Source organism: Paracoccus sp. NFXS7 (assembly GCF_040148865.1).
Taxonomy (GTDB): Bacteria; Pseudomonadota; Alphaproteobacteria; order Rhodobacterales; family Rhodobacteraceae; genus Paracoccus; species Paracoccus marcusii.
Genome location: NZ_JAKEKV010000001.1, coordinates 446,575 through 559,502 on the forward strand (window position 1 = coordinate 446,575; position 112,928 = coordinate 559,502).

A 112,928-nucleotide genomic window follows, 5' to 3' on the forward strand; every position below is an offset into this window, starting at 1 on the left:
TCATCTTGTCCATCGTCTCCTCCTGTCCTGCCGGGGGGCCAGCTTGGGCGCTGGCCGTCCGGGCCACAAGGTGACCGGACGCAATTTTTCCACCGACCACAGGACCGCAGCATGATCATCGACGATCTGACCCGCATCGACACCAGCCTGATCTTCGTAGATGGCCACTGGACCCGACCCCGGGGCGGCACCCTGCCGGTCGAGGATCCGTCGACCGGCGATGCCATCGGGGTGATCGGTCGCGGCACCCCGGCCGATGTCGATGCCGCCATCGCCGCCGCCCGCGCCGCCCTGGACGGCCCCTGGGGGGCGCTGACCGCCACCGACCGCGGGCGCATCCTGACGCGGATGTCCGCCCTGGTCCTGGACCGGGCCGAGGACCTTGCGATGATCGAGACGCTGGACGTGGGCAAGCCGCTGGACCAGTCACGCCGCGATTCGATGGCCCTGGCCCGCTATCTGGAGTTCTACGGCGGTGCGGCGGACAAGCTGATGGGCAGCACGATTCCCTATCAGCAGGGCTATACCGCCTATACCCTGCGCGAGCCGCATGGCGTTTGCGGGATCATCATCCCATGGAACTATCCCATGCAGATCCTGGGCCGGGCCGTCGCGGCGGCGCTTGCCGCGGGCAATGCCGTGGTGCTGAAGCCGGCTGAGGATGCGTCGCTCTCGGCCCTGGTCTTTGCGCAGATCGCCCATCAGGCGGGTCTGCCCCCCGGCGCGTTGAACGTCGTGACCGGCCTGGGGGCCGAGGTGGGCGCGGCACTGTCCGCACATCCGGGCGTGCATCATCTGTCCTTCACCGGCTCGGTCGGGACCGGGGCCGGCATTCAGCGCGCGGCGGCGGCCAACGCCGTGCCCGTGACGCTGGAACTGGGGGGCAAGTCGCCCCAGATCGTCTTTGACGACGCCGACCTGGACCGGGCGATCCCGGTTCTGGTCGGGGCCTGCATGCAGAATGCCGGGCAGACCTGTTCGGCCGCGTCGCGCGTCCTGGTGCAGGGCGGTGTCTATGACGAGGTGCGTCGCCGCATGTCCGACATCTTCAACGGGCTGGTGGCCGGACCGGCGCCCGACAGCCACGACCTGGGTCCGCTGGTGTCAGCGCGCCAGAGGCGACTGGTGCAGGATTTCATCGATCTTGGCACCCGCGAACTGACCTTGGCGGCGCAGGGGCGCCTGCATCGTGACGCGGCGCCCGGCGGCCATTTCGTGCGACCCACGCTGTTTGCGGACGTACCCCCCGATCACGCCTTGGCGCAGCAGGAGATCTTTGGCCCGGTGCAGGTCATGATGCCCTTTGTCGATGAGGCAGAGGCCCTTCGCATTGCCAATGGCACCGATTACGGGCTGGTCGCTGGCATCTGGACCCGCGACGGGGCGCGACAGCTGCGCCTGGCGGGCCGGCTGAACTGCGGCCAGGTCTTCATCAACAACTATGGCGCGGGGGGCGGGGTCGAGCTGCCCTTCGGCGGCATCGGCAAGTCGGGGCATGGACGCGAAAAGGGGTTCGAGGCGCTGTACGGCTTCACCCGCACAAAGACCATCGCGATCCACCACGGTTGAAAGGCGGTGCGCCATGCGCCCCGCCCTGGTGATCAGAACACCGTCACCTGTGTGCCGATCTCTGCGACCGCATACAGCTTTTCGACATGCTCGTTATAGAGGCCATAGCAGCCCGACGACGACCGCCGCCCGATCTTGCGCGTATCATGGGTGCCGTGGACCAGATAGGCCGGCCAGCCCAGGTACAGGCCGAACTTGCCCAACGGGTTTTCGGGCGCGCCCCCTTCGACCCGCTGCGGCAGGGTCGGATCCTTGACGCGCATGCTGGGCGTGGGCGTCCAGGGCGGGTTGGCGACCTTGCGCACGATCTCGGTCTGGCCGCGGCGGGTCAGTTCGTCTGTCATCGGGATCGCGCAGGGAAAGACGAAATGCACGCTTTCGTCACCCGACCAGAAATGCACCGCGCGCGAGGTCACGTCGGCCAGCAGAACCCCCTTGCCCAAGGACGGATAGAAATCCTGCCAATGCCGCGCGCGGAACGACGACTGGTTGCGCTGCGGTCCCGGGTTTTCCTGGCCATAGGCCATGGCGGGGATCAGGACGCCCGTCGCCGCAAGACCCTGAAGGAAGGTTCTTCGGTCGCCGAAGGGACGATTCGTGGACATGCTGCTGCCTCGTGCTTGTATTGGCCTTTTCAGCGACAATAGCCCCGCGCGTGCCTTCCCCCAAGCCCCCGCCGCAAGGTTGCCGGCCCACCCCGGAGATTCTGCAACAGATGCAGGGGAACGCGGCCGATCACGCCTGCGGCAACGGACCCGCGGGACGCACCGCCTGCAACAGCGCATTGAGCGCCGCCCGGCTGAGCGGCTTGACCAGCGACCGGTCCATCCCGGCCTGACGAAAGCTTGCAAGGTCCTCTGGCATGGCATGGGCCGTCAGGGCCACGATGGGGCAGTCGCGGTTGGGGCCGTCACCGGCACGAATGCACCGGGCCGCATCGATGCCGTTCATGCGGGGCATGCTGATATCCATCAGGATCAGGTCGAACCGGCGCTGTTGGGCGGCGGCGACGCCGGCAAGGCCATCCTCGGCCTCGGTCACGTCGCATCCTTGGCGGCGCAGCATCTCGCGGGCGACCAGACGGTTGATGGCATTGTCCTCGACCATCAGAATGCTGAGGCCGGGACAGTCCGGACTGGCCACCGCCTGCTGGGGCACCGTGTCGGGCGCAACGGGCGCAGGCTCCAGGGGCAGCGTGATCCGGAACGCGGCCCCCCTGCCCGGCTGGCTTGAGACCGTGATCTTTCCGCCCATGGCATCGACCAGGCCCTTGACGATGCTGAGGCCAAGTCCCGTCCCCTCGACCTTGCGGTCGAAGGTCGAACCCAAGGTGACGAACGCATCGAAGATCCTGTCCAGATCGCCTGCGGGGATGCCAATACCCGTATCGGTCACGCGCAACGTGACGTGTCCCGGTGGCCCCGACGTATCGACCAGCACGGTGATATGTCCGTTCTCGGTGAACTTGATGGCGTTGCCGACCAGGTTCACGACGATCTGTTCCAGCCGCGCCGCATCGCCCAGGACCGGCGCCATATCGTCGCCGGAATATACCGCCATCAATTGGTTGCCCGCCGCCTGTGCCTGCGTCTGCAGACCCAGGATCGCCGAATCGACCAAGCTGCGCAGGTCGACCGGGTTCCGGGCCAGAACCAACTGACCGCTGCGCGCCCGCGAGGTGTCCAGCACATCGTTGACATGGCCCAGCAGCATGCGGCCGGAATGCTCCATCGCGGCGACGTACTGGCGCTGGCGGTCGTCCAGTTCGGTCAGGCTCAGCAGGTCCAGCAAGCCCAGAATGCCGTTCAGGGGGGTCCGCATCTCATGGCTCATCACGGCGATCATGCGCGTCTTGGCCTGTTCGCCCGCGACGGCGCGGTCACGGGCCTCGATCAGTTCGGCCTCCTCGGCCGCGCGTCGGGACACGTCGCGCACAAAGGCGACCACCAGCGGTCCGTCCTCTCCTCGGGCGACCGACATGGACAGTTCGACCGGGATGATCCGGCCCGACTTGTGCCGGGCGGCGGTCTGCATGATATCGGGCCCGCCGGCGCGCGGGCGGGTGGTTCCGTCACGGACCCGGGCCAGAACCTCGCGCACCTTGGCACGCCGGTCGTGCGGGGTCAGCAGGTCGACGACATCGGCGCCCACGGCCTCGGCCCGGTCATATCCGTAGATGCGCTGTGCTGCGGCGTTGAAACCCAGGATCCGCCCATCGGGGCGCGCCACCAGGATTGCGTCGATCGACGCCTCGAACAGCGAATTCAGGCGATTGCTGACCGCGGCGATGCGTCGGTTTCGTTCGCCTGCGCTGCGCACCATCGCGGCCAGTACCACGACGCTGCCCGCCAGCACCATGAACAATGGAACGACCAGCAGCGACAGGGTGGTCAATGCGCGGGCCACACCCTCGCGGCGCAGCGCGGATTTTTCGGCGAAAAGCCGCACCCCCTCCAGCGACACCTGCCTGACCAGGGGCACGGCGGCGTCGACGATGGGCATGATCCGGGGCAGACCCGCGATCAGTCCCGCGTCATCGCCGTCGATCACCGGCACGGCGGCGTCCAGCCCGGACTGGATCGCCATCAGCGCGGTCGAGATGCCGGGTTCCGCGCGCAGGTGGTCATAGGTCCGCCCCTGCTGCAGCGTCTGGATGCGCGAATAGAAGATGTCGAACCGCTGCCGCAGATCTTGCGCCTGATCCGCGCCGGCACCGGGCGCGGCCAGCAGCAGCGCGGCACGCTGCAGGGCCAGAACCTCGACCTCGGACTGGGCCAGGAACCATTGGGTGTTGTCCGTGGCGGCGGTCCCCATCTCGTCGATCTGACGGCGCGCATCGACCTGCAGCAGCCAGACGACCAGCCCCAGGGCCAGGATCACGCAACCGAAGAAGGCGGGCATCATCCTGACCGCCCGCGCGATGCGCGGGGGATGCAGGTCGGTGCCCACCGCGTTGATCACCGCACGGCCTCGATCCGGACCAGCTGCCAGATGCTGCGGGCATAGGTCACCTCGGACTGCAGCGCAGGATCGGAGTCATAGGGATAGATGACCCAGAGCGGCCCCTTGTCGCGCACGGACATCGCCTGCCCGTCCTGCTGGAACGCGACAATGGGATAATCCGCCGTCACCTCGTCCACGGGAATCTGCACCGCGTAATCGTTGATCGCCACGGCCGAGACCGTGCCCTGATCGATGCCCGCATCGGTCAGGATCGCCTGCAGCGGAACCCCGGTGAAGGTCGGCTGCCCCTCCGTCCAGATGGTCGAGGTGGCAAAGCTGACCGGCCCAAACGCCTGAAGCGCCGCCTGGTCATAGGTCTGCGTACGGTCCGGGCCGACCACGGTCAGCAACGGATCGTCGGCCAACGCCGGACCTGCCAGCGCAAGCAAAAGGGAGAGGGCTGCGATCTTCATGGGACTGCCTTCGACAAGGTTGGTCGGGGTTGCGGTGTCGCTTGATCTTGACGCCCGCTGCGCCATTCTGGCAGCGAATCCTTTCTAAAATGCTATCGACCAACCAATGCCCTTTACTGGTATGGAAGTATGGTATAAATTTACAGGAAAGGGCCTGACATGATTCCGATCCGCGCTGCCACGACCGCCCAGCAGGTCCATGACTGGTTGTACCGCTGCGTCCTGCGCGGCGACCTGTTGCCGGGCACGCGCCTGTCGGAGACCGAGATCGCGGCCCAGGTCAACCTGTCGCGCCAACCCGTGCGCGAGGCCTTCATCCGGCTTGCCGCCGATGGCCTGGCCGAGGTGCTGCCCCAACGGGGCACCTATATCGGGCGCATCTCGATGCGGGCGGTGCTGTCGGCGCGCTTCATCCGCGAGGCGGTGGAAAGCGACCTGGCCCGCCATGTGGCCGCCACCCGCCCCGACCTGACCGCGATGGCCGCCGAACTGACCGTGCAGGAACGATGCGATGTCGAAGGCGACGTGCCGGGGTTCATCGAATCGGACGACCGGTTCCACCGGGCCATGGCCCTGGCGGCGGATCAGGGCGCCGTCTGGCAGGATCTGGAACGGCTCAAGGCCCAGATGAACCGCCTGCGGCACCTGTCGATGCGCGTCTTCGACCGCAGCCAGACCATCGCCCAGCACCGTGCCGTCCTGACCGCGCTGCAGGCCGGCGACGCCGATGGCGCCGAAGATGCCATCCGCACGCATCTGCGCCAGATGCTGACCGAACTGCCGCAGATGGCCGCGGCGCATCCCGACTATTTCACCGACTGAAAGGTCCCGAAGCATGCCGCAAGCCGACCCTATCCGCATCCTGTCCATCGGCGAGGCCATGGTCGAGATGTCACGCGCCCCCGATCCGGACCTGTGGCGGATGGGCTTTGCCGGCGACACGCTGAACACGGCCTGGTATCTGCGCCGCCTGTTGGACGACGCCTGGCAGGTCGACTATCTGACGCGGGTCGGCACGGGCGACTTTTCGACCCGGATGGTCGAGTTCCTGCGGGCCGAAGGGCTGGGCACCGCCCATGTCAGCCGTCAGCCCGATGCCGAGATCGGCCTCTATGCGATCAGCCTGACGAACGGGGAACGCAGCTTCTCCTACTGGCGCGACACGTCCGCGGCGCGGCGGCTGGCCGACGACCCGACCCTGCTGCACGCCGCCCTTCAGGGCTGCGCAATGGCCTATCTGTCGGGGATCACGCTGGCGATCCTGCCGCCGCAGGGGCGCATCGGCCTGCTGCAGGCGCTGGACCGGGCGCGGCAGGCCGGCACGACGGTCGTCTTTGACACCAACCTGCGGCCGCGCCTGTGGGCCGACGTGGACACCATGCGTGCGGTCACGCAGGACGCTGCCGGCCGCGCGGACCTGGTCCTGCCCAGCTTCGACGACGAGGCCGCACTGTTCGGCGATGCCGATCCGCAGGCGACGCTGGACCGCTATCTGGCCCTGGGCGCGGGCCAGGTAGTGGTCAAGAATGGCGGTGGGCCGATCCGGTTCGGCGGGCGCGATGGTGCGGGCCACATCGACGATCTCAGCGTCGAGACCCTGGTCGACAGCACCGCCGCGGGCGACAGCTTCAATGCGGGCTATCTGGCGGCACGGCTGACGGGGGCCGATTGCGCCGGTGCCATCCGGGCCGGGCACGCGCTTGGGCGACAGGTGATCCGCCATCCGGGCGCGTTGATCCGGCAGGCGGTCGAGGCCGCGCGGCGCTGACTATAGCACCGCGCCGATCTGCCAGGGCAGAAACTCGTGGTCGCCCAGGCCTAGGGCCTCGCTTCGTGTGACCTGGCCCGAGGCGGTGCGCAGGATCAGATCGACGATCTGGCGGCCCTTGTCGTCAAGGCTGACACCGGACAGCACGTCGCCGCAGTTCAGATCCATGTCGTCGCGCATTGCGGCGAACAGCGCATCGTTCGTCGCCAGCTTGAGGGTGGGCGCGGGTTTCGACCCGAAGGCTGATCCGCGCCCGGTGGTGAACACGATCAGCTGCGCCCCCCCGGCAATCTGACCCGTGGCCGAGACCGGGTCGTAACCCGGCGTGTCCATGAAGTTCAGGCCCGGCGCGGTGATGGGTTCGGCATAATCCAGCACGGCGTTCAGCGGCGTGGCGCCCGCCTTGGCCACCGCGCCCAGGGATTTCTCAAGGATCGTCGTCAGCCCGCCCGCCTTGTTGCCGGGGCTGGGATTGTTGTCCAGCGAGGCACCGTTCATCGCGGCATACCCCTCCCACCAGCGCAGGCGGGCCAGCAGCCGGTCGGCCAATGCGGGGTCGGCGGCGCGGTCCAGAAGCAGGCGTTCCGCGCCGTGGATCTCGGGCGTCTCGGACAGCACGACCGATGCACCCTGCGCGGCCAGGATATCGCAGGCCACCCCAAGTGCGGGGTTGGCCGTGATGCCCGAAAATCCGTCCGACCCGCCGCATTGCAGCCCGATCCGCAGGGCCGATGCCGGGGCGGGTGCGCGCGTCACCGCATTGACCTGCGGCAGCATCTGGCGGACGCGGGACTTGATGGCGTCGATGGTCGCGCGGGTGCCACCGTTGTCCTGGATCGTCAGCCCGTGAAACCGCGCGGCCTGTCCCAACTCCTGTTTCATGCGGGCGATCTGCATCACCTCGCAGCCCAGCCCTACGAACAGTGCGGCCCCGACGTTCGGGTGCCCGGCATGCCCGGTCAGCACCCGCTGCAGCGCGATCCAGCCCGGACCGCTGTCGGCCATCCCGCAGCCCGATCCGTGGGCAAAGGCCACCACCCCGTCGACATTCGGATAATCGGCCAGCGCGCCCTCGGCCTGCAATTCGTCGGCGGCGCGGCGGATGACCGTCGCCGAACAGTTGACCGTCGCCACCAGCGCCACGAAGTTGCGCGTGCCGACCTGTCCGCCGTCGCGGTGATAGCCCTGAAACTGCAATTCCCGCCCGCGATGCCGGTCAAGAGCCGCCCGCGCGGCCGCAAGCCCGGCGCCGGGGGTCTGGTCGCGGTCGTGATCGCCAAAGGCCAGGTTGTGGCTGTGAACGTGATCGCCCGCCGCGATGTCGCAGGTGGCATAGCCGATGACCTGCCCGTACTTCACCACCGCCGCCCCCCGCGCGATGTCCGCGCGGGCGATCTTGTGTCCAGCAGGCGCCACGCCGCGCGCGGTCAGGATGGCGACGGTGTCCGACGGGTTCAGGACCAGCGGTTCAGCCACTTGCGGCGACCCGCGCGCCATCACGCATCAGCCGGGTCAGCGCATCGGTCAGCTCCGCGCGAAACCCCGCATCGTCGCGCAGCACGGCGGGAAAGACCTGCGACAGGGCCAGGAACCCGTCGACCGTCGCCGCCGGATCGTCGCGCCACAGCGCGGCCATCTGCGGGGCCAGCGGGTCCTTGACCTCGATCGTTCCACCCGCCTCGTCGCGCCCCGAGGCATAGCGCATCCAGGCCGCCACGGCCAAGGTCAGCCCCGGTACGGGCCGCCCGGCGGCGCGGCCTTCGGCGATGGTGCCAAGGATGCGCTGCGGCAGTTTCTGGCTGCCGTCCATGGCGATCTGCCAGGTCCGGTGACGGATCGCCGGATTGGCATAGCGCGCCGCGAGCGCGTCGGCATAGGCCGCAAGGTCGGTGCCCGGCGGCGGCGTCAGCGCCGGGATGATCTCGGACCGCCACAGACGGTCGACGAATTGCGCCATCACCGGGTCGGCCATCGTGTCGGCGATGGTCTGGTGCCCGGCCAGATAGCCCAGATAGGCCAGGCTGGAATGGGTGCCATTCAGCATCCGCAGCTTCATGTGCTCGAACGGCGTCACGTCGTCGACCAACTGCACGCCGACCGCGCCCAGGTCCGGGCGGCCGTTGCAGAACCGGTCCTCGACCACCCATTGGCGGAAGGGTTCGTGCATCACCGGGGCCTCGTCGCGCCGGTCCGTCAGGGTCTCGACCCGGTCCAGATCGGCGGGCGTGGTGGCCGGAACGATGCGGTCGACCATGGTCGAGGGGAAGGCCCCTTGCGCCTCGATCCAGGCGGCCAGATCGGGGTCGATCAGCCGCGCCAGGTCCAGCACGACGCCACGCACGACATGGCCGTTTTCCGGCAGGTTGTCGCAGCACAGCACGGTAAAGGGCGGGATGCCCGCCGCGCGGCGCGCCTGCAGGGCCCGGACCAGAAAACCCGGCGCCGATCTGGGCAGCGGATTGTCCAGATCGTGGCGGATGTCGGGGTGATCGGCGTTCAGCCGTCCCGTGGAAGGCTCATGGCAATAGCCCTTTTCGGTGACCGTCAGGCTGACGATCCGCACCGCGGATGCGGTCATTGCGTCCAGCACGGCTTCGGGGTTTTCGGGCGCGACCAGAACGTCGCGCAGCACGGTGACGACCTGTGCGGTCTCTCCCTCCGGTCCCAGCTGCAGCGCGGTATAGGCCCAGCCCTGCGGGGCCAGCCGGTCGCGCGTGCCGGGCGATTGCAACGACACGCCGATGATGCCCCAGTCGCCGCCAGAGGCCGCCATGGCCTGTTCGACATAGATGGCGCCATGCGCGCGAAAGAACGCGCCCAGGCCCAGATGAACGATGCCCGCGGGTTCGGCGGACGGGGTATGGTGCAACCTAGCGGGCAAGCCAGCCTCCATCGACGTTGAGGATCGCGCCGTTGACGTAATCGGACGCGGGCGCGGCCAGGAACACGGCGGTCTGGGCGATGTCCTCGGGGCGACCCCACCGGCCGGCGGGGATGCGCTCCAGGATGGCACGGCTGCGGTCGGGATCGGCGCGCAGTGCCTCGGTGTTGTTCGTCTCGATATAGCCCGGGGCGATGGCGTTGACGTTCAGCCCGCGCCCGGCCCATTCGTTGGCCATCAGCTTGGTCAGCCCCGCCACGCCATGTTTCGAGGCGGTATAGGACGGCACCCGGATGCCGCCCTGAAAGGACAGCAGCGACGCGATGTTGATGATCTTGCCCCTTCCCCGTGGCAGGGCGGCGCGCGCGAAGGCCTGGCAGGTGAAGAACAGCGCCTTGGCATTCACGTCCATCACCGCGTCCCAATCGGCTTCGGTGAAATCGACCGCATCGTCGCGGCGGATGATGCCCGCATTGTTCACCAGGATGTCGATGGGCTGGGCCGCGAAGACGTCGCGCGCCGCCATCGGATCGGCGAAATCCAGGGTCAGCGACCGCCCCGCCTTGTCTGACACCTGGCCCATCATCGCCACAGTCTCGGCGCAGTCGCGCCGGCCGCTGGCGATCACGTCCGCCCCGGCCTGCGCCAAGGCCACGGCGATGGCCTGACCGATGCCGGTGTTCGCGCCGGTGACCAGGGCTGTGCGTCCCTCAAGGGAAAAGGGGGTCACCGCAGGTCCTCCGGCTGGATGAAGTCCATGTCGGTGTAATCGACATTGTCCCCCGCCATCGCCCAGATGAAGGTGTATTCGCCAATGCCCGCGCCGGAATGGATCGACCAGGTCGGCGACAGCACCGCCTGTTCGTTGGCCACGAACAGGTGGCGCGTCTCTTGCGGTTCGCCCATCAGGTGCAGGACGCGCGATTCCGGCGCCATGCCGTGATAAAGGTATGCCTCCATCCGGCGGTCATGGACATGGGCGGGAATGGTGTTCCAGACCGACCCCTCCTGCAACGAGGTATAGCCCAGCACCAGTTGGCAGCTTTCCATGACCAGCGGGTGGATGAACTGTTTGATGACGCGCTTGTTCGAGGTCGCGGTCGCGCCCATCTCGACCTTCTTGGCCTGATCGACGGTGATCAGCCGATGCGGCAGCGCGCGATGCGCAGGCGCCGAGGTGATGTAGAACCGCCCCCCGCCCGAAAACGTCACCGCCCCCGCACCCATGCCCAGATACAGCACGTCGCCATTGGCCATGTCCCAGCCCTGCCCCGCGGCCTCCACCCGGCCTGGCCCGCCGATATTGACGATGCCCATCTCGCGGCGGTCTAGAAAGCTGGGCGTGCGGGTCTCGTCGATGGCGTCCAGGGTCAGGGGCGCCCCGTCCGGGACCGCGCCGCCAACCACGAAGCGGTCGTAATGCGTATAGGTCAGGCGGATCTGACCGGCGACGAACAGACCCTCGACCAGGAAATGCTGCCGCAACTGGGCGGTGTCCATGCCGCGGGCGTGGTCCGGGTGGATCGCGTGGCGGGTTTCGACATGCGTCATCAGGGGTCCTTTCACAGAAAATCGTCGCGGCGGGGGGTGAAGCTGTCGATCAGCACACCCTCCTCCAGGCACAGGCAGCCGTGTTCGGCGCCCGAGGGAATGATGAAGGCGTCGCCGGGCCCGACCTCGGACGGCTGGCCGTCGATGGTGAAGCGGTAGCGGCCCGACTGGACATAGGTCGACTGCACATGCGGATGGCTGTGCAGCGCGCCCCGGTCGCCCGCCGCAAAGGCGAAGCGGACGACCATCAGGTCCGGCGCATGGGCCAGGACGGTGCGGACGGGATCGGTCATTGCGACACCTTCATCAGCGGAACACGGAGGGCAGCCACAGCGACAGCGCCGGAACATAGGTGACCAGCATCAGCGTGGCAAAGGCCGCGCCGTAGAACGGCCAGATCGTGCGCATCGCCTGCCAGATGCTGATGCGGCCCACCGCGCAGCCCACGAACAGCACCGCGCCGACGGGCGGCGTGCACAGGCCGATCCCCAGGTTCAGGATCATGATGACCCCGAAATGCACCGGATCGACGCCGAAGGCGGTGGCGACCGGCAGAAAGATCGGCGTGGTGATGACGATCAGCGGCGACATGTCCATGAACGTCCCCAGGATCAGAAGGACGATGTTGATCATCAGCAGGATCACGATGGGGTTGCTGGACACGCTTTGCAGGATCTCGACCAGCTGTGTCGGCACGCGCAGATAGGCCAGAAGCCAGCCGAAACAGGCCGCGCAACCGATCACCAGCAGCACCATGGCGGTGGTGCGCACAGCACCCTTGGTCGCCTCGACAAATTCGGACCAGGGCAGGCTGCGATAGACCAGGGCCGTCACCAGCAGCGCATAGACCACCGCCACGTTCGAGGATTCGGACGCCGTGAACCAGCCCGACCGCACGCCCCCGAAGATGATCGCGATCAGGATCAGGCCGGGCATGGCGGACACGAACAGCGCGCCCAGCATCCGCAGGCCCGGGAACGGCTCGGTCGGATAGCCCTTCCGGCGCGCGACCCACCAAGCGGTGACCATCAGCGATACCGCCAGCAGCAGACCTGGAATGATGCCGGCGGTGAAGAGGTCTGCGATGGACAGACGGCCCCCGGCGGCGATGGAGTAGATGATCATGTTGTGGCTGGGCGGGATCATCAGCGCGATGATCGAACTGACGACCGTGATGTTCACGGCGTAATCGACGTCGTAACCGCGCGCCTTCATCTGGGGGACCATCAGGCCGCCCACCGCGCTGGCGTCGGCCGCGGCCGACCCGGACACGCCGCCGAACATCAGCGAGGCCATGATGTTGACCTGGCCCAGCCCGCCGCGCATGTGCCCGACCATCGCACCGGCCAGCGCCACCAGGCGCCGGGCGATGTCGCCCCGCACCATCAGGTCGCCCGCGAAGATGAAGAACGGGATGGCGATCAGCGCAAAGACCGAAATGCCACTGTTCAGGCGCTGGAACACCACCACCGGCGGCAGTCCCATATAGAGGACGGTCAGAAAGCTGGCCACGCCCAGGCAGAAGGCCACCGGCGTGCCGATCATCAGCAGCGTCACGAAGCTGCCGAACAGGATCCACAATTCCATGATCTCAGGTCCTTTCGCGGGGGCGCGCAGCCTTGCCGTCCAGAAGGTCATCGGCGCGCACCGCACCCGGCGCGCCGTCGACGACGCCGTCCGCGGCGTCGTCCATGTCACCAAAGCGCATCGTCTTCAGCCCCGCCGCGCGGCGCAGGATGCGTTCGATTGAAAACAGCATCAGCAGGATGCCGCCCCCGATCAGCGGCGCGAAATCCCACAGGCGCGAAATGCCGATGCCCGGCACCACGCCGCTGGCCGCGCGCGCCGCCAGTTGCCAGCCGAACCACGCCATGCCGAAACCGAAGGCCGTCACGACCACATCGGACAGGCTGTGGAACCACGGCCGCCAGCTTTCCGGCACGACCATCAGGCCCACGTCGAACGACAGGTGATAGCCTTCCTTGACCCCCACGGCGGCGCCCAGGAAGATGAACCAGCCCATCAGCATGACGGCGGCTGGTTCGGCCCAGAACAGGCTGGACCCCATCACGTAACGGAAGAACACCTGCGCAAAGACAAAGGCGGTCATCAGGACCAGCCCGATTCCCGCCAGCCACAAGGCCGCCTGCGCGACCGCGCCGGTCAGCGTGGCAAATCTGATCATCCCCTCGCGCATCGCGCATCCCCCGGAAAAGAAAAGGCCGCCCGCGAGGTCCGCGGGCGGCGTGATGTCACTGGGTCGCGCGGATGCGTTCGACCAGGTCCTTGTTCTCGGGGGTGGTCACGTACTTGTCGTAGACGGGCACCATCGCCTCGATGAACGGGGTCTTGTCGATCTCGGTGATGACCTCGGCACCGGCGGCGGTCACCTTGTCCAGCGATTCCTGTTCCTGCGCCGCCCACAGCTCGCGCTGCAGGGTCGAGGAATTCTGCGCGGCCTCGCGCAGGATCGCCTGATCTTCGGGGGTCAGCTTGTCCCAGCTGGTCTTGGACATCGCGACCAGTTCGGGAACGATCAGGTGCTCGTCCAGGGTGAAGTACTTGGCGACCTCGGCGTGGCCCGAGCTGTCATAGCTGGGAAAGTTGTTCTCGGCCCCGTCGATCACGCCGGTCTGGATGCTGGAATAGACCTCTCCATAGGGCATCGGCGTGGCGTTGGCGCCAAGCGCGTCCATCATGTCGACGAACACGTCGTTCTGCATGACGCGGAACTTCATCCCCTCGAGGTCGGCGATCGACTGGATCGGCCGCTGCGAGTTGTAGAAGCTGCGCGCCCCGCCATCATACCAGGCCAGCGCCACCAGATCGCGCTCTTCGAACGCGGCGGCGATCTCCTCGCCGATGGGACCGTCCAGGACCGCGTGGCTGTGTTCGACGGACGTGAACAGATAGGGCAGCGACATGATCTGGGTGACCGGCACGATGTCGTTGAACGACCCGAAGCTGGCGCGGACCATGTCGATGACGCCGAACTGGGTCTGCTCGATCGTGTCCTTCTCCTCGCCCAGCTGGGACGACGGGAACACCTCGATGCAGATGCGGCCGTCGGTCTTCTCGCGGACCTCCTCGGCCATGGCCTTGACGCCCTCGACCGTCGGATAGCCGTCGGGATGGGTGTCGGACGACCGCAGCGTGATCTCGCAGGCGGTGGCGAAGCTGGCCGAGGCCAGCAGGCCCGCCAGGGTTGTCATCAGCAGTTTCATGTTATCCTCCCAGATACAGATGCTCAAAGCTTGTAGGCCCGCTTGGCCAGGCCATAGGTCAGGTCGCGCGCCACCTCGGGGGCCTCGTCCTCCTCCAGACGTCCCGATGCGACCAGGTCGGCCAGCCAGGCGCAATCGACCCTGCGCGCCACGTCGTGACGGGCCGGGATCGAACAGAAGGCGCGCGTGTCGTCGTTGAACCCCACGGTGTTGTAGAATCCCGCCGTTTCCGTGGTCATCTCGCGAAAGCGGCGCATCCCTTCGGGGCTGTCATGGAACCACCAGGCCGGACCCAGCCGCAGGCAGGGCCAGACCCCGGCCATCGGTGCCAGTTCGCGGGCATAGGCGGTCTCGTCCAGAGTGAACAGGATCACCGTCAGACGCGGGTCCATGCCCACCGCGTTCAGCAGCGGTCGCAGCGCGGTCACGTAATCGGTGCGGCCAGGGATGTCGAAGCCCTTGTCGCGGCCGAACATCGCCAGCACGTCGTCGGAATGGTTGCGGCGCGACCCGGGGTGGATCTGCAGGACCAGCCCGTCGTCAAGGCTCATGCGCGCCATCTCGGTCAGCATGTGGCCGCGGAACGCGTCGGCCTCCTCTGCGGTGCAGGTGCCGCGCAGGGTCTTGGCGAACAGCGCAGCGGCCTGGTCGCGGGGCAGATCCTCGGTCCGGGCCGAGGCATGGCCATGGTCACTGGACGTCGCGCCATGGTCGATGAAGAGCGCCCGACGCGCCCGATGCGCGTCCAGGTATCCGTCCCAAGTCGCGGTGTCGAACCCGGTCTGCTGGCCCATCAGCGCGACATTGTGGGCGAACCCGGCCATCTCGGGGTCGATCACGCCGTCCGGACGATAGGCGGTGATGACCCTGCCCCCCCAATCGCTGTCGCGGATCATCCGGTGCCAGCGCAGATCGTCGGTCGCGGCCTCGGTCGTGGCGATCGCCTCGATGTTGAAACGGTCGAAAAGCGCGCGGGGCCGAAATTCGGGCCGGGCCAGGCAATCAGCGATGTGATCGTAATACCAGTCGGCCGTGTCTTCGGACAGGCGGCGGTCGATGCCGAAGACGTGCTGGAAGCTGTGGTCCAGCCACAGGCGCGACGGCGTGCCGCGAAACAGCGGATAATGCCGCGCGAACAGCCTCCAGATGGTCCGGCCATCCGTTTCGGTCGGCCCGCCATCAGCGCGGGGCACCCCCAGGTCGGTCAGCGCCACCCCCTGCGAACAAAGCATGCGGAACACGTAATGGTCGGGCGTCACGAACAGCTGCGCGGGGTCGGGAAACGCCTCGTTTTCCGCAAACCAGCGCGGATCGGTATGGCCGTGCGGGCTGACGATCGGCAGGTCGCGCACCTGTTCGTACAGCGCGCGGGCCAGATCGCGGGCGCGGCCCTGGGTCGGGAACAGGCGGTCGTCGTCCAGCAGTGTCATGTGATCCCCCTCCGACTCACTTGCCATTCCGCTAGTCGTCTAATATGCTAGTTTACAGGTTCGGTCAACGCGGGGATGATCATGTCGGTTCAGGAACTGGACAGCTTGCCACCGCTGCAGGATCTGCGCCCCCGCACCGTCACCGACCAGATCTTCGAGCATCTCTATGCACGGGTCGTCGGGCTGGACCTGCCCCCCGGCGCCAAGCTGTCCGAGGCCGAGGTCGCGGCCCGGATGGGCGTGTCGCGCCAACCGGTGCGCGACGCCTTCTATCGGCTGTCGCAGCTGGGCTTCATCCAGATCCGCCCGCAGCGGGCGACCACCGTCACCCCGATCTCGACCGAGGCGGTGATGCAGGCCTATTTCATCCGCAGCGCGCTGGAACAGGCGACCATGCGGGTCGCGGCGCTGACGTTGCAACCGTCGGACTGGGATGGCCTGGAACGTCTGATCGACCTGCAGGAGGCCGCCAGCCGGGAGGACCGGCGCAGCGATTTCCATGCCCTGGACGACCAGTTCCACCGCGACATCTGCGCGGCGGCGGGCAAGGAATTCGTCTGGAACCTGGTGCGTGACAACAAGGGCCACATGGACCGCGCGCGCTTTCTGTCGCTGTCCTACGGCGCCTCGACCGCCTTCATCGAGCATCGCGATATCCTGGCCGCTCTGCGTGCCCGCGACCCCGAGGCCGCCGCAGGCGCCCTGCGCGACCATCTGAGCCATATCGAACACATTCTGGAACGGCTGCGCATCGACCAGCCGGGCATCCTGGCCTAGCCGGCCGGTACCACCAGCACCGCCCGGAAATCGTTGACGTTGGTCAGCGTCGGCCCGGTGCGGATCAGGCTGTCCGTCGCGTCGAACAGGCTGTAGCTGTCATGCCCCGCCAAGGCCGCACGCATGTCCAGGCCCAACTCCGCGACCCGCTGCGGCAGATCGGGGCCGATGATGGCGCCTGCCGCGTCCTCGGTCCCGTCGATGCCGTCGGTGTCCGCGGCAAGCGCGTGGATGCCCGGCTGCCCGCGCAGCGCCACGGCCAGGGACAGAAGAAACTCGGTATTGCGCCCGCCGCGGCCGGGATCGCCCTGGCCGATGGTCACGGTCGTCTCTCCGCCCGACAGCAGGACCGCGGGGGCCGGGGCGGGGGTGCCATGGGCGGCGGTGGCGCGGGCGATGCCGGCCATGGCGATGCCCAGTTGCGCGGCTTCTCCCTCCAGCGCGTCGCCCAAGAGGACCGGTGTCACCCCGGCCCGTTCCGCCACGCGGGCGGCCGCCAGCAACGACATCTGCGGCGTGGCGATCAGGCGGTAATCGGCGTCGAAGGCCGCGGCGGGCTGCGGCGGCGCCATCAGCAGATCACGCGCCGCCTGCGGCAGGGCCGGGCCAAGCCGGTCGACCAGCCAGGACAGGTCCTGTCCGGCGGTGGGGTCCGGCACCGTCGGACCGGACGCGATGGCCGCCGGATCGTCGCCCGGCACATCGGAGATCGCCAGCGTCACCAGCCGTGCGGGCGCGGCCGCCTGCGCCAGCCGCCCGCCCTTGATCGCCGACAGGCGCCGGCGGACGCGGTTCATGTCCTCGATCGTCAGCCCTGACCGCAGCAGCAGGCGGTTGACCACGATCTTGTCCTCCAGCGTCAGCGGCGCGCGGGGCGCCGCCATCAGCGCCGACCCCCCGCCCGAGATCAGCGCCAGCACCAGGTCGTCCGGTCCCGCCGCCTTGGCCGCAGCCAGAATCCGTTCGGCGGCATCCTGCGACGCCGCGTCAGGCACAGGGTGGGACGCCTGGCACACGGTGATGCGCCGCGTCGGAACCTGGTGCCCATGCCGCGTGACCACGATGCCAGACAGGTCGACATCGGGCCAGGCGGCCTCCAGCGCGGCGGCCATGGCGGCGGCGGACTTGCCCGCGCCCACCACGATGCAGCGGCCCTGCGGCTTGGGCGGCAGGTGATCGGCAAGCACCTGCGCGGGATCGGCGGCGCCCACCGCCGCATCGAACATGTCGCGCAACAGCGCCTGTGCCTGGTCCTGGTTCATTCCGCCTCCGTCGGTGATCGCGTCGCCCGGGGGGCGCGCCTGTGGCGCCATCATAGGGATGGTGCCGCGGTTTGCCAGCACCGCCGCCGCTGGCCCCTGCCCCGCCGATCTGCTAGGGCGCCCCGGATTGCGGCCCCGCGCCGCCCCAACCCGCCCGAGGCCCCGGTGACCCAGCATGTTCTGCGCAGCGTCCTTCGCGACGGCACCGGCGATCTGCACGCCACGCTGGACGCGCAGGTGGGCGCGCTGGACAGCCCGCCGGCCTATCTGGCCTATCTGCGCGGCAGCCACGCGTTTCGCAGCGCCATCGATCCGCAGCTGGAGGCCGGCTCGGCCCGGATCGGCTGGCGGCCGGTGATGCTGTCGGATGCGACGGCGCGCGATCTGGCGGACCTTGGCGCAGGGCGCCCGCCCCCCGTGACCCCGCCCGCCCTGCCCGACGCCGCGTCCGTCGCGGGTGCGCTGTATGTGGTCGAAGGATCGTCCATCGGTGCGGCGCTGATCGCGCGCAGGGCGGCGGCCTTGGGATACACCGCGGGCCACGGCGCGTCCCACCTGGCGCTGCAGACGGGCGATCCGCGCCGGTGGCGGCGGTTCCTGGACTGGCTTCATGCCGCGGACCCGGACCCCGCGCGGGCGGTCAAGGCCGCACGGGCGGTGTTCCAGACCGCCATGACCGCATTTACGCAACGGTAAACGAAAAGCAATTGGACGGCTGACATGGTCCGCCTTAGAAATCCGTAATGTCCACAGCCCTGCCCAACCCTGCCGATGCCCGTGATCTGACTGTCTGCGACCGCGAACCGATCCATGTCCCGGGATCGATCCAGGCGCATGGCCACCTTCTGATCGTCGACCCGGGCGATGGCCGGATCGTCGGCGCCGCGGGACGCGCCGACGGCCTGACGCGCGACCTGATCGGCCTGACCCTGTCGCAGGCGCTTGGCGGCGTGCTGCGCAATGCGATCGACGATCTGCCCGAGATCGGTCCCGTTCCCTTGGCACCCGTGATGGTCGACGGGGCATCCTGGGACCTGTTGGCCTATCGCAGCGGTGCGCATGTCGTGATCGAGATGCTGCCCGCGCTGGATCAACCGCCGCTGGATGCACGTTTCCTGGGCCGGATGCAGGCGCTGGACGCGGTGCTGGAGCGGGCGTCGTCCCTGCCCGACCTGATGCGGAACGCGGCGGGCGTGTTCCGCCAGCTGACCGGCCACGCGCGGGTGATGATCTATCGCTTCATCGACGACGAGGCCGGGGCCGTGGTGGGCGAAAGCCGTGCCGAGGGCATGGGCACGTTCATGAACCACCATTTCCCGGCATCCGACATTCCCCGCCAGGCGCGCGCCCTCTACGTGCGCAACCGCGTGCGGGTCATCGCCGACGTGCATGCCACGATTCAGCCGATCACCGGCAGCGTTCCGGGGATCGAGGCCATCGACCTCAGCGATTCGATGCTGCGCAGCGTCTCTCCGGTGCACCTGCATTATCTGCGCAACATGGGGGTGGGTGCATCGGCGTCGATGTCGATCATTAAGGATGGGGCGCTGTGGGGTCTTGTCGCCTGCCACCACCCCGAACCGCGCGACCTGTCGCTGGCCACGCGCCTGGCCTGCCAGTCCCTGGCCGACAGCCTGGCCCGCCAGATCCGCCTGCGCGAGGAGACGGTGCTGTACCGCGAACGCATCCGCCTGCGCGCGCACGAGGATACCGTGCTGGCCCGTCTTGGTCCTGACGACCAGCTGGACCAGTTCTTCTCGCAATCCGCGGGACCGTTGGCCGAGCTGGTGGGCGCCGACGGCTTTGCCGCCGTTCAGGGCAGGGAGCTGTTCTCGTCGGGCAGCTGCCCCGATCCGGCGGCGCTGCGCCATCTGGCCGACCATGTGCGCCAGTCGGCGGCGATCACCCCCTTTGTCAGTTCCAACCTGGAACGCGTGATCCCTGCGGCGGCGGCCTATCGCGACGTTGCCAGCGGCATGCTGTCGGTCACCATGTCGACCGAGGTGCCGACGATCCTGATGTGGTTCCGCGCCGAAAAGCTGCAGGTCGTGACTTGGGCCGGCAACCCGCACAAGGACGTCCCCACGGTCCCCGGCGCCACGCTGGAGCCGCGCGCATCCTTTGCGGCCTGGTCCGACGAGGTGCGCGGCAAGTCGCGCCCCTGGACCGCCGCCGAGGTCGAGGCCGCCAGCCGCCTGGTTCGCCTGATGCTGGAGGCGCGCAGCTCGCGGCGCATCCGCCGGCTTAACGCCGAACTGTCCATCACGCTGCGCGAGAACGAGAGCCTGATCCAGCAGAAGGAATTCCTGCTGCGCGAGGTCAACCACCGCGTCCAGAACAGCCTGGCCCTGGTGGCATCCTTCCTGCGCATGCAGGGCCGCGGCGCCGATCCCCTGGTCCGCACCCAGCTGGACGAGGCGCAAAGCCGACTGTCGGCGGTCAGCCTGGTCCATCGCCGCCTTTATCAGGACGACAGCGCCCAGATCGTGGACCTGGCGATCTATCTGGACGACCTGCTGCGCGACATGAAATCGTCGCTGGACCCGGCTTGGGCCGACGCGATCCAGACCGAATTCGCGCCCATCCTGGTATCGGCGGATCGTGCGGTCAGCATCGGCCTGCTGACCAACGAGATCGTCGCGAATGCGATCAAGTATGCCTATGATGGCCAGCCCGGCCCGGTGTCGGTCGTGCTGTCGCAGACGCGCAACGGGATGCTGTTGTCCGTGACCGACAACGGCGTGGGGTCGGACGGGTCCATCAAGGGCACCGGTTTTGGCATGCGGATGGTGGCGTCGCTGGTCGAGCAGCTGGGCGGCAAGTTGCAGTCGGACACGAATGCGCCCGGTCTGCGGGTGGTGATCACCGCTCCCCTGGACTGACGCCCCACTGCGCGGCGAAGGCGGGCGAGGCCACGAAGCTGCCGGGTTCGGGCGACACGGGGGGCGGATCGCACACGCCCTCCTCCAGGTATTTCAGCGCGGCGACGAACCCCGCCGATGAGAACGGCTTGGCGATGACGCCATGCGCGCCGTCGAAATCGTCGGGGATCTTCTTCGGGTTGGCCGTGACAAAGACCACGATGGTGTCGGGCCACTGCTTCTGGATGGCGCTGTTGACCTGCAGGCCGGTACTGCCGCGTGCCAGCTGCATGTCGACCAGCGCGACGTCCGGGGCCTTGTCCGTGGGCAGCGCCATCACGTCCTGCAGCGAAGATGCCACGGCCAGTACCTGATGGCCGGCATCCTCGATCATCATCTCGATGTCCATCGCGATGATGAACTCATCCTCGACCACGAGGATCGACAGCGGCGCCTTGGGGCGGTTCATGGAATTTCCTTGTCGATGACGACGCTGACCTGAATCGACCTCTGATCGGTCCTGGACCAGGCCACGCGCGTTCGTGTCTGTGCGGCAAGCCGAGAGATGATCTGTTCGTTCACCCCGGACGGCGAATAGACCGGATCGGCCTCGGCGTCCCCCTGGCCCGGAGGTCCGAAGCCGATGGACAGCTCGACCCGCGCGGGCGTCGTCCGCGACGAGATGTCGAAGACCTGGCCCTTCGCAACGTTCTCGGGGCGGATCATGTGCGCCAGGATCTCGTTCACGATCAGCCCGATCGCCGCCGCCTGCCCCGCAGGCACCTCGGCCCGGCCCAGATCGGCGCGGATGCGGATGTCGCAATCGGCCCGGCTTTGCGTCAGGTCGGAGGCAAGGTTGACGGCATAGGATCCGATGTCGAACCGCGTCACGTCGTCGGACTGGTACAGGTGGCGATGCACCGTGGCCAAGGCGTCGATCCGGGTCATCATCGCACGCAGCATGTCGGCCGTGTCGCTGTCCGCCGCCTCGCGCAGCTGCAGGCGCAGGATCGACCCGATCATGGTCATGTTGTTCTTCACGCGGTGATCGACCTCGTGCAGCAGCAGACGCTGTGCATCCAGCGAATCGCGCAGTTCGGCGACGCGGCGTGTCACCTCGGCCTCGACCCGCGATTTCTCGCGCGCCATGCGGGACTGCACGTCGATCCGGTCGGTGACGTCCAGCTGCGATGCAAAGAAGAACCGGATGCGGCCCGCATCGTCACGCACCGGGCTGAGATACAGCGCATTCCAGAACGACGTCCCGTCCTTGCGATAGTTCAGGATATCGACCGAGATGTCGGTCCCGTTCTCGACCGCCTCGCGCAGGCGGCGGATCGTGTCCTGGTCTGTCTGCGACCCCTGCAGGAACCGGCAGTTGCGACCCATCAGCTCGTCGCGGTCGTACCCGGTCAGGCGCTGGAACGCGTCATTGGCAAAGACGATGGGATTGTCGGGCAGGCTGGGGTTGGTGATGATCATCGGCATGCGCGTTGCCCGCACCGCGGCCGCGAAGGGATCGCCGCGTCCGTGTTCATGATGCAGCGCCTCGGTCAGGTGCCAGTCGTCCCGTTCGTCCACGTCGCGTCCCTTGTAAGCCTGCCCCAGACCCTGTCGTCTGCTTCAAGGCACTGCCGCCTTGAATGGTTCCGGAATATCGGAAAAGGATCGCGGTGACAGGCCCTCAAAGGTGACATGATGACCACGACGACAGATCTTCCCGACCTGAGAGAGCGCCTGCGGACCATGGCCCGCGGCCCCGGCCGGACCATGGTCACCCTGGCGGGCCCTCCGGGCGCGGGCAAGAGCCATGTCACCGATGCGCTTCTGGCCGATCTGCCGGGGGCGGCGCTGCTGCCGATGGACGGGTATCACCTGGACGACCGGCTGCTGTCGGCACGCGGCGATCTGCCGCGTAAGGGGGCGCCCTGGACGTTCGACCTGGACGGCTTTGCGGTCATGCTGGACCGGCTGGCCGCCGATGACGGCCGCGACGTGCTGGTCCCCGTCTTCGACCGCGACCTGGAGATCAGCCGCGCCGCCGCGCGTGAGATCCCGGCCTCGGCCCGGCTGATCCTGGTCGAGGGGAACTATCTGCTGCTGGACCGGCCCGGCTGGCGCGACCTGGGGCGTCATTTCGCGCTGACCGTGATGCTGGACGTGCCGCAGGCGGTGCTGCGGGCCCGCCTGACGGCCCGCTGGCGCGACCTGCCCCCCGATCAGGCCCGCGCCAAGCTGGAGGCGAACGACCTGCCCAACATGGAACTGGTGCTGACCGCCAGCCGTGCGCCCGACCTGATCCTGCCGAACGGCTAGGCCGCGCGCCGGCGCCGCGCGACCTCATAGGCGATGGCCCCGATGACCGTGGCCACGATGATGACCAGCGCCAACGCGTTCACCGCGGGCGTCAGGCCGGTGCGGACCTTGGTCGCGATGAAGACGGTCAGGGGCGTCTCGAACCCGCGCACGAACAGCGTGGTGTTGTAGTTCTCGATCGATTGCAGAACCGCGAGGCCGGCCGACGCGATCAGCGCGGGCCGCAGGAACGGCAGCGTCACGCGGCGGAACACCATCACGCGGCTGGCGCCGAGACCCAGGGCCGCCTCCTCCTGCGTGCGGTCGAACCGCTGCAGGCGGGCCATGACCATCAGCATGACATAGCAGATGATGAAGGTGGACTGCGCCAGCACGATCAGGAACACCCCGCCGCCCACGCCCATCTGCCGCCACAGGATCAGGGTCGAGATCCCGATCACCACCCCCGGCGTCAGCAGGGGCGACACCATCACCGCATAGGCAAAGCTGCGCGCCCGCGCATGCAGCGATGTCAGGACCAGCGCCGCCGCCGTGCCCACCGGCACCACGATCACCACCACGCAGACCGCGACCAGCACGGACGTCCACAGCGACTGCCACATGGCCGCGTCCGCCCACATGGCGGCGAACCATTCCGTCGTGGTCCCCTGCCACGGGATCACCGTGGGAAAGCGGCTTTCATTGAAGCTGGCCGCGCCCATGATAATCAGCGGTGCGAACAGATAGGCCGCGAAGACCATCAGATACAGCCAGAACATGGCGCCGAAGATGCGTTCCGCTCTCATTTCGCGACATCCGTCAGGTTGACGCGAAACAGCCGCAAGGTGATCAGGACGACCGCCAAGCACAGCACCAGCAGCACCAGCGCATAGGCCGCGCCGCGGTTCCAGTCGCCGCCCTCGAAGAACCAGTTGTAGATGATCTCGGTGAACCATCGGCTGCCGGGCGATCCCAGCAGCGCGGGCGCGACATAGCTGCCGGCGGCCAGCATGAAGGTGAACACGAAACCCGTCGCGATCCCGGCCTTGGCATGGGGGATCACCACGCGGGTATGGATGCGCCAGGGCGACGCGCCCAGGTCGCGGGCGGCCTCGATCTGGGCTTTGTCCAGCGATTCGATGGCGTTGTAGATCGGCAGCAGCATGAACAGGATATAGGCATAGACCATCGCCGCCAGCACGCCTCCGTCGCCCTGCCAGCGGATCGGTGCGTCGATCAGGCCGATATTCGTCAGCACCGCGTTCAGCGGCCCGCGATAGGCCAGGATGATGAACCAGGCCAGCGTCCGCAGCACCTCGTTGATGAAGAAGGGGATGATGATCAGCATCATCGCGATGGCCAGCTGTCCCGTCGTGGCCCGCTGCGCCATCCAGAAGGCGATGGGATAGCAGACGGCAAAGGTCACCGCCGCCACCAGGCCGCTGGCCCAGATCGTCTTGAAGAAGATCGCGCGGTGCGTGGGCTCTCCGGCAAGATAAAGGATGTTCGACAGCGTATAGGTGTCGTCCGGCCCCCCAAGCGCCGCGGGCGGCAGGTTCGGCCGCAGGGCATAGTCGATCATCATCAGGTTCGGGGCCAGGACCATCACGGCCAGCCAGAACAGGACAAGGATCAGGAAGATCGTCGAAAGCCCCGGTCCGAAACGGTTTTTCAGATCACCCATCGCCCAGCACCACCGCATGTCCCGCGTCGAACCCGAACCCCGCCCGGCTGCCCGGAACCGGCGCATCGGCCAGCCGCGTCGAGGGCACCGATGCCGTCAGCGCTGTCCCGCCGTCGAACCGGCCGTGGACCAGCGCAAAGGATCCTTCGAAATCGACACGCTCTATCTGCGCCTGCAGGGGGTTTTGGTCGATACCGGGCACCAGCGCCTCGGGGCGGACATAGATCGTGCCCTGCACGCCCGGCGCGGCACCCTGTCCCGCGCGACCGGTCAGCGGGCCCAGGTCGGTCTCGATCCGGGCGGTGCCGGCCTGCACGTCGGTGATGCGGCCGGGAATGGCGTTCGTCTCGCCCACGAAGCGGGCCACGAAGGGCGTGGCAGGGTTGTCGTACAGCTCTCGCGGCGTGGCGACCTGCTGCAAGAGACCCGCCGACATCACGGCGACGCGGTCGGACATGGCCAGCGCCTCGGATTGGTCGTGGGTGATATAGATGAAGGTGACGCCCGTGCGCTTCTGGAGCGCGCGCAGTTCGGCGCGCATGTGCTGGCGCAGCTTCAGGTCCAGGGCGGACAGCGGTTCGTCCAGCAGCAGGACGCCCGGTTCCACGGCCAGGGCGCGGGCGATGGCCACGCGCTGACGCTGGCCGCCGGACAGTTCGCCCGGCATGCGGTCGCCGTATCCCTCCAGCGCGATCAGGCGCAGCAGGTCGTCTGCCTTGGCCCGGCGTTCGGCGCGGCCGACCCCACGGGCCTCCAGGCCGAAGGCGATGTTGTCGCGCACCGACATCAGCGGGAACAGGGCCAGCGACTGAAAGATCATCGCGGTCGGGCGCTGGTTGGGGCCCAGCCCCTTCATGTCCCGGTCGCCGATCAGCACGCGCCCCTCGGTCGGCTCTATGAAGCCCGCGATCATGCGCAGGATCGTGGTCTTGCCGCAGCCCGACGGCCCCAGGATGGAGAAGAACTCTCCGGCCTCGACCTTGAAGCTGACATCGCTGACGGCGCGGGTGGTGCCAAAAGTCATGCCGATGCCGGCAAGTTCGACCGAATGGGACATTGTGTCTCCTGCAGGAATTGGGGGGCGGCGGAAACCGCCCCCGGTTGGGTTCAGGCCGACAGGAAGCGGTCCTGATACTCGTTGCGCTTGGTGATGTACCAGCTTTCCTGGATCGGCCACCACCACAGCTTCTCCAGCGCGTCGCCCGGATAGGCGGCGGCGAAGAAGGCCTTGGCCTCGTCCGAGGTCAGCTGATCGGAGCCCACCGCGGTCGAGTTGATCTTGGTCGCGTTGGTGTACATCGCGCCGGCCTCGGGCGTCAGGAACCAGTTGATGAAGGCATAGGCACCGTCCAGGTTCGCCGCCCCCGTCGGGATCGACAGACCCTCCATCCAGGCCAGCGCGCCTTCCTTGGGCGCGATGAAGCCCACGGGCAGACCTTCGGACGCCAGGGCGGCTGCGGTCGAATCCCAGGTCTGGCCCACGGTGGCGCCGTTGACGCGGAACGCGCCCTGGGCCTCGTTCTCGTTGGTCCAGAACTGGATGATGTTGCCCTTGCGCGCGATGGCCTCGGCCAGGATCACGTCGAAGATCTCGATCTGCGCATCGGGATCGGTGAACGCATCCAGCAGCGGCCGCGGCAGCTTGCCCTCGGCCTCCAGCCACAGGCCCAGGCCGATCAGCGAGGAATGCCCGCGCACGGTCGCCTGCGCGCCGTCCTTCCACAGATCGCCATAGGACGCGGTGCCGTATTCCAGCGGGTTCTGTTCGGTATCGAACGCGATCGCCTCGGTGCCCCAGTCGGTCGGCACCTGGTACCGCTTGCCGTCCACGACCGCGCCCAGGTTGACCGAGTTCTCCCAGGCACTGGGCAGGACCTTGGCGACCTCGATGCGCGATTCGTCCAGCGGCTGGATCAGGCCGAACTCGACATAGTTCGGGACGCGGTCGACGGTCGGCCAGATCAGGTCGAACCCGGCGCCGTTGTTGGCACGCAGCTGGTTCAGCAGCTCGTCGTTGGTGCCATAGGGGGTGAAATTCGGGGTGATGCCCGTGGCCTCCTGAAAGGCGCCCAGGATCTCGTCGTTCAGATAGCCGGCCCAGGCAAAGATGTTCACCTGCCCCGCACCCTGCGCCATGGCGCCGCGCGCCAGGTAGGGAGAGGCCAGTGCCACGCCAGCCGTGGCCGCAGCCCCGCGCAGAAGGCCGCGTCGGTCGATCCGTGTCATAGAAAGATCCTCCATGTCGTTGTCACTCAGCCGTTTCCCGTTATCGGGCATGCGTGTCGATAAAATGACACGACGCCAAGGGCTTTGGCTTGGCCCGCAGCCTAGACCGGGGCCGCGCCAAGGCAAAGTGTCTTCTTGGTCAGCCCGTCGCGGCATGGAAGAAGGGCCGCCCCGGACGGGACGGCCCTTGCGGCGCAGCCGGCGCCGCGATCAGCGGGCGGTTTCGCGCACCAGCTGGCCCTGCGGGTCCAGTTCCAGGGTGACGGTCTCCCCGTCAGGATTGGTCGCGTCCAGCAGGACGCGCGGTCCCTCCTGGCGCATCAGGCCGAACGCGCTGTAGCCCGCCTGCGTCAGGCGCTGGTTCGCCGCGACGGTGTCGAACTGCGGCGCGGGGGGCATGTCGCCGCGCGGACCGTCACCCCGGGGGCCTTCGGCACGCGGGCCATCACCCCGGGGGCCTTCGGCGCGCGGACCGTCGCCGCGGGGACCATCGCCGTGGGGGCCGTCACCCCGCGGGCCGTGTCCGCGCGGGCCGCGATCGTGGTCACGCCCGCCGCGGCGGTCGTCGTCGCGGCCGAACCGCAGGACGGCCCCCGCCTCGTCAAAGGCCGCGCGCATGTCCTGGCCGCCGGTATCCTCGCCCTTGACCTCGAAGCGGCCGTATTCGGCCTTGATCTCCTCGATCATGCCGAACTGGGCCATGACCTCGTTGCCGCGCACGGCCTGCGGCAGGATCGCGTCGATGATCGGCTGCGGCAGGGCGGTGTCGTCGGTCTCGATCTCGATCAGGGTATTGTCGGGGGCGAACTTGACCTCGACCTCGGCGCCGTTCTCCTGCCAGCCCTTGACCTCCAGGTGGCGCGGGGTCTGCTTGATCTCCTCGAAGCGGGCGAACAGCGCCATCGCGGGCGTGCCGCGCACGGCACCGGGCAATGCGGCATCGATCAGCGGCGCGGGCAGGCTGCCGTCGTCGGCCTCGACCTTGATCAGATTGCCGGCCATGTCGAACTCGGCCTCGATCTGGGTGCCGTCCGGCAGATAGCCCTCGTATTCGCGCTGGCCGTCGCGCTTGGTCTCGAAGCTGATGCGGTCCAGGTCCAGCCCCTGCAGCATGGAGGGCAGCTCGACGCCGGGGGTCTGGGCGATGGCGGGAACGGTCCCGGCCATGACGGCGATCAGCGCGGCGGTGGATGCAAGATGCTTGCGGGTCATGTGACACTCCTTTGGGTCGATGTCGGCCGGCGGGTCCGGCCTTCTGCGAATCGTTTCTAGCCCAACGCACCCGAACGGATCGCCAACGCGCCGTTTGGTTTCCATTTCCCCTGGACAGGGCATAGTGGCCCCATGACACGTGCCCCGAATCCTCTGATCCTGGTCCTGGCCCTGATGGCGCCGCTGGCGGCCCTGCCCCAGCCTGCGCCCCCGGCCGCCCCCCCGCCGGACCCCTGGGCCACCAGCTTTCAGCCGCAACCGTTCCACCGCATGGCCGAGGCGGTCACCGCGCGCTATGACGGCCGCTTGGTCGCGGCCGAGACGCGCCCGCCCCGCCCCGCCGAACGCGCCGCGGGGGTCGAGCTGATCTATGAGTTCCGCCTGCTGACCACGCAGCGCAACATCCTCAACATCCGCGTGGATGCCCGCACAGGGCGTTTTTTGGAAGTGGCCGGACGCGGCCAGCTGGAGGCGCGCCGCGCGCCCCGCACCCAAGACTGAAGGACCTGACATGCGCGCCCTGATCGTCGAGGACGACCCCCTGCTGGCCGACCAGCTGTCCCAGGCCATGATCCAGGCCGGCTTCGTGACCGACATCGCCCCAGACGGCACCCAGGGAGAGTTCCTAGGCGCCACCGAAAGCTATGACGTGGCCGTGCTGGACCTGGGCCTGCCCGGCCTGCCCGGGATCGAGGTCCTGACCCGCTGGCGCGACCAGGGCATCGCCATGCCGGTCCTGATCCTGACCGCGCGCGGCGACTGGACCGACAAGGTGGCGGGCTTTCGCGCGGGCGCCGACGATTACGCCGTCAAGCCCTTTCGCCTGGAGGAGGTCGTGCTGCGCGCCCAGACCCTGATCCGCCGTGCCGCGGGCCATGCGCGCCCGCAGATCGCAGCCGGGCGGCTGCAGTTGGACGGCCAGCTGGGCGTCATCACCCTGGACGGGATGGCGCTGCGGCTGACGGCGTTTGAACAACGCATCATGACCTATCTGATCACCCATCAGGACCGCGTCATCAGCCGGACCGAACTGTCCGAACATCTCTACGAAGCCGAGACGGACCGCGACTTCAAGTCGATCGAGGTCGTCATCGGCCGCCTGCGCAAGAAGGTCGGCGACGGGATCATCGAGACCCGCCGCGGCGAGGGCTATGTCCTGAGGTCGGCGTGACGCGGTCGATCCGCGGCCGGCTGCTGCTGCTGGCGGCGGTCTGGCTGACGGCGGCGCTGCTGGGGGCGTTCCTGGTGATCGCGCAGCTGCTGGAGGATTTCGTCACCGACCGGTTCGACGCCGAAACCTTGGCCATCGCCGACAGCCTGATCGGCCAGCTGGAGGTCGACGACGACCGGGTCGAGCTGGACGACACGCCGCTGGACGTGCGCTTCACCCTGCCGCTGTCGGGCTGGTACTGGCAGGTCATGGCGGGGGATGCGACGGTGGCGCGCTCTCCGTCGCTGCTGGACGGGCAGCTGACCGGGCCCGCGGGCGATCTGACCGGCGCGACGGGCCGCGACGCCGATGCGGCGGGCCTGCGCGTCCTGCGCCGAGAGCTGACCATTCCCGACAGCGACGCCCTGATTGCGGTCACCGTGACCGCCCCCCTGGCCGAGATCGAGGGAAGCCTGGCGCAGATCGTGCGCCCGCTGGCGGTCGCGCTGGTGGTGCTGGGGCTGGGCCTGGCCGCCGCCAGCGTGATCCAGGTGACGCTTGGCCTGCGCAGCCTGGACCGCCTGCGGGCCGACCTGGCCCGCGTGCGCGCGGGCGACAGCGACCGGCTGGCCCGCCCCGACGTGTCCGAACTGCGCCCCCTGGCGTCAGAGATCAACGCAGCGCTGGACCAGAACGCGGCCCTTCTGACCCGGTCGCGCCAGCATCTGGGGAACCTGGCCCATTCGCTGAAGACGCCGCTGGCGGCCCTGTCGAACGAACTGCCGCCCGATCATCAGGGCCAGGCCCTGATCACGCGGATGGATCGCCTGATCGGCTGGCACCTGCGCCGTGCGCGTCAGGCCGGGCCGCGCCTGCTGGGGCAGCGGACCCCGGTCGCGCCGGTCGTCGACGACATCCTGCTGGTGCTGCGCTGGCCCTTGGCCGACCGCGGCATGACCGCCGATGTCGATTGCCCCCCGGACGCGGCCTTTCCCGGCGAACGCCAGGACCTGGAGGAGATGATCGGCAACCTGTCCGAGAATGCCGCCAAATGGGGGCGCACGCGCCTGCGGATCACCGTGCGCGTCCCGCCGGACCGCCTGATCCTGCGGATCGAGGATGACGGTCCCGGCCTGTCCCCCGACCAGGCCCCCCTGGCCCTAATGCGCGGCGCGCGGCTGGACGAACTGGGCGCCCCCGGCGCGGGGCTGGGCCTGGCCATCGTGGCCGATCTGGCGGCGCTGCATGGCGGCGAATTGCGGCTGGAACGTTCCGATCTGGGCGGTCTGGCCGCCGTCCTGGACCTGCCTGCCTGAAATTTCCGCATAGCTTTGCGGCCCATATTTTACCATTTGATAAAAAAATGGACCTGTGTCAGCCTGATTTCACCAACAGGTGAGCCAGGAGACGAAAATGTCCCAAGCGAGATTAAGCCCCGGCGTGGTGCCGGGACGACTGACCCCCGACCAGCTGGCGGCGAACTTCGTCGATGTCGCCCCGCCGCTGGACCGCCACGAGGCACATGTGGCCGCTGACCGGTGTTATTTCTGCCATGACGCGCCCTGCATCACGGCCTGTCCGACCAGCATCGACATCCCGCTGTTCATCCGGCAGATCGCGACCGACACGCCGGACGCGGCGGCGATGACGATCTTTCACGCCAACATCCTGGGCGGCATGTGCGCCCGCGTCTGTCCCACGGAACAGCTGTGCGAGGGCGCCTGTGTGCGCATGGAGGCCGAGGGCAAGCCGGTCGAGATCGGAGCGCTGCAGCGTTACGCGACCGATGGGCTGATGGCCCAAGGGTCGCACCCCTTCAAGCGCGCCGCTCCCACGGGCAAGCGCGTGGCCGTGGTGGGCGCGGGCCCCGCGGGTCTGGCCTGCGCGCACCGCCTGGCCGCCAAGGGCCATGACGTGGTGATCTTCGAGGCGCGGCCCAAGCCCGGCGGGCTGAACGAATACGGCATCGCCAGCTACAAGGCCGTGGACGGTTTCGCGCAGGCCGAGGTCGATTGGCTGATGGGCATCGGCGGGATCGAGCTGCGCCACGACCAGGCGATCGGCCGCGACATCACCATGGCCTCGCTGCAGTCCGAATACGATGCGGTGTTCCTGGGCATGGGCCTGGGCGGCGTGAACGCGCTGCGCGCAGACGGCGAGGACCGCACGCATGTGCTGGACGCCGTCAACTTCATCCGCGACCTGCGCCAGGCCAGCGATCTGGGCACCCTGCCCGTCGGCCGCGACGTGGTGGTGATCGGCGGCGGCATGACCGCAGTGGATGCCGCCGTGCAGGCCCGCCTGCTGGGCGCCGAGAACGTCAGCATCGTCTATCGCCGCGGTCAGGACCGCATGGGCGCCAGCCGCCATGAACAGGACCACGCGACCGCCAGCGGCGTGCGGATCATCTGCAATGCGGCGCCCCTGGCGGTCCATGGCAACGGCGCGGTGACCGAGGTCGAGTTCGCCTATACCCAGGACGGCCCCGACGGGCTGCACGTGACCGAGGACCGGTTCCGCCTGCGGGCCGACCAGGTGTTCCGCGCCATCGGCCAGCGCCTGGAGGGCGCGCCCGAGGGGCTTGAGCTGGCCGGGGGCAAGATCCTGGTGACCGGGCCGGGCCGCACGACGCTGGACGGGGTCTGGGCCGGGGGCGATTGCGCATCCGGCGGCGACGACCTGACCGTGACCGCCGTGGCCGAAGGCCGCGACGCGGCAGAAGACATCGACGCCCGGCTGACCGGACGTCCCGTCGAAATCCCCGGCTGAGGACGCGAGATCATGGCAGACCTGCGCAGCAATTTCATCGGGATCAAGTCCCCGAACCCCTTCTGGCTGGCCTCGGCCCCGCCGACCGACAAGGAATACAACGTCCGCCGCGCCTTCCAGGCCGGTTGGGGCGGCGTGGTGTGGAAGACCCTGGGCTCGGAAGGCCCGCCTGTCGTCAACGTGAACGGCCCCCGCTATGGCGTGATCCATGGCGCCGACCGCCGCGTCCTGGGCATCAACAACATCGAGCTGATCACCGACCGACCGCTGGAGGTAAACCTTCGCGAGATCAAGTCGGTCAAGCGCGACTATCCCGACCGGGCGCTGATCATCAGCCTGATGGTGCCCTGCGACGAGGACAGCTGGAAGGACATCCTGGCCCGGATCGAGGATACCGGCGCCGACGGGGTGGAACTGAACTTTGGCTGCCCCCACGGCATGGCCGAACGCGGCATGGGATCGGCCGTGGGCCAGGTGCCGGAATACATCGAGATGGTGACCCGGTGGGTCAAGAAATACAGCCGCATGCCCTGCATCGTGAAGCTGACCCCCAACATCACCGACGTGACCAAGCCCGCCGAGGCCGCGAAACGCGGCGGCGCCGATGCGGTCAGCCTGATCAACACGATCAACTCGATCACCTCGGTCGATCTGGACCTCTTCGCGCCCCAGCCCACCATCGACGGCAAGGGCAGCCATGGCGGCTATTGCGGCCCGGCGGTCAAGCCCATCGCCCTGAACATGGTGGCCGAGATCGCCCGCAACCCCGCTACCGCCGGCCTGCCCATCAGCGGCATCGGCGGCGTCACCACCTGGCGCGACGCGGCCGAGTTCATGGCGCTTGGCGCGGGCAATGTGCAGGTCTGCACGGCGGCGATGACCTATGGCTTCAAGGTGGTCCAGGAGATGATCACCGGCCTGCACGATTATCTGGACAGCCATGAGATGGGCCTGTCCGACCTGATCGGTCGCGCGGTTCCCAACGTGCGCGACTGGCAGCAGCTGAACCTGAACTATGTCACCAAGGCGGTGATCGACCAGGATGCCTGCATCAGCTGCGGCCGCTGCTATGCCGCCTGCGAGGATACCAGCCACCAGGCCATTGCCATGAAGCCGGGCCGCGTTTTCGAGGTGATCGAGGAGGAATGCGTCGCCTGCAACCTGTGTGTCGATGTCTGTCCGGTCGAGGACTGCATCACCATGCGAGAGCTGGAGATCGGCGAGATCGACAAGCGCACCGGCATTCCGCGCGGCGAATACGCGAACTGGACCAGCCATCCGAACAACCCGATGGCCCGCGCCGCCGAGTGATCCGATGGTCCGGGGGGCCTTGCGCCCCCCCGGGCCATCCGCAGGGTATTTGGCCAACGAAAAAGCCCCGCGGCGCCGGCCGCGGGGCTTTGTCATGCGGGACGATCACAGACCGTAGATGCGACCGAACTTCTGTTCCAGATAGTCCAGAAGCGGGTCGGGGCCGATGGGCTGGCCCGCGGCGGTCTCGATCACCTCGGTCGGGGTCATCAGGCCGCCGTGGCGCTGAACGTTCTCGCGCAGCCATTCGGTGGCGGGGGTCGCGTCGCCCTGGGCCAGGGACGCGTCCAGATCGGGCACCGCGCCGCGCAGGACCTGGTTCAGGCAGCCCGCATAGACGTTGCCTAGGGCATAGGTCGGGAAATAGCCGAAAAGGCCCACCGACCAATGGACGTCCTGCAGCACGCCGTTCGCGGGACGATCGACCGCGACGCCGAAATCCTTGAGGAAGCGCGCGTTCCACGCCGCCTCCAGGTCCTGCGTATCCAGCCGCCCCGAGATCAGGTCACGCTCCAGATCAAAGCGCAGCATGACGTGCAGGTTGTACTGCACCTCGTCCGATTCGGTGCGGATATAGCCCGGCGTGACGCGGTTGACCGTCGCGTAGAAGGCGTCGGGATCGGTGATGTTCAACCCGTCGAAGGCCTCGGACATGCGTTCGAACAGCCAGCCTGTGAAGGCGCGACCGCGGCCCAGCTGGTTCTCGTAGATGCGGCTCTGGCTTTCGTGGACGCCCATGGACACGCCGCGCCCCAGGGGGGTGAAGGCGTAATCGGGGTCTATGCCCAGCTCATAGCTGGAATGGCCGACCTCGTGGATGGTGGAGTAGAGACAGTTGAACGGATCCGTCTCGACCACCCGCGTGGTGATGCGGCTGTCCTGCCAGCGCCCCGAGCTGAAGGGATGCACGGCCAGATCCATCCGCCCCCGCGTCCAGTCATAACCGAAGGCCGTGGCACAGGCGCGGGCCAGGCGCAGCTGGGTTTCCTGCGGGAAATGGCCCTTCAGCGCCTGCGGCTGATCGGCACCCAGGACGTCGTCGCGCAGCGCGACCAGGCGCGGGCGCATCGCGTCGAACAGCGTCGCCAGACGCGCCCCGCTCATGCCGGGTTCGTAATCCTCCAGCAGCGCGTCATAAAGATCGTCGCCATCGGCCAGGCACGCAGCCTCCTCGCGCTTCAGCATCAGGACCTGATCCAGGGTCGGCAGGAAATCCGCGGGCGCGTCCTTGGCGCGGGCCTCGGCCCAGATGCCCTGCGCCAGCGAGGTCAGCCGCGCCAGCTCGGAGGCCAGCCGCGCCGGGATACGGCTGCTGCGGGCGAAATCGCGCGCGATCAGTTGGACGGCGCGGCGGTCGGCGGGGCTTTGCGGATCGGCCGCGTCCAGCCATTCGCCGATGCGCGGATCGGTGCGGCGGTCGTGCAGCACCTCCTCCATCGCGCCCATCTCCTCGGCGCGCTGTTCGGCGGCGCCGCGGGGCATCACGGTCTCTTGGTCCCAGCCCAACCGTTCGGCGACGGAGGACAGGGCTTCGGTCTGGCGCTGGAAGGCCAGCAGGTCGGTCAGCGCGGTCATCGGATCGCCCCCCGGATCGAGGTTTCAAAGGGATAGCGCGCATGGTGGCGCGCCCGCAGAATCATCGCGAACAGCACGACGGCGCCGAACTGGTGCGTCAGGGCCAGGTGCAGGGGCGATGCGTGGATCACGTTCAGGATGCCCAGCCCGATCTGTGCGGCCATCGCCACGATCATGACGCTGAAGGCGCCGCGCGTCACCGGATGGGGCGAGCGGCGCGCCCGCAGCCACACGACGACGGCGAAGATCGCCAGCAGATAGCCGGTCATGCGGTGGATGAACTGGACCAGGGCCGGGTTCTCGAAGAAGTTCCGCCAGCCCAGGGTGCCGTCCCAGATCGCAGCCGGGATCCATTCGCCGCCCATGGTGGGCCAGCCGGTATAGGTGCGGCCGGCATCGATGCCCGCGACCAGCGCGCCCAGCAGGATCTGCACGAAAGTCAGGTGCATCAGCCCCGTGGACATGCGGAACAGCTTGGCCTCTCCGGCGCGGCGCGCGCGCATCAGCTCGGCCTCGGACCGCGACAATTGCAGGACGTACCAGGTGATCAGGCCCAGGATCAGGAAGGCGATGCCCAGATGCGTGGCCAGGCGATAGGACGCGACACGCAGCATCCCCTCGTTCAGGCCCGAGCTGACCATCCACCAGCCGATCGCGCCCTGCAGGCCGCCAAGCGCCCCCAGGGACAGCAGGCGGGGCGTCCAGCCCGTGGGAATGCGCGACGTGGCCCAGAAGAAGACGAAGCCAAGTGCCCAGACCAGACCGACTACGCGGCCCAGCAGGCGGTGCCCCCATTCCCACCAGTAGATGTACTGGAATTCCGACAGCGACATGCCGCGGTTTAGCTCCTGGTACTGCGGGATCTGGCGGTAGAGGTCGAATTCGCTCTGCCAGTCGGCGGCGTTCATGGGCGGGATGGCCCCGGTCACGGGTTTCCATTCGGTGATCGACAGGCCCGACCCGGTCAGGCGCGTGGCGCCGCCCACGACGATCATCGCCAGGACCAGCACGAACAGCACGGCAAGCCAGGCGCGGATCGCGCGCCGCGCGCCGCGGGGGCGGGCATCGATCATGCCGGTGGTCTGGACGGGTCGGGCTGCGGTCGGGTCCGAGACTTCCTGGAAGACAGGTCGCTTGGCCATCGCAAGGCTCCTTTCGGGCGGAGGTTAGGGGCGGGTCAGCGCCGGGTCAACTGACGCAGGACGCCGTGCAGGATCCGCACGTCGCCCTTGGTCAGGGTCAGGCGCGACCACATGTTGCGCATGTTCAGACGCATCGACGCGGCCTTGGTTTCCGGGAAGAAGAATCCGGCCTGGGTCAGCTGGTCGTCGTAATGGTCGCCCAACCGCTCGATCTCGATGCGGTCGGCGGGGGCTTCGGCCTCGGACCGACGCAGATGGGGCGCGGGTTCGGGCGGCAGGATGTCGCGGCCGAATTCGTATCCCATCAGCAGGACGGCCTGGGCCAGGTTCAGCGACGGGAAATCGGGGTTCACCGGCACGGTGACGATGGCATTGGCCCGCGCGATGTCGTCATTCTCCAGCCCGGTGCGTTCGGGGCCGAAGATGATCGCGGAGCGGCCATCATGGGCGCGGGCCTGGGCCATCGCGGTGGCGGGCGTGAAGACGGGCTTGGTCAGTTCGCGCCCGCGCGCGGTGGTGGCATAGGCATAGTCGATGCCCTCCATCGCCAGAGCCAGCGTGGGATAGACGCGGGCCGTGTCCAGCACGCGGCCCGCCGCCCCCGAGGCCATGGCGACGGCCTTGGGGTTGGGCCAGCCGTCGCGCGGATCGACGATGCGCATGTCGGTCAGGCCGAAATTCAGCATGGCGCGGGCGGCCGCGCCGATGTTCTCGCCCATCTGCGGGCGCACGAGGATGATGACGGGTTGGCGTTCGATCTGCATGGTCCGGCAGATAGTCCGTCTGGCGGCGGCGGGCAAGCTGCGCTATCTGCGACACAAAGGAGATCGCCATGACCGACGCCCCTCAACTGTACCTGATGACCCCTGCCGGCGCCCAGGCATCCAGCCTGGCGCCGATGCTGGCCGAGGTGATGGACCGCGTGGCCCCCGCCTGCCTGCGCATCCGCGGCGGCGCCGAGGAGGACGAGCTGGGCCGCTTGGCCGACATGGCACGCGAGATCGCCCATGCCCGCGACGTGGCCGTGGTGATCGACGATCACGTCAAGCTGGCGCTGCGCCACGGGCTGGACGGGGTGCACCTGAACGACGGGGCCAAGGCCGTGCGCTATGCCCGAAAGGAGCTGGGCGACGACGCGATCGTCGGCGCGTTCTGCGGCACGTCGCGCCACGAGGGCATGAACGCGGCCGAGGCGGGTGCGGATTACGTGGCCTTTGGTCCGGTCAGCGACAGCGCGCTCTATCGTGGTGATCCGGTCGAGCTGGAACTGTTCCAGTGGTGGTCCGAGATGATCGAGGTGCCGGTCGTGGCCGAAGGCGCCATCACGCGAGAGCTGATCACCCAGCTGACGCCGATCACCGACTTCATCGCCCTGGGCCCCGAGATCTGGACCCAGGAAGACCCGGCCGCGACGCTGGCCCTGCTGTGGGGCTAAAGGACCAGGGGCGTTCGGTCGCCTGACGCGAACCGCCGCAGCACCGCCGGGTACAGGCGGTGTTCCTGCACCAGCACACGCGTGGCCAGGGTCGCGGCGTCATCGCCGGGCATGATCGGCACGCGCGCCTGACCCAGGGCCGGCCCTGCGTCCAGTTCCGGCGTGACCAGGTGCACGGTGCAGCCGGCCTCGGCGTCACCGGCGGCGATGGCGCGTGCATGGGTGTCGAGACCGGGGTATTTGGGCAAAAGAGAAGGATGGATGTTCAGCATCCGCCCCTGAAACCGCTGCACGAATTCGGGCGTCAGGATGCGCATGAAGCCAGCCAGGCAGATGATGTCGGGCCGGGCCGCCAGCAGCGGCTGAAGCAGCGCCTGTTCGAACCCCGCCCGGTCGCGCGGAAAGTCGCGGTGATCGACGGACGCGGTCGGCACGCCCAGTTCGGCGGCGCGGGCCAGTCCGCCCGCCTGCGGATCGTTCGACGCGACCAGTACGGGACGCGCCGGGTGATCGCCGGTCATGTCCTGCAGCAGGCGGATCATGTTCGACCCGCCCCCCGAGATCAGGATCGCGACCCGTTTCACGCAAGCGCGCCGGAATAGCGTACGCCCGCGCCCGCCGTGACGGTGCCAAGGCGATGCACCGTCTCTCCCTGCTGGGACAGCAGGTCGGTCAGCGCATCGGCGCGGTCGGCGGCCACGACCAGGATCATGCCGATGCCGCTGTTGAAGGTCTTGAGCATCTCGGACGTCTCAATCCCTCCGGCCTGGGCCAGCCAGGCGAAGACGGGGGGCAGCGGCCAGCTGCCCAGGTCGATGTCCGCGCCCAAGTCCTTGGGCAGGACGCGGGGCAGGTTCTCGGTCAGGCCGCCGCCGGTGATATGGGCCAGCGCGTGCACTCCGCCCGCGCGGATTGCTGCCAGGGCGGGCTTGACGTAGAGCCGCGTGGGCGTCAGCAGCGCCTCTCCCAGGGTGGTGTCGGCAAAGGGCGCGGCGTCGGACCACGCCAGACCGGCGCGTTCCGCGACCTTGCGGACCAGCGAATAGCCGTTGGAATGCACGCCGTCCGAGGCCAGGCCCAGCAGCACGTCCCCCTGCCCCACGCCCGCGGGAAGCGCCGCGCCGCGGTTCATCGCGCCCACCGAAAAGCCAGCAAGGTCGAAATCGCCGTCGTGATACATGCCGGGCATCTCGGCGGTCTCTCCGCCGATCAGGGCGCAGCCGGCGGCTGTGCAGCCGCGGGCGATCCCCTCGACCACGCGGGCGCCCTCGTCGACGGACAGCTTGCCGGTGGCGAAATAGTCCAGGAAGAACAGCGGCTCGGCGCCCTGGCAAACGAGGTCGTTCACGCACATCGCGACCAGATCCTGACCCAGACCGTCCAGATGTCCGGTGTCGATGCCGATGCGCAGCTTGGTGCCCACGCCATCGGTGGCGGCGACCAGGATCGGGTCGTCATAGCCCGCAGCCTTGAGGTCGAACAGCGCGCCGAACCCGCCAAGCGCATCCATGACGCCCGGTCGCTGCGTGGCGGCGGCGGCGGGCTTGATCCGTTCGACCAGCGCGTTCCCCGCGTCGATGTCGACGCCTGCGTCGCGATAGCTGATCCCGTTCTGTGTCATGTCGGCCCCCGGCTGATGTCGGCCCCCCGATAGCGGAACCGCACCCATTGGGCAACGCCCAAGCTTGACCTGACCGCCATGCGGCACTAGGCAATGCGTGCTGCGGGGGCCTGTAGCTCAATTGGTTAGAGCAGGGCGCTCATAACGCCTTGGTTGCGGGTTCAAGTCCTGCCGGGCCTACCATCCCCACACCGCCGACCGATCCCACGCATGGACGTCTTCCGCGCTGCGAGGTTGCGGAACCAGCGTCGTGCAGGATCGGCGTGAATCGTCCCAAGCTGAAATTATCCTGCCAAATCCGAACCAATCCGCGTAGAGCGTGTTGATCGCGCGTTCGTGAGCGGTTGGGGGATGGATGAGTTTGGTGACACGGGTGATGGTTCTGGGCGGGTCAGGGACGGGAAAGTCCTGGCTGGCGATGCGGCTGGCCGCGTTGGCCGGCCTGCCCGCATACCACATGGATCAGCTGAGCTGGATGCCGGGCTTTGTCCATCGCAGCACCGGCCAGCTTGATGCCCTGACCCGCGAGATCCATGCGCAGGAGCACTGGATCATCGAGGGCGGTCATTACGAGACGATGCATGAGCGCGCCGCCCGTGCCCATCTTCTGATCTGGGTTGATCCGTCCAGGCCGGTGCAGGTCGCCCGCGTCGCGTGGCGGTCGCTGCGTTATCACAACCGCACGCGGCCGGGCATGGGAGAGGGGTGCCGCGAGACGTTCGGCTGGCACACGCTGGATGCCATCGCCTATGCCCGTACCTCGCGGCAGTTTCATCGCGACCGCGCGACCGAGGTCATCGCCGCCGCAGGACCCCGACTGGCGCTTGCGCATATCCGGTCAGGGTGGCAGGCGCGGCGGTTCCTGCGCCGCTGCGCGCCCGTGCCGCGCACGCGGGGTTTTCTGCTGCAACCGTAAAGGATGCAGGACGGCCTTCAGCGGGCCGGCCCCACGCTTTCCGGGCTGTCGATCAGCAGGCGGCGTGCCGCCCACCAGCAGGCCGCCGCCATCGCGCCGGCGGTGGCCAAGCACAGCGGCAGCCCGCCGACCTGATAGGACAGGCCCGACAGCAGCGTCCCGATCAGGCGGCCCGCCGCGTTCGCCATGTAATAGAACCCGACATCCCGCGTGATCCGCTGTGCCTGACCAAAGGCCAGGATCAGGTATGAATGAACGGAGGAGTTAACCGCAAAGACGAAGCCGAAGACCAGCAGGCCCAGAACCAGCAGCATCGTCAGCCAAGGCGCAGGATCGCCCGCGATCACGACCGCCGCCGCCATCACGAAGGGGATGGGCACCAGCCGACCTGCCCACCGGACCGCGTCCCGGGTGATCTGCGCCTCGGGTCGGCCGGCGCCGCCCAGGATGCGCGGGGCGGCGGCCTGAACCGCGCCATAAAGGATGATCCACAGCGCCATGAAACCGCCGACCAGAAAGAAGGCCTCGCGCCGCCCTTCGGCGGTGCCATCGGACAGGACGGCCTGAAAATAGATCGGGATGCCCACCACGAACCACACGTCGCGCGCACCGAACAGGAACATGCGCGCCAGGGACAGCCGGTTCACGCGGCTGTCCCGCGACCGCCAGCCTGACCATCCTTCGGCCGCCTTCACCCGACCGGGCAGGCCCGCGGGCAGGAACAGGACCACCGCCACAAAAATCGCGGCCAGCACCGCGGCCATGCCCCAGACCGCCGCCTGGAACCCCGCAATGGCCAGCAGCGCGGCGCCCAGGAAAAAGCCCAGGCCCTTGACGGCGTTCTTGGACCCGGTCAGCGCAGCCACCCATCGGAACAGCCCGCCATCGGCGGCGGGGGCAAGGACCTTGACCGCCGATTTCGACGACATCTTGGACAGATCCTTGGCGACACCCGATGCGCCCTGCACCGCCATCACGAACATCACCGATGCCGTGACGCTCCATGCCGGGTCCAGCTGCGCCAGCGTCGTCAAGGCCGCGATCTGGATGCCCAGGCCCGCGTACAGGGTCGCCGCCAGTCCGAACCGGGCCGCCAGCCAGCCCGCGGCCAGGTTCGTGACGATCCCCGCAGCCTCGTACAGCAGGAACAGCCATGCCAGCTGGACCGGGGAAAAGCCCAGTCCGTTGAAGTGCAGCAGCACCAGCATGCGCAACGCGCCGTCCGACAGCATGAACGCCCAATAGGCCGCCGTCACCGCGGCATAGGCGCGGACCGGGTTCATGCCATCCGCCCCGCGACCATGCGCGCGACATCGACCAGCCGGCAGGCATAGCCCCATTCGTTGTCGTACCAGGCATAGATTTTGACCTGTGTTCCGTTCACGACCATCGTCGATCCCGCGTCGATGATCGCGCTGCGCGGATCGTTGACATAGTCGGTCGACACCAGCGGCCGCGTCTCATAGCCTAGGATGCCGTCCAGCGGTCCCGCCGCGGCGGCGGCGAACAGGGCGTTGACCTCCTCCACGCCTGTCGGACGCTCGACCTCGAACACGCAGTCGGTCAACGAGGCGTTCAGCAGCGGCACCCGGACCGCGTGGCCGTTCAGCCGACCCTTCAGTTCGGGATAGATCAGCGTGATCGCCGTGGCGCTGCCGGTCGTCGTGGGAATGAGGTTCATCAGCGCCGAGCGCGCGCGGCGCATGTCCTTGGCCGGTCGGTCGACGATGGTCTGCGTGTTGGTGACGTCATGGATCGTGGTGATCGACCCGTGGCGGATGCCCAGGGCCTCGTGGACGACCTTGACCACCGGGGCCAGGCAGTTCGTCGTGCAGCTGGCCGCCGTCACGATCCGCTGGCTGCCGTCATAGAGGTGATGGTTCACGCCATAGACCAGGTTCAACGCCCCGCCATCCTTGACTGGTGCGCTGACCACGACACGCGCCACGCCCGCATCGAAATAGGGCGCGATCCGGTCCGCGGTCTTGAACACGCCCGTCGCGTCGATCACCAGGTCGACCCCCAGGTCACGCAGCGGCAGGGCGTCGATGGTCCGGTGATGCGTCAGCGGAATGCGGTGGCCATCCAGAACCAGCGCCTCGCCGTCTGCCGCGACGGGTTTGGACCAGCGGCCGTGAACGCTGTCGAATTCCATCAGCAGGGCGTGCTGATCGGCATCGCCCGCCGCGTCGTTCAGCAGGACGATCCGGTCCCCCAGGCCCAGGTCGATCATCCGGCGGAGGGCCAACTTTCCGATGCGGCCCAGGCCATTCAGTGCGATTCGGGTCATGGGTTCAGTCCTTGGCAAGTTCGCGGGCATCGATCTGATCGACCCGGTTCTGAAGCGAGATTCGGTCTAGGCTGGCCACCGGCAGGGCGGCAAAGGCTTCGATCCGGCGGCGCAGGGCGGCATAGGTCCGGGCAAAGACCAGCGCCCGTTCGGCGTCCGTCCCCTGCGCCTTGACCGGGTCGGGCAGTCCCCAATGCCCGGTGATCGGCTGGCCGGGCCAGGGGGGGCATTCCTCGGACGCGGAGGTGTCGCAGACGGTGAAGACGAAATCCATCCTGGGGGCGTCTGGCGACTGGAACTCGGACAGATGCTTGGACCGCAGGGTGGTCGTGTCGTGGCCGTTGCGGTCCAGCACCTGCAGCGCAAGGGGGTTCGGATGCGTTCCCGCCCGGGTGCCTGCCGAATGGGCGATGAACCGATCGCCGCCCAGATCGCGCAGCAGCGCCTCGGCATAGAGCGATCGGGCGGAATTGCCTGAACAGATGAACAGGACATGGAAACCGGTATGCGTCACGGTCGGCTCCTTGGATTGTGGGATGCTGGTCAGAACGTCCGGGCGCGCGCGGCCAAGGTCCATTGCCAGATAGCCCAGCAGGCGGCCCGTCGCATCGACATCGATCGAATAGAGCAGCGACCGCCCCTGTCGCCGCACGGCGACAAGGCCGCATCCCGTCAGGTCGGACAGGTAGTGCGACAGGGTGTTCGGCTTCAGCCCCAGCGCCTGCGCGATCTCGGTCGGGCGGACGGCGCGGGGGGCAAAACGCATCAGAAGCCGGGCGACGGCAAGGCGCCCGGGATGGCCAAGGGTAGCGAAGGCACTGGCGGCGCGGTCATGTTCCATGATTCCCGAATAATGGAATAATGACCCCGGCGCCAGTGAAGCTTTCATGACAGGACCGCGTCACCGGGCCGACAGCAGATACCCGAAGCCGCGCTGGTTGTGGATCATCCGCTCATCACCGTCCTGATCCAGCTTCTTGCGCAGATAGGCGATATAGACCTCGACGATGTTGGTCTGCGGGTCGAAATTGTATCCCCAGACACCCTTCAGGATGTCCACGCGCGACTGAACCTTGTCGGGACGCTCTGCCAGAAACCGCAGCAGCGAGAACTCGGTCGCGGTCAGGTCCAGGTCGCGGTCGCGTCGCGTCGCGGTCTTGGTGTCCAGGTCCAGACACAGATCGCCGATGACGATGCGCGACGGGCGGTCCTCGCGCGCAGGCGCACGGCGCAGCAGGACCGCGATGCGAGCCAGCAGTTCCTCGAAGGCGAAGGGCTTGGTCATGTAGTCGTCGGCCCCTGCCCCCAGCCCCTCCAACTTCTCGGCCAGCGCATCCTTGGCGGTCAGCATCAGGATCATCACGTCATGGCCCGCCCCGCGAATCTCCTGGCACAGGTCGGCGCCGTCGCCGTCGGGCAGCATCCGGTCCAGCACGACCAGGTCATAGCCCCCGTCCCGCAACCGCTGGTCCAGCCCCGCCGCGCAGTCGGCCAGATCGACGTGATAGCCCTCGGCCGTCAGGCCACCGGCCAGCAGGGCGGCGATCTCGGTGTCGTCCTCGACCACCAGGACGCGATCGGGGCTCATGCGACGGCCCTGCGTGCCAACGGCATGGTGATCTCGACCACGGCGCCGCGGCCAGGCGCGCTGTCGATGCGGATGGCGCCGTCATGCTGGTCGACGATCCATTTCGCGATGGACAGCCCAAGGCCCAACCCGCGACCCGACCGCGGCCGCGACGGGCGCGCGCTGTAGAAGCGGGTGAAGGCGCTGCCCAGTTCGTCGCCCGTAAAGCCCGGTCCCTGGTCGCGCACGCGGATATGGGCGTGATCCTGTGACTGCGCCAGCTCCAGGCTGACGGTGGTGTCGGCGGGCGCCAAGCGGATCGCGTTGTCCAGCGCGATCAGCACGGCCTGACGCAGGCGGTCGGGGTCGCCGCGCACCTCGACCGGTTCGCTGGGCTGGCTGGGACGGATGCGCACGCCGGGGCGCATCGCCATGTTCTGGCCGTCCAGCAACACGTCACCCACGATGTCCTGCAGCACGACACGCGTGCGGTTGACCATGATCGAGCCCGATTCCGACCGTGCCAGGAACAGCAGGTCATCGATCAGCCGCCCGATCTGGTCGGTCTTGCGGACGATCTCGGACAGCACCTGCTGCAGGGTGGCGGCATCGGCGTCGGGGGTGCGGATCGCCATCTCGGCCTGGCCACGCAGGATCGTCAGCGGTGTGCGCAGCTCGTGGCTGATATCGGCGAAGAAGTTCGCGCGGCTGGCATCGACCGACCGCAGCCGATCGTTGCTGGCCACCAGCGCCTCCGACCGTTCGCGCAGTTCGCGGGTGCGCTCTTCGACCTGCTGGGACAGCGTGGACTGCGCCTGCAGCAGGCTGTCGCGCTGGTCGCGGATCTGTCCGGTCATCTGGTTGAAGCGGCGCGACAGGTTGCCCAGCTCGTCGGGCGACGGATTGTCGATCACATGCGTCAGATCGCCCCGCCCGACTGCCTCGGCCCCCGCGTAGAGCGCCGAGACGGGGCGCAGGATCGCGCGGTTCATCATCACGATGTTGGCGACGCCCAAGACCGCCACGACCACGATCAGCCCGATGGCCAGATCGACGGCGCGCTCCGACAGGCGGGACGAACTGGCCAGCGCCTCGGCAACCTCGGCACGTTCGCGCACGGTCGCCTCCTCGACCAGCTCCAGCAGCACCTGCCCCAGCTGGTGATAGATGCGCGTGTTGAACACCTGCAGCGCCTCCGCGCGCCGGCCCGCCTGCAGGTGATCCTGGATCAGCAGGCGCGACTGGTCGATCTCCTGCACCTTGATCTCCATCTGGGCGACGCGGTCCAGGCCGCCCCAGGTCGCATCGGGCTCTCCGGCCAGCGCATGTTCCTCGCGGATCAGGTCGCGCTGGCGCTGCAGCCCGGACAGCAGCGAATCGCGCGCCTCGCGGATCTCGGCGTCCTGGTCCCCGGCGACGAACAGTTCTGCGATCTGGGCGGACAGCTTGTTGGCGTCGACCGCCACCAGGTTGATGTTGCGCAGCTGCGCATAGGATGTCTGAAGCTGCCGCCGGTCCTCGCGCGTCAGGCCCAGCCCGATGATGATCGCCAGACACACAAGCGTGACCGTGACCAGGCCGGTCAAGTGACTGAGCATGATTTTCGTGCGTATTCTCATGGCTTTGCGTTCCCGGCCGGTGGCGGCACGGTGCCGCCTGAGACGGCAGACTAGCGCAACTTCGCAGCCGTAAAAACGCCGATGCGCGGCTCTAATGATCTTCTAATTTGCAGCTTTGGATCGCACGCCAATATTTTGGAAGCACGAAGACGCCGCCGTCCAATCACCTTCGCACCCCCAGATCCCGAGGGCCCGATGACCAAGATGAACCCCGCCGATCCGCTGCAATACGCCGCCGCGCTGCGCCGTCAGCGGACCCGCGCGCCGCGGGTGGTCCTGTATTCGCACGACACTCTGGGCTTTGGTCACCTGCGGCGCAACATGCTGCTGGCGCAGGCGATCCGCGACTGCGGTCACGACCCCGAGGTGCTGCTGGTGGCCGGCATGCGCGAGGCCGGGGCATTCGCCCTGCCCGCGGGCGTCGACTGCCTAACGCTGCCGGCCTATGCCAAGGCCTCGGACGGCACATATCATGCCCGCGACCTGGGGATCGGGGTCGACGCGCTGTGCGACATCCGCGCGGCGACGATCCGGGCCGCCGTCAAGAACTTTCAGCCCGACCTGATGATCGTCGACAACGTCCCCCGCGGTGCCCAGTACGAACTGGGGCCGACCCTGCGCGCACTGAAGCGGTCGGGCCGCACGCGGATCGTGCTGGGGCTGCGCGACATCATCGACCGGCCGTCCGTCATGCGCCAGCAATGGCTGCGCCAGCGCAATTTCGAGGCGCTGCAGGAGCATTACGACGACATCTGGGTCTATGGCGACCCGGCGTTCTTTGCCACGGCCGACGAATACGGGCTGGGCCCCGAACTGTCCGCCCGCGTGACCTATACCGGCTATCTGGACCAGCGGGCGCGCCTGTCGCCCGATGCGCAGGGGGCCGACCCGCTGCAGGTGACGGGGGGCGATGCGCGCCCGTTCGTTTTGTGCCAGGTGGGCGGCGGGCGCGACGGGGTGGCCCTGTGCACGGCCTTCGCCGCGGCGCCCATGCCCGCGGGCCATCAGGGCATCCTGATCACCGGCACGCAGATGCCGCCCGAGGCACGGGCCCGCGTGGCGGCGCTGGCGCAGGGCCGGACCGACCTGACCGTGGTCGATTTCGTGGCCGAACCGGTAGGGCTGGCCGCGCGTGCGGCGGCGCTTGTGGCGATGTGCGGTTACAACACCGCCTGCGAGATGATGTCGTTCGGCCTGCCGTCGCTGGTGGTGCCGCGGGTCCGGCCGCGCACCGAACAACTGATCCGCGCGCAGCGCATGCAGGATCGCGGCATCGCCGACATGATCCATCCCGATGCGCTGTCGCCCGCCGCCATCGGCGACTGGCTGGGCCGCGCGGTCACCCGGCAGGCCGGACCCCGCGGCGTGGACCTGGACGGGCTGTCGCGCGTCACCGCGATGGCCACGCGGATGCTGGCCCCCCGCAAATCCCTGCGCCGCCTGGCCTGAAGACCCGACACAAGGAACCGTCCTCCCATGTCCGCACCCAAGATCGGCTATGTCCTCAAGCGCTATCCCCGCTACTCCGAGACGTTCATCGTCAACGAGATCCTGGCGCACGAGGCCGCGGGCCAGCCGATCGAGATCTTCTCGCTACGCCCGGTCGAGGAGACGCACTTTCAGGACAACCTGGGCAAGGTCCGCGCGCCCGTCACCCGACTGACCGAACGGCTGAAGAACCCCGACGCGTTCTGGCGGCTGATGATGCGCGCCCGGGCCGGGCTGCCCGCGGCGTCATGGACCCTGCTGGGCCAGATGAAGAACAGCAGCGGCCAGGATGTCGCGCAGGCGCTGGAGCTGGCGCTGGCCTGCCGCGAACGCGGGGTGGCGCATCTGCACGCGCATTTCGGCACCGTGTCCACGACGGTTGCGCGGCTGGCGGCACAGCTGGCGGGGATCGGCTATACCTTCACGGCGCATGCCAAGGACATCTATTTCGACTACGAGGAAAACATCCGCCTGGACGAGAAGCTGCGCGACGCGGCCCATGTCGTCACCGTGTCGGATTACAATGTCGGCTATCTGGAACAGCGGTTCGGCCAGGACGCGACCAATGTCAGCCGCATCTACAACGGCCTGGACCTGGACCGTTTCGCCCATCAGAACCCCGCACCCGATGCGACCGACATCCTGGCGGTCGGACGCCTGGTCGAGAAGAAGGGGTTCCACATCCTGATCGAGGCCGTACGCCTGCTGCGCGACCGGGGCCGCAGCGTGCGCTGCACCATCGTGGGCGGCGGGGACGAGGCGTCCTATCTGGCGGCCCAGATCGCCGCCGCCGACTTGGGCGATGCGGTCACCCTGGCAGGCCTGCGTCCGCAATCCGAGGTGATCGCGATGATGCGCCAGGCTGCCGTCTTCGCCTGCCCCTGCGTGGTGGGCCACGACGGCAACCGCGACGGCCTGCCCACCGTCCTGCTGGAGGCGATGGCCCTGGGAACGCCCTGCGTCTCGACCGCCGTCACCGGCATCCCGGAACTGGTCCGCGACGGGCAGACCGGGTTCTGCGTCCCGGAAGGCGACCCCCAGGCGCTGGCCACGGCGCTTGCGCGGATGCTGGACGATGCGGACCTGCGGCAGCGGTTCTCGACCGCGGGACGCGCGTTGATCGCGCAGGAATTCGACCAGCACGTCAACGCCGCGCGGCTTCGCGCCATCTGGCACGACGCCATCGCGGGCACCGACCTTCCCCAGCAGAGGTCCGCGTGATGCACGTTGCCTATGTCACCACCGATCCTGGCATTCCGCCCTTCGGCACCAAGGGTGCGTCGATCCATGTGCAATCCGTGCTGCGGGTGCTGCTGGCGATGGGCCACCGGGTGACGCTGTTCTCTCCGTGCCTGGCGGTGGCGCCGGCGGCGGAGTTCGCGACGGTGGCGCTGCACCCCCTGCCCGGCGCGCCGCGTGGCGACGACGCGGAAGCGCGTGCCGCTTGGGCGTTGGCGCTGAACGAGACGGTCGCTGCGGCGCTGACGCAGGCGGGGCCGTTCGACCTGGTCTATGAACGCCACGCGCTGTTCGCGCATGGGGCGATAGAATGGGCCAGTCGCGGCGGTGTGCCGTCTGCCCTGGAACTGAACGCCCCCCTGATCGCCGAGCAGACCCGTCACCGCCACATGGTCCGCCAGTCGGACGCCCAAGCCAGCGCCCGCCGGGCATTCGGGGCCGCCCGTCTGGTCGCGGCCGTGTCGGCGGCGGCGGCGGATTACGCCCGCGACCTGGGGGCCCTGCCCGACCGGGTGGCGGTCATCCCCAACGGCGTCGATGCGGCACGTTTCGACGGCAGCCCTGCGCCGGATGGGCCGTTCACCTTGGGCTTCGTCGGCACGCTGAAGCCTTGGCACGACACCGCGACCCTGGTCGAGGCCTTTGCCCTGCTGCGACGGGGGCCCGTTCCCGATGCGCGCCTGCTGATCGTGGGTGACGGGCCGCAACGGGCGGCGATCCTGGACCGGTTGGACCAGTTGTCCCTGTCGGACGCGGCCCACCTGACGGGGGCGGTCCAGCCCGACCAGATCCCCGGCTGGCTGGCGCGGATGCATGTCGCCACGGCCCCCTATCGGGCCGATCAGCCGTTCTATTTCTCTCCGCTAAAGCTCTACGAATACATGGCTGCGGGGCTGCCCGTGGTGGCCAGCGACGTGGGCGATCTGGCCCAGGTGCTGGACCGGGGCCGACTTGGCGTCACCGTGGTACCGGATGATCCGGACGCCCTGGCCGCGGCCCTTGCGGGTCTGGCCCGCGATCCCGCGGCGGCCACCGCGATGGGCGCACGCGCCCGCGCCGAGGTTCTGGCCCATCACGGGTGGGACCGCATCGTGTCCCGCATCATCGCCCGTGCCGGCGCCGCAGGACAGGAGGCCGCGTGATGTCACGATCGCGTCCCGAGACGCTGACGGAATCGCTGCCGGGCCTGCGCCGCGTGCTGCGTCGGTTTGCCCCCTATCTGCGCCCGCATCGGGCGGTGCTGGCGGGGGCGACCATCGCGCTGGTCAGCGCGACGCTGATGCGGCTGCTGGAACCCTGGCCGCTGAAATTTGTCATCGACCGCGTGGTGCCGTCCGGCACGGCGGGAACAGGCGGATCGGGGGTCGCGGCGGTGGATACGCTGGACCCCATGACGCTTCTGGCGCTGTGCGCGGTTGGCTTGGTGGGCATTATCGGGCTGCGCGCGCTGTTCCAGTACCTGGCGACCATCGGCTTCGCGATCGTCGGCAACCGGGTGCTGACCCAGGTCCGCGGCGACCTGTTCCGGCACCTGCAGGGACTGTCGCTTGGCTTTCACACCCGGTCCAAGGCGGGCGATTTGACCATGCGCCTGATCGGCGACGTGGCCATGCTCAAGGAGACTGCCGTCACTGCCGCCCTGCCGCTGGCCGCAAACGTGCTGGTCCTGCTGGGCATGGTCGCCGTCATGATGGTGCTGGACTGGCAGCTGGCGCTGATCGCGCTGATTCCGCTACCGGTTCTGTGGTTCGCGTCCATCCGCGCAGGAAAGAAGATTCAGGCCGCCAGCCGCAAGCAGCGCAAGGTCGAGGGCCAGATGGCCGCCACCGCGGCCGAGGCGATGTCCTCCATGCGCACGGTTCAGGCCCTGTCGATCGAGGATCGCGCGGCCGACACCTTCTCCGGCGCGAACGGCACCAGCATGGCGGGCGACGTGCGGGCCAAGCGCATCGCGGCGGGACTGGAACGGCTGGTCGACCTGCTGGTCGCCTGCGCCATCGCGCTGGTTCTTTATTTCGGCACGTTGCAGGTGCTGCGCGGGCGGCTGACGCCGGGCGACCTGCTGGTCTTCATCACCTATCTCAAGGCAACGTTCCGGCCCATCCGGGGCTATGCCAAATACGCGTCCCGTCTGGCCAAGGCCAGCGCCGCGGGCGAGCGGGTCGTCCAGTTGCTGGACGAGGTGCCCGAGATCCGCGACCGCACCGATGCCGTGGCCGCCCCCGCCTATGCCGGCCGGATCACCTTCGACGGCCTGACCTTTGGCTATGGCGGGGGTCGACCCACGCTGGACGGGCTGACGCTGGACATTCCGGCGGGCACGAATGTGGCGCTGACCGGGCCGTCCGGGGCGGGCAAGTCCACGCTGGCCGGACTGCTTCTGCGCCTTTACGATCCGTCGGGCGGGCGCATCCTGATCGACGGGCAGGACATCCGCGACGTGACGATGACCAGCCTGCGCCGCCAGATCGGCTTTGTCCCACAGGAGACGGTCCTGTTCAGCGGCACGTTGGCCGACAACATCGCCTTGGGCGCGGGCCGCGACGTCACCCGGGACGAGATCGAGGCTGCAGCCCGCCTGGCCAACGCGCATGACTTTATCGCGGCCCTGCCCGACGGCTATGACGCCCAGGTCGCGGAGCGCGGCGCCACCCTGTCCGCAGGTCAGCGCCAGCGCATCGCCATTGCCCGCGCCGCCCTGCGCCGCTGTCCGGTGCTAGTCCTGGACGAGCCCACGACCGGCTTGGACAGCAGCAACGAGGCCACCGTGTCCGAGGCGATCTGGCGCCTGGCCAAGGGCCGCACCAGCCTGCTGATCACCCATGATCTGTCTCAGGCCGCCCGCGCGGACCGCATCGTGTTCCTGGAGGCGGGCCGGGTGGCCGAACAGGGCAGCCATGCCGACCTGCTGGCGCGCGGCGGACGCTATGCCCGTCTGTGGGCGCTGCAGGGTCGTGGTCAGGATGGGGGGGCGCTGCGTGCTGTCGCCGGCTGATCGCGCGATCTGCGACCGAGATCCGGCGCTGGTCGGTCTGCCGCTGATGCTGGACGCGCAGGCGATGGCGGCGGCCTTGGGGCGTGACGCCTTGCAGCCGGCCTATCTGCGCTACAAACCCGGGGTCAGCTGCGTCGCGTCGTTCCTGTCCGCGGACGGAGAGGCGCTGGCCGCCTATGCCTATGCCCCCGATCGGTATGCCGAGGAAAGCCGCCGGTCCCGTTGGCGCGACAACCTCGATGTCGTGATGCTGCCCGACCGCGGCGTGATCGTCATCCCGGCGCGGCTGGACCGTCATCTGCGCAGCCTTGCGCGGTTCCTGGACCCTGCACGGCGACAGGACGCCCTGCGGCGCGTGACCGGTGTGCCGCCGCATCTGGCCGCGGGCGACCTGATCCTGCTGCGCTACAAGCCGGGGCGACGGCTGGTGGCCCGCCTCGACCTTGACGGCCAGCCGCGAGGGGTTCTGAAGATCATGGCCGGGGCGGGCTTTGACCAGGCGCTTGTCGGCGCGACTGCGGCCATGGCGCATGGGCAGGCCGCCCTGCTGGGGGCCGACAGCGGCTTGCGCGCGATGATGACCGCGTGGGTGCCGGGCCGCCCCGTCTGCCCGCAGATGACCGGTCACGCGCCCGACGCGGACACCTGCACGCGGATCGGCGCGGCGCTGGCCGCTCTGCATGCCGATCCGTTCCGACCCGCCGCCGCATGGAGCGCCCAGGCTGATGCAAGGTCGGTCCTGACCGCCGCCGCCGATCTTGCGCCGCTGGATCCCGAGCTGAGCGTCCTAGCCCATGACATCGCGACCGATCTGGCCGACCGGCTGGCCCAGGCCACGTTCGATCCGGTGATGGTGCACGGCGATTTCAGCGCGGATCAGGTGGTGATGGGGGCCGATGGTCTGGTCATCCTGGACTGGGACAACGCCGGCTGCGGCGATCCGGCCCGCGATCTGGGCAGCTTCCTGGCCCGGATCGATGCGCAGGTGGTGGACGGGATCCTGTCGCGCGTCCAGGCCGATGCCATAGCGGGCGCGGTCCTGCGCGGCTATGGCGGCGGGCCCGTCACGCTGCCCCTCCACCATGCCCGCGCCCTGATGTTGCTGGTGACCGAGGGGTTTCGTGCCCGCCATCCCGACTGGACTGCGCGCGCGCGGACCCTCTTGGACCGTGCGGCCCAGGTCATGCGCGGCGTATCCTCGGACCCCGCCATGCCACAGCTGGACGCCGCCCTGGACCCAGACCAAGCGCGGCCCGCGCTGCAGGCGGCGACGGGGCTTGATCTCACGGGCCGGCCCCAACTCCTCCGCCACAAGCCAGGCCGCAGGGCACTGGTCCGCTATCCGACTGGCGGGGCGACCACGGCCATCCTGGGCAAGCTGCGTGCCAAGGGGACGGATGTCCGCATGCCCGCCATCCACGATGCCCTGCGCGGTGCCGGTCTGGACGGTCGGGCACCGCACGGGGCGGGTGTCCCGCGCGCCCGCGGCATCGTCGACACGATGCGGATGTGGTTGCAGGACGAGGTGCCCGGCCGCCCCCTGACCCTGACGGATGTCGCGGCGATGGCGCGAACCGGGATGGCGCTGGCCCATCTGCACAACGTGCCGCCCGTCACCGACCGCCGCTGGACCCACGCGGACGAGCTGTCGGTCCTGGATCGCGCCCTGACCCAGGCGGCAGAGCTGTTGCCCGCGCGAAAGGCGGAACTGCGGCGCATCCTGCACGCCGCCAGGGATCGGATGGGCCGGCTTCGCGACGACCAGCATTGCGGCATCCATCGCGATTTCTATTTCGACCAGGTGCTGATCGCCGATGCGCAGGTCTGGCTGGTCGATCTGGACCTGTATGCGGTGGGCGACCCGGCGGTGGACCTTGGCAATTTCCTGGCGCATCTGGACGAATACGCCCTGCGGACCACGGGCGACGTCGCCGCGCTGAGCGCATCGGCCCGGGCCTTCCTGGACGGCTATGCCGGCATCCGCCCCCTGCCCTGCCCCCGGCGCATCGCAACCATGCGCACGCTGTCGCTGGCCCGCCACATCCGCATCAGCCTTCGTTTCGATGATCGCAGGCACACCACGGACTCGCTGATCGAGCAGTCCCTCAGAGCCTGCGCCACCTGCCACCAGCCAACCTGATTCCCAAGAGAGACCCTGCGCATGGACCGTATCGGCCCCCTGCTGATTGCCACGACCCTGTCCCTTCCCGTCCCGGCCCTGGCCGACCCGCCCGCGATCGAGTTCCGTCGGTCGCTGCAGCTGGACCTGGCCTATGAACGGCAGACGGATGATGGCGACCGGGACCGTGAGGGGGCCGTCAGCCCGCTGTTCCGCCTGATCGGCGAGGTCGCGTCAGAGGAAACCTGGTCCGGCTTCTTCGAATTCGACGTCTTCTCCGAACGGGTCTGGGAACGCGGAGAGCCGCGCAGCACGACCAACACCGCGCGCGTCAATCAGGCGTATCTGCAGTATGACGACGGCTTTCGCATTCGCGCCGGGCGCTGGCTGTACCGCGACGAACGCGAATGGCTGATCGACGAGAACATCGACGGTGTCATGGCCCGCTTCGACGCGGGCCCGGTACGCATCGACGCGCTGGCAGGCCGCGTGGGCTGGCTGCCCCGCACCCTGTTCGAGCCGGGGTCGCGCGGCGACCGCATCGCCTATTACGGCCTGCTTGCGCAGATGGAACCCGTTGATGACCGGTTTGTCGAGGCCTTCGCCATCCTTGGCGACGACCGCGAGAGGGGCGCCGGAGAGCAGCTGTCCCTGGGCCTGCGATCCTGGGGAGAGTTAGGCGACGGCCTGACCTATTGGGCGGATGCGGGGCTGTCGCGCGGATCGGACGACGACCGCCGCCTGAAGGGATACGGGTTCGACATCGGCGCGACCCGCCTGTGGGATGATCACGACCTGCAGCCGCGCGTGACGGTGGCCTTTGCCCAAGGCAGCGGCGACGGCGACCCCGACGACGGCACCGACCGCGCCTATCGCCAGACCGGGCTGCAGTCGAACGAGGCGCGTCTTGGCGGGTTCGCCAAGCTGAAATACTATGGCGAGGCGCTTGATCCCGATCTGAGCGACATCCGCATCGCGACCGCCGGCGTCGGCCTGACCGCAAACGACGCGGTATCGGTCGATCTGCTGTACCACCACTATCGCCGCGTATCGGTGACACAGGGACAGGACAGCCACCTGGGCGACGCGCTGGACCTGGTCCTGGGCCTTCGTCCGACCGATGCACTGGAAATCGACGCAGCGATCGGCTGGTTCGCCGGGGGGTCCGACGCGGCCGATCCAGACCGCGGCATGGCTGCCCGGATCGAGATGGAATACGCGTTCTGATGCGCCTGCCAGCGGGCATGCAGGGCCAGGAAAGTTTTCGCGGAACGGAGCGAGCGGGCGGGCCGTTGATGCGGGAGCTGTGAAAACAGGCAATCGTGCGGACGACCCGTGACCGTGCGCCTGCCCAAGCAAGGACAAAGCGTATGACCAAGATCGTGTACGAGATCGTCGAGCATGACGGTGGCTGGGCCTACAAGCTGGACGACGTATTCTCGGAAACCTATCCCACAAAGGAACAGGCGACCGCCGCCGCCAACGACGTCGCCGCGCGGCAACAGTTGAGCGGCGAGTCGGAGGTCGTCCAGTACCAGGACGAAAAGGGCACCTGGCGCGAGGAGGACGTCTCGGGCGACGACCGCCCCGAGGTCGACGTCCGCGACGGCGCGAAATAAGCAGGATAGGCCTTAAAGTTGACAGCGTCGGCGCAAACCCCTGTGCCGACGCTGATATTTCCGTCGCCGCAAGACCGCTACCCTGCGACGCCCTCGTTGAGGGGCGCTAAAGTTGACTATTTTCGTTGCCGACCTGATCCGGCGGTGCTATCGGCCCCGCAACGTCATACACGATCAGGCAGCAGACCATGCACCAGCCCCCCCGATTCATCCTTGCGGCCTTGGCCTGTCTTGCAGCGCCCGCGACGCTGTGGGCCGAACCGACGCAGTATCCGCTGACGCTGGAGAACTGCGGCGTTGAGATCACCATCGAACAGGCGCCGCAGAATGCCGTGGCCTTGGGCCAGAACAGCGCCGAGATCCTGCTGATGCTGGGGCTGCAGGACAGGTTGGCCGCGTCGGCCTTCTGGCCCACCAAGGTGCTGCCCGAGCTGGAAGAGGCGAATGCCGCCGTCGAGATCTTGACCGTCGAACAGCCCACGCTGGAGGGGATCCTGACCAAAGAGCCGGACTTCGTGGCGGCACAGTTGCCGCTGCTGCTGGGCGATGACAGCAAGGTCGCCAAGCGACAGGACTTTGCCGATCTGGGCATTCCAAGCTATCTGTCGCCCGGCATCTGCAACACCCGCGACGATGCCGGCGACATCTATGGCAGCCGTGATCAGCTGTGGAACATGGATCTTCTGTACCAGGAGATCGACGAGCTGTCGCGCATCTTTGACGTGGCCGATCGCGGGCAGGCGCTGATCGCCGACTTCCGCAAGCGCGAGGCTGACCTGCGGGCGCGGTTCGACCGCGACGATGACACGACCTTCCTGTTCTGGTTCTCCAGCCCCTCTGCCGGAGAGGACGCCTATCTGGGCGGCAAGAACGGTGCATCGGGCTTCATCGCCGGCCTGCTGGGCGGCCGCAACGCGATCACGACCGAGGCGGAATGGCCGACCGTCGGGTGGGAGGGCATCATCGCCGCCGATCCGACCTATATCGTCGCCGCATCGCTGGACCGCGACCGGTGGGACCTGGACCGCGCCGACAACAAGATTGCGTTTTTGGAAAGCGACCCCTCGGTCAGCCAGATGCCCGCGGTGCAGCAGGGCCACATTCTGACCATGAACGGCGCGGCGATGAACCCGACGATCCGCACCATCTATGGCGCCGAGGAGCTGGCCCGTCAGCTGGACGCGCTGCAGGGGAAATGAGCGTTTCGGCCCATCGCGGCAGGGGCGGTTTCGCCGCCCTGCTGATGATCGCGACCGCGGCCCTGACGGTCGCGGTGGCTTTGGCCGTCAGCATTGGAGAGATGCGGATCCCGCTGGCGACCGTCGGCCTGTCGGCCACCAACCACCTGGGCTGGACCGATGCGCAGATCAGCCGCATCCAGGACAGCGTGATCTGGGATCTGCGTCTCAGCCGGGCGCTGGTCGCGGCGCTGTGCGGGGCGGGATTGGCGATCTGCGGTGCGATCCTGCAATCGCTGCTGCGCAATACCTTGGCCGAGCCCTATGTGCTGGGCGTGTCCGCCGGTGCGTCCACGGGGGCCGTGGCGGTGATCATCCTGGGCGTCGGCGCGGGCACCGTGTCGCTGTCGGCCGGCGCCTTTGCCGGGGCGCTGGCGGCCTTTGCCTTTGTGGCGCTGCTGTCGGATGGCGGGCGCGGCGGGCCGGATCGCACGATCCTGGCCGGGGTCGCGGCCGCACAGCTGTTCAACGCGCTGACCGCCTATGTTGTCACCACCTCGGGCAACGCTCAGCAGGCGCGTGACGTGATGTTCTGGCTGCTGGGCAGCTTTGGCGGCGTGCGCTGGCCGGAATTCCAGCTGCTGGCCGTGGTGATGCTGATCGGGCTTGTCGTCTGCATCTGGTATGCACACGCGCTGGATGCCTTCACCTTCGGCGACGACGCGGCCGCATCCATGGGGATCGCGGTGGGCCGGGTGCGGATCGTCCTGTTCGCGACGACGGCGTTGATCACCGCGACCATCGTCAGCATGGTCGGATCCATCGGCTTTGTCGGGCTGGTCGTCCCCCACGCGGTGCGGTTCCTGATCGGGCCGGGACACATGCGTCTGCTGCCCGCCTGCGCGGTGGTCGGCGCGGTCTTCATGGTCCTGGCCGACATCGTCTCGCGCAGCGTGATGACCCAGCAGACCCTGCCCATCGGCATCGTCACCGCGCTGGTGGGCGTCCCGTGCTTTTCACTGATCCTGTACCGCGCGAGGGCCACGGCATGAGCATCGCAGCCACCAACCTGTCCTGGGGCGTCGGGCGCAAGGCGATCCTGCATGACGTGTCGCTGCGCGTTCAGCCGGGCACGATCCTGGGGCTGTTGGGGCCGAACGGGTCGGGCAAGTCCTCTCTGCTGCGGCTGTTGGCGGGGCTGCGGCGGCCGGACCGGGGCCAGGTCACGCTGGATGGACAGGACATCGCGGGAATGCGCCGGCGCGACCTGGCACGGCGCGTGGCTCTGGTCCAGCAGCACGCGCAGACCGAAATGAACGTGACCGTCCAGGAGGTCGTGATGCTGGGACGGACACCCCACCGCGCGCCTCTGGCGGGATGTTCGACGGCCGACATGATCGCGGTCGAACGGGCGCTGGAACAGGTCGACATGACCGCGTTCCGCCATGAAAGCTGGCAGGGCCTGTCGGGCGGCGAGCGTCAGCGCGTCCAGATCGCCCGTGCCCTGGCCCAGCAGCCCCGAGAGCTGTTCCTGGACGAGCCGACCAATCATCTGGACATCCAGCATCAGCTGGACCTGCTGCGGCTGGTTTCCAGACTTGGGCTGACCAGCATCGTGGCGCTGCACGATCTGAACCACGCGGCCATGTTCTGCGACCGCCTGCTGGTGCTTGACCAGGGCCGCGTCGTGGCGGATGGTCCCCCGGCCGAGGTGCTGACGCAGGACCTGTTGGCCGACGTGTTTCGGGTGACATGCGATTTCCATCACGCGCGCGACGGACGGCGTCACATCCTGTTCCAGTAAGACCGTCGGTCGGACCGACAACCTGGACGGAAAGACATGGCGCCTTCCGCAATTAAGCGTTGAAATTAAGCGATTTTTTGCCGTTCAGCTGGGATAACCGGAACTTGACGTGACACGCGGGCGGGGTCCGTTATGCATCCCACAACGCGTGCAACGCCCTGGTGGCTGATCAAGGTGCCGGGATGCACGCATCACAGCAAAGGCCCGTGACATGACCCAACGCCGCAGCCAGCTGACAGCCCGCCTTGGGGCGCTGACCATGACCGCCTGCCTGATCGCCGCGCAGGCGGGGGCGCAGGGCAACACGGGGGGCATTCCCACTGCGCAGGACATCTGGCGGCACCTGCCGCCCCTGCCCGGCCAGGCTGCCGCGCCCGAACCGCAGCCGGCGCCCGAAGCACCCCCGGCGCCCCGACCCGAGCGGGCGGCACCGGTGGAACCCGCTCCCCGCACGCCGGTCGCCGTCGCGCCACCCAGCCCGCCTGTCGCGGCGCCGGTACCCGTGCCCGTCGCGCCATCACCGGCGCCCGTGCCGGTTCCTGTGCCTGTGCCCGTTGCGCCATCGCCGGTGCCCGTCTCACCTCCCGGTGCACCCGTGTTCACGCAACCCCCTGCCACGACAGCCCCCGTGCCGTGGAATGGCATCCCCGCGGCGACACCGTCCTTCGGATCGCGGACATTGGCGCAGGCGCGGGTCGTGATCCACTATCCCGAACGTGGCGGGTTCGAGCGTTCGCAGGAGATCAGCCGCCTTCTGCGCGCCCTGGGCACCGCCGAGGTCGAGACCCGTCCCGTCCGCTACGCGGTGGACCGCCAGAGCATCCGCTATTTTCAGGACGCCGACCGCGAGGTTTCCGGGACCATCGCCGACCTGATCGGCGGGGGTGGCCGGGCGACGGTGGCAGACTTCACCTTCTTCCGCCCCACCCCGCGGGACGGCACGATCGAAATCTGGCTGCCGTGATTGGGGGCGTCTGTATTGGCGCCTCCGGAGAGCGGAATACTTTGGCGTAAAGCCAGGGCGATCGTGACTTGCCTTTCCGGGTTGGCTGGCCTTTCCACTATAAAACAGGCCATGAAATCGCCAGCGCCTAGTACTGGGCGTCTCGATTGCGCTGGCCTGCCGATCATTTGAAAGCTCAGTATACTTGCAGTTTTCCTGAACGCTCCAGTGGTGCCGAAAGCGACAAGCTCTACTCCAATATTCGCTACATGGTTGATAGATTATTTTTCGATCAACCTTTTGGAGAATATGACTTGACCATCCATGGAGGTAAAAGAAATCAAATATGCTGTTCTATACTTCAAAGTCCGGGCAGGACTTTCCATTATGCTTATGCGCCACGGCATCAACAGATGCAACGCCGTCTGCGCTAATTACACCTAGAAGGACATTTTGAGATACCAAAAGGATTAACGTGGAGACGTACACTATTTAGTGGATATCGTTCTCAAAATTCGAAGACCATTAAATTACATGAAGTTGATTTATAATGAAAATTCCAAAAATTGCCTTGCGAATATTCTATCCCTATCCTTAACGCATCTGTCAGTCATACCATAAACACAAGCCCATACTGGTGTAATTTAAAAAATTCTGAATTTTAAGCGATCATACTAAAGACCCCTAAATAATATATATGCCACATATTGTCTCGGAGCGTCTGTAAAGGGTTCAACAGAGGCGTTCATCACGGCATCGCCATACCGCCGGACAATACCAACAATTGACATGCACTTTTCAGGGACCTGAGCAGGTGGCCGATGGACCCTCGCGCCATTCTTGTTTACCTTGGTTAACAGAGCATTTCGATTGTGTGGCATCCGTTTCGGTATGCTTGGACCTCGTGCCTTGGTGGAGAGAGCAGTGGACAACGCCTTTGATACACTGTCCTGCCCCTGCTTCGCGTCGGCACCGGGCCGGCATCAACTGTATCTGACCGAAGCGCATCGCGATCATCTGGCGATGATCAAGGCCTGGACCAAGTTCGACCGTGGGCTGCTGGTCTTGTCGGGGCCGGCCCGGATCGGGAAGACGGTCCTGACGTCGGAGTTCATCGCGCAATCCTCCGGTGACATGAAAATCGGACGGGTCACGCTGGATCGTCCGGGCATGGATCTGTCGCAGGAAGTGCCTAAGGCGTTCGGCATCAGTTCCCCTGACCCGTTGACGGAACTGACACGGCTTCTGGAGAAAGGGCGCTCGACCTACCGGAAATGTGTCCTGATCGTCGACAATGCGCATCTGTTGTCCGAACCCTCCAAGGAATTTCTGGAGGAGATCACGGCCGCCTCGGGCTTGCCGCAGCCGCTGTATGTCCTGCTGGTCGGACGTGGAGAGGCCGCCGCCCTGCTCGACCCCCCAATTCATGAGGAGTTGCGGCGCAGGATCGGGGGGCATCTGCGGATGCAGCCCCTGACGCAGGCAGAGACCGCCGACTATATCGCGCATCGCTTCCGCATCCGGAAATGCCCCTGTCACGGGGGACGCCAGCCGTTCGATGCCGGCGGGCTTTGGCTGATCCATGAGGCATCCGGCGGCAATCCCGGCCAGATCGACCGCCTGGTGCGGCACTGCCTGTCCCGGGAGCGCATGGCTCCAGGCGGCCGGATGGACGAAGTGTTCGTCCATGCCTGTCTGTCCGACTTGGCGCAGGCCGGGACCCTGCCCCACCCGTTGCCCGATCTGCCTGCAGGCGGGTACCGCGATGAAGCGGCATCCATCGAAGAACCCGCTGCACCGCCGTCTTTTCCGGAACCCTATGTCGGGACGGCGCCCGCGGGGCATGTGCCCTTGCTGCTGGAGGAGCCGCCCGCGCGTCGGTGGCAGACGCCCGCCCTGGCCGGCGCGGCCGTGATCGGTCTTGTCGCAGTCGGCGGCTATCTGCTGACCCCGGACCGGGCGCCCGTCGATCAGGACGCGGAAACTCCGGCGGTGGTTGTCCAAGCACCCGAAGCGGCGCCCCCTACACCCGCGCCCATCGCACCGGAACCCGTAGCCGAGCCCACCCCGCGGCAGGCCGCGATCGTGACGGAGGTCGAGGAGAATGCCCCGGACGCGCAGATCCTCCTGACGCAGGCGCTCGAGGCGGATATCGTCGATCAGGCGGCGGCGCTGGCGCTGTACAAGCGTGCTGCGCTGTGGGGCAACGAACGGGCCGCGTACTATCTGGGTCAGCTGTACGAGACCGGCATCGGGGTCGAGGCCGATCCGAACAGCGCCCGCGCATGGTATCGCAAGGCACCCGATATCTCGGGCGCCGTTGCACGGCTGCGCGAGCTTGATGTCGCCGATGCGTCCCCCGCAGAGGTCTCCGGCATGCCCACCCCGAACCGCCAGACCATCCTGACGGCAGGTCAGTCCGAACTGTACTGGTCCGCACCCGATGGGCCGGACCCGGTGCAGTACCGCGTGGAATTCAACGTCGAAGGATCGGAGCAGATCGAACAGATCGACACCGACCTGACAGCTGCCCTGATCGAACAGCCCGTCGCACGGTGGCGGGTCGCGGCCCTGCGCGCCGACGGTACGCCCGGCCCGGCATCGGACTGGGCGGTGCCGACGGCGCCCTGATCAGCAGCCCAGAACGGCGCAGATGTTGCGGCGATAGGCGGCGTTGGCCTCGCTGTCGGTCGGCGTCTCGGCCTCTGGCGCGACGGGGGTGCAACTGGGCACATATTCCGGGTCGATCCCCCGGTTCACGCAGGTCGAGATGTCCCAGCCCGGCGGAATGTCGGTCAGGTCGACCGACTGCCATTTTGCATGACCGTCGGAGCGTAGGGTGTCGATGTTCGACAGGATCAGCGACGAAAGGTCCGACACGCCGCGGCAGCTGGCCTGATGATAGCGGTTGCCGCGCGGATCGTATTCATAGGTCATCAGCACCGCCTTGACGGCGACCAGGTCCACCGGGTCCGGCTGAAAGGCATAGGTCCCGCCTGCCAGCGTCGCCGGGGTATAGACCGCCTGCAGCGTGTCATCCTGGATCGGCAGCAGGTGGAACTGCTCTCCGTCGATCTCGTTTTCGGCATACAGCGCGGCCGGCGCCCCCGCGACATAGAAGAAGGCATCGATGTCGCCCGCTTCCAGCTGCGGCAGCGCATCGCCGGGTGCGATGGGCAGCACCTCGGCCGGTTCGATGCCGGCCAGAGAGATCATCAGCGATGCGGTCAGATAGGTGCCGCTGTCTTCGACCCCGATGGCGACCCGCTTGCCGTTCAGCCCGCCGAAGTCGGCGATGTCGCGGCGCGCCAGGATGTGGACTTCCTCCTCGTACAGGGGAAAGGCGATCCGAACGCCGGCGATGGCCCGCGCCACGGCAGGATCATCGCTTGCGAATGTCTGCATGTACTCCAGCACGTCGTTCTGGACGATGCCGAACTGAGTGTTGGGGCGCTGACGCACGGCCAGGAAATTCTCCAGCGAGCCGGCCGATTCGACGACCTCCAGGTTCTGGCCGCATTGCTGCATCAGGCCGCTCAGGTCGCGACCGATCTGGATATAGGTGCCGGTCGGCGATCCGGTCATGATCGTCATGTCGGCGTTCTGGGCATGGCCTGCGACGGACATGCCGGACGCCACGCAGATCCCGAAGGCAAGGCGTTGCAGAAGCTTGGAAATTGGCATCGTCGTCTCTTTCCGCTTGAGGAATGTCAGCATCCGTCCAGCCCGGCCAGAAGGACAAGCAACGCTTGGCGGTTGATGGGGTTCTGGACCTCGCGCAGCGCGTCGATGGTGCACTGGCCTTCGACCAGCAGGTCGCGCAGCCGGTCGCGCGACGCCTGTGATTGCGGAAGACCGGGCGTGGTGGCCAGGATGGCGCTGACCTGATCCGCGTCCCGCGGTTGCAGAGCCAAGCCGTCGTCACCGGTGACCGCCAGTTGCGCGTCTGCCGCAGGTTCCTGCGTTGCCACGGGGGCCGGTTCGGCGGGCGCATCCGTCGGCGGCTCGGGGGCGGCTGCCTGCCCCGGCTCAGCCTGCTGTGCGGCCAGGTCGCTGCTCAGCGTCTCGATCTGCGTCTGCAGCGCTGCGGCACGCTCCTCCTGCGCGGCGATCTGTGAGGCAAGGCTCTCGGACCGGTCCAGCTCGGCCTGCATCGCGTCGCGACGCGTGGTCAGCTCCGCCAGTTCCGATTGCACTGCATTCAACTCGGCCACGGCCGCGGCCGCTTGTTCCTCCTGCTCCGCGATTTGCGCGGAGAGGTTTTCGGACTGCTCCAACTCAGCCTGCATCGCATCGCGACGCGTGGTCAGCTCTGCCAGTTCCGTCTGGAGCGCATTCAGCTGCGCCTCCGCAGCGGCAGCCTGCTCCTCTCGCTCCGCAACCTGCGTGGAGAGGCCTTCCGCCTCCTCAAGCTCCGTCTGCATCGCATCGCGACGGGCAGTCAATTCCGAGAGTTCCGTCTGAACTTCGTCCAACTGGGCCTGAGCGGCGGCCATCTGATCCTCCCGCTCTGCAACCTGTGCAGAGAGGCCTTCGGATTGCTCCAGTTCCGCCCGCGCCGCGTCGCGACGTGTCGTCAGCTCAGCCAGTTCAGCCTGCGCGGCGGCCAGCTGTGCCTCGACGGCAGCAGCCTGTTCCTGTCTCTCCGCAACCTCTGCAGAAAGGCTTTCGGACCGCTCCAATTCCGCCTGCATCGCATCGCGACGCGTTGTCAGATCGGCCAGCTCCACACGCATCGCGTCAAGCTGCGGTTCAATCTCCTGCCGCGCAGAGGTCATCTCGACACGGCTGGCGGTGGCGGCTGCTATCTCCTCCTCAAGCACGGCAAGTCTCTGTGCCTGCTCCTGCTCGGTCACGCGAAGATCTTCCGTCCGTTGAGCCAGCTCCTCCGCCTCGGCGCGCCGCGCTTCGAGGGTGGTGTTCAGTTCTTCAAGTTCCGCCTCAGCCGCCGCGATCCGGGTTCTCAGATCAGCTTCCTGCATCTCTGCACTCTCGGTGCCGCTTTGAACCGTGCCCTGGTTCTCTTGCGCGCCGGCAAGGCTCTCCTGCTCCTGCGCAAGCTGGCCGGTCGCCGCCTCGATCCTGGCCGTCAGGTCGCTCAGCTCCGTGCGCGCTGCCTCGACCTGAGGCTCCAGCTCGGCAGCCTCAAGCTCCATTTGCGCGATGATCTGACGCAAGGCCTGCGCCTGCGCGGCCAGGTCATCCGGCGTCGCCTGCGCCGATGCCAAGGGAGCCGTCCCCATAAAGCCGACCGCTGCCAGAGCGGCTATCGGAACACGAGAAAACACGAACACAATTAAAATCCTCCGTAGTTTCATAATGAAGCCACATGACGGATTGTCAAGTTTGGCCAGCCCAGACGCGGGGATTCATCTGTAGAGAAATCCCCGCAAACGCTCCTGGTAGCGCACAGCGCATCTGAGTCACTAACCGTGCAAATCCGGCGCGCTATCGCCTAATCGGAACACCGTGTTTATGGACGTACATGGCGCCGCGACACGAGAAAACCTACGCTGTCAAGGACGGGCAGTGCACGAGCTTCTGCATGCATTGAAACTTCAGCTCTACGAGATGCGAGATGACTATTTCGGAGTAGAGAAATCTGTCCGCGAACTTGGCGGCAGAGCCGCAGGTTCTATTAAGCCTAGGTACCATGCTATAGACGCACGGACAGTCATGTCCCTCCTCGGTATCTGCACATTCTCTTGCGGAGCAATGAAGCAAGTAGGACAGGTTATGATGTTACGAAACTGTCCTGTTCCCTGCGCGACAAAATGACGGCAGCGAGCGTCAGTTCTGAGACTTATCCAGCCAATACCTGACATAATGGTCTACCGACAAGCCGGCGCGCCGTGGCCACGCCGACCAGCCCAGAACCGATTCCTATCACGGGAACCGCGTCCGATTCGGACGGGTCCTTTCCGTTACTCGACCAATACCAAGTCGATCCAATTATGCCCTTGCTCGGTTCCGCCGTTGGCATCATATCGATTGGATACGGCGCAGTACGACCGGTCTTGGCGGCAGCCGACACCCGAATGACTACAACAGCCCCTGTTCCCGGAATGACGCCTCCGCATCCTTGCCGATGATGACGTGGTCGTGGACCGAGACATCGATCGCCTCACAGGCCGCTGCGACGCGGGCGGTCATGGTGATGTCCTCATCACTGGGGGTCGGATCGCCGGAAGGGTGGTTGTGGACCAGGATCACGGCGCTTGCGTTCAGCTCCAAGGCGCGCTTGGCCACCTCGCGGGGATAGACCGGCACGTGCCCGACGGTGCCGCTGCCCAGGGCCTCATCGGCGATGATCGTGTTCTTGCGATCCAGGAACAGCACCCGAAACTGTTCGGTCTCGCGATAGGCCATGCAGGTGCGGCAATAGGAGATCAGCGCCTGCCAGGACGACAGCACCTCGCGCTGCAGAACCTTGGCCTGGGCCATCCGTTGCGCGAACGCGTCCACCAGCCGCAGTTGCAGATAGACCCAACGGTCCGCGCCCTCGACCTGCCGGATGCGATGTTCGGATGCGGCGACGACTCCGTTCAGATCCCCGAATGTGGCAAGCAGGCGCTTGGCTAAGGGCTTGACGTCGATCTTGGGCACAGCATTGAACAGCAAAAGCTCCAGCATCTCGTAATCGGGCATCGGCGCATGACCGCCCTCCAGAAAGCGGGTCCGCAGCCGTTCACGATGACCCCAGTAATGCGGCCGGGCGGTCCCGTCCGTCCCTGTCACCAGCCCGCCGCCCGCCGCGGCATCGGGCTTCAGCCGGTCCGTCATGCGGAAGGACCTGGTGAACGCGGGCTCGGTCACCGCCTCGGGGGGCGGCATGCGGGCCTCGAGGTCGGCCAGACCTTTAAGCGCCTCTTCGGAGAACCCGCCCGGCGACCGGACCAGAAGCTCGACCGTATCCCGTGCCTCCTCCGTCTGCGACACCTGCACCTTGCCGCTTCGATCCCAGATCATGATGCGCCCCCGTCGTATCGAAATGCGATGCCCGGTGATTGTGTCACGCAATCCAGGCCCTCAGCCGGACACATTGCGCAAATAAGGTAAATCAATCCTTAACGGGCAACGCGACAGCTTCCGAATCCGGGGGCTATCTGCGGGAAACTTGTTGCCGATTGCTCAAGCCATGACGTGCTTTTCGTTCCCGCAGTTGGTGCTGCCGCAAAGGATCAACACCTCTCGCACAGGACTGCATCGTCGCTCTCTGTGCCGCTCAGGAGATCAGGCCCACACGCCGCCGGATGGCCTCATCGCGCAGCGAGATCTCGGCACCCAAAAACGCATCCGCATCCGGCCCGCACATCCACAGCAGTGCACGTGCGGGCCATTCCGGCGGGATATGCACCGTCCAGTCCAGCTGGCTGATCGGATTGACGCCGCTGTCGCGGATCGCCGCCTGCATGTCTGTCGCCACGGTACCCGGCGACAGGCTGATCGCCCGAACGCCGTCCGCCCGCGCCTCCTGATCCACCGCGCGCGTCAGCATCAATGCGCCTGCCTTGCTGGCACAATATGCGCTCCACCCCTCCTGAGGAGCATGGGCGGCGCCCGACCCCACCGTCAGGATGGTCCCGCCGCCGGCTGACCGCATGACCGGCAGTGCGGCACGGATCCCGTGAAAGACGCCCTTCAGGTTGATGTCGATGGCCTGTCCCCAGGCATCCGGATCGGCATCGGACATGCCGGCGATCGGTCCGATGACACCGGCATTGTTGATCAGGACGTCCAACCGGCCCGCGCGATCACAGAAGGACGCGACCGCCCGTTCCATGTCGGCGGCACGTGCGACATCGCCTTCCAAAACCATGCCGCCAATTTCGTCGGCCAGCGCTGAGATCGCGCGTGCATCACGGGACATGAGGCCGACGAGCGCCCCGGCCTCGGCAAGCACCCGCGCCGTCGCCGCACCGATGCCCCGGCTTGCCCCGGTCACCAGAACCGCCTTGCCCCTCAGATCGACCATTCCTCACTCCTGCCTTGCCATCAGTCTCACGGACACGGCCAGCAAGCCGGTCCACCAGACTATGACATTACTGCACCGCTGCGTGCATCCCAAGCCGCCTGCGCCATGCAATCGTAGGAATTTCGCAGAGCAGGTGTCACAACCTGTGCGAAAAGGCAGGTTCTCAGGACGGCGGGTGTCGGCTAGTTAAATTTGTATAGTTTATTGAGTTGGATTTTTCCCATGCACCAGAACCAGACCGATCTGCGTCCCGTCGTTTCGGCGAAAGACCTGGCGATGATCCTTTCCGCCATCGGCGCCTATTCCCACAACGCAGAGTTCCGCGACCTTCGCGACAGGCTGCAGCACCAGGCCGTCACCTGGGGCGTGTTCCGCGCAGGCTGAGCCCAGTCAGTAGGCTCAATCGACATAACTGACATGCCTTTAGAATATAGACGATAAGTCACATCACGCGGCATGCTAGTTCCGTGTGCCGTCATATTCGTGATCCAATCGCAGCCTGTCACAATCCAGACAATGCGTGGGCCCGCCGACTTCCCTTCCTGCCCACTGCACGCCTGTCCATCTATTGTCGCGTAAGAGGTTCATCATGTTCATTCGAAAGTCATCCCGCCTCCGCACCGTCACGATCGATGACGGCAGCATCCTCAGCGTCGCCGATCTGCCCGATGCCGACACGCGTTGGGTTGCCTCGCGCAAGCAGACAGTGGTGCTCGCCGTGCTGCACGGACTGATCGACAAGGATGATGCATTGCGGCGCTATGGCCTGTCGGACGACGAGTTCAACTCGTGGTGCCGTGCCAGCGCGGCTCGTGGAAAGGCAGCCCTGACGGTGACCGCACTGCTGAAGTACCGTCAGCCACAATCTGATCAATCGACTGATACTTCTGCGGACTAGCTGCAAAGGTCAGCATCGGCTTGAGCATCGGTCTTGCGATTGTTTCATCGACGGTTACGTTGTGCCAAATGGCATAGCATTTGCTCGACAAGTCATCTCCAGCTACTCAGGGGTCGACGTGTAGTTTGGCACCGACCGCGTGATGCGGCAAAGGAGTGCCTTCCGTTTCCAACGGACGTACATTCGTCGCGGCGTTAATTTGCAGATTACTTACGGTGTTCGTAGTATACCCTAGGCAGTCACAAACACATTAAAGCGCAAAATGCCGACAGCCGATATGCGTTAATTGGCTGAGAATAGTGAGGTTATTGGTGCCCGGAGACGGATTTGAACCGCCGACACGCGGATTTTCAATCCGCTGCTCTACCAACTGAGCTATCCGGGCCCCGGTGGACCCTGGCGGGTCTTGGGTAGGCGGTGTTTACGAAGCGACGGCAGAACTGTCCAGACCGAATCTGCGGTTTTTCGACGACCTGCGGCGCTTTTCGGCGCGCTGCTTAGTCGTCACCGGCATCATCGCGCGGCAGGTCCTCCAGCGGCGGGCCGGGGATGACATAGGCACCCCGAAGCCACTTGGCCAGGTCGACATCCGCACACCGCTTGGAACAGAACGGGCGATACTGCGGCTGGCTGTCCTTCTTGCAGATCGGGCAGGCCATCACGCATCCCCGCTTGCGGAGGCCAGTCGTGCCAGCGGCACGCGGTCACGCTTGCGCGTCAATTCGTAGAGACCCATGGCGGTCCAACCGACCAAGGTCGTTTCCGACCCAGCCCCCCGGAAGGCCCCCTGCAGGACCTGATCCAGCGTCGCGCGGTCTCGCTTTGGCATAGGCGCAAAATCGACCACGATCTGTCCGCCCAGACCGCGCAGCGCAAGCTGCCGGGGCAGTTCGCGGGCCAGTGCGATATTCGCCTTCAGTCCCGCGGCCAGCGAGGTGTCGTTGCCGGTGTTCACGTCGACCGCGACCAGCGCACGGGTCGCCTCGACATGCGCATCGCTGCCGCCCGGCAGTACGACGCGGGAAGACAGCAGCGCATCGACGGCGTCCAGCACGCCGCAGCGATCAAAGCTGTCTTCGCCTTCCTCGACGGCGTCGGGGGCGGGCTCGGCCCAGTCCATCCACGCCTGCTCCCACGGCGTGGGCGCGTCCAGCAGCAGTTCCGGCGCGCCCGCGGTTTCGGCGCAGACGCGATCCGCCAGTTCGATCAGGTCGTCCAACTCCGCGCGGATGTCGTCGTCCTCCGCGTCCAGGCAGACGCTGCGGAGGATCAGGCCATGATCGCGATCGCCCAAGGACGCCCGGCCGATCGCCGCCAGCTCATCCCGGCGATCCTCATCGCGGATGCTGCGCGACACGTTGACCCCCGGCGCGCCCGGCGTAACCAGCGCGTGACGGCCGCGAAACAGCAGACGCGTGGACAGGGGCACGGCCTTGCCGTCCTCGGCCACGCCCGCGACCTGGACCAGCAGCGGCTTGCCCTCGGACACGCCCTTGCGATCGCGCAGATAGCCCGTCTGGCCATCCGGCAAGCGCAGGAACACGCCGCCCTGCCCCTTCATGAAGCGGTCGGTCGAGGCACGACAGATCGCGCCGGGCGCCAGCGCGGTCAGCGGATCGCTGGCCACCAGCAGGTCGATCAGCTGACCGTCCTGCATCAGGGCTGCGGCTTCGACGCCGAACAGATGCCCCAGAACGACTTGGCGACCCTTCATCGGGCGTCTTCCTTGATCTTGGGATGGATGCCGATCGCGGCCAGCATGGCGGCGGTTTCCGACAGAGGCAGGCCGACGACGGCCGAGAACGACCCCTCCAGCCACGGGATGAAGGCGGCCGCCGCCCCCTGGATGGCATAGCCGCCCGCCTTGCCGTGCCAGTCGCCCGCATCCAGGTACCGCTCCAGCGCGGCCGGATCGATCGATCGCATGCGGACCTTGGTCTCGGCCAGGCGCAGGGCGGTGTGGGATCCGTGGCGCAGCGCGATGGCGGTCAGCACGACGTGGCGGCGCCCCGACATCAGCCGCATGAAGGCCGCAGCCTCGTCCCGATCGGCGGGCTTGCCCAGGATGCGGCGGCCCACGGCCACGGTGGTGTCGGCGGTCAGCAGCGCCTCGCCCTCGGCCAGATCCAGCGCGGCGGCCTTTTCGGCGGCCATGCGGCGGACATAGTCGCGGGGCGGTTCGGCCTTGCGGGGAGTCTCGTCGATATCGGCGGGGCGCAGCGCGTCGGGAACGATCCCGATCTGGGCCAGCAGTTCCAGCCGCCGCGGGCTGGCTGATCCCAAAATCAGCCTGGGGGGCGTATCGGCCATCATGCGGCCTCCGGTGGTGTCGGCCGTCCCGGGGGACGGCTTACTTGAAGCGGTAATTGATCCGCCCCTTGCTTAGGTCATAGGTGTTCATTTCCACCTGAACCTTGTCGCCGGCCAGAACACGGATGCGGTTCTTGCGCATCTTGCCTGCCATATGCGCGATGATCTCATGGCCGTTTTCAAGCTCGACCCGGAATGTCGCATTGGGCAGGAGTTCCTTCACGACGCCGGGGAATTCGAGCATTTCTTCCTTGGCCATGGTCACTCCGTTCTTGTCATCCCGTCAGATTCGGGACCGACGTTACATGCGACCAGAATGCGGGGAATTCAAGGAAAAAGCGCCCGGTCAGCCGCGCAGCGCCGTCAGGTCGGTGCCCGTGGCAAGCCCCAGGTCGTCAATCGACAGGCCCTGGGCGCGAAACGGGTCGGGCTGGGACAGGTCGCCAGGGGCATGCGCCGCCATCATCGCGGCTGCCTGGCCCATCACCGGGACCATGCCGTCATCTGTCGCCGCCGACGCGGGGTCGCGCAGACGGATCGCGTGGCATCCCTCGGCCTCGCCGAACTTTCCGGTGGCCAGGACCTGGCCGTCCTGCGTCTCCAGCGTGGCCTGTGTCAGACAGGTGCGCGGCAGGCTCAGCAGCCGCCCGTCCAGAAAACCCCGCAGCTCGGCCAGCGACACGCGCTTGCGGCACAGCACGCCGGTCACCGAGACGGGGGCGTCCTGCATCGCCGCGGCCAGGCTGACCCGAACGGGGGCGGCGACCGGCGGCGCCGGGGCCGCGACAGGTGCGGCATCGGGGCGCGGACGCGCCTGGTTCGCGGGCTGCGGCAAGGCCAGCAGCACGCGTCCCTCGCGCATGTCGGGCGCCCCCATCGCCAGGTGGAACGACAGGCTGCGCAGCGGCCGATCCTCCAGCATCAGGGACAGGGGCCGGGGATCGTCCAGATGAGTCAGGAACTGATAGCCGCCGACGGCCTCGAACCCCTCGACCCCCTCCATCTCGGCAGTCAGCTCTGTCAGCAGGGCGTTGATGAAGTCGGAACACAGCAGCGCGTCGCTGCGGGTGGGTCGGCGCCGCTCCAGCCCGCGCGACGTCACGCGGCCAAGGGCCTGCCATTCGACCAGCGCCGCCACCGCCTGCGGGCACAGCGCGATTGCGCCCAGCAGATCGCCCGGACCCTGCAGCACGACGACCAGCGGCAGTTCCGGCAGCAGCTCCGGCAGCTCTGCCAGCGTCAGCGCGCCGGGCTGGACGGACAGCGCCCGGACGGGCAGCTGGTACAGCCGGTCGGCGGCGCGTCCGATCGCGGTGGCGGCGGCGCGGGCCGGGGTCGGCGCGGGAGATGCGGGCAGCTGCGGGGCCCCGCCTTGGCCCAGCCTGACCTGCGCGCGCGCCTGCAGCATGCGGCGCAAGACGCCAGGGGCTTGGGTGGCGGGGTCTGCATGGGTCATGTCACGTCCGAATCAGGCTGTCGCTGCCTGTTCAAAATGGACCGTCAGGATTGAGAAAGGGTTAACCGGAGGGCACCGGCGGCCGCGCCGGCAGCTGGATGCGGAACGCCGCACCCCCCTGCCCCGGCAGATAGCTGATGTCGCCGCCCAGGGTCAGCATGATCTCGCGGCAGATGGCCAACCCCAGGCCTGCGCCACCCGCGCGGGCGGGGTCGTTCAGACGCGCGAACTTCTCGAAGATCAGCGTCTGGCGGCCGCTGTCGATGCCGCTGCCGTTGTCGACGATGTCGATGACCGCGCCGCCGCCTTCCGGATGACGGACGCGGATGATCAGCACCGGATGCGCCGCATCGCAATACTTGCGCGCATTGCTGATGACGTTGATCAGCACCTGTAGCAGGCGGTCCGCATCGGTGATCAGGCCCAGATGTTCCGATGGCAGGTCGCGGTCGATCAGAAAGCCGCGTTCGGGCCGCGTGGCCGACGCCGCGGCCAGCGCGCGCGTGATCAGGTCGTGCAGGTTCGCGACCGAGATCGTCAGCTGCGCCCGCCCGCTTTCCAGCACGGACAGATCCAGAAGGTCGTCCAAGAGCCGCGTCAGGCGGCCGGCTTCGTCATGGATGATGCCTGCGAACTTGCCGCGCTCCTCGGCGGTCAGGTCGGGCTCCTTGAGGATCTCCGAGAACGCCCGGACCGAGGTCATGGGCGTGCGCAGCTCGTGGCTGATCTGGCCTAGGAAGGCGTCCTTCTGGACCGACAGAGCGGTCAGCTTGTCATTGGCCTCGCGCAGCTGGCGGGCGGTGCGGGTCAGCTCGGCCTGCGCGGCCTCAAGGCGCTGCGTCTCCTCCTTGGCGCGCTGCGCCTCGTCCGCGACCTGCAGAAGGTCGGCCACCGTCAGCGCGACGCCCCCCGCCACGCGGTCGATCATCGCATGCGCCGTGGCCGACCCGATCGACCCCGCCAGCCGCCGCTCCAGCCGGGTCAGGAACCGGGGCGTCAGGTCGGGCAGATAGCCCGTCTTGCCCTGCGCCCGCGCCTCGGCTTGAAAATAGCGCAGCGCGGCGTCCGGGCCCCAGACCCGCCGCGCCATGGCCAACAGCGGCTCGGCCCGGTCGTCGGCGCGCAGCATGCGGCTGTGGCGGATCGGCTCGACTGCGGACACGAAGGACAGGCCCTGCAGGCGTTCCACCGGGTCCGGGAACCCGAAGATAGACACTCCGATGAAGGCCAGCGTGTTCAGCGTCAGGGACAGCGCCACGGCGGCCGTCCAGGGATCGACCCCCGGCGGCACCGGCAGATCGCCCCCCACCCCCACCGACGGCAGGAAGATCAGCGCCATCCACAGGACCGATCCTGTGCCGATGCCGGCATAGGCGCCCTTGCGGTTTGCGCCGCGCCACAACAGCCCGCCCAGCATCGCGGGCAGCACCTGCGCCATGCCGGTGAAGGCCACAAGCCCCATCGCGGCCAGTGCCGCCGTGCCCCCCGACGCCTGGTGATAGACCCAGCCCGCCGCGACCACCGCCAGGATCGCGACCCGCCGCGCGTTCAGCACGAAGCCGCGCAGATCGTCGGTCTCGTCCGGGGCGGGGATGCGGCGTAGCGCCAGCCAGGCGGGGACCAACCAGTGGTTCGACACCATCGTGGCGACCGCGATCGCACACATGACGACCATCGACGTCGCCGCAGAAAACCCGCCCAGGAACACCAGCAGCGCCAGCATGTCCTGGCCCGCCGCCGCGGGCAGGGTCAGCACATAGAGGTCCGGGTCCGACCCCGCGGGCAGCAGTTCACGCCCCATCACCGCAATGGGCAGCACGAACAGCGACATCACGAACAGATAGGCAGGAAAGGCCCAGCCCGCGACATGCAGGCGCTCCTCGTCCGCGGCCTCGACCACCATGACCTGGAACATGCGCGGCAGGGTTAGGATGGCGGCGGCGGACACCAGGATCAGCGCGGTCCAGCGGTCGGGCTTGAGCAGCCAGCCCTGCGCCACGTCGGGATCGGCCGCGGCACGGGCGATGCGCGCCAGCATGTCCGCAGGCCCGTCGGCCAGCCCCCAGACCACGAACAGTCCAAGCGCCACGAAGGCCGCCAGCTTCACGACCGCCTCCAGCGCGATCGCCGTGACGACGCCGTGGTGGCGTTCATCCGCCGCAAGGTTGCGGGTGCCGAACAGGATGGTGAACAGCGCAAGCCCCGCCGCGACCCACAGTGCCGTCCCCCCCATCGCGCCCGCATCGGCACCGTTGGGGACGTCGGTGGCGAAGATGTCGAAGGACAGGCGCACCGATTGCAGCTGCAGCGCGATATAGGGGGTCGACGCGATGACCGCGATCAGCGTGACGATGGCCGCCAGCCGGTTCGATTTCCCGAACCGGGCCGAGATCAGGTCCGCGACCGAGGTGACGTGATGCATCCGCGCCACGCGCACCAGCCGCCTCAGCCCCCACCACGCCCCGGTGAAGACCAGCGTCGGTCCCAGATAGATCGTCGCGAACTCCAGCCCGGACCGGGACGCATAGCCCACCGCGCCATAGAACGTCCATGCCGAACAATAGACCGACAGCGACAGCGTATAGACCAGCGGATGGTCCAGCCAGCGTACATGCCCGCGCGCCGCCGCCCGGTCGGCGGCATAGGCGACCCCGAACATCAGCGCGACATAGGCAAGGCAGGCGCCGACCAGCGCCTCAAAGGGCATCGGGGCCCCCCGTCGGTGCCTCGGCGCGCATGGTCGCGGCCTCTGCCCGCAGCAGGGCGCGGTGCAGCGCGCGGATGACCACGATCAGCACCGCCCACAGGCCGAACAGCCAGACCGCGCCCCCGGCATAGGACAGGCTGCCCGGCATCCACCAGACCGGCACCAGCAGCAGCATCATCGTCATCACCGGCAGCACCCGCGCCGCATCGCCAAGGCGGCGGCGATGGAACGAGGCGCGTTCCAGAAACAGCGGCCGGTCGGGCATCAGGCCAGCATCCGGCGCACCGTCGCGCGCAGTTCCTGGTTGTCGAAAGGCTTGGCCAGCACTGCATCCGCCCGCGCGCCGTCATCGCCGGTCTGCCCCCGCGCAGTCAGCATCAGCACCGGCGTCGCGGCCAGGTCGGCGTCATCGGCGGCGCGCAGATCCTGCAGGATCTCGGTCCCCGACCGGTTGGGCAGCATCAGGTCCAGGATCACCAGGCGCGGGCGTGCGGCCAGGATCGCCTCGATGCCGCCGGCGCCGTCGGGATGCAGGTCGACCGACCACCCCTCGCGCGACAGGATGAAGCGCACCGCCTCGGCGATGTTGGGCTCGTCCTCGATCATCAGGATGTCCGGCTGCATCCGCCCTCCCCGCGTGCGGCCCGGCGGGCCGGGGCGGATCATGGGCCGGATCACGGCCCCGTGTCAAAGGGACCTTTGCGCCTGCCCGCCCTGCGGCACCAGGATCGAGGGTTCGCGGCGCGCCGGACAGTCGGCACGCGGGCAGATCCGGCAGGCGGGCCCGATGGGCAGCGCATCGTCGGGGGGCGGTCCGTCGAACGGCAGGATCAGCATCAGCGCCTCGGTCAGCAGCGGGCCGTCAAGGCCCAGGGGCTGACGGCGCTGCGCAAAGGACAGGGTGCGGAACGCCCGCCCGTCCGGGGTGACGACGATCCGTGCCAGCGCCACCTGCGGCACCGCCAAGGCGTGATACAGCGGCCACAGCGCACAGCTGTCACCAGGCCGTGGCAGCGCAAATCCCAGCGCGGCGCGACGCAGGGTCAACACCCCCGATCCGTCGCAGACCAGCAGGCCCGCGCCCTGGAACCCCTCGGGGCGCAGATCGGCCAGCCGCCGGATCACCAAGTCTAGGGGCTGGCCAAGCCGCGCGGCCAGCCGAACCGGGTCGGGCGGCGTGCCCGCCGCGGGGATCGCCTCGGTCAGCGCGCGGTCCGACAGCGCGTCCCGGTCGTCCAGCATCCCGGCCAACAGATCCGCGGCCATCGCCCGCGCCGCATCCGAGGTCAGATCGCCCGGATCGGGGTCCGCAACGCCGGGTTCGGCCAGCCAGGCCTCGACCTCCTCCTGCGGGGTGGTGGCCTGACCTTCGGCCTCGAAGCTGTCCAGATAGGCGACCAGGGCCTGTGCGGTCAGCGACAGGCGCTGGCTGTCCTGGTGCAGGTTCGCATGGAACCGCTGGCGCCATTCGGCGGAAATCTCGCCCTCCTCGACCAGGATCGCCGCGGTGGAGCGGACCGAGGTCACCGCCGACAGCACCTCGTGCAGGGTGGTCAGCAGATAGGGATCGCGGGTCATGCGGTCGGACAGGTCGACCAGTTGCCGTTCCAATCCGGCGCCCCGCCGCGCATGGGCGATCAAAAGGCCCGACCAGCCCGGAAAGCGGGCCAGGAATTCGGTGATCTGGTCCAGTTCCGGCACGGTGCCCACGGCGACGGGATGGGCCGCGGCCTCGCGCAGGGCCGCAATGCGGACCTCCTCGCGGCCTTCGGCCAGCTCGTCGGGGGGAACCTCCAGAACCTCGGCCAGGCGGGCGATCAGGTCGGCGCCGACGGGGCGGCGGTTGTGTTCGATCAGGTTCAGATAGGCGGGAGAAATGCCCACGGCGCGCGCGATGTCGGCCTGGCGCCGGGCCATCGCCAGGCGGCGTTCCCGGATCCGCGTCCCCGTCAGGACGGTGGCTGCGCGCGCGGGCACGGCCTAGACCGCCAGACCGTGGCGCCCGGCAAGATCGGTGAAGAACTGCCACGCGACGCGTCCCGATCGCGCACCGCGCGTGGCCTGCCATTCGATCGCCTGCGCGCGCAGTTCATCGGGGTCGACCGACAGCCCATAGGCCGCGCAATAGCCGTCGATCATCGCCAGGAATTGGTCCTGGTCGCAGGGATGAAAGCCAAGCCACAGGCCAAAGCGGTCGGACAGGGACACCTTTTCCTCGACCGCCTCTCCGGGGTGGATGGCGCTGGCGCGTTCGTTGTCGATCATCTCGCGCGGCATCAGGTGGCGGCGGTTCGAGGTCGCATAGAGGATCACGTTCGCGGGCCGCCCGCTGATCCCGCCATCCAGCACCGCCTTCAGCGACTTGTACTGGGTGTCGTCGTGGCTGAAGGACAGATCGTCCGCAAACAGCACGAAGCGCCGCTCGGGTGCGGCGCCCAGGATCGCCAGCAGCCGTCCGACCGAATGCAGGTCGTCGCGGGCGATCTCGACCAGGACCAGCGGCAGGCCTTGGGCCACGGCCTCGGCATGGACCGCCTTGACCAGCGACGACTTGCCCATGCCGCGCGCTCCCCACAGCAGGGCGTTGTTCGCCCCCAGGCCGCGCGCGAACTGCAGCGTGTTGTCCAGAAGCGTGCGCCGCGACCGATCGATGCCGATCAGCTGGTCCAGCGGAACCCCGGCCACATGCGCCACCGGCACCAGGCGGTCAGGGTCGGCCTGCCAGACAAAGGCGGTCGCCTCGTCGAACCGGGGCACCGGAACGGCCGGCGGGGCCAGCCGTTCAAGCGCATCGGCGATGCGCGTCAGCGCAGCCGTCATTCGTCATCCTCGATCCACAGGCCCTGGGCCCGCAGGTCACGCTCGCGCACCACCTCGATGCGGCGGACGATCTGGATCGAGATCTCGTAAAGGCCATAGACGACCGAGAACAGCACCAACTGGCTGCCGACATCGGGCGGCGTCAGGCAGGCGGCCAGCGTCAGGATGATCACCACGGCATAGCGGCGCGTGTTGGCCAGCGACTGCGACGACACCAGCCCCGCCCGCCCCAGCAGCGCCAAGGCGACGGGCAGCTGGAACGAAAGGCCAAAGGCCAAGATGAACCGCGTGGTCAGGGTCAGATACTCGCTGACAGAACCCTGGAACACGATGCCGGCCAGTCGGCTTCCCTCGCCCGCCACGGCCGCCGGATCGTCCGGCAGGGCCAGCGGACCCTGCTGAAAGCCCAGGAAGAACGCGAAGACCATCGGCAGGATAACGTAATAGGCGAAGGCGGCGCCCAGCACGAACATGATGGGCGATGCCAGAAGGAAGGGCAGAAAGGCGCGGCGTTCACTTTTGTACAGGCCCGGCGCAACAAAGCGCCACAGCTGATACCCGATCACCGGAAACGACAGGATGAACCCGCCGAAGAAGGCGATGCGGATCGCGACCGAGAAGCCTTCCTGCAGCTTCAGCAGGATCAGGCCGCATTCCTGGCCCCGCTCCTCCAGCGCGGCGCAGATGGGCCGGGTCAGGAAGTTGTAGATCGGGTTCCAGACCAGATAGGCCAGGATCATCGCCACGACCAGGGCCAGCACGGACCAGATGATCCGCGTGCGCAGTTCCTTGAGATGTTCGATCAGGGGGGCCGAGCTGCCGTCGAGATCGTCGTCGATCGGGGTATGCGCTGACACTTACAGGTCCTTCGTGTCCGTCCGCCGCACGCCGGAGATGCGTCGGCGCGAATCGGGATTGGGCGCCACGTCGGCGGCAGGCTGGGTGGCCGTGTTCGCAGGCTGGACCGTCGGCGCGGCGGGCGCCGCGGGGATGGCCGCATCTGCGCCCTTGTCCGCGACCGGGGCCGCGGGGTCTGGCTGGATGCGCTGGCCCATGTTGGTCTTGGGGTCCCACTTCTCGAACTTGGTGACCGCGCGATCCAGCGCGTCCAGGCCGCGACTGTTCTTCGAGGTCATCGAGGACAGGTTCTTCATCCCCTTGGCCGCGTCGTCCAGGCCGCTGGCCTTGGCCGCATCCTCCATCGCGCTGGTGAACTCGCGTGCCATCGACCGGGCGCGCGAGGTCAGCCGCCCAAGCGTATGGAACAGCTTGGGCAGATCCTCGGGGCCGATGACGACAAGCGCGACCACCCCGATCAGCAGCAACTCGCTCCAGCCGATATCAAGCATTCGGGAACTCGACCTTGGGGCGCACGGTTCAGGTGCGGGTGTCGGTATGCGGCGTCACGTCGCGTGCATCGGTGCCCGGGACGGTGTGGACCGGTGCGACAGGCTGGGTCGGGGTGTCCAGGCTTGCCGCAGGCTTGTCGGCGGTCTGTTCGGCGGAAGGATCGTTCAGGCCCTTCTTGAAGGCGGTGATTCCCTTGCCGAATTCGCCCATCAGGGACGAAACCTTGCCGCGTCCGAACAGGACGAGGACGACGATGGCGATGACCAGAAGGGCCATGGGGGACGGTGCGTGCATTTCAGTTCTCCGTACCGGTGTCAGGCCGTTGACCTGATTTCAAGGACTGCAACCAACTATAGGCCCAGTCCGCAGCCGTTGAAAGCCCACCCGGCGCGATAAAGCCCCGCCCCCCTCCGGCGCAGCCTGCGATGACGCGATTTTGACGGCGCGTCCCGGCTTGGCAGGGGCGGCGCGGCACGCGATAAGGGCCGCATGGACCTGCAGCTGTACCTGACCGCCTTCGTCACCCTGTTCGTGGTCATCGACCCGATCGGCCTGGCCCCGATCTTCATCGCGCTGACCCCCGGCCAGTCGGGGGCGGAACGTCGCCGCATTGGCGCGCGGTCGCTGGTCATCGCCGCCGTCCTGCTGACGCTGTTCGGCCTGACGGGCGATGCGATCCTGTCGGCGATCGGCATCTCTATCTCGGCCTTCCGCATCGCGGGGGGGCTGCTGCTGTTCCTGACCGCGCTGGACATGCTGTTCGAACGCCGCACCGAACGCCGCGAGGGCCAGGCCGACGGAGACCAGCCCAGCCACGACCCCTCGGTCTTTCCGCTGGCCATGCCGCTGCTGGCCGGGCCCGGCGCGCTGGCCACCATGATCCTTCTGGTCGGAGAGAACCAGGGCGTGGGTCATGTCGTCATGGTCCACCTGATGATGCTGATCGTGCTGGGCATCTGCATGGTGCTGTTCGCGCTGGCGACGCCCCTGGCGCGCGCCCTTGGGCGCACGGGGGTGATGGTCGTCACCCGGCTGCTGGGCATGCTGCTGGCGGCACTTTCGGTGCAGTTCGTGATCGACGGGCTGCGCGGATCGGGCCTGTTCGGGTGAGCGGCGACGACATCGCCCGCCTGGCCTTCTATGCGATGCTGCTGGTCGTGATCGGCGGCGCGATGGTGTTCGAATTCGCGGGCCGGGGCGGCCGCGCCCTGCGCGCGCTGCTGATGTGGGCGGTGATCATCGCCGGTCTGGCCGCCGGATACGACTGGTGGCAGCAGACCTATGGCCCCCGCCAGCAGGTGCTGGAAAACGGCGCCCGGATCGAGGTTCCCGCAGGCCCCGGCGGCCATTTCCACCTGGAGGCCGTGTTGAACGGCACGCCCATCGACTTCATCGTGGACACCGGCGCCACCAGCGTCGCGCTCAGCCGCGACGATGCGCGTGCGATCGGGCTGGACCCCGACACGCTGCGCTTTGGTGGCCAGGCGGTGACGGCCAACGGCCGTGTGGCGACGGCCCCCGTGACGATCGCCGAATTCGCCATCGGCGATGCGGTGGACCGCGACGTGCGCGCCGTGGTGATCGACAGCGCGCTGCAGGACAGCCTGCTGGGCATGTCCTATCTGCGCCGCTTTGCCCGTGTCAGCTTCGAGGGCGACCTGCTGATCCTGGAACGCTAGCGCGGCATCGCGCCGGCCATCTGGCGGATGGTGGCAAAGATCACGTCGATGCCGCGCGCCAGCTGGGCATAGTCGGTCCATTCCTCGGGCGCATGCGATATGCCGCCCCGGCTTGGCACGAAGATCAGCCCCGTAGGCGCGAAACCCGCCATGATCATGGCGTCATGGCCCGCGCCGCTGACCATGACCCGATGCGACACGCCAAGCGCCTCGGCCTGCGCGGACAGGGCCGCGTGGATCTGACCCGACAGCGGCGTGGGCGCGGCATAAAGCTGTCGTTCCACCTGGGCGGTCAGGCCGTTGCCCTGCGCATGCGCCACGGCGCCCTGCACCATCTCGATCAGGCGCAGCACGTCCTCCTCGGCGGGGGCGCGCAGATCGACGGTGAAGGTCACCAGATCGGGAATGACATTTGCACCACCGGGCAGCACCTCCATCTTGCCCACGGTCAGCACCGATTGCCGCCCCACCTGCCGCGCCAGATCGGGCAGCAGCGACAGGATGCCGACCGCGCCCGTCAGCGCGTCGCGGCGTTGATCCATCGGCGTGGTGCCGGCATGGCCCGCCTGACCGCGCACGGTCACGCGCAGCTGCGCCAGCCCCACGATGCGGTCGACGATGGCGATGTCCTGACCCTCGGTTTCCAGCACCGGGCCCTGTTCGATATGCAGTTCCAGAAACGCATGCACCGATCCGGGCGCCAGGGCCGCCTGCCCCGCCCGTGCCGGGTCCAGTCCGTAATCGGTCATCGCCTGCGCGGCCGACACGCCCGCATCGTCGCGCAGGTCGTCCAGACCGGCCGGGTCCACCTGCCCGGTCAGCAGCCGCGATCCGAACAGGCCGCCGCCGAAGCGGGTGCCCTCCTCCTCGATCAGGGCCACCACCTCGACGGGGCGATCCGGCTGCAGGCCAAGGTCGCGGAACAGGAACGCGGTCTCGATCCCCGCCACGACGCCCGCGGGGCCGTCGAACCGCCCGCCGTTGGGCACCGAATCCAGATGCGATCCGACCAGGATCGGCGCCAGATCCGGGCGCCTGCCCTCCAGCCGGCCAAAGACGTTGCCGACGGCGTCCTCTCGGACCTCCAGCCCGGCCTCGACCATTTGGCCCGCCACGAAATCGCGCGCGGCGCGGTATTCGGGGCTGTAGGTCAGCCGCGTCGTACCCCTGCCGGGGGTTGCGTTGAAACGGTCGATGCCCTCGATCAGCGCCTCGATCCGGCGTGCATCCGCAAATCCTGTCATCCGATCAGCCCCACGAACAAACCTGCCAGCACGACCGACACCATCGTCACCGTGACAAAGCCCGCGACCAGCATCGGCGGCAGCAGATGCGCGGTCAATGCCTCGCGTTCTGCGGCATCGTCGGTCAGCGTGTCGATGACGTCCTTGGTGATGATGTAATCGGCGGGAAACCCGTACAGCGCGGTCAGCGAGCAGGCAAAGGCCATCGCGGGCGTGATGCCCAGCAGGCGCCCCACGATCCAGGACGCGATGTACATGCCCACCAGCCCGATCGCGATGATGGTGACCAGCGGCACGGCCAGCTGGCCCAGCATCTCGGGCGTTGCGCGCTTCAGCCCGTCGAAAATGAAGACCATCAGGATCAACACGGTAAAGCCGAAGGCATTGGCCTTGCGCAGCGGCTCACGCTCCAGGAAACCGACCGACGTCGCGATGACGCCGAAGACCAGGCACAGCACGAAGGGGCTGATGGTGACGACCGGCGCGGCCAGTTCGGACAGGCCCCAGGCCGCAAAGGCCACGACCCCAAGCCGCAGCATCTTGAAGTAGACGGTGTCATAGGCGGCGGGCAGACGCGCGAACAGGCGCGGCGGCATCGGCGCATCGGCGCTGTCGGCCACCGGTGCCGTTCCGTGCCAGCGGCCCGCGCGGTGCAGGTCCAGAACGCGCCGCCCTTCGCGCTTCAGCATGATGGCGGTCAGCGGATAGCCCGCAAAGCCCTGCATCACATAGATCAGGATCGCCAGAACCGACAGCGCCTGCAGGCCCGCGTCCGCCGCCGCCTGCGACATGATCAGCGACGCGACCACCCCGCCGACCAGCGGCGGCGTCGCCACGACCACCGTCTGCCAGTCCAGCAGCATCACGCCCAAGGTGAACAGCAGCGCCACGATGCCGCCGATTCCGGCCAATGCCACGACGACGGTGCGCCACTGTCGTGCCAGTTCGGCGAAGGACAGAAGCGTCCCCATGTTGGTGATCAGCAGGTACATGGCCAGAAAGACGATCGGCGTCTGGAATCCCGCGACCTGGACGATGTCCTGGGGGAAGAAGGTCCAGTAGCCCACCAGAAACAGGATCGCGCAGACGAAGACCGACGGCAGCCAGGACCGCGTCCGGGTCGAGACGACATCGCCGATCCACAGGATCAGCGCCAAGATGGAGAAGGCCAGCAATTGCGGCATGGGTCCAAGCCTTTCGGATCAGGATCTGTCAAAGAGCGGCCGCATGACGCAACAAACCCCGCGCGCCGGCCGTGATGCGCGTTACAATTGATCCATCTGGATGTATTGTGCAACGGTCAATCGTCGCCTCCGCGCGACGGCCACGACCGGAGGAGCCGATGCAGACCGACGACCCCGATGCGATGCTGGCGCAGCTGCTGGACAGCGACCTGTCAGAGCTGCTGTCGATCAGCTATGTCGTGCTGGCCAACAACCAGGTGACGAACCGCCATATCGAGCGTGCCCACGACATGCCCGTGCAATGCTGGTCCGCGCTGCTGGCGACGGTCAGCTTTCCGGGACTCCGGGCACGAGATCTGCTGCAACTGTTCCCGCGCCCGCAGAACACCGTCAGCCGCGCACTGGCCCTGCTGGAGGCGCGCCGCCTGATCGAACAGCGTCCCTGCCCTCAGGATGCGCGGGCCAAGCGGCTGTATCCGACCCCGGACGGGTCCGACCTGCTGGCCACCATCCGCCAGACCGCAAGGCTGCGTCAGGACGAAATGTTCGGCGTGCTGGATGCCGGGGAACGGGCGACCTTTCTGGCATTGTGCCGAAAGATCGCCGCGGGACCACTGCTGGTGACATCACAGGTGATGCCCGATCAGGCCAGGCGGACCGGGATGCCCTTGGACGCCGGGGTGGCCGATGCCAGATCCCCGCGCGACAGCGGCGACAGCGGGTTCAGCTCCGGAAAGTAGCCGGCCAGACAGCCGCGCGGGATGTCATAGGGGATGACGCGCAGCCCTTGGACCCGCCGCGCGATCCCGTCCTCGGCGGCCGAGGTGAGGGTGATGCGCTGCTCCGCGGCCAGCCCCGCCGCCGCCATGTCGTCGGGCGACATCATGACCAGCATCCGGTCGCCCTCGATCCCGCGCAGGCGGTCGGACATGCCATAGACGGTGGTGTTGAACTGATCATTCGACCGCAGCGTCATCAGGCGGTACACGCCTTCCTGCGCGCCAAGGCCGGTCGCGTCCAGATCGGCGGGTCGCGTGAACTGCGCGCGGCCGCTCTCGGTCTTCCAGACGCGGTTGCGGGCGGCGTTGTCGCGATAAAATCCGCCCGGCTGGTTCATGCGGGTCTCGAAATCGCGGAAATCATCGGGATAGACCGCCTCGATCAACGCGCGGATGCGGGCATGATCGCCTGCCCAATGCCTCCAGGGCATCTTGGGGTTGGGGTCCAGGGTCGCGTCGGCCATCCGGGCGACGATCTCGGTCTCGGACAGCAGATGCGGGCTGGCGGGCGTGCGATTGCCGATCGATCCGTGGATATGGCTGAAGCTGTCCTCGACCGAGACCTGCTGGTTGACGCCACCCTGCATGTCCTGTTCGGCCCGGACCAGGCAGGGCAGGATCCAGGACGCCTGTCCCGGCATCAGGTGGGTGCGGTTCAGGCGCGTCGCCACGTGGACGGTCAACGGCATCGACCGCCAGGCGTCGGCCACGCGATCGGTGTCGGGCACCGCGCGCGCAAGGTTGCCGCCCAAGCCCACGAACCCTGTGGCCCGCCCTTCCAGCAGCGCCTCGACGAAGGCGGTGGTGTTCCACCCCTCCTCCATCGGCGGCTGCATGTCGAACAGCGCGCGCAGGCGGTCGTTCGGGACAAGGTCGGGCTTTTCGGTGATGCCGACGGTGCGCTGCCCCTGGACGTTGGAATGGCCACGGACCGGGCTGCAACCCGCACCCTTGCGCCCGATATTTCCGCGCAACAGCAGCAGGTTGACCAGTGCGCCGATGGCGTCCGACCCATGGACATGTTGCGTCAGGCCCATGCCATAGACGCCGATCACGGCACGCGACCGGGCATAGATCGCACCGATCCCCTCCATCGCGGCGCGGTTCAGGCCGCTGACCTCCTCCAGTTCGGTCCAGTCGGTCGCATCGACCCAATCCATCCAGTCCTGCAACCCATGTGCATGCCTGTTCAGGAAGTCATGATCCAGCACGCTGCCCTGGCTGCGTTCCAACGCCAGCACATGCTTGGCGATACCGGTCAATGCGGCGATGTCGCCGCCCGCGCGCACCTGCAGATAGCGGTCGGCGATCTCGGTGGGTGCGCCCACGGTCATCTGCCACGGGCTTTGCGGGTTTGCGAATTCCAGCAGACCCTTCTCGCGCAGCGGGTTGATGGCGACGATGCAGCAGCCGCGCTTGGCCGCCTGCTGCAACGGGTGCAGCATGCGGGGGCTGTTCGTGCCGGGATTCTGGCCGATCTGCAGGATCATGTCGCAATGATCGAAATCCTCCAGCACGCAGGTGCCGACCGGCGATCCGACAACGGTCTTGAGCCCCACGGATGTCGTCTCATGGCACATGTTGGAGCTGTCGGGCAGGTTCACATGCCCATAAGCACGCGCATACAGCCCATAGAGGAACGACGCCTCCAGCCCCGCCTTGCCGGAGGCATAGAATGTCACGGTCTTGGGGTCCAGCGCACGCAGGCCCTGGCCGATCTCGGCAAAGGCCTCATCCCACGTGGTTTCCAGATAACGGTCGCTGGACGCGTCATAGCGCAGGGGGTGGGTCAGCCGTCCCGCCATCTCCAGATCGTATTCGGACCAGGTGGCCAGTTCGGCCACCGTGTGGTCCAGAAAGAAGTCGGGCCCGCAGCGCTCCGAGGTCAGGTCCCACAACGTCGCCTTGGCGCCGTTCTCGCAGAATTCGACGACATGCGGGTTGGGCGGCTTGCCCCAGGCGCAGGATGCGCACATCATGCCGCCCGCCTTGTTCTGGCCGCGCAAGGTCTCCAACGCGCCTGGCCCCGGCTTTGCGGCACGGGCCACCTGGGCCATCCCCTTTGCCGATCCCCACCCCCCGACGGGGCCGTCATAGGAAAAAACGCGGTCGTCGGTCTTGGGCTGGTCGTCGGACATGTCTGGCTCCTGTCAGGGGTTCGGGGGCGGCGCACCGCCCCCGCATGCGATCACGCCGCCGGGGCGAAGGGATCGGGCAGATGGGCCAGCAGCTTGTCCGGCGTCATCGGGAAATCGTGCAGACGCACGCCGCAGGCATTGTAGATGGCATTCGCCACCGCCCCCGCCGCCCCGCAGATGCCCAGTTCGCCGACACCCTTGGCCTGGATGGGCGATGCGTGCGGATCGCGCTCCTCCAGCAGGATAACCTCCATGTCGGGAATGTCCGCATGGACCGGCACATGGTATTCGGCCAGATCGTGGTTCACCAGATGACCGTCGCGGCTGTCAAAGGACAGCTCCTCGGTCAATGCACTGCCGATGCCCCAGACCATGCCGCCCAGACATTGCGACCGCGCCGTCTTGGCGTTCAGCACCCGGCCAAAGCCGAATGCCCCGGTCATGCGGCGCAGACGCGTCTCTCCGGTGAAGGCATTGACCGCGACCTCGCAGAAGAAGGCGCCATAGGTCGACTGGTTGACCTTCTCCATCAGCTTGCCCGGTTCGATCTTGCCGGTCCGCGTCAGATCCTCGGACAGAAGGTCGGTCACGGGACGCGGCTCGACGCCCTCGGCCCAGGCCTTGCCGTCCTGCAGCAGCAGGTCGTCGGACGCACAGCCAAGCGCCTGTGCCAAGGTTGCGCGGATCGCCTCGCAGGCCAGAAACACCGCCGAACCCGTCGACGACGCGCCCCAGCTGCCCCCCGAACCGGCGCCGGACGGCAGGCGGCTGTCGCCCAGACGGACGGTGGTGCGCTCGATCGGCTGGCCCAGCATCTCTGCTGCGACCTGACCCAGGATGGCATAGCTGCCGGTGCCGATATCAGTGTGATCGGTCTCGACCACCACATGGCCATCGGCGGTCAGGGTCACCCGGGCCTCGGCCTTGGCCAGGATGTTCACGCGTGCGGCGGATGCCACGCCCATGCCGATCCACCATTCACCCTCGCGCCGCGCGCAGGGAGTGGCGCTGCGCTTGTCCCAGCCAAAGGCTGCAGCGCCGGCATCCAAAGCCTCGACCAGTCTGCGCGACGAATAGGGCGTACCCTCGCCCGGCACCTCGTCGGGAAGGTTGCGCTTGCGCAATTCGACCGGGTCGATGCCAGTGGCTTCGGCCAGTTCGTCCATCGCGACCTCAAGGGCCTGCATGCCGACGGCCTCGCCCGGCGCACGGACAGAACCGGCGGTCAGACGGGTGATGTCGGACTTGCGCACTGCCAGCAGGCGGTTCTCGCCGGCGTAGAGGAATTCGGACGCCTGCGTCACCGGTTCAGAAAAGCTTTCTCCGGGCAGGTTCGACACCAGCGCCTCATGGGCAAAGGCGGTCAGGCGACCGTCGGGGCCGCACCCCAGACGGATGCGCTGTTCGGTTTCCGACCGGCGCATGATCGATTGGAACACCTGCTGGCGGCTCATGACCACACGGACCGGGCGCCCCAGTTCCTTGGCGGCAATCGCCGCGGCGACCGCCTCATGCGAGATGCCCAGCTTGGAGCCGAACCCGCCGCCGACATAAGGCGACAGCAGATGCACGTGCTTGGGATCAATCCCCAGGCTGTCGGCCAATTCTGCCACGTTATAGGTCAGCATCTGCAGGCTGCCCCACAGGGTCAGATCCTTGCCGTTCCATTCCGCGACCGCCGCATGCGGTTCCATCGCGGCACTGGCATGGCCGGGGGTCGTGAAGGTCAGATCGACGGAATGCGCGGCGTCGCGCATGGCCTTGTCCAAATCGCCCGCCTTGATCGGATCTGCGGCCGGTTCCGCATCTGCGGCGTCGGGCAGGAACTGCGCGTCGCCGGACTGGTCCTCGTATTCGATGTCCAGCGCCTTTGCGGCATTGGTCGCCTGCTCGAACGTCTCGGCGACGACCAGGGCCACCGGCTGCATCGGAAAGTCGACCTTCGAGACGTCCTGCTCGGGGGCCTCGCCCGCGGTGCCCTGCGCCGCACGGCGCAGCATCCGTTCCGAGGAATAGACGCCCAGAACGCCGGGCATCGCCATCACGACGTCGCGGTTGATCTTCCTGACCCGACCGGTGCTGATCGTCGCGCCGACCAGCACGCCCTCGGCGCAGTTCTCGCGCGCATATTCGGCGGCATAGGTCGCGGTGCCCGCCACCTTCAGCGGGCCTTCCGGCCGGTCCAGCGGCTTGCCGATCACCCCCTGGCGGGTGCGGTCCAGCATGTCGCGGGTGTCGGGGGTGTCATAGGTATCGCTCATCGTCATTCCCCCGTGGCTTCCGCCAGCACCGCCGCAAGGGCGCGGCGGACCAGCGTGATCTTGAAATCGTTGTGTCCCTGGCCGCGCGCATCTTCCAGCAGAAGGTCGGCGGCCTTGTCGAACAGCGCGGGCGTCGGGCGTTCCCCGACCAGCAGCGTCTCGACGCGGTCGTCGGTCCACGGCTTGTGGGCAATGCTTCCGAACGCCAGTTGCGCGGCGTCGATGCGGCCGTTGTCAATACGAACCGCCGCAGCCACTGACACCAGCGCAAAGGCATAGGATGCCCGGTCGCGCACCTTGCGATACAGCTGACGTCCCCCGAACGGTGCCGGCAGGCGGATGGCGGTGATGACCTCACCCGCCTTCAGCACGTTGTCGCGCGACGGATCGTCCCCCGGCAGGCGGTGGAAATCGCGCATCGGAATTTCACGGGTGCCGTCAGGACCTTCGGTCTCGACCGTGGCGCGCAGGGCTGACAGAGCCACGGCCATGTCGCCCGGATAGGTCGCGATGCAGGCATCGGACGCGCCCAAGATCGCATGGTTGCGGTTCACGCCCCCCTGCGCCGCGCAGCCTGTGCCCGGTTCGCGCTTGTTGCAAGGCGACCGCCCGTCCATGAAATAACTGCAGCGCGTGCGCTGGCACAGGTTGCCGCCCATCGTCGCCTTGTTGCGCAACTGCGGGCTGGCACCGGCCAGAATGGCGCGCGACAGCAGCGGCCAGTCGGCACGGATGCGCGGATGCGCCGCGCAGTCCGAGTTGCTGACCAGCGCGCCGATGCGAAGACCGGCACCCTCGGGGGTGATCTCCTGGAGGCCGACGCGGGTGATGTCCAGCAGGGCATCGGGGGTCGCGACCTCCAGCTTCATCAGGTCCAGCAGGTTGGTGCCGCCGGCGATCAGCATCGCGGGGCTGCCGACGGCTTGGGCCAGATCGCCCGCGCGGTCGTATTCGAATGCCTTCATTGCGCGGCCTCCGTCTGGGCCATGGCGTCGCGGATGGCGGCCAGGATGTTGTCATAGGCGCCGCAGCGGCACAGATTGCCGCTCATCCGTTCGCGGATCTCGGCATCGGCGACGGCGGGCTTGTCGGCCGGATCGGCAGTGACGGCACTGGGCCAGCCCTGCCGGATCTCCTCGATCATCGCGGTGGCCGAACAAATCTGGCCGGGCGTGCAATAGCCACACTGGAACCCGTCATGGGCCACGAAGGCCGCCTGCAGGGTCGAGAGCGCATCGGGCGTGCCGATGCCTTCGATCGTGGTGATCTCATCTTCGTCATGCATGACGGCCAGCGTCAGGCAGGAGTTAATGCGGCGACCGTTGACGATGACGGTGCAGGCGCCGCATTGACCGTGGTCGCAACCCTTCTTTGTGCCGGTCAGCCCAAGGTCCAGACGCAGGACGTCAAGCAGGCTGCGGCGGGGGTCGCCGTGATATTCATGGGATTGGCCGTTGACGGACAACCTGGCGGCGGGGCGTTGTGCCATTGGGGGCTCCTTGGACCGCGGTGCTGGGTCCAAGGCAACGTGGGCCGGGCAACCCGGTTCCCATGTCTTTTCGTCCTTACGCCACCAGGGCCGTGGCGTTCCGCCGCGCCCGGTTCTGCGCGATCATCGCGCAGATCAGCAGCTGTGCCATGTGATAGACCAGGACGGGCAGGACGGTGGCCCCGACGGTCTCGGCCGGGAACAGCGCGGTGGCGATGGGCAGGCCCGTCGCAAGGCTCTTGGTCGACCCGCAGAAGAACAGCACGATCCTGTCCTCTAGTGGCAGGCCGAAGGCGCGGCCCGCCCCGACCATCATTCCGAAGACGCAGGCCAGCAGCACCAGCATGACCGCGATCAGCGCGATCAGGGCGGTCGGCGGGATCGACGCCCACAGGCCCGACACCGTGCCCGCGCTGAAGGCCGAATAGACGATCAGCAGGATCGCGCCCCGGTCCACGACCAGGGTCAGCGTCTTGCGGTTGCGCACGAACGCCCCCACCCACGGGCGCAGGATCTGGCCCAGGACGAAGGGCAGCAGGATCTGCGTGCCGATGCGCAGCACAGCGTCCAGGCTGACGCCGCCCTCTCCGGTCTTCAACAGCACCGCGACCAGCGCCGGGGTCAGCGCCACGCCGACCAGGTTCGACAACGACGCCGCGCAGATCGCCGCGGGGACGTTGCCCCCCGCCATCGACACGAAGGCGATCGAGCTTTGGATCGTCGAGGGCAGCACCGCCAGGAACACTAGCCCCAGCGTGACCTGCGGTCCCAGCAGATCGCCGAAGATCAGCGCGAATGCCATGCCCAGCACCGGGATCATCAGATAGGTCGCGGCGAATGTCAGTCCCTGCAGGCGCCAGTTCAGCATCCCCGCCTTGACCGAAGCCGGATCCAGCTTGGCCCCGTACAGAAAGAACAGCAGCGCCACCGCCCAATAGGTCACCTGACCCAGGGCGTCGGCCGCCACGCCCCGCGCCGGCAGCACCAGGCCCACCATGACGGTGCCCAGCAGCATCAGCATGTAGCTGTCGATTCCGATGCGTTTCAGAAAGCCCATCTCCGTCTCCTTACAGGCCGATGGCCATGCCGTCCTTGCGGCTGTCCGACCCGCCTTCCAGCAGGCCGTTGCCGATGCGGATTGCCTGCGCCCCGCCCATCGGGCCGGTCAGGCGCTTGATAACATGGCCGCGCTCGGCCAAATCGTCGCAGATGTCCTGCTGCAGGGTCGGTTCCACCTGCAGCACGCCGTCGGTGGCAAAGGTCCGCGGCTCGTCCATGGCCGCTTGCAGCGACAGGCCGCGGTCGATCACCGCCGACAGGAAGGCCGCGTGGCCCGCCGCCTGGTACTGTCCGCCCATCACGCCGAAGGGCATGACCGTGCGGCCGCCCTGGGTCACCATGCCGGGAATGATCGTGTGCATCGGGCGCTTGCGCGGGCCGATCGCGTTCGGATGGCCGGGGATCAGACGGAACGACGCACCGCGGCTCTGGAACAGCACGCCGGTCGCGGGGTCCAGCCGCCCGGACCCGAAGCCGTGGAAGATCGAATTGATGAAGGACACCGCATTCCCCTCGGCGTCAACGACGCACAGATAGATGGTGTCCTTGTGCTCGGGCTCGTCCCACAGGGCCGGGGCCTGGGCGCGGGCCAAGTCGATGCGGGCGCGCAGGGCCGCGATGGCGGCCTCCGACATCAGTGCCTCGGTCAGCCCGGCGCAATGATCGGGATCGCCCAGCAGTTCGTCGCGGTGATGATAGGCAAGCTTCGTCGCCTCGGCCTGGACATGGATGCGGTCGGCCACGGACAGCGCGGCCATGTCGAACCCCTCGATGATCTTCAGGATCAACAGCGCGGCCAGCCCCTGCCCGTTCGGTGGGCATTCATGGACGTCGAACCCGCGATAGCGGGCGCTGATCGGTTCGACCCATTCGGCGCCGTCGGTGGCATCCGCGAAATCCTGCTGGGTGTGCAGCCCGCCCAAGGATCGCAGATGCGCGACCATGCATGCCGCGGTGTCGCCCTGATAGAAGGCGGCCGGGCCGTGGGCCGCGATCTCCTCCAAACGGTCGGCCAGCAGGGGTTGGGCAAAGCGGGCGCCGGCATCCGGGACAGGCAGGAAATGCGCCGCCGCATGCGGATCGCCTGCGACGGTGGCCTGCCCTTCGGCCCAGTCCTGGGCGACGCGGGGGGTGACGGGAAACCCGTCGCGGCCATAGCCGATCGCGTCGCGGAACAGGCGCGACAGCGGCAGGCGGCCCAGATCGGCATGCAGGCGGCACCACGCGGAGATTGCGCCGGGCACGGTCACCGCATGCGCGCTGGTCTGGGGAATGGTGTCGGTCAGACCCGCGGCCTGCAGCGCCTCGACCGTCGCCGCGGCGGGGGCGCGGCCCGACCCGTTCAGTGCGCGCACCGGCCCGTTTGCCGGTGCATAAAGCGCAAAGCAGTCGCCGCCGATCCCGGTCATCAACGGATCGACTACCGCCTGCACCGCGCTGGCGGCGATGGCGGCGTCGACCGCGTTCCCGCCCTCGGCCAGGATGGCCAGACCCGCCGCGCTGGCCAGCGGGTGCGAGGTGGCGACCATCGCACGACCGGCAAGGGTGGACGGCCTGCGGCCCGACAGGAAATCGAATGCGGTCATGGAACAGGCTCTCCGGCGAGGAATCACATGGTCAAGCGGCTGCGGTATGTATACATGTGGCAGGCACAGGAATACAATTGACGGAATTCCCGATGCCTGCCATCCGTTCGGCCGATCAGATCCACGATGCGCTTTCCGCGCAGATCATCGCGGGCACGCTGCGTCCCGGCGACCCGTTGGGAGAGACGACCCTTGCCGCGCGGTTCGGCTTGTCCCGGACCCCGGTGCGCGAGGCGTTGCAGCGGCTGGCCGCCGAAGGGCTGGTTGAACGCGGCCCCCGCCGGGCGTTCCTGGTGCGCCGCATGGGCAGCGACGCCCTGCGCCACCTGTTCGAGGCCCTGGCGGAACTGGAGGCGCTGTGCGCCAGCCTGTCCGCGCTGCGGATGACCCCGACCGACCATGCGCTGCTGGCGGGCATCCTGGACCGCGACGACCTGCCCGGCGCGGATTACGCCCAGGCCAACATGCGCTTTCACGAGGCGTTGCGCCAAGGCGCGGGAAACGCCGTGCTGGCCGACCTGCTGGCCGACCTGAACCGGCGCAGCCTGCCGTGGCGCAACGCGCAGTTCCAGGTCCGCGCGGCGCGCATCGAAACCTCGCGGGCGGAACATCGAGCAATCTTGGGCGCGATCACGGCGCGCGACGCGGATCGCGCGGCCGACCTGATGCGGGCGCATATGGGCACCTCGCTTGGCGTCATCCTGGAGATGATCGCGGGGCGGGAATGACCGCTATTCCGCGGGCTGAGGATCGGTCGCGGGCACGTCCCGGCGCCCGATCCGTTCGATCAGTACATAGATCACCGGCGTCAGCAGCAGCGTCAGCACGAAGGCCAGCGACAGCCCGCCCACGATGACCGCACCGATGGCGCGGCGGCTTTCCGCCCCCGCCCCCGTCGCGGTCGCCAGGGGCACGGCCCCCAGGATCGTGGCGATGGTCGTCATCAGCACGGGCCGCAGGCGCGTCACCGCCCCCTCGCGCGCGGCGGTGACCAGATCGCGGCCCTCCTCGCGCAGCTGGTTGGCGAACTCGACGATCAGGATGCCGTTCTTGGCCATGATTCCGATCAGCAGGATCATCCCCACCTGTGAAAAGATGTTCACCGACGCCCCCGTCAGCAGCAGCGTCGCCACCGCCCCTGCAAGGCCCAGGGGCACCGTCAGCATGATGGTCAGCGGCGTGCGAAAGCTCTCGAACTGCGCCGCCAGCACCAGGAACACGATCAGCAGCGCCATTCCGAAGACTGTCGCGACGCCGCCTTGGTTCTCCTGGTAATCCGCCGCCTGACCGCGCCAGACCAGCAGAGCGCCCGCCGGCAGCTCGGCCGCGGCCTGTTCGACAAGGGTGATGGCGCGGGCCAGGTCGGTCCCCTCGACCAGATCGGCCTCGGTGTTGACCGAAATCAGGCGGTCGTTCCGCGCGATCGACGGGACCGTGGCCCCGGTTGTGACATCGGCAAAGGCCGACAGCGGGATCAGGTCGCCGCGCGTGTTGCGGATCAGCACGGACAGCATGTCCTGAACGCTGTCGCGGTCTTCGGGGGCCGCCTGCAGGATGACCGGGTACTGGCGGCCGTCGCTGGTGTATTCACCGACGGTGCGGGACGCGAACAGCACCTGCAGGGTCTGGGCCACGGTTTCGCTGTCCAGGCCAAGGTCCTGGGCGCGGGTGCGGTCGATGTCCAGCGACGCGCCCGGCTGGTTGGCCGCGTAATCGACCTCGATCCCGGACAGGCCCGGCGCATCGGCCAGTCGGGCGGCCACGTCCTCGGCCCATGCGGCGGCGCGGTCCAGGTCCGGCCCGCCGATGGACCAGCTGATGCTTCCGCTGCCGCCGCCAAGGCCCAGGCCACCCGACGGGCGGATCGAGGTTGACACCTCGGTCATCGCGGACAGTTGCGGGCGCAGGTCGGCCATGACCTCCTCCACGCTGACATCGCGGCCGTCCCACGGCGACAGGTTGACGAACAGCAGCGCCCGGCGCGCATTCGCGCCAAGCCCGACGATGGCGGTGACGTTTTCCACGATGCCCTGATCGCGCAGCGGCTGGATCATCGCCTCGACCTTCCGGGTCGCCGCGTCGGTATATTCCAGGTTCGACCCCTGGGGCGCGTTCAGAATGATGCGGAAGCTGCCGCGATCCTCGTCCGGGGTCAGCTGGCGCGGCAGCGCCTGATAGACGGACACCGCCCCGGCGACCAGGAAGGCCGTGCCCGCCAGGATGACCACGGGCCGCGCGATCAGCACCCGCAGGATGCGGTCATAGCCGCGTTCCAGCCAGACGATGGCCCAGTTCATTGTGCGGGTCAGCAGGTTCGGACGATCCTCTCGCGGCATCACTCGCGCGGCCAGCACCGGTGACAGGGTCAGCGCGACAAGGCCCGACACGGCCACCGCGATGGCCAGCACGATGCCGAATTCCGCGAACAGCTGGCCCAGTTCCCCGTCCATGAAGCTGACCGGGACAAAGACCGCGATCAGCACGGCGGTGGTGGCAATGACGGCAAAGCTGACCTGCCCCGCGCCCTGCCGCGCGGCCTCGGCCCGCGACTTGCCCATGGCGCGGTGGCGCTGAATGTTCTCAAGCACGACGATGGCGTCGTCGACGACCAGGCCGATCGCCAGGATCAACGCAAACAGCGTCAGGATGTTGATCGTGAACCCCAGGGCCAGCATCCCCAATGCGGCGCCCAGGGCCGATACCGGGATGGTGACGATGGGCACCAGCGACAGCCGCAGCGACCCCAGGAACAGGAAGATCACCGCGGTGACCAGGGCCACAGCCTCCAGGAACACCTTGAGGACCTGTTCGATCGAGCTTTCGATGAACACCGCCTCGTCCGTGGTGATGGTCAGCGCCATGCCGTCGGGCAGGGTGTCGCGGATGCGGTCCAGTTCCGCCCGGACGGCGGTCGAGATGGCGACGGTGTTCGACTGCGCCTGCGGCTGGACGCCCAGGCCCAGGGCCACGGTGCCGTTGGCGCGATAGATGGTCGTGGTGTCCTCGGCCCCTTCCTCGATCCGCGCGACGTCGCCAAGACGCAAAGGGCGCCCGCCCTCGTCGCGCAGCACGACTTGGCGGAACACGTCGGCCGAGGTAAAGCGCGTCTGCGCCAGCACCTGCAGCTGTCGGGCGTTCGTCTCGATCTGGCCCGCGGGCAGTTCGACGTTGTTGGCCTGCAGCGCGCCGATGATGTCGCTGGTGGTGATGCCATAGGCGGCCATGCGCGACTGATCCAGCCAGATGCGCATCGACGGCGCGCGCTCGCCAAAGATCTGCGCATTGGCCACGCCGGGCAGGCGCGCCAGGCGATCGGTGATGAAGCGGCTGGCGTAATCGGACAGTTCCAGCGGCGTCATCGACGGGCTGGACAGGGCCAGCCGGATCACCGGGTCGCCCTCATCGTCGTTCTTTTCCACGCGGGGCGTGTCCGCGCCGTCGGGCAGGTCGTTCAGCACCCGTTCGACGGCAGCGCGCACGTCGTTGGCGGCGCTGTCGATGTCGCGTCCCGGGTCGAATGTCAGCACGCTGCGCATCCGTCCCCGGTCAGAGCTGGTGCGCATGGCGGTCACGCCGCTGACCCCGGCCAGCGCGCCCTCGATCACCGTGGCCAGCTGGTTGTCGACCACATCGGGCGCGGCGCCGGTATAGTTCACGCGGACGCTGACCTCGGCCGCCTCGACTGAGGGCAGCTCGCGGACCGGCAGGCGGGTGATGGCCACCGCCCCGATCAGCACGATCAGCAGGTTGATGACGGTTGCGAAGACCGGGCGGCGCAGGGCGAAATCAGGGACGCTCATCCGTCGGCTCCGACCAGGGGTTCGGCGGTGGCGGTCCGGTCGGGGCGCGGCGTGGCGGTGACGACGGTGCCGGCGTCGACGCGGTGCAGGTTCGACACGATGATCTGGGTGCCCAGGTCCAGGCCCGCCAGGACCTCGACCAGGCCGTCGGATTGCTGACCCACCTGGATGTCGGCCCAGGCCGCCTCGTTCCCCTGCACGATCAGGACGCGCTGGACGTCGCCCTCGACGCTCAGCGCGGATTCGGGGACCGCGGGGCGTTCGCGCTGATCCAGGACCAGCTCGACCTGCAGGAACATCCCGCCGGTCAGGGCCCGGTCGGGGTTCGGCATCTGCGCGCGCAGCGCGATCGACCGCGTGGCGGCATCGACCCGCGTGTCGATCAGGCTGATCGTCGCGTCGAAGACCCGGTCGGGCCAGGCCGAGGACCGCAGCTGGACCCCCTGCCCGACCGCCAGGCGCGGCAACAGCGTCTCGGGCACGCCGAAATCCACCTCGATCACCTCCAGGTCGTCCAGCGTGGCGATGGGGGTGCCGCTGTCCAGCATCTGCCCCTCGACCAGGTCGGTCAGGCCGATGACGCCGGAAAACGGCGCGCGCAGCAGACGGTCCTCCAGCAGGACCTGGGCGCGGTCGCGTTCGGCCTGGGCGCGCAGCTGGGCCGCGCGGGCGGTCTGAAAGGCGGCGTCCGACGACGATCCGCTGGCGTTCAGCTGTTCCTGGCGGGCAAAGGCGGCGTCGGCCTCGGCCAGGGTCGCCTCGGCGGCGGCCAGATCGGCCTGTTCGGCGCGGTCGTCCAGTTCCAGCAGGACATCGCCGCGTTCGACCTGCGCGCCGGGGCGAAAGGCGATGCGGGTGATGCGGCCGCTGGCCTCGGGCATCAGTTCGACCGCGCTGCGGGCACGCGCGGTGCCGACGGCGCGGACGCTGTCGACGAACCGCGCGGTCTGGACGGCCACGGTCTCGACCGGCACCGCCTCTCCGGCGCCGTCTGACGGGCGGCGGGCCTGTTCGGGTTCGCTCAGCAGACGGTCCGACAGCGTCATTCCCCCGGCGGCCGCGGCGATGATCACGATGGCGCCGATGGTTGCCTTGACGAAGCGCATGGTCTGTATTCTCCCGTGACGGGCCTGGGGTCGGTCGGCCTCCTGCCGCCCTTGTCGCCGGGCGGTGCTGCGCGCAGATTGCCCCTTGGTGCGCATCGTGCAACTAATAATCCCGTGTAGGGGGCCGGATACGCCCCCGTTGCCTCCGCAGGGGGCATGCGGCCCGCCCCCTGAAAGGATCCCCGATGGGTACCACCGACGACCTGACCCTGGCGATCGACGCCGCCCATGCAGCCGGTGCGCTGCTGCAGGCGCATTGGAACGACCGCGATCTGCTGACCATCGACGCCAAGCGTCAGGGCGACTTCGTGTCGCAGGCCGACCACCAGTCCGAGGCACTGCTGCGCGACCGCCTGTTGGGCGCCAACACCGACGACGGTTGGCTGGGCGAGGAGACCGACGCCCGTCCCGGCCGGCGCCGTTGGATCGTGGACCCCCTGGACGGCACGACGAACTTTCTGCGCGGGATCGCGCATTGGGCGGTGTCGATCGCGCTGGAACAGGACGGGCAGCTGGTGCTGGGCGTGGTCCACGACCCGCTGAAGGCGGAAACGTTCAGCGCCATGACTGGGTCGGGGCTGCAGCTGAACGGGCGCCGTCTGGACCCTGCCGCGCCGCCGGGCTTTGACGCGGCGCTGTTCGGGACGGGCCTGCCGTTCGGCAACATGCCTTACATCGACGATCACGCGGCCGACCTGGCGCGGGTGCTGCCGGGCACAGCGGGGGTGCGCCGGATGGGTGCCGCGGCGCTGGATCTGGCCTATGTGGCGGCCGGGCGGCTGGACGGGTTCTGGGAACGCCGCCTGCGTCCCTGGGACATCAGTGCCGGTCTGGTCCTGGTCCGCGAGGCCGGGATGCGGGTCGAAGGCTGGACCCCCGACGAACGCCCCGAAGAGACGGGGACCGTCATCACCGCCCCGGTGCCGATCTTCGACCGACTGGCCGCGGCGCTGCGTGCGGACCGCTAGGCCAGCCGCGCGTAAAGATCGCCCGACCCGCCCTGCGGGTCGAGGCCCTTCAGCCAGGCGCGCACGGCATCCGCGTCGCGCCAGTCGTCCCACAGGAACCCGCCCGCCTCGCCGGTCACCGGATTGAAGCGGTAGAGGCCCAGATCCTGCAGCCGGTCGATCACCGCCAGCGTCCGGTCGCGGAACGCCGGCAGGTATTCGACCGACAGCATCGGCAGCGGCTGGCCCAGCCCGGACAGCACGTCCAGTTCGAACCCCTCGACGTCGATCTTGACGAAATCGGGCAGGCCATGTGCCGCGATCAGCGCGTCCATAGTGGTCATCCGCACCTCTTGGCTGCGGTCCCACCGGACATGCTCGAAGCCGGGGGCAGCGGCCGCCTCGGCCGCAAAGCTGGTGCTCAGCGACGATACCGTCGGATGCAGCGACGACACCGCCATGCGGGCCACCGTCTCCGTCGGGCCGACGGCCTGCTGCACCAGCACGATGTCGCGCGGCAGGCTGCGGCGCAGAAAGCCCGCGAACGGCTCCTGCGGTTCGCAGGCCACGACCCTCGCCCCGGCGGCCCGCATGGCGCGCGCCCGGCTGCCCACATGCGCGCCGATGTCGAAGGCCAGGTCGCCCGGTTGCAGCAGCCCGCCATAGAACGCCCGCAGCTGCCTGCGCCGCAGCGGGTTGTAGTAGATGGCAAGCGACCGGATCAGCCCCAGATAGGCACGCAGTTGCATCGGGTATCCTCAGGTTTGAACAGTCGCAGCCTAGGGCCATCGGCGGCCCGCGTCCAGAAAACCGGGGCGTGCCGAAACGCAGCGCGAAACTTTGCGACATTCTGCCACAACGCCGCAACCTTTGCGGAACTGCTACGTGTTTCAAGACGTTGCGACTTGCGTGACACCTCAATTTGCAGGGACGAAGGTTGACCAATGCACGTATTTCCCCCGACCACCCCCGCTGCGCTTTCGGTCACCGCGACCGGTGATCCGCTGGCGCTGCGCACGGCCGAACGGGTTGCGCGCATGGTCTCCGATCTCAGGCTTGGCCTGCCCGTCGTGCTGCTGGGCGAGCCTGCCGCTGCACTGATCCTGCCGGTCGAGACGCTGTCGCCGGAACGGTTCGCGGCCCTTGGTTCCGGGGGCGAACTGGTGCTGACGGCCCGTCGCGCGGACGCCCTGCGCCATCGTCCCCACGAGGGTGAGGTCGCCCTGATCCCGGTTCCCGCCGGCGCACGTCTGGACTGGATCCAGGCCTTGGCCGATCCGTCGCGCCAGATGCCCGCATCGGCCGCCGTGCCCCAGGCACCGCAGCACGCCCCCGCCCCGCTGCACCGCGCCGCCATCCGTCTGGTCAAGGCGGCCGAACTGCTGCCCGCCGTTCTGGTCGTGACCGGCCCCGATGTCGTCGAGACCGCCCTGCGCAACGATCTGGGCATCCTGGCCGCCGATGACGTCCTGAACCAGATCCTGCTGCCCCGCGATCCCCGCCCCGTGTCGGACGCCCGCGTGCCGATGCTGGCGGCGCGAAACGGACGGCTGCACGTGTTCCGCGCGCCCGACGGCGGCCCCGAGCATTACGCGGTGGAGGTCGGCACGCCCGATCGCAGCCAGCCAGTGCTGGTGCGTCTTCATTCCGCCTGCTTTACCGGCGACGTGCTGGGCAGTCTGAAATGCGATTGCGGCCCGCAACTGCAGGCCGCCCTGCGCGCGATGGAGGCGAACGGGACCGGCGTCCTGCTGTATCTGAACCAGGAAGGCCGTGGCATCGGCCTTGCCAACAAGATGCGCGCCTACAGCCTGCAGGATCAGGGACTGGATACGGTCGAGGCCAATCACCGCCTTGGGTTCGAGGATGACGAACGCGATTTCCGCACGGGCGCCGCATTGCTGCGCCAGATGGGGATCGGTCGCGTGCGCCTGATGACCAACAACCCCGCCAAGATTGCCCGTCTGGACAGCGAGGGCATCGAGGTCGTGGACCGCGTCGCGCTAAAGGTAGGCCGCGGTCCCGAGAACACCCGCTATCTGGACACCAAGGCACGCAAGTCGGGACATCTGCTGGCATGACGGCCCGCGCACTCTGGTGCACCGCACCGGGCGAGGCGCAGTTGCGCCCCGCGCAGGTCGGCGATGGCATCCATGTCCGCAGCCTGTTTTCCGGCATCAGCCGGGGCACGGAGCGGTTGGTCCTGTCGGGAAAGGTGCCGTCAAGCGAACATGACCGCATGCGCGCGCCGTTCCAGGAAGGCGACTTTCCGTTTCCGGTCAAGTACGGCTATGCCAATGTCGGTCAGGCAAAAGGCGGCGCGCTTGCCGGTCGCATGGTCTTTTCGCTGTTCCCCCACCAGACCGAATTTCGTCTGCCGGAGGATGCGCTGATCCCGTTGCCCGACGGGTTGCCGCCGGAACGCGCGATCATGGCCGCGAACATGGAGACCGCGCTGAACATCCTGTGGGACAGCGGCGCGGGCGCGGGTGACCGCATCGCCGTGGTCGGTGGTGGGCTGGTGGGGCTGCTGACGGCCTCTCTGGCGGCGCGACTGCCGGGGGCAGAGGTCACAGTGATCGACCCCCTGCCCGAACGCGCCGCCATCACGCGCGACCTGCGCTGCGCCTTTACAACCCCCGATGATGCCCCCGGTGATCAGGACGTGGTGATCCATACCAGCGCATCCCGAGCCGGGCTGGTGCTGGCGCTGTCCTTGGCCGGGCCGCAGGCCACCATCGCCGAAGCCAGCTGGCACGGCGCCGAACAGGTGGCCCTGCCCTTGGGCGGCGCGTTCCACAGCCGCCGCCTGCGCATCGTCAGCACGCAGGTGGGCGGGATCCCGCCCGACCGTGCGCCGCGCTGGACCTATCGACGCCGCCTGACCAAGGCGCTGGACCTGCTTCGCGATGCGCGGCTGGACGCGCTGATTTCGGGACAGACGGCCTTTGCCGACCTGCCCGACGCCTATCCCGGCATTCTGGCGGACCCCGCCACGCTGTGCCACCGCATCATCTACTGACCCTGGAGACACCATGTTCGCCGTCGAAGTCCGAGACCACATCATGATCGCCCATTCCTTCCCATCGCCGACCTTCGGTCCGGCACAAGGGGTGCATGGCGCGACCTTTACCGTAGACTGCGCCTTCTTCGCCGCCGAGATGGATGACGAAAGCCTGGTCGTCGACATCGGCCTTGCAACCGAAGCCCTGGCTGATACGCTGGCTCCGCTGCGCTACAAGAACCTGGACGACATTCCTGAATTCAAAGGGAAAATGACCACCACAGAATTCCTGTGCAAGCACATTTTCGACCAGATGGCCGGCACCGTGCGGGCTGGCGGGCTGAAGGATGGCGGCCGCGTCAAGAAGCTGCGCGTCCTGCTGCACGAAAGCCACATGGCCCGCGCCTGGTACGAAGGGGATATCTGAGCATGGGGTTTTCGGCGGAATGGCTGGGCCTGCGCGAACCCGCCGACATGGCCGCCCGCGACGCGACCCTGATGGCGCAGGCGGCGGTTCTGGCCGGGCCGGACCCGGTCGTGCTGGACCTGGGTTGCGGTACAGGATCGACCCTGCGCACGCTTGGCCCGCATCTGCCCGACAATGCCCGCTGGCACCTGGTCGACAATGATCCAGCCCTGCTGGATCGCGCGGCGACCGAGGCGCCGGGCCGCGCCACCATCCACCAGCTGGACCTGCGCGACCTGGACGGGCTGCCGCTGGACGGCGTGACGCTGGTCACGGCATCGGCCCTGCTGGACCTGATGCCCGCCGACTGGATCGCTGTGCTGGCCACGCGACTGGCCGATGCCGGCGTGCCGTTCTATGCGGCGCTGTCCTATGACGGCATCATGACATGGGACCCAGCGCTGCCGCGCGATGCGGACGTCACGCGGGCGTTCAACGACCATCAGCGCGGCGACAAGGGACTTGGCCCCGCGCTTGGGCCCGATGCGGCCGTGACCGCCACGCAGATCTTCCGTGACGCGGGCTTCGACGTCCACACCGGCCAAAGCCCGTGGCGGATCGGCCCCGATCAGGCCCCGCTGCACCGCGCGCTGGTCCAGGGCATCGCCGAGGCCGCATCCGAGACCGGCCTGTCCGTCGCCACCGATTGGGGCCGCAGCCGGATCGCCATGGCAGGCGATAGCCGTTGCCTGATCGGGCATCATGACATGCTGGCCCTGCCCCCCGGCACGGCCTGACCCCCAGAGGAGGACCGCCCATGCATGCCGTCGATGTCACCCCTCGGGTCTGGGACCGGCTTCTGTCTGTCCGCACCGGTCAGGCCTGCGCCTGCTGCGGTCGGTTCAGCGCCGGCGAACGCGCGGCGCTTGACCTTTACGCGCCGGTCGCACGACGCGATCTTGGTCCGGTCACGATCGCGCAGATCGGTCAGTCGCTGGACGGGCGGGTCGCGACGGCCACCGGCGATGCGCGTGACGTGTCCGGCCCCGAAGGTCTTGCCCATCTGCACCGCCTGCGCGCGCTGGTCGACGGGGTGGTGATCGGGGTCAAGACCGCGCTGCACGATCAGCCGCGCCTGACTGTGCGGCTGTGCAGCGGCCACAACCCTGCGCGCATCGTCATCGACCCGCGCGGGCGGCTGCCCGACGATGCGCTTGTGCTGATGGCGGATGGTGCGCGGCGGATCATTGTCACCGGCATAAACCGACCCCGCGCCCCGGGGATCGAGGTGTTGCGCCTGCCCGCCCCGGACGGACGTCTGGACCCGGCGCAGGTGCTTGAAGGCCTGCGGAACATGGGCCTTGGATCGCTGCTGATCGAGGGTGGCGGCATCACCATCACCGGTTTCCTGGAGGCTGGCCTGCTGGACCGGCTGCAGGTGTCGATTGCACCGCTGATCATCGGATCAGGGCCGCAGGGGCTGACCAGCCTGTCCCCGGTGGACAAGCTGAAGGACGCGCTTCGCCCGGACACGCGCGTCTTCGGTATGGGCAGCGACATCGTCTTCGATTGCGCATTTGGCGATCAGGCGGCGCGGGCGATCCTGCCGCTGCATGCGCCGCAGCCGCTGGTCACCGCCGCCAGTTGAACGAACCCTCGCCCAAGGCCGGGGCGGCACCGTTTGCCACCGTCGGGCTGCGCGAAAGGGTGATGGGCGTGCGCAACCCCGCGATGCCCTCGGGCGACACGACCATGCCCCGGGCCTGCGCCTGTGGGTCGGACAGCGCCTCGGAGACACGGTTGATCGGACCTGCAGGCACTCCGGCCGCGGTCAGCGCCGCGATCAGGTCGGCGCGATCGCGCGATTCCATCGCCCGCGCCAGGGTCGCGCAAAGCGCCTCGCGCCCCGCCACCCGCTGCGCATTGGTGGCCAGTGTCGGGTCCTTCGCCAGCGCGGGCAGATCCAGCGCCAGGCACAGCGCGCGAAACTGACGGTCGTTCCCGCAGGCGATGATCAGATGCCCATCGCGAGCCGCAAAGACCTGATAGGGCACGATGTTCGGATGGGCATTGCCCAGCCGCGCGGGTTCGACCCCGCCCAGCAGATGGTTCGCCGCCTGATTGGCCAGCACCCCCAGCGCACAGTCGAACAGCGCCAGATCGACCTGCTGCCCCCGCCCCGACCGGGCCCGTTCCGCCAACGCCGCCTGGATGCCGATCACGCCATAGAGGCCGGTGAAGATGTCGATCCAGGCCACGCCGACCTTCTGCGGATCACCTGCAGGATCGCCGGTCAGCTCCATGATGCCGCCCATGCCCTGGATCATGAAGTCGTATCCCGGCTGGCTGGCGCGCGGCCCGGTCTGCCCGAACCCCGTAACCGACGCATAGACCAGCCCCGGATTGCGCGCCGAAAGCGTCGCGTAATCCAGCCCGAACCGCGCCAAGCCACCCGCCTTGAAATTCTCGATCACCACATCGGCGCCGTCGATCAGCGCGCGCAGACGCTCCAGGTCTCCCGCGTCATTGAAGTCGCAGGTGACGCTGGTCTTGCCGCGATTGGTGGCGTGAAAATAGGCGGCGACCGTCTCCACCGTGCCGTCGGCGCGGGGGCGGTCGATGAAGGGCGGGCCCCATCGGCGCGTGTCGTCGCCTTCGGGGGCCTCGACCTTGATGACCTCGGCGCCCAGATCGGCCAAGGTCTGGCCGATCCAGGGGCCGGCCAGGATGCGCGCCAGCTCGACGACGCGCAGACCGGAGAGCGGGCCATCAGGCAAAGGCCTGAAGCCCCGTCTGCGCGCGGCCCAGGATCAGGGCATGGACGTCATGCGTGCCCTCATAGGTGTTCACCGTCTCCAGGTTCTGGGCGTGGCGCATGACGTGATATTCGGCCTGGATGCCGTTGCCGCCATGCATGTCGCGCGACATCCGTGCGATATCCAGCGCCTTGCCGCAATTGTTGCGCTTGATGATCGAGATCATCTCGGGCGCGAAGCGGCCCTGATCCATCAGGCGACCGACGCGCAGACTGGCCTGCAGGCCCAGGGCGATCTCGGTCTGCATGTCGGCCAGCTTCTTCTGGAACAGCTGCGTCGCGGCCAGGGGGCGGTTGAACTGCTTGCGGTCCATGCCATAGCGATGCGCGCGGAACCAGCAATCCTCGGCCGCCCCCATCACGCCCCAGCTGATGCCGTAACGCGCGCGGTTCAGACAGCCGAAGGGACCGGACATGCCGCTGACATTGGGCAGCAGCGCGTCCTCGGACACCTCCACGTTCTCCATGACGATCTCGCCGGTGATGGATGCGCGCAAGCTCAGCTTGCCGCCGATCTTCGGCGCCGACAGCCCCTTCATGCCCTTCTCCAGGACAAAGCCGCGGATCTTGCCGCCATGCGCCTCGGATTTGGCCCAGACCACGAAGACATCCGCGATCGGGCTGTTCGAGATCCACATCTTGGCCCCGTTCAGCACATAGCCGCCTTCGGTCTTGGTCGCGCGGGTCTTCATGCCGGCGGGGTCGGAGCCTGCATCCGGTTCGGTCAGGCCAAAGCAGCCGATCCATTCGCCCGATGCCAGCTTGGGCAGGTACTTCATCCGCTGCTCCTCCGACCCATAGGCATGGATCGGGAACATCACCAGGCTCGACTGCACCGACATCATCGAGCGGTATCCGCTGTCGATCCGCTCGACCTCACGCGCGACCAGGCCGTAGGCCACATAGCCCGCGCCGACCCCGCCATATTCCTCGGGGATGGTCACGCCCAGAAGGCCGCTGGCCCCCATTTCGCGAAAGATCTCGGGGTCGGTCTGTTCGTTCAGATAGGCGTCGGTGACGCGCGGAGCCAGCTTGTCGGCGGCAAAGGAGGCGGCGGTATCGCGGATCATCCGCTCATCCTCCTCCAGCTGGTCGTCCAGCAGGAAGGGGTCCTCCCAGACAAAGGCCGTGCCCTTGTGATCGACGGTTGTCTTGTCCAGCATGGCGTTGGGTCCTGCATGTGATGACTGTTGGACACAGGGTAACCCGGCAAGCGTCGCATGAAAAACGCTATTTCCTCATGCGTTCATGCATTCTATGAATGATCTTATGCGCCAACGTCGGTTCCTGCCCAGCCTGTCCCAACTGATCGCCTTCGAGGCGGTGATGCGCCACGGGTCCGTCACCGCCGCCGCGGACGAGCTGCACCTGACGCAAAGCACCGTCAGCCGGCTGGTCGCGTCACTGGAACGGCAGCTGGGCAAGCCCCTGTTCACCCGCGACCGCAAGCGCCTGACCCCCACCCCCGAGGCCGTGACCTATGCCGCGTCCGTCACCCAGGGGCTGGACGTGATCCAGCGCGCCAGCATGGGGCTGATCGCCAATCCGGGCGGGGGGGTGCTGTCACTGTCGGTGCTGCCGACCTTCGCCACGCGCTGGCTGGCGCCGCGGATCGGACAGTTCCTGTCGGACAATCCCGGCATCTCGATCAACCTTTCGACCAAGATCCAGCGTTTCAGCTTTGCCAGCGAAGCCTTTGACGCGGTAATCTTCTTCGGCCAGCCCGACTGGCCCGACGCGCATCACCTGCGGCTGTTTGACGAACGCCTGACGGCCTGCGCCTCGCCGCAGATGCTGGCGCATCATCCGGTGGCGCATCCCTCGGACATGGCGGGCCTGCCCCTGCTGCAGCTGGAGACGCGGCCTTCGGGCTGGTCCGCGTGGTTCGCGGCCCAGGGCGGCACGCCGCCGGCGGTGTCGGGCATGGTGATGGACCAGTTCTCGATGATGATCCAGGCGGCGATCGCGGGGCTTGGCGTGGCGCTGCTGCCCAGCTATCTGGCCCAGCCCGAGATCGACGAGGGCCGCCTGCAGCCGATCCTGCGCGCAGGCGTTCCCGGCGAGGGCGCCTATTGGCTGGCATGGCCCGACCGCCGTCAGGGTGACCCGGCCTTTGCCCGGTTTCGCACCTGGATCGCGGATCAGGTCACGGCGGGGTAAGCTCGACGATCGCCTCGATCTCGACCAGCGCATTGGCGGGCAGCGAGGCCACGTTGACCGCGGTGCGGGCATGGCGTCCCGCATCGCCCCACAGGTCGATGAACAGCTGCGACGCACCATTCACGACCGCCGGTCCATCGCCATAGCCCGGCGGCGCGGCGACGAACCCGCCCAGCCGTATCACCTGCGACACCCGTGACAACGAGCCAGCCACCGCGCGGATCGAGAACAGCAAATTCAGCGCGCACATCCGCGCCGCCGCCTGCCCGTCCGCCATGTCAAAGCCGGGACCGATGGGGCCGAAATACTGCGGCACCCCTGCCCATTCGCAGATCTGGCCCGACAGGAACAGCAGGTTGCCGCTGACCCTGCCGGGCAAAAACAGCGCCCGCGACGGGGCGGATGGCGGCAGCGCGTGGCCCAGGTCGGACAGGCGCGTCTCTATGGGACAGGTCATGCGGCCTCCTGCGGTTGGCGGGACAGTTGGCAGGCCAGCGCGATAAGCGACAGGTCGGACCCGCGCGGCCCGATCAGCGACAGGCCGAACGGCGCACCGTCGACGGTTCCGGCGGGAAACACGACCTGCGGCAGCCGCGCCATGCCAGCCACGCACAGCAACCGCTGCGCATCGTGGCGAAAGCCGTCGAACACCGCTTGGGGCGCGTCCAGGCGGAACGGCGCGTCATGCACGACCGGGGCCAGCAGGACGCCATTCGCGCCAAGCAGGGCGTCCATGTGCCGCGCGAACGCCTCGCGCGCGCCGCGACCCTGGGCGATCTGGTCGGGGGTCAGCGCGTCGGCCGCGTCGGCGCGCCCGTCGATGCCGCGCACCAGCGGCATGCGCGACGCGCGGATGAAGGGCAGGATCGTTTCCTTGGCATCCGCCATGACCGCGGTCAGGAACGTCGCATAGGCCGCTTCCACCCCGTCGGGATAGACACTCACCCCGCGCGCAGGCAGATGTCCGAAGCCGGCGTGCCAGACTGCGCGCGCCTCAGGCCCCAGCAGGGCCAGCATGTCGGTGGGCACCATCAGGTCCGGCGCGGTCACGGGGGCTGCATCCGCGACCAGCACGGCGGCGGCACGGGCCAGCACCGTCCCGTCGCGCGCGAACAGCCCGCAGGCGTCGAAGCTGGGCGCCAGCGCCATCGCGACCGCCATCGGGATCAGGCCGTGCGTCGGCCGCCACCCCCATGTCGCGCAAAAGCTGGCGGGTGCGCGGACCGAGCCGCCGGTATCCGACCCGATGGCGATGTCGGCCAGCCCGCCCGCCACCGCGACCGCCGACCCCGACGACGACCCGCCGGGAATGCGATCCGGGGCGGCCGGGTTCACGGGCGTGCCGAAATGGGCATTCATGCCGTACATGGACCACGCCAGTTCGTCCGTGTGGACCTTGCCCACAAAGCGCGCTCCGGCGTCCAGCAGGCGCTGGACGCAGGGGGCGGTGTCCGCGTGGACCGGGCTTTCCGCCAGATACAGCGGACACCCCGCCCCGGTGCGGTATCCGGCGACGTGATAGATGTCCTTGACCGCAAGGGTCAGGCCCGACAGCGGGCCCTGGTGCGCATGGGGAACCGGGACGGGCGGATAGGGCAGAAAGGCGTGCCAGGGGTCGGTCATGATCTACTCTGCGGCAAGGGTTTCGCCTGCGCGCAGGCAGGCCACGCGGCGGCGGGGGCCGAGCGTCAGGACGGGCGGCAACGCCTGTCGGCAGGCCGGCAGCGCCATCGGACAGCGGGGCGCAAAGGAACAGCTGTCCGGCCGCACCTCCAGCGACGGTGGGGCACCGGGGATCGCGTCCAGCCGCGCTCCGCGCGCCACGTCATGCAGGTTCGCGGCCAGCAGCCCCTGGGTATAGGGGTGGCGCGGGTTGCGGATGACGTCGCGCGTGGTGCCTTCCTCGACGATCTGGCCGGCATACATGACCGCGATGCGTTCCGAGATTTCGACCGCGACGCCGATGTCGTGGGTGACGAAGATCACCCCCATGCCGAATTCGCGCTGCAATTCGCGCAGCAGCAGCAGGATCTGGATCTGCACGGTCGCGTCCAGCGCGGTCGTCGGCTCGTCCGCCAGCAGCAGGCGCGGACGGCAGGCCAGCGCCAGCGCGATCATCACCCGCTGCCGCATGCCGCCCGACAGTTCGTGCGGATAATTGGCCAGCCGCCGTTTCGGCGACGGGATGCGCACGCGGTGCAGCATGTCCAGCGCCACGTCCATCGCGTTCTCCCGGGACAGGCCCTTGTGGCGCATCACCGTCTCGGCGATCTGCTGGCCCACGGTATAGACCGGGTCCAGCGCCAGGCCGGGGTCCTGGAACACCATCGACACGTCGCCTCCGCGATAGGACCGCAACGCCCGCCCCGACAGGGTCATGATGTCGGTCCCGTCAAAGCGGATGTCGCCCGACAGGTCGGTGCGTTTCTCGGGCAGCAGGCGCAGCAGGGTCTTCAGCGTGACGCTCTTGCCCGACCCGCTCTCGCCCAGCAGGGCCAGGGTTTCGCCCGGCATCAGGGTCAGGGACAGGTCGTTGATGGCATGGACCGTGCGCCCGCCCTTGAAACGGACGTCCAGATTGTCGATCTGCAACAGCGGCGTCATGCGGGCACCCCCTGTCCGGCGCGCGGATGGCCGGATGCCGGGTCGTGCAAGTGGCAGGCGACCCAATGCGGCGACCCGGCGACCATCGGCCCCAGGGCGGGGTGACGGGTCTTGCAGATGTCGGCCGCGAAGGCGCAGCGGGTGTGGAACCGGCAGCCCGGCGGCGGGTCGATGGGGTTCGGCGGATCGCCGGTCAGCGGCGGCTTCTGGGTGCGGTTGTCCGGGTCCATCGACGGCATCGCGGAAAACAGCGACCGGGTATAGGGATGCGCCTGTTCGGCCCAGATCATGTCGACCGGGGCCAGTTCCACGACCTCGCCCAGATACATGACCAGGATGCGGTCCGAGATGTATCGCACCACGTTCAGGTCATGGCTGATGAAGATATAGGTCAGCCCGAATTCCGCCCGCAGGTCCGACAGCAGGTTCAGGACCTGCGCCTCGACCGATTTGTCCAGCGCGCTGACGGCCTCGTCCAGGACCACGACCTTGGGCGACATGACCAGGGCGCGGGCGATGTTGATGCGCTGGCGCTGCCCGCCCGAGAGTTCGTGCGGATAGCGGCCCGCAAAGCGGTCGGGGTCCAGACCGACCCGCGCCATCAGGCGGCGCGCCCGGCCCGCCGGATCGTCCAGGCCCTGCACGCGCGCGCCGAACGCGATGCTGTCCAGGATGGTCATGCGCGGGTTCAGCGAGGCATAGCTGTCCTGGAAGACCATCTGGATGTCGCGGCGCAGCGCGCGCAGGCTGACGTCGCGGCCAAGGGACTTGCCGCCCAGGTCGATGTCGCCCTCGTCGCGGTCCACCAGGCCGATCAGCAGTTTCGCCGTGGTGGACTTTCCGCAGCCGGATTCGCCGACGATGCCCAGGGTTTCCCCCGCGCGGACGTCGAAGCTGACGCCGTCCACGGCCTGGACCATGGCCTGGGTGCGGCCAAGGATGCCGCCCTTGATGGGAAAATGCTTCTTCAGGTCGCGGACGCTCAGCAGGGGTTTGTCAGTCGCGGACATTCATCGCACTCCTCAAACCGTCGCTGAGCAGATTGAGGCACAGCGAGGTGGCAAAGATCATCACCCCCGGCAGCGCCGCCAGCCACGGGTTCACATAGATGGCCGACCGCAGCGTGTTCAGCATCAGCCCCCATTCCGGTTCGGGCGGGCGCACGCCGATGCCCAGAAACGACAGCCCCGCCGCCAGGATCATGCAGACGGACGTCAGCGAGGTCGCATAGACGAAGATCGGCGACAGCACGTTGCCGATCACATGCACCCGGATCACCGTCAGCGCATTCGCCCCCGAGGCCCGCGCTGCGTCGATATAGTCCAAGGACCGCACGCCCGAGGTCACCGCCTCGGCCACGCGGGTCACGGGGGGCACGAACACGATGGTCAGCGACACCAGGCTGTTCAGCACCCCCGCGCCCAGGGCGCCCGAGATGGCGATGGCCAGCAGGACCGACGGAAAGGCAAAGAACACGTCCACGACCCGCATGATGATCGTGTTGGTGATGCCGCCGACATAGCCCGCGATGATCCCCAGGGTGCCGCCGATGAAGAACGCCAGCACCACCGGCATCAGCCCGATGAACAGCGTCAGGCGACCGCCATAGATCAGGCGGGACAGCATGTCGCGGCCCTGCTCGTCCGTGCCCAGCAGGTGGCCGGGCGTGCCGGGAGCCGCCAGCCGCGCGATCATGCTGCCCTGATAGGGGTCGGCCAGGCCCAGCCAGGGTGCGAAGACCGCCGACAGGATCAACAGCGCCAGCACGCCTGCGCAGATCATCGACACCGGATCACGCCGCAGCCGCGCCAGCACGCCCGACCAGTAGCCGCGCTGCGCGGGCGGGACGGCGGGGATGTTCGTGGTCACCTGAACCATGCGCTCAGTTCCTTTTCACGCGGGGGTCGATGGCGGCCTGGGCTACATCGACGATCAGGTTCATGCCGACGAAGAACATGGCCAGCACCAAGATCGTCCCCTGCAACAGCGGCAGGTCGCGCTGAAAGATCGCGTTGGACAGAAGGAACCCCGATCCGGGCCAGTTGAAGACCGTCTCGATCAGGATCGACCCGCCCAGCAGGTATCCCAGCTGCAACCCCATCACCGACAGGGCGGTGGCGGCGGCGTTGCGGGCCACATGACGCAGCACGTCACCGCGGCTGAGACCCTTGGCGTAAAGCGCCGTCACGAAATCCATGGACAGGATGTCGCCCGCCAGCGCCCGGACGGTGCGTGCGACGATGCCGATGGGCACCACCGCCAGCGTCACCGCAGGCAGGACCAGGTGGCGCAGATGCGCCCAGTCCCATTGCCAGTCCTGCGACCCGCCCGGCCCCGCGCCCATCGAGGGCAGCCAGCCCAGATTGACCGAAAAGATGATGACCAGCACGATCCCCAGCCAATAGTTCGGCACCGACACCCCAGTGATCGACAGCGCCGTCACCGCCCGGTCCAGCGCCGTGTCGCGGAAATAGCCGGCCAGGAACCCCAGGAAGGTGCCGATCGGAAAGGCGATCACCGCCGCCGCCGCCGCCAGCAGCAGCGAATTGCCGACCGCGCCGAAGACCTCGTCGGCCACCGGGCGGCCCGAGGCGATCGAGCGGCCCATCTCTCCCTGCAGCAGGTTGCCGACCCAGATCAGGTATTGCACCGGCACCGGCTTGTCCAAACCGTATGCCGCGCGCATCGCGGCCTGCTGTTCGGCGGTGGCATCGACCGGCATGATGGCCGTCAGCGGGTCGCCCGGCGCGATCTGCACCAGAGCGAAACAGACGACCGACACCCCGAAGGCCACCGGCAACACCAGGATCAGGCGTCGAAGGAAATAGCTGAGCACGTCATGCGTCCCTGGCTGGGCCGCACCCGCAACGGGCGCGGCCGGTTGCGGGTCAGTCGGCCATCGTTATGGACGAGAAGTTCAGGTACCAGTTCTGCGGTTGCACGAAGCCCTGTACCTTGGGCGACACGGCGCGGGGGGCCACGTCATGCGTGACCATCAGGAACAGCGCATCATCGACGAACTTCTCATGCGTGCGGCGCAGGACCGCGTCCTGTTCGGCGGGGTCGAAGGTCGTCTTGATCTCCTCGAACAGACCCTGCATGTCCTCGTCGCAGTAATGGCCCCAGTTGGTGCCGTTGGGTGCCACCAGGTCGCAATCCAGGTGCCGGATGAAGCCGGTGAACGGGTCCTGGATGAAGTAGGTGAAGTTGATCGACTGCGATCCCTCGACCGACGGATCGGCGGCGCCCGCGCGCCACAGGTTGATCATCTGGTTCCACTCGACGACCATGAACTCGACGTCGATCCAGGCTTGGGCCAGCGACTGCTGGATGTATTCGTTCATCGGCAGCGGCAGCATCTGGCCCGACCCGGAGGGAGAGATCAGCGCCTTGACCTTCAGCCGGTTGTCGGGGCCGAAGCCCGCTTCGGTCATCAAGGCCTGCGCGGCCTCCAGGTCATAGGTGACGTCGAAATCCGGCTCTCCGAACCACTGCGACCCCGGCGGCACGAACCCCTTGGCCGGGATCATCAGCCCGCCCAGCAGCGCGCCCATCGCCTCGCGGTCGATGGCCAGGTTCGCGGCCTTGCGCACGCGGATGTCGTTCCAGGGCGACCCCTCGACCCGGCTCAGGTGCCAGGTCCAGTTATGCGGCAGGGCGTTCTGGGTGATGGCAAAGCCGTTGCCCTGCATCGCGGGAATGGTGTCGGGGGCCGGCGCCTCGATCCAGTCGACCTGCCCCGACATCAGCGCGGCCGAACGTGCATTCGATTCCGGCAACGGGATCAGCACCAGCCGGTCCAACTTGGGGATGCGCGTCTCGTCCCAGTAATCGGCAAAGGGCACCAGCTCGGCCCGTTCGCGCGGGACAAAGGATTCCATCATCCACGGCCCCGTCCCCGACGGCTTGGCCGCGACCTGCTCCCAGTCCTTGCCCAGGGCCTCCCAGTTGGCCTTGGACGACATCATCACCCAGGCCAGCTGATAGGGCAGCGTCGCGTCCGGCTCATGCGTGATGATCTCGACCGTCAGATCGTCCACGGCGCGATAGCTGGCGATGGCGGGAATGCGCGACTTGCCCTGCGCCGATTGGCGCGGATCATACTGTTCGGCGCTTTCGTCCAGCAGCTTGTCCAGGTTCCAGACCACGTTCTCGGCGTTGAACGGGCTGCCGTCGTGGAAGGTCACCCCCTCGCGCAGCGTGAAGGTCCAGCGG

At 67.9% G+C, this 112,928-nt stretch carries 107 protein-coding genes and 2 tRNA genes (2 of these 109 only partly in view); 40 read left to right on the plus strand and 69 right to left on the minus strand.

Annotation, left to right across the window (positions count from 1 at the left end; genetic code table 11):
• Positions 1-100, minus strand: partial view of an NAD(P)-dependent oxidoreductase gene (locus tag LZ686_RS02245; RefSeq protein ID WP_349546862.1) — the 5' end (the start) only. It extends 881 nt beyond the left edge of the window; 100 of the gene's 981 nt are visible here — the first part of the coding sequence; it begins with the start codon at positions 98-100; its stop codon lies off the left edge, out of view.
• 11 nt (positions 101-111) lie between these two features.
• Between LZ686_RS02245 and LZ686_RS02250 the strand changes: the two genes are divergently transcribed.
• A complete protein-coding gene (locus LZ686_RS02250) occupies positions 112-1,569 on the plus strand; it encodes an aldehyde dehydrogenase family protein (RefSeq protein ID WP_349546863.1) in 1,458 nt (485 codons plus the stop codon).
• A gap of 32 nt (positions 1,570-1,601) precedes the next feature.
• Here the strand turns inward: LZ686_RS02250 and LZ686_RS02255 are convergent, their stop codons facing one another.
• The 3 genes from LZ686_RS02255 to LZ686_RS02265 form a co-directional block, all read right to left on the minus strand.
• Complete coding sequence (locus tag LZ686_RS02255; protein ID WP_045981684.1) at positions 1,602-2,174, minus strand: L,D-transpeptidase; 573 nt, start codon at positions 2,172-2,174, stop codon at positions 1,602-1,604.
• Positions 2,175-2,304: 130 nt separating this feature from the next.
• Complete coding sequence (locus LZ686_RS02260; protein WP_349546864.1) at positions 2,305-4,530, minus strand: hybrid sensor histidine kinase/response regulator; 2,226 nt, start codon at positions 4,528-4,530, stop codon at positions 2,305-2,307.
• Entirely contained in the window at positions 4,527-4,985 is a 459-nt protein-coding gene (locus LZ686_RS02265; RefSeq protein WP_349546865.1) for a putative pterin-binding protein, read from the minus strand. Before LZ686_RS02265 ends, LZ686_RS02260 begins: the two co-directional genes overlap by 4 nt.
• Before the next feature lie 159 nt (positions 4,986-5,144).
• Between LZ686_RS02265 and LZ686_RS02270 the strand changes: the two genes are divergently transcribed.
• Positions 5,145-5,807, plus strand: a complete 663-nt coding sequence (locus LZ686_RS02270; RefSeq protein ID WP_045998957.1) for a GntR family transcriptional regulator — start codon at positions 5,145-5,147, stop codon at positions 5,805-5,807.
• A gap of 13 nt (positions 5,808-5,820) precedes the next feature.
• Positions 5,821-6,753 carry a sugar kinase gene (locus LZ686_RS02275; RefSeq protein WP_349546866.1) on the plus strand — a complete coding sequence of 311 codons (933 nt, stop codon included), beginning with the start codon at positions 5,821-5,823 and terminating at the stop codon, positions 6,751-6,753.
• Here LZ686_RS02275 and LZ686_RS02280 read toward each other — a convergent pair whose 3' ends face one another.
• From LZ686_RS02280 to uxaC, 9 genes are all read right to left on the minus strand, one after another.
• The gene (locus tag LZ686_RS02280) at positions 6,754-8,229 is read right to left on the minus strand and encodes a UxaA family hydrolase (RefSeq protein WP_349546867.1); all 1,476 of its coding nucleotides are present in this window, start codon (positions 8,227-8,229) and stop codon (positions 6,754-6,756) included.
• Complete coding sequence (locus LZ686_RS02285; RefSeq protein WP_349546868.1) at positions 8,222-9,646, minus strand: mannitol dehydrogenase family protein; 1,425 nt, start codon at positions 9,644-9,646, stop codon at positions 8,222-8,224. Before LZ686_RS02285 ends, LZ686_RS02280 begins: the two co-directional genes overlap by 8 nt.
• Positions 9,624-10,364, minus strand: a complete 741-nt coding sequence (gene kduD / locus LZ686_RS02290; protein WP_349546869.1) for a 2-dehydro-3-deoxy-D-gluconate 5-dehydrogenase KduD — start codon at positions 10,362-10,364, stop codon at positions 9,624-9,626. The genes LZ686_RS02285 and kduD overlap by 23 nt, the downstream gene beginning before the upstream one ends.
• Positions 10,361-11,185, minus strand: a complete 825-nt coding sequence (kduI, locus tag LZ686_RS02295) for a 5-dehydro-4-deoxy-D-glucuronate isomerase (RefSeq protein WP_349546870.1) — start codon at positions 11,183-11,185, stop codon at positions 10,361-10,363. The genes kduD and kduI overlap by 4 nt, the downstream gene beginning before the upstream one ends.
• 11 nt (positions 11,186-11,196) lie before the next feature.
• The gene (locus LZ686_RS02300) at positions 11,197-11,478 is read right to left on the minus strand and encodes a cupin domain-containing protein (RefSeq protein WP_194885610.1); all 282 of its coding nucleotides are present in this window, start codon (positions 11,476-11,478) and stop codon (positions 11,197-11,199) included.
• Positions 11,479-11,491: 13 nt separating this feature from the next.
• Positions 11,492-12,772: a TRAP transporter large permease gene (locus LZ686_RS02305; protein WP_045998951.1), complete on the minus strand. Its 1,281-nt coding sequence runs from the start codon at positions 12,770-12,772 to the stop codon at positions 11,492-11,494.
• A 4-nt stretch (positions 12,773-12,776) separates the two neighbouring features.
• Positions 12,777-13,370, minus strand: a complete 594-nt coding sequence (locus LZ686_RS02310) for a TRAP transporter small permease (RefSeq protein ID WP_239441287.1) — start codon at positions 13,368-13,370, stop codon at positions 12,777-12,779.
• Positions 13,371-13,437: 67 nt separating this feature from the next.
• Positions 13,438-14,409, minus strand: a complete 972-nt coding sequence (locus tag LZ686_RS02315) for a TRAP transporter substrate-binding protein (protein ID WP_045981674.1) — start codon at positions 14,407-14,409, stop codon at positions 13,438-13,440.
• A 23-nt stretch (positions 14,410-14,432) separates the two neighbouring features.
• Positions 14,433-15,839: a glucuronate isomerase gene (uxaC, locus tag LZ686_RS02320; protein WP_349546871.1), complete on the minus strand. Its 1,407-nt coding sequence runs from the start codon at positions 15,837-15,839 to the stop codon at positions 14,433-14,435.
• A gap of 81 nt (positions 15,840-15,920) precedes the next feature.
• Between uxaC and LZ686_RS02325 the strand changes: the two genes are divergently transcribed.
• Positions 15,921-16,616, plus strand: a complete 696-nt coding sequence (locus LZ686_RS02325; protein WP_157001347.1) for a GntR family transcriptional regulator — start codon at positions 15,921-15,923, stop codon at positions 16,614-16,616.
• Here the strand turns inward: LZ686_RS02325 and LZ686_RS02330 are convergent.
• Positions 16,613-17,878 carry a glycerate kinase type-2 family protein gene (locus tag LZ686_RS02330; protein ID WP_349546872.1) on the minus strand — a complete coding sequence of 422 codons (1,266 nt, stop codon included), beginning with the start codon at positions 17,876-17,878 and terminating at the stop codon, positions 16,613-16,615. The two genes, LZ686_RS02325 and LZ686_RS02330, sit on opposite strands and share 4 nt — an antisense overlap.
• Before the next feature lie 165 nt (positions 17,879-18,043).
• Between LZ686_RS02330 and LZ686_RS02335 the strand changes: the two genes are divergently transcribed.
• Together LZ686_RS02335 and LZ686_RS02340 are read left to right on the plus strand one after the other, a co-directional pair.
• On the plus strand, positions 18,044-18,574 hold the full coding sequence (locus LZ686_RS02335) for a biliverdin-producing heme oxygenase (protein WP_349546873.1): 531 nt from the start codon (positions 18,044-18,046) through the stop codon (positions 18,572-18,574).
• A gap of 47 nt (positions 18,575-18,621) precedes the next feature.
• Positions 18,622-20,760, plus strand: coding sequence for a histidine kinase dimerization/phosphoacceptor domain -containing protein (locus LZ686_RS02340; RefSeq protein WP_349546874.1), 2,139 nt, complete (start codon positions 18,622-18,624; stop codon positions 20,758-20,760).
• Here the strand turns inward: LZ686_RS02340 and LZ686_RS02345 are convergent.
• Both LZ686_RS02345 and LZ686_RS02350 read right to left on the minus strand, forming a co-directional pair.
• Positions 20,741-21,208 carry a response regulator gene (locus tag LZ686_RS02345; RefSeq protein WP_127898753.1) on the minus strand — a complete coding sequence of 156 codons (468 nt, stop codon included), beginning with the start codon at positions 21,206-21,208 and terminating at the stop codon, positions 20,741-20,743. The genes LZ686_RS02340 and LZ686_RS02345 overlap by 20 nt on opposite strands.
• Positions 21,205-22,320 carry a PAS domain-containing protein gene (locus LZ686_RS02350; protein ID WP_349546875.1) on the minus strand — a complete coding sequence of 372 codons (1,116 nt, stop codon included), beginning with the start codon at positions 22,318-22,320 and terminating at the stop codon, positions 21,205-21,207. Before LZ686_RS02350 ends, LZ686_RS02345 begins: the two co-directional genes overlap by 4 nt.
• A 117-nt stretch (positions 22,321-22,437) precedes the next feature.
• On the opposite strand from LZ686_RS02350, the gene LZ686_RS02355 reads away from it, so the two are divergent.
• Positions 22,438-23,055, plus strand: a complete 618-nt coding sequence (locus LZ686_RS02355) for a nucleoside/nucleotide kinase family protein (protein ID WP_349546876.1) — start codon at positions 22,438-22,440, stop codon at positions 23,053-23,055.
• Here LZ686_RS02355 and LZ686_RS02360 read toward each other — a convergent pair.
• The 5 genes from LZ686_RS02360 to LZ686_RS02380 all read right to left on the minus strand — a co-directional run bounded on the left by LZ686_RS02360 (position 23,052) and on the right by LZ686_RS02380 (position 28,156).
• The gene (locus tag LZ686_RS02360) at positions 23,052-23,840 is read right to left on the minus strand and encodes an ABC transporter permease (RefSeq protein ID WP_045981666.1); all 789 of its coding nucleotides are present in this window, start codon (positions 23,838-23,840) and stop codon (positions 23,052-23,054) included. The two genes, LZ686_RS02355 and LZ686_RS02360, sit on opposite strands and share 4 nt — an antisense overlap.
• Positions 23,837-24,718: an ABC transporter permease gene (locus LZ686_RS02365; RefSeq protein WP_045998942.1), complete on the minus strand. Its 882-nt coding sequence runs from the start codon at positions 24,716-24,718 to the stop codon at positions 23,837-23,839. Before LZ686_RS02365 ends, LZ686_RS02360 begins: the two co-directional genes overlap by 4 nt.
• Positions 24,711-25,775, minus strand: a complete 1,065-nt coding sequence (locus tag LZ686_RS02370; protein ID WP_045981664.1) for an ABC transporter ATP-binding protein — start codon at positions 25,773-25,775, stop codon at positions 24,711-24,713. Before LZ686_RS02370 ends, LZ686_RS02365 begins: the two co-directional genes overlap by 8 nt.
• A 50-nt stretch (positions 25,776-25,825) precedes the next feature.
• Positions 25,826-26,944 (minus strand): extracellular solute-binding protein, encoded by a 1,119-nt coding sequence (locus tag LZ686_RS02375; RefSeq protein ID WP_045981663.1) that lies wholly within the window; start codon positions 26,942-26,944, stop codon positions 25,826-25,828.
• A 210-nt stretch (positions 26,945-27,154) separates the two neighbouring features.
• Positions 27,155-28,156 (minus strand): PepSY-like domain-containing protein, encoded by a 1,002-nt coding sequence (locus LZ686_RS02380; RefSeq protein ID WP_349546877.1) that lies wholly within the window; start codon positions 28,154-28,156, stop codon positions 27,155-27,157.
• A 132-nt stretch (positions 28,157-28,288) separates the two neighbouring features.
• On the opposite strand from LZ686_RS02380, the gene LZ686_RS02385 reads away from it, so the two are divergent.
• From LZ686_RS02385 to preA, 5 genes are all read left to right on the plus strand, one after another.
• Positions 28,289-28,657 (plus strand): PepSY domain-containing protein, encoded by a 369-nt coding sequence (locus LZ686_RS02385; RefSeq protein WP_349546878.1) that lies wholly within the window; start codon positions 28,289-28,291, stop codon positions 28,655-28,657.
• 10 nt (positions 28,658-28,667) lie between these two features.
• Entirely contained in the window at positions 28,668-29,327 is a 660-nt protein-coding gene (locus tag LZ686_RS02390; protein ID WP_127898761.1) for a response regulator transcription factor, read from the plus strand.
• Entirely contained in the window at positions 29,324-30,622 is a 1,299-nt protein-coding gene (locus LZ686_RS02395) for a sensor histidine kinase (RefSeq protein ID WP_349546879.1), read from the plus strand. Before LZ686_RS02390 ends, LZ686_RS02395 begins: the two co-directional genes overlap by 4 nt.
• Positions 30,623-30,719: 97 nt before the next feature.
• A complete protein-coding gene (locus LZ686_RS02400) occupies positions 30,720-32,075 on the plus strand; it encodes an NAD(P)-dependent oxidoreductase (protein ID WP_349546880.1) in 1,356 nt (451 codons plus the stop codon).
• 12 nt (positions 32,076-32,087) lie between these two features.
• Positions 32,088-33,386: an NAD-dependent dihydropyrimidine dehydrogenase subunit PreA gene (gene preA / locus LZ686_RS02405; RefSeq protein WP_273743411.1), complete on the plus strand. Its 1,299-nt coding sequence runs from the start codon at positions 32,088-32,090 to the stop codon at positions 33,384-33,386.
• A 105-nt stretch (positions 33,387-33,491) separates the two neighbouring features.
• Here the strand turns inward: preA and LZ686_RS02410 are convergent, their stop codons facing one another.
• Genes LZ686_RS02410 through LZ686_RS02420 form a run of 3 tightly spaced genes read right to left on the minus strand, consistent with a single transcriptional unit; the run spans position 33,492 to position 36,867 of the window.
• Positions 33,492-34,961, minus strand: a complete 1,470-nt coding sequence (locus tag LZ686_RS02410) for a carboxypeptidase M32 (protein WP_349546881.1) — start codon at positions 34,959-34,961, stop codon at positions 33,492-33,494.
• The gene (gene ctaA, locus LZ686_RS02415) at positions 34,958-36,103 is read right to left on the minus strand and encodes a heme A synthase (RefSeq protein WP_045982910.1); all 1,146 of its coding nucleotides are present in this window, start codon (positions 36,101-36,103) and stop codon (positions 34,958-34,960) included. The genes LZ686_RS02410 and ctaA overlap by 4 nt, the downstream gene beginning before the upstream one ends.
• Positions 36,104-36,138: 35 nt before the next feature.
• Positions 36,139-36,867, minus strand: coding sequence for an RNA methyltransferase (locus tag LZ686_RS02420; protein WP_045998933.1), 729 nt, complete (start codon positions 36,865-36,867; stop codon positions 36,139-36,141).
• 68 nt (positions 36,868-36,935) lie between these two features.
• Here LZ686_RS02420 and LZ686_RS02425 point away from each other — a divergent pair, with 68 nt between their 5' ends.
• Entirely contained in the window at positions 36,936-37,538 is a 603-nt protein-coding gene (locus tag LZ686_RS02425; RefSeq protein ID WP_127898765.1) for a thiamine phosphate synthase, read from the plus strand.
• Here LZ686_RS02425 and purN read toward each other — a convergent pair.
• Together purN and purM are read right to left on the minus strand one after the other, a co-directional pair.
• Positions 37,535-38,122 carry a phosphoribosylglycinamide formyltransferase gene (purN, locus tag LZ686_RS02430; protein ID WP_217845971.1) on the minus strand — a complete coding sequence of 196 codons (588 nt, stop codon included), beginning with the start codon at positions 38,120-38,122 and terminating at the stop codon, positions 37,535-37,537. The genes LZ686_RS02425 and purN overlap by 4 nt on opposite strands.
• On the minus strand, positions 38,119-39,159 hold the full coding sequence (gene purM, locus LZ686_RS02435; RefSeq protein ID WP_349546882.1) for a phosphoribosylformylglycinamidine cyclo-ligase: 1,041 nt from the start codon (positions 39,157-39,159) through the stop codon (positions 38,119-38,121). Before purM ends, purN begins: the two co-directional genes overlap by 4 nt.
• 106 nt (positions 39,160-39,265) lie before the next feature.
• Here purM and LZ686_RS02440 point away from each other — a divergent pair.
• Positions 39,266-39,342, plus strand: a tRNA-Ile gene (locus LZ686_RS02440).
• A gap of 172 nt (positions 39,343-39,514) precedes the next feature.
• On the plus strand, positions 39,515-40,075 hold the full coding sequence (locus LZ686_RS02445) for a P-loop NTPase family protein (protein WP_349546883.1): 561 nt from the start codon (positions 39,515-39,517) through the stop codon (positions 40,073-40,075).
• Positions 40,076-40,092: 17 nt separating this feature from the next.
• Here LZ686_RS02445 and arsJ read toward each other — a convergent pair whose 3' ends face one another.
• Genes arsJ through LZ686_RS02470 form a run of 5 tightly spaced genes read right to left on the minus strand, consistent with a single transcriptional unit; the run spans position 40,093 to position 45,530 of the window.
• Positions 40,093-41,358, minus strand: a complete 1,266-nt coding sequence (gene arsJ, locus LZ686_RS02450) for an organoarsenical effux MFS transporter ArsJ (RefSeq protein WP_349546884.1) — start codon at positions 41,356-41,358, stop codon at positions 40,093-40,095.
• Complete coding sequence (locus LZ686_RS02455; RefSeq protein WP_349546885.1) at positions 41,355-42,365, minus strand: ArsJ-associated glyceraldehyde-3-phosphate dehydrogenase; 1,011 nt, start codon at positions 42,363-42,365, stop codon at positions 41,355-41,357. The genes arsJ and LZ686_RS02455 overlap by 4 nt, the downstream gene beginning before the upstream one ends.
• 4 nt (positions 42,366-42,369) lie before the next feature.
• Positions 42,370-43,206: an arsenate reductase/protein-tyrosine-phosphatase family protein gene (locus tag LZ686_RS02460; RefSeq protein ID WP_273743420.1), complete on the minus strand. Its 837-nt coding sequence runs from the start codon at positions 43,204-43,206 to the stop codon at positions 42,370-42,372.
• Positions 43,207-43,266: 60 nt separating this feature from the next.
• Positions 43,267-43,953 (minus strand): response regulator transcription factor, encoded by a 687-nt coding sequence (locus tag LZ686_RS02465; protein WP_349546886.1) that lies wholly within the window; start codon positions 43,951-43,953, stop codon positions 43,267-43,269.
• Positions 43,950-45,530, minus strand: coding sequence for a sensor histidine kinase (locus LZ686_RS02470; RefSeq protein WP_217845934.1), 1,581 nt, complete (start codon positions 45,528-45,530; stop codon positions 43,950-43,952). Before LZ686_RS02470 ends, LZ686_RS02465 begins: the two co-directional genes overlap by 4 nt.
• A 216-nt stretch (positions 45,531-45,746) precedes the next feature.
• On the opposite strand from LZ686_RS02470, the gene LZ686_RS02475 reads away from it, so the two are divergent.
• The 12 genes from LZ686_RS02475 (at position 45,747) to LZ686_RS02530 (ending at position 61,567) form a co-directional block, all read left to right on the plus strand.
• Positions 45,747-47,000, plus strand: a complete 1,254-nt coding sequence (locus LZ686_RS02475; RefSeq protein WP_349546887.1) for a glycosyltransferase family protein — start codon at positions 45,747-45,749, stop codon at positions 46,998-47,000.
• Between the two features lie 27 nt (positions 47,001-47,027).
• Positions 47,028-48,260: a glycosyltransferase family 4 protein gene (locus LZ686_RS02480; protein ID WP_349546888.1), complete on the plus strand. Its 1,233-nt coding sequence runs from the start codon at positions 47,028-47,030 to the stop codon at positions 48,258-48,260.
• A complete protein-coding gene (locus LZ686_RS02485; protein ID WP_349546889.1) occupies positions 48,260-49,420 on the plus strand; it encodes a glycosyltransferase family 4 protein in 1,161 nt (386 codons plus the stop codon). Before LZ686_RS02480 ends, LZ686_RS02485 begins: the two co-directional genes overlap by 1 nt.
• The gene (locus LZ686_RS02490; protein WP_349546890.1) at positions 49,420-51,273 is read left to right on the plus strand and encodes an ABC transporter ATP-binding protein; all 1,854 of its coding nucleotides are present in this window, start codon (positions 49,420-49,422) and stop codon (positions 51,271-51,273) included. Before LZ686_RS02485 ends, LZ686_RS02490 begins: the two co-directional genes overlap by 1 nt.
• On the plus strand, positions 51,257-53,413 hold the full coding sequence (locus LZ686_RS02495) for a phosphotransferase (RefSeq protein WP_349546891.1): 2,157 nt from the start codon (positions 51,257-51,259) through the stop codon (positions 53,411-53,413). The genes LZ686_RS02490 and LZ686_RS02495 overlap by 17 nt, the downstream gene beginning before the upstream one ends.
• Before the next feature lie 21 nt (positions 53,414-53,434).
• Positions 53,435-54,619 carry an alginate export family protein gene (locus LZ686_RS02500; RefSeq protein WP_349546892.1) on the plus strand — a complete coding sequence of 395 codons (1,185 nt, stop codon included), beginning with the start codon at positions 53,435-53,437 and terminating at the stop codon, positions 54,617-54,619.
• Positions 54,620-54,762: 143 nt separating this feature from the next.
• Positions 54,763-55,011, plus strand: a complete 249-nt coding sequence (locus tag LZ686_RS02505; protein WP_217845918.1) for a DUF2188 domain-containing protein — start codon at positions 54,763-54,765, stop codon at positions 55,009-55,011.
• Between the two features lie 188 nt (positions 55,012-55,199).
• Entirely contained in the window at positions 55,200-56,210 is a 1,011-nt protein-coding gene (locus LZ686_RS02510) for an ABC transporter substrate-binding protein (protein WP_349546893.1), read from the plus strand.
• Entirely contained in the window at positions 56,207-57,241 is a 1,035-nt protein-coding gene (locus tag LZ686_RS02515) for a FecCD family ABC transporter permease (protein WP_045998917.1), read from the plus strand. Before LZ686_RS02510 ends, LZ686_RS02515 begins: the two co-directional genes overlap by 4 nt.
• Positions 57,238-57,993: an ABC transporter ATP-binding protein gene (locus tag LZ686_RS02520; RefSeq protein WP_127898783.1), complete on the plus strand. Its 756-nt coding sequence runs from the start codon at positions 57,238-57,240 to the stop codon at positions 57,991-57,993. Before LZ686_RS02515 ends, LZ686_RS02520 begins: the two co-directional genes overlap by 4 nt.
• A gap of 211 nt (positions 57,994-58,204) precedes the next feature.
• Complete coding sequence (locus LZ686_RS02525; RefSeq protein WP_349546894.1) at positions 58,205-58,957, plus strand: hypothetical protein; 753 nt, start codon at positions 58,205-58,207, stop codon at positions 58,955-58,957.
• Positions 58,958-59,860: 903 nt separating this feature from the next.
• Positions 59,861-61,567, plus strand: a complete 1,707-nt coding sequence (locus tag LZ686_RS02530; protein WP_349546895.1) for an AAA family ATPase — start codon at positions 59,861-59,863, stop codon at positions 61,565-61,567.
• On the opposite strand, the gene LZ686_RS02535 is transcribed toward LZ686_RS02530, so the two are convergent.
• The 4 genes from LZ686_RS02535 to LZ686_RS02550 form a co-directional block, all read right to left on the minus strand.
• Positions 61,568-62,620: a TAXI family TRAP transporter solute-binding subunit gene (locus LZ686_RS02535; protein ID WP_127898787.1), complete on the minus strand. Its 1,053-nt coding sequence runs from the start codon at positions 62,618-62,620 to the stop codon at positions 61,568-61,570. It abuts the gene before it with no gap.
• 26 nt (positions 62,621-62,646) lie between these two features.
• Positions 62,647-64,164, minus strand: a complete 1,518-nt coding sequence (locus tag LZ686_RS02540; protein WP_349546896.1) for a coiled-coil domain-containing protein — start codon at positions 64,162-64,164, stop codon at positions 62,647-62,649.
• An 814-nt stretch (positions 64,165-64,978) separates the two neighbouring features.
• Positions 64,979-65,770 carry a RadC family protein gene (radC, locus tag LZ686_RS02545; RefSeq protein WP_045999578.1) on the minus strand — a complete coding sequence of 264 codons (792 nt, stop codon included), beginning with the start codon at positions 65,768-65,770 and terminating at the stop codon, positions 64,979-64,981.
• A 391-nt stretch (positions 65,771-66,161) separates the two neighbouring features.
• A complete protein-coding gene (locus LZ686_RS02550) occupies positions 66,162-66,911 on the minus strand; it encodes an SDR family oxidoreductase (protein WP_349546898.1) in 750 nt (249 codons plus the stop codon).
• Between the two features lie 222 nt (positions 66,912-67,133).
• On the opposite strand from LZ686_RS02550, the gene LZ686_RS02555 reads away from it, so the two are divergent.
• Together LZ686_RS02555 and sciP are read left to right on the plus strand one after the other, a co-directional pair.
• Positions 67,134-67,295, plus strand: coding sequence for a hypothetical protein (locus LZ686_RS02555; protein ID WP_164871441.1), 162 nt, complete (start codon positions 67,134-67,136; stop codon positions 67,293-67,295).
• Positions 67,296-67,500: 205 nt separating this feature from the next.
• Complete coding sequence (sciP, locus tag LZ686_RS02560) at positions 67,501-67,809, plus strand: CtrA inhibitor SciP (protein WP_349546899.1); 309 nt, start codon at positions 67,501-67,503, stop codon at positions 67,807-67,809.
• Positions 67,810-68,118: 309 nt separating this feature from the next.
• Here sciP and LZ686_RS02565 read toward each other — a convergent pair.
• The 14 genes from LZ686_RS02565 to LZ686_RS02630 form a co-directional block, all read right to left on the minus strand.
• A tRNA-Phe gene (locus tag LZ686_RS02565) sits at positions 68,119-68,194 on the minus strand.
• Between the two features lie 112 nt (positions 68,195-68,306).
• Positions 68,307-68,468 (minus strand): DNA gyrase inhibitor YacG, encoded by a 162-nt coding sequence (locus LZ686_RS02570; protein ID WP_127898792.1) that lies wholly within the window; start codon positions 68,466-68,468, stop codon positions 68,307-68,309.
• A complete protein-coding gene (locus LZ686_RS02575; protein WP_349546900.1) occupies positions 68,468-69,523 on the minus strand; it encodes a ribonuclease E/G in 1,056 nt (351 codons plus the stop codon). Before LZ686_RS02575 ends, LZ686_RS02570 begins: the two co-directional genes overlap by 1 nt.
• Positions 69,520-70,119: a Maf family protein gene (locus tag LZ686_RS02580; protein ID WP_349546901.1), complete on the minus strand. Its 600-nt coding sequence runs from the start codon at positions 70,117-70,119 to the stop codon at positions 69,520-69,522. The genes LZ686_RS02575 and LZ686_RS02580 overlap by 4 nt, the downstream gene beginning before the upstream one ends.
• A 40-nt stretch (positions 70,120-70,159) precedes the next feature.
• Positions 70,160-70,378, minus strand: a complete 219-nt coding sequence (infA, locus tag LZ686_RS02585; RefSeq protein WP_036636451.1) for a translation initiation factor IF-1 — start codon at positions 70,376-70,378, stop codon at positions 70,160-70,162.
• A gap of 87 nt (positions 70,379-70,465) precedes the next feature.
• Positions 70,466-71,575, minus strand: coding sequence for a FliM/FliN family flagellar motor switch protein (locus LZ686_RS02590; RefSeq protein WP_217845708.1), 1,110 nt, complete (start codon positions 71,573-71,575; stop codon positions 70,466-70,468).
• A gap of 61 nt (positions 71,576-71,636) precedes the next feature.
• Positions 71,637-74,282 carry a sensor histidine kinase gene (locus tag LZ686_RS02595; RefSeq protein ID WP_127898795.1) on the minus strand — a complete coding sequence of 882 codons (2,646 nt, stop codon included), beginning with the start codon at positions 74,280-74,282 and terminating at the stop codon, positions 71,637-71,639.
• Complete coding sequence (locus tag LZ686_RS02600; RefSeq protein WP_127898796.1) at positions 74,272-74,547, minus strand: hypothetical protein; 276 nt, start codon at positions 74,545-74,547, stop codon at positions 74,272-74,274. The genes LZ686_RS02595 and LZ686_RS02600 overlap by 11 nt, the downstream gene beginning before the upstream one ends.
• Positions 74,547-74,906: a response regulator transcription factor gene (locus LZ686_RS02605; protein ID WP_045998904.1), complete on the minus strand. Its 360-nt coding sequence runs from the start codon at positions 74,904-74,906 to the stop codon at positions 74,547-74,549. Before LZ686_RS02605 ends, LZ686_RS02600 begins: the two co-directional genes overlap by 1 nt.
• Before the next feature lie 63 nt (positions 74,907-74,969).
• A complete protein-coding gene (locus tag LZ686_RS02610; RefSeq protein ID WP_349546902.1) occupies positions 74,970-76,259 on the minus strand; it encodes a short-chain fatty acyl-CoA regulator family protein in 1,290 nt (429 codons plus the stop codon).
• Between the two features lie 3 nt (positions 76,260-76,262).
• The gene (locus tag LZ686_RS02615; protein WP_127898798.1) at positions 76,263-77,102 is read right to left on the minus strand and encodes an ATP-binding protein; all 840 of its coding nucleotides are present in this window, start codon (positions 77,100-77,102) and stop codon (positions 76,263-76,265) included.
• Complete coding sequence (gene tatC, locus LZ686_RS02620) at positions 77,099-77,959, minus strand: twin-arginine translocase subunit TatC (RefSeq protein ID WP_349546903.1); 861 nt, start codon at positions 77,957-77,959, stop codon at positions 77,099-77,101. The genes LZ686_RS02615 and tatC overlap by 4 nt, the downstream gene beginning before the upstream one ends.
• Entirely contained in the window at positions 77,960-78,451 is a 492-nt protein-coding gene (tatB, locus tag LZ686_RS02625) for a Sec-independent protein translocase protein TatB (protein WP_127898799.1), read from the minus strand.
• A 28-nt stretch (positions 78,452-78,479) separates the two neighbouring features.
• The gene (locus LZ686_RS02630) at positions 78,480-78,746 is read right to left on the minus strand and encodes a twin-arginine translocase TatA/TatE family subunit (protein WP_045998900.1); all 267 of its coding nucleotides are present in this window, start codon (positions 78,744-78,746) and stop codon (positions 78,480-78,482) included.
• Between the two features lie 195 nt (positions 78,747-78,941).
• Between LZ686_RS02630 and LZ686_RS02635 the strand changes: the two genes are divergently transcribed.
• Entirely contained in the window at positions 78,942-79,562 is a 621-nt protein-coding gene (locus tag LZ686_RS02635) for a MarC family protein (RefSeq protein ID WP_045998899.1), read from the plus strand.
• A complete protein-coding gene (locus LZ686_RS02640) occupies positions 79,559-80,131 on the plus strand; it encodes a retropepsin-like aspartic protease family protein (RefSeq protein WP_240542430.1) in 573 nt (190 codons plus the stop codon). The genes LZ686_RS02635 and LZ686_RS02640 overlap by 4 nt, the downstream gene beginning before the upstream one ends.
• Here the strand turns inward: LZ686_RS02640 and LZ686_RS02645 are convergent.
• Positions 80,128-81,375: a Zn-dependent hydrolase gene (locus LZ686_RS02645; protein WP_217845703.1), complete on the minus strand. Its 1,248-nt coding sequence runs from the start codon at positions 81,373-81,375 to the stop codon at positions 80,128-80,130. The two genes, LZ686_RS02640 and LZ686_RS02645, sit on opposite strands and share 4 nt — an antisense overlap.
• Positions 81,372-82,559 carry a hypothetical protein gene (locus LZ686_RS02650; RefSeq protein WP_349546904.1) on the minus strand — a complete coding sequence of 396 codons (1,188 nt, stop codon included), beginning with the start codon at positions 82,557-82,559 and terminating at the stop codon, positions 81,372-81,374. Before LZ686_RS02650 ends, LZ686_RS02645 begins: the two co-directional genes overlap by 4 nt.
• A gap of 158 nt (positions 82,560-82,717) precedes the next feature.
• On the opposite strand from LZ686_RS02650, the gene LZ686_RS02655 reads away from it, so the two are divergent.
• Positions 82,718-83,299 (plus strand): MarR family winged helix-turn-helix transcriptional regulator, encoded by a 582-nt coding sequence (locus LZ686_RS02655; RefSeq protein WP_349546905.1) that lies wholly within the window; start codon positions 82,718-82,720, stop codon positions 83,297-83,299.
• On the opposite strand, the gene LZ686_RS02660 is transcribed toward LZ686_RS02655, so the two are convergent.
• From LZ686_RS02660 to LZ686_RS02685, 6 genes are all read right to left on the minus strand, one after another.
• A complete protein-coding gene (locus tag LZ686_RS02660; RefSeq protein WP_349546906.1) occupies positions 83,203-85,476 on the minus strand; it encodes an FdhF/YdeP family oxidoreductase in 2,274 nt (757 codons plus the stop codon). The genes LZ686_RS02655 and LZ686_RS02660 overlap by 97 nt on opposite strands.
• Before the next feature lie 50 nt (positions 85,477-85,526).
• Positions 85,527-87,743 carry a molybdopterin cofactor-binding domain-containing protein gene (locus LZ686_RS02665; protein WP_349546907.1) on the minus strand — a complete coding sequence of 739 codons (2,217 nt, stop codon included), beginning with the start codon at positions 87,741-87,743 and terminating at the stop codon, positions 85,527-85,529.
• Positions 87,740-88,702, minus strand: a complete 963-nt coding sequence (locus tag LZ686_RS02670; protein ID WP_349546908.1) for an FAD binding domain-containing protein — start codon at positions 88,700-88,702, stop codon at positions 87,740-87,742. Before LZ686_RS02670 ends, LZ686_RS02665 begins: the two co-directional genes overlap by 4 nt.
• Positions 88,699-89,226 (minus strand): 2Fe-2S iron-sulfur cluster-binding protein, encoded by a 528-nt coding sequence (locus LZ686_RS02675; RefSeq protein WP_127898806.1) that lies wholly within the window; start codon positions 89,224-89,226, stop codon positions 88,699-88,701. Before LZ686_RS02675 ends, LZ686_RS02670 begins: the two co-directional genes overlap by 4 nt.
• 76 nt (positions 89,227-89,302) lie before the next feature.
• Positions 89,303-90,283 carry a bile acid:sodium symporter family protein gene (locus LZ686_RS02680; RefSeq protein WP_148912138.1) on the minus strand — a complete coding sequence of 327 codons (981 nt, stop codon included), beginning with the start codon at positions 90,281-90,283 and terminating at the stop codon, positions 89,303-89,305.
• 10 nt (positions 90,284-90,293) lie between these two features.
• Positions 90,294-91,871 carry a gamma-glutamyltransferase family protein gene (locus LZ686_RS02685; protein WP_349546909.1) on the minus strand — a complete coding sequence of 526 codons (1,578 nt, stop codon included), beginning with the start codon at positions 91,869-91,871 and terminating at the stop codon, positions 90,294-90,296.
• Between the two features lie 92 nt (positions 91,872-91,963).
• Here LZ686_RS02685 and LZ686_RS02690 point away from each other — a divergent pair, with 92 nt between their 5' ends.
• Entirely contained in the window at positions 91,964-92,599 is a 636-nt protein-coding gene (locus LZ686_RS02690) for a GntR family transcriptional regulator (RefSeq protein WP_349546910.1), read from the plus strand.
• 3 nt (positions 92,600-92,602) lie between these two features.
• Here the strand turns inward: LZ686_RS02690 and LZ686_RS02695 are convergent, their stop codons facing one another.
• Both LZ686_RS02695 and LZ686_RS02700 read right to left on the minus strand, forming a co-directional pair.
• Positions 92,603-95,671, minus strand: a complete 3,069-nt coding sequence (locus LZ686_RS02695; protein WP_349546911.1) for an efflux RND transporter permease subunit — start codon at positions 95,669-95,671, stop codon at positions 92,603-92,605.
• Positions 95,668-96,777, minus strand: a complete 1,110-nt coding sequence (locus LZ686_RS02700) for an efflux RND transporter periplasmic adaptor subunit (protein WP_349546912.1) — start codon at positions 96,775-96,777, stop codon at positions 95,668-95,670. The genes LZ686_RS02695 and LZ686_RS02700 overlap by 4 nt, the downstream gene beginning before the upstream one ends.
• A gap of 185 nt (positions 96,778-96,962) precedes the next feature.
• Between LZ686_RS02700 and LZ686_RS02705 the strand changes: the two genes are divergently transcribed.
• The gene (locus LZ686_RS02705; RefSeq protein ID WP_349546913.1) at positions 96,963-97,745 is read left to right on the plus strand and encodes an inositol monophosphatase family protein; all 783 of its coding nucleotides are present in this window, start codon (positions 96,963-96,965) and stop codon (positions 97,743-97,745) included.
• Here the strand turns inward: LZ686_RS02705 and LZ686_RS02710 are convergent.
• A complete protein-coding gene (locus LZ686_RS02710) occupies positions 97,742-98,473 on the minus strand; it encodes an FkbM family methyltransferase (protein ID WP_194885715.1) in 732 nt (243 codons plus the stop codon). The two genes, LZ686_RS02705 and LZ686_RS02710, sit on opposite strands and share 4 nt — an antisense overlap.
• A gap of 195 nt (positions 98,474-98,668) precedes the next feature.
• Here LZ686_RS02710 and ribA point away from each other — a divergent pair, with 195 nt between their 5' ends.
• Genes ribA through LZ686_RS02735 form a run of 5 tightly spaced genes read left to right on the plus strand, consistent with a single transcriptional unit; the run spans position 98,669 to position 102,782 of the window.
• Entirely contained in the window at positions 98,669-99,805 is a 1,137-nt protein-coding gene (gene ribA, locus LZ686_RS02715) for a GTP cyclohydrolase II (protein ID WP_394226067.1), read from the plus strand.
• The gene (locus tag LZ686_RS02720; protein WP_349546914.1) at positions 99,802-100,746 is read left to right on the plus strand and encodes a zinc-dependent alcohol dehydrogenase; all 945 of its coding nucleotides are present in this window, start codon (positions 99,802-99,804) and stop codon (positions 100,744-100,746) included. The genes ribA and LZ686_RS02720 overlap by 4 nt, the downstream gene beginning before the upstream one ends.
• 13 nt (positions 100,747-100,759) lie before the next feature.
• On the plus strand, positions 100,760-101,155 hold the full coding sequence (locus LZ686_RS02725; protein WP_148912131.1) for a 6-pyruvoyl trahydropterin synthase family protein: 396 nt from the start codon (positions 100,760-100,762) through the stop codon (positions 101,153-101,155).
• Between the two features lie 2 nt (positions 101,156-101,157).
• The gene (locus tag LZ686_RS02730; RefSeq protein WP_349546915.1) at positions 101,158-101,931 is read left to right on the plus strand and encodes a class I SAM-dependent methyltransferase; all 774 of its coding nucleotides are present in this window, start codon (positions 101,158-101,160) and stop codon (positions 101,929-101,931) included.
• A 20-nt stretch (positions 101,932-101,951) separates the two neighbouring features.
• Positions 101,952-102,782, plus strand: coding sequence for a RibD family protein (locus tag LZ686_RS02735; protein WP_349546916.1), 831 nt, complete (start codon positions 101,952-101,954; stop codon positions 102,780-102,782).
• Here the strand turns inward: LZ686_RS02735 and LZ686_RS02740 are convergent.
• Both LZ686_RS02740 and LZ686_RS02745 read right to left on the minus strand, forming a co-directional pair.
• Positions 102,766-103,911: a CaiB/BaiF CoA transferase family protein gene (locus LZ686_RS02740; protein ID WP_349546917.1), complete on the minus strand. Its 1,146-nt coding sequence runs from the start codon at positions 103,909-103,911 to the stop codon at positions 102,766-102,768. The two genes, LZ686_RS02735 and LZ686_RS02740, sit on opposite strands and share 17 nt — an antisense overlap.
• Positions 103,904-105,112 carry an acyl-CoA dehydrogenase gene (locus LZ686_RS02745; protein WP_349546918.1) on the minus strand — a complete coding sequence of 403 codons (1,209 nt, stop codon included), beginning with the start codon at positions 105,110-105,112 and terminating at the stop codon, positions 103,904-103,906. The genes LZ686_RS02740 and LZ686_RS02745 overlap by 8 nt, the downstream gene beginning before the upstream one ends.
• Positions 105,113-105,218: 106 nt before the next feature.
• Here LZ686_RS02745 and LZ686_RS02750 point away from each other — a divergent pair, with 106 nt between their 5' ends.
• On the plus strand, positions 105,219-106,109 hold the full coding sequence (locus LZ686_RS02750; RefSeq protein ID WP_139598389.1) for a LysR substrate-binding domain-containing protein: 891 nt from the start codon (positions 105,219-105,221) through the stop codon (positions 106,107-106,109).
• Here the strand turns inward: LZ686_RS02750 and LZ686_RS02755 are convergent.
• The 7 genes in view from LZ686_RS02755 to LZ686_RS02785 are tightly spaced (at most 52 nt apart) and all read right to left on the minus strand, a layout consistent with a single transcriptional unit that may run on beyond the window.
• Positions 106,096-106,566 (minus strand): RidA family protein, encoded by a 471-nt coding sequence (locus tag LZ686_RS02755; protein ID WP_349546919.1) that lies wholly within the window; start codon positions 106,564-106,566, stop codon positions 106,096-106,098. The two genes, LZ686_RS02750 and LZ686_RS02755, sit on opposite strands and share 14 nt — an antisense overlap.
• Positions 106,563-107,732 (minus strand): amidase, encoded by a 1,170-nt coding sequence (locus tag LZ686_RS02760; protein WP_349546920.1) that lies wholly within the window; start codon positions 107,730-107,732, stop codon positions 106,563-106,565. The genes LZ686_RS02755 and LZ686_RS02760 overlap by 4 nt, the downstream gene beginning before the upstream one ends.
• 3 nt (positions 107,733-107,735) lie before the next feature.
• Entirely contained in the window at positions 107,736-108,713 is a 978-nt protein-coding gene (locus LZ686_RS02765; RefSeq protein ID WP_349546921.1) for an ABC transporter ATP-binding protein, read from the minus strand.
• The gene (locus tag LZ686_RS02770; RefSeq protein ID WP_349546922.1) at positions 108,710-109,723 is read right to left on the minus strand and encodes an ABC transporter ATP-binding protein; all 1,014 of its coding nucleotides are present in this window, start codon (positions 109,721-109,723) and stop codon (positions 108,710-108,712) included. The genes LZ686_RS02765 and LZ686_RS02770 overlap by 4 nt, the downstream gene beginning before the upstream one ends.
• Positions 109,710-110,591, minus strand: a complete 882-nt coding sequence (locus tag LZ686_RS02775; protein ID WP_349546923.1) for an ABC transporter permease — start codon at positions 110,589-110,591, stop codon at positions 109,710-109,712. Before LZ686_RS02775 ends, LZ686_RS02770 begins: the two co-directional genes overlap by 14 nt.
• 4 nt (positions 110,592-110,595) lie before the next feature.
• On the minus strand, positions 110,596-111,549 hold the full coding sequence (locus LZ686_RS02780; RefSeq protein ID WP_349546924.1) for an ABC transporter permease: 954 nt from the start codon (positions 111,547-111,549) through the stop codon (positions 110,596-110,598).
• 52 nt (positions 111,550-111,601) lie between these two features.
• On the minus strand, positions 111,602-112,928 hold the 3' portion of the coding sequence (locus LZ686_RS02785; protein ID WP_349546925.1) for an ABC transporter substrate-binding protein. The gene runs 278 nt beyond the window's last position; the window shows 1,327 of its 1,605 coding nt (coding positions 279-1,605); its start codon lies off the right edge, out of view; its stop codon occupies positions 111,602-111,604.

Excerpts from the sequence above, each read along its gene's own strand:
- LZ686_RS02250 (WP_349546863.1), top strand. The coding sequence starts at position 112 with ATGATCATCGACGATCTGACCCGCATCGACACCAGCCTGATCTTCGTA.
- LZ686_RS02255 (WP_045981684.1), bottom strand. The coding sequence starts at position 2,174 with ATGTCCACGAATCGTCCCTTCGGCGACCGAAGAACCTTCCTTCAGGGT.
- LZ686_RS02265 (WP_349546865.1), bottom strand. The coding sequence starts at position 4,985 with ATGAAGATCGCAGCCCTCTCCCTTTTGCTTGCGCTGGCAGGTCCGGCG.
- LZ686_RS02270 (WP_045998957.1), top strand. The coding sequence starts at position 5,145 with ATGATTCCGATCCGCGCTGCCACGACCGCCCAGCAGGTCCATGACTGG.
- LZ686_RS02275 (WP_349546866.1), top strand. The coding sequence starts at position 5,821 with ATGCCGCAAGCCGACCCTATCCGCATCCTGTCCATCGGCGAGGCCATG.
- LZ686_RS02285 (WP_349546868.1), bottom strand. The coding sequence starts at position 9,646 with ATGGAGGCTGGCTTGCCCGCTAGGTTGCACCATACCCCGTCCGCCGAA.
- kduI (WP_349546870.1), bottom strand. The coding sequence starts at position 11,185 with ATGACGCATGTCGAAACCCGCCACGCGATCCACCCGGACCACGCCCGC.
- LZ686_RS02300 (WP_194885610.1), bottom strand. The coding sequence starts at position 11,478 with ATGACCGATCCCGTCCGCACCGTCCTGGCCCATGCGCCGGACCTGATG.
- LZ686_RS02305 (WP_045998951.1), bottom strand. The coding sequence starts at position 12,772 with ATGGAATTGTGGATCCTGTTCGGCAGCTTCGTGACGCTGCTGATGATC.
- LZ686_RS02310 (WP_239441287.1), bottom strand. The coding sequence starts at position 13,370 with ATGATCAGATTTGCCACGCTGACCGGCGCGGTCGCGCAGGCGGCCTTG.
- LZ686_RS02315 (WP_045981674.1), bottom strand. The coding sequence starts at position 14,409 with ATGAAACTGCTGATGACAACCCTGGCGGGCCTGCTGGCCTCGGCCAGC.
- uxaC (WP_349546871.1), bottom strand. The coding sequence starts at position 15,839 with ATGACACTGCTGGACGACGACCGCCTGTTCCCGACCCAGGGCCGCGCC.
- LZ686_RS02325 (WP_157001347.1), top strand. The coding sequence starts at position 15,921 with ATGTCGGTTCAGGAACTGGACAGCTTGCCACCGCTGCAGGATCTGCGC.
- LZ686_RS02330 (WP_349546872.1), bottom strand. The coding sequence starts at position 17,878 with ATGAACCAGGACCAGGCACAGGCGCTGTTGCGCGACATGTTCGATGCG.
- LZ686_RS02340 (WP_349546874.1), top strand. The coding sequence starts at position 18,622 with ATGTCCACAGCCCTGCCCAACCCTGCCGATGCCCGTGATCTGACTGTC.
- LZ686_RS02345 (WP_127898753.1), bottom strand. The coding sequence starts at position 21,208 with ATGAACCGCCCCAAGGCGCCGCTGTCGATCCTCGTGGTCGAGGATGAG.
- LZ686_RS02355 (WP_349546876.1), top strand. The coding sequence starts at position 22,438 with ATGACCACGACGACAGATCTTCCCGACCTGAGAGAGCGCCTGCGGACC.
- LZ686_RS02360 (WP_045981666.1), bottom strand. The coding sequence starts at position 23,840 with ATGAGAGCGGAACGCATCTTCGGCGCCATGTTCTGGCTGTATCTGATG.
- LZ686_RS02365 (WP_045998942.1), bottom strand. The coding sequence starts at position 24,718 with ATGGGTGATCTGAAAAACCGTTTCGGACCGGGGCTTTCGACGATCTTC.
- LZ686_RS02370 (WP_045981664.1), bottom strand. The coding sequence starts at position 25,775 with ATGTCCCATTCGGTCGAACTTGCCGGCATCGGCATGACTTTTGGCACC.
- LZ686_RS02375 (WP_045981663.1), bottom strand. The coding sequence starts at position 26,944 with ATGACACGGATCGACCGACGCGGCCTTCTGCGCGGGGCTGCGGCCACG.
- LZ686_RS02380 (WP_349546877.1), bottom strand. The coding sequence starts at position 28,156 with ATGACCCGCAAGCATCTTGCATCCACCGCCGCGCTGATCGCCGTCATG.
- LZ686_RS02385 (WP_349546878.1), top strand. The coding sequence starts at position 28,289 with ATGACACGTGCCCCGAATCCTCTGATCCTGGTCCTGGCCCTGATGGCG.
- LZ686_RS02390 (WP_127898761.1), top strand. The coding sequence starts at position 28,668 with ATGCGCGCCCTGATCGTCGAGGACGACCCCCTGCTGGCCGACCAGCTG.
- LZ686_RS02400 (WP_349546880.1), top strand. The coding sequence starts at position 30,720 with ATGTCCCAAGCGAGATTAAGCCCCGGCGTGGTGCCGGGACGACTGACC.
- preA (WP_273743411.1), top strand. The coding sequence starts at position 32,088 with ATGGCAGACCTGCGCAGCAATTTCATCGGGATCAAGTCCCCGAACCCC.
- LZ686_RS02410 (WP_349546881.1), bottom strand. The coding sequence starts at position 34,961 with ATGACCGCGCTGACCGACCTGCTGGCCTTCCAGCGCCAGACCGAAGCC.
- ctaA (WP_045982910.1), bottom strand. The coding sequence starts at position 36,103 with ATGGCCAAGCGACCTGTCTTCCAGGAAGTCTCGGACCCGACCGCAGCC.
- LZ686_RS02420 (WP_045998933.1), bottom strand. The coding sequence starts at position 36,867 with ATGCAGATCGAACGCCAACCCGTCATCATCCTCGTGCGCCCGCAGATG.
- LZ686_RS02425 (WP_127898765.1), top strand. The coding sequence starts at position 36,936 with ATGACCGACGCCCCTCAACTGTACCTGATGACCCCTGCCGGCGCCCAG.
- purM (WP_349546882.1), bottom strand. The coding sequence starts at position 39,159 with ATGACACAGAACGGGATCAGCTATCGCGACGCAGGCGTCGACATCGAC.
- LZ686_RS02445 (WP_349546883.1), top strand. The coding sequence starts at position 39,515 with ATGAGTTTGGTGACACGGGTGATGGTTCTGGGCGGGTCAGGGACGGGA.
- arsJ (WP_349546884.1), bottom strand. The coding sequence starts at position 41,358 with ATGAACCCGGTCCGCGCCTATGCCGCGGTGACGGCGGCCTATTGGGCG.
- LZ686_RS02455 (WP_349546885.1), bottom strand. The coding sequence starts at position 42,365 with ATGACCCGAATCGCACTGAATGGCCTGGGCCGCATCGGAAAGTTGGCC.
- LZ686_RS02460 (WP_273743420.1), bottom strand. The coding sequence starts at position 43,206 with ATGGAACATGACCGCGCCGCCAGTGCCTTCGCTACCCTTGGCCATCCC.
- LZ686_RS02465 (WP_349546886.1), bottom strand. The coding sequence starts at position 43,953 with ATGAGCCCCGATCGCGTCCTGGTGGTCGAGGACGACACCGAGATCGCC.
- LZ686_RS02470 (WP_217845934.1), bottom strand. The coding sequence starts at position 45,530 with ATGCTCAGTCACTTGACCGGCCTGGTCACGGTCACGCTTGTGTGTCTG.
- LZ686_RS02475 (WP_349546887.1), top strand. The coding sequence starts at position 45,747 with ATGACCAAGATGAACCCCGCCGATCCGCTGCAATACGCCGCCGCGCTG.
- LZ686_RS02480 (WP_349546888.1), top strand. The coding sequence starts at position 47,028 with ATGTCCGCACCCAAGATCGGCTATGTCCTCAAGCGCTATCCCCGCTAC.
- LZ686_RS02485 (WP_349546889.1), top strand. The coding sequence starts at position 48,260 with ATGCACGTTGCCTATGTCACCACCGATCCTGGCATTCCGCCCTTCGGC.
- LZ686_RS02490 (WP_349546890.1), top strand. The coding sequence starts at position 49,420 with ATGTCACGATCGCGTCCCGAGACGCTGACGGAATCGCTGCCGGGCCTG.
- LZ686_RS02500 (WP_349546892.1), top strand. The coding sequence starts at position 53,435 with ATGGACCGTATCGGCCCCCTGCTGATTGCCACGACCCTGTCCCTTCCC.
- LZ686_RS02505 (WP_217845918.1), top strand. The coding sequence starts at position 54,763 with ATGACCAAGATCGTGTACGAGATCGTCGAGCATGACGGTGGCTGGGCC.
- LZ686_RS02510 (WP_349546893.1), top strand. The coding sequence starts at position 55,200 with ATGCACCAGCCCCCCCGATTCATCCTTGCGGCCTTGGCCTGTCTTGCA.
- LZ686_RS02515 (WP_045998917.1), top strand. The coding sequence starts at position 56,207 with ATGAGCGTTTCGGCCCATCGCGGCAGGGGCGGTTTCGCCGCCCTGCTG.
- LZ686_RS02520 (WP_127898783.1), top strand. The coding sequence starts at position 57,238 with ATGAGCATCGCAGCCACCAACCTGTCCTGGGGCGTCGGGCGCAAGGCG.
- LZ686_RS02525 (WP_349546894.1), top strand. The coding sequence starts at position 58,205 with ATGACCCAACGCCGCAGCCAGCTGACAGCCCGCCTTGGGGCGCTGACC.
- LZ686_RS02535 (WP_127898787.1), bottom strand. The coding sequence starts at position 62,620 with ATGCCAATTTCCAAGCTTCTGCAACGCCTTGCCTTCGGGATCTGCGTG.
- radC (WP_045999578.1), bottom strand. The coding sequence starts at position 65,770 with ATGCCGCCCCCCGAGGCGGTGACCGAGCCCGCGTTCACCAGGTCCTTC.
- LZ686_RS02550 (WP_349546898.1), bottom strand. The coding sequence starts at position 66,911 with ATGGTCGATCTGAGGGGCAAGGCGGTTCTGGTGACCGGGGCAAGCCGG.
- LZ686_RS02555 (WP_164871441.1), top strand. The coding sequence starts at position 67,134 with ATGCACCAGAACCAGACCGATCTGCGTCCCGTCGTTTCGGCGAAAGAC.
- sciP (WP_349546899.1), top strand. The coding sequence starts at position 67,501 with ATGTTCATTCGAAAGTCATCCCGCCTCCGCACCGTCACGATCGATGAC.
- LZ686_RS02570 (WP_127898792.1), bottom strand. The coding sequence starts at position 68,468 with ATGGCCTGCCCGATCTGCAAGAAGGACAGCCAGCCGCAGTATCGCCCG.
- LZ686_RS02575 (WP_349546900.1), bottom strand. The coding sequence starts at position 69,523 with ATGAAGGGTCGCCAAGTCGTTCTGGGGCATCTGTTCGGCGTCGAAGCC.
- LZ686_RS02580 (WP_349546901.1), bottom strand. The coding sequence starts at position 70,119 with ATGGCCGATACGCCCCCCAGGCTGATTTTGGGATCAGCCAGCCCGCGG.
- infA (WP_036636451.1), bottom strand. The coding sequence starts at position 70,378 with ATGGCCAAGGAAGAAATGCTCGAATTCCCCGGCGTCGTGAAGGAACTC.
- LZ686_RS02590 (WP_217845708.1), bottom strand. The coding sequence starts at position 71,575 with ATGACCCATGCAGACCCCGCCACCCAAGCCCCTGGCGTCTTGCGCCGC.
- LZ686_RS02595 (WP_127898795.1), bottom strand. The coding sequence starts at position 74,282 with ATGCCCTTTGAGGCGCTGGTCGGCGCCTGCCTTGCCTATGTCGCGCTG.
- LZ686_RS02600 (WP_127898796.1), bottom strand. The coding sequence starts at position 74,547 with ATGCCCGACCGGCCGCTGTTTCTGGAACGCGCCTCGTTCCATCGCCGC.
- LZ686_RS02605 (WP_045998904.1), bottom strand. The coding sequence starts at position 74,906 with ATGCAGCCGGACATCCTGATGATCGAGGACGAGCCCAACATCGCCGAG.
- LZ686_RS02615 (WP_127898798.1), bottom strand. The coding sequence starts at position 77,102 with ATGACGGCTGCGCTGACGCGCATCGCCGATGCGCTTGAACGGCTGGCC.
- tatB (WP_127898799.1), bottom strand. The coding sequence starts at position 78,451 with ATGCTTGATATCGGCTGGAGCGAGTTGCTGCTGATCGGGGTGGTCGCG.
- LZ686_RS02630 (WP_045998900.1), bottom strand. The coding sequence starts at position 78,746 with ATGCACGCACCGTCCCCCATGGCCCTTCTGGTCATCGCCATCGTCGTC.
- LZ686_RS02635 (WP_045998899.1), top strand. The coding sequence starts at position 78,942 with ATGGACCTGCAGCTGTACCTGACCGCCTTCGTCACCCTGTTCGTGGTC.
- LZ686_RS02645 (WP_217845703.1), bottom strand. The coding sequence starts at position 81,375 with ATGACAGGATTTGCGGATGCACGCCGGATCGAGGCGCTGATCGAGGGC.
- LZ686_RS02650 (WP_349546904.1), bottom strand. The coding sequence starts at position 82,559 with ATGCCGCAATTGCTGGCCTTCTCCATCTTGGCGCTGATCCTGTGGATC.
- LZ686_RS02655 (WP_349546905.1), top strand. The coding sequence starts at position 82,718 with ATGCAGACCGACGACCCCGATGCGATGCTGGCGCAGCTGCTGGACAGC.
- LZ686_RS02660 (WP_349546906.1), bottom strand. The coding sequence starts at position 85,476 with ATGTCCGACGACCAGCCCAAGACCGACGACCGCGTTTTTTCCTATGAC.
- LZ686_RS02665 (WP_349546907.1), bottom strand. The coding sequence starts at position 87,743 with ATGACGATGAGCGATACCTATGACACCCCCGACACCCGCGACATGCTG.
- LZ686_RS02670 (WP_349546908.1), bottom strand. The coding sequence starts at position 88,702 with ATGAAGGCATTCGAATACGACCGCGCGGGCGATCTGGCCCAAGCCGTC.
- LZ686_RS02675 (WP_127898806.1), bottom strand. The coding sequence starts at position 89,226 with ATGGCACAACGCCCCGCCGCCAGGTTGTCCGTCAACGGCCAATCCCAT.
- LZ686_RS02680 (WP_148912138.1), bottom strand. The coding sequence starts at position 90,283 with ATGGGCTTTCTGAAACGCATCGGAATCGACAGCTACATGCTGATGCTG.
- LZ686_RS02685 (WP_349546909.1), bottom strand. The coding sequence starts at position 91,871 with ATGACCGCATTCGATTTCCTGTCGGGCCGCAGGCCGTCCACCCTTGCC.
- LZ686_RS02690 (WP_349546910.1), top strand. The coding sequence starts at position 91,964 with ATGCCTGCCATCCGTTCGGCCGATCAGATCCACGATGCGCTTTCCGCG.
- LZ686_RS02695 (WP_349546911.1), bottom strand. The coding sequence starts at position 95,671 with ATGAGCGTCCCTGATTTCGCCCTGCGCCGCCCGGTCTTCGCAACCGTC.
- LZ686_RS02700 (WP_349546912.1), bottom strand. The coding sequence starts at position 96,777 with ATGCGCTTCGTCAAGGCAACCATCGGCGCCATCGTGATCATCGCCGCG.
- LZ686_RS02705 (WP_349546913.1), top strand. The coding sequence starts at position 96,963 with ATGGGTACCACCGACGACCTGACCCTGGCGATCGACGCCGCCCATGCA.
- LZ686_RS02710 (WP_194885715.1), bottom strand. The coding sequence starts at position 98,473 with ATGCAACTGCGTGCCTATCTGGGGCTGATCCGGTCGCTTGCCATCTAC.
- ribA (WP_394226067.1), top strand. The coding sequence starts at position 98,669 with ATGCACGTATTTCCCCCGACCACCCCCGCTGCGCTTTCGGTCACCGCG.
- LZ686_RS02720 (WP_349546914.1), top strand. The coding sequence starts at position 99,802 with ATGACGGCCCGCGCACTCTGGTGCACCGCACCGGGCGAGGCGCAGTTG.
- LZ686_RS02725 (WP_148912131.1), top strand. The coding sequence starts at position 100,760 with ATGTTCGCCGTCGAAGTCCGAGACCACATCATGATCGCCCATTCCTTC.
- LZ686_RS02730 (WP_349546915.1), top strand. The coding sequence starts at position 101,158 with ATGGGGTTTTCGGCGGAATGGCTGGGCCTGCGCGAACCCGCCGACATG.
- LZ686_RS02735 (WP_349546916.1), top strand. The coding sequence starts at position 101,952 with ATGCATGCCGTCGATGTCACCCCTCGGGTCTGGGACCGGCTTCTGTCT.
- LZ686_RS02745 (WP_349546918.1), bottom strand. The coding sequence starts at position 105,112 with ATGCTGGACAAGACAACCGTCGATCACAAGGGCACGGCCTTTGTCTGG.
- LZ686_RS02750 (WP_139598389.1), top strand. The coding sequence starts at position 105,219 with ATGCGCCAACGTCGGTTCCTGCCCAGCCTGTCCCAACTGATCGCCTTC.
- LZ686_RS02755 (WP_349546919.1), bottom strand. The coding sequence starts at position 106,566 with ATGACCTGTCCCATAGAGACGCGCCTGTCCGACCTGGGCCACGCGCTG.
- LZ686_RS02760 (WP_349546920.1), bottom strand. The coding sequence starts at position 107,732 with ATGACCGACCCCTGGCACGCCTTTCTGCCCTATCCGCCCGTCCCGGTT.
- LZ686_RS02765 (WP_349546921.1), bottom strand. The coding sequence starts at position 108,713 with ATGACGCCGCTGTTGCAGATCGACAATCTGGACGTCCGTTTCAAGGGC.
- LZ686_RS02770 (WP_349546922.1), bottom strand. The coding sequence starts at position 109,723 with ATGTCCGCGACTGACAAACCCCTGCTGAGCGTCCGCGACCTGAAGAAG.
- LZ686_RS02775 (WP_349546923.1), bottom strand. The coding sequence starts at position 110,591 with ATGGTTCAGGTGACCACGAACATCCCCGCCGTCCCGCCCGCGCAGCGC.